The following is a 111,954-nucleotide window of genomic DNA, read 5'->3' as shown; positions in this document are numbered from 1 at the left end:
CATGCCGACTCCGGCGCCGCGCACTTTATCGCCGAGCACGTGTGCCCCAACGTCGCCGTGATCAACGGTGGCGACGGCCGCCATGGTCACCCGACCCAGGGCATGCTCGACATGCTGACTATTCGTCGGCACAAAGGCAGCTTCGAGAATCTCTCGGTGGCCATCGTTGGCGACATTCTCCATTCGCGGGTGGCGCGCTCGGACATGCTCGCCCTGAAAACCCTGGGCTGCCCGGACATCCGCGTGATCGCGCCGAAAACCTTGCTGCCGGTGGGCATCGAGCAATACGGCGTGAGCGTCTACACCGACCTCGCCGAAGGCCTGAAAGATGTCGACGTGGTGATCATGCTGCGCCTGCAGCGCGAACGCATGCAGGGCGGCCTGCTGCCCAGCGAGGGCGAGTTCTACCGCCTTTACGGCCTGACCACCCAGCGCCTGGCCCTGGCCAAGCCCGATGCCTTGGTCATGCACCCGGGGCCGATCAACCGCGGCGTGGAAATCGAATCGGCAGTGGCCGATGGTCCGCAATCGGTGATTCTCAATCAGGTCACCTACGGCATCGCCATCCGCATGGCCGTGCTGTCCATGGCCATGAGCGGCCAAGCCGCGCAACGCCAACTCAACCAAGACAGCGAGGAGCAGAACTGATGCGTACCCGTATCCTCGGCGCCCGCGTGATCGACCCGGCCAGCGGCCTCGACCAAGTCACCGACCTGTACCTGCAAGGCGGCAAAATCGCCGCCTTCGGCCAAGCCCCTGCTGACTTTGTCGCCGACCAGACCATCGACGCGACCGGCTTGGTAGCCGCCCCCGGCCTGGTCGACCTGGCCGTATCCCTGCGCGAACCCGGCTACAGCCGCAAAGGCACGATTGCCACTGAAACCCTGGCCGCCGCCGCCGGCGGCGTGACCAGCCTGTGCTGCCCGCCGCAGACCAAACCGGTGCTGGACACCTCAGCGGTTACCGAGCTGATTCTCGACCGCGCCCGCGAAGCCGGACACAGCAAGGTCTTCCCCATCGGCGCTCTGAGCAAAAACCTCGACGGCGAACAGCTGGCCGAGCTGGTGGCCCTGCGCGACGCCGGTTGCATGGCCTTTGGCGATGGCCTGCACAGCTTCAACAACCACCGCACCCTGTGCCGCGCCCTGGAATATGCCGCCACCTTCAACCTGACCGTGATCCTGCATGCCCAGGACCACGACCTGGCGGCCGGCGGCATCGCGCACGAAGGGCCGACGGCGAGCTTCCTCGGCCTGGCCGGCATCCCGGAAAGCGCCGAAACCGTGGCCCTGGCCCGTGACCTGCTGCTGGTGGAACAGTCTGGCGTGCGCGCTCACTTCAGTCAGCTGACCAGTGCTCGCGGCGCGCAGATGATTGCCGACGCTCAGGCGCGCGGCCTGCCGGTGACTGCCGACGTGGCCCTGTATCAGTTGATCCTAACCGATGAGGCCCTGCGCGACTTCTCCAGCCTCTATCACGTCCAACCACCGCTGCGTACCCAGGCCGACCGCGATGGCTTGCGGGCAGCGGTCAAGTCCGGGGTGATCTCGGCCATCGCCAGCCACCACCAACCCCATGAGGCAGACGCCAAGCTGGCGCCTTTCGCCGCGACCGAGCCTGGTATCAGCAGCGTCGAGCTGCTGCTGCCGCTGGCCATGACCCTGGTGCAGGACGGCCTGCTCGACCTGCCGACCCTGCTGGCACGCCTGACAGCCGGCCCGGCCAAGGCCTTGCGCCTGCCGGTTGGGCGCCTGGCCGTCGGCGCACCGGCCGATCTGGTGCTGTTCGATCCGCAAGGCTCGACCCTGGCGGGGGAAACCTGGTTCTCCAAAGGCCAAAACTGCCCGTTTATCGGCCACTGCCTGCCCGCCGCCGTGCGCTACACTCTGGTGGATGGGCGCATCAGTTACCAGAACTGAAGCACCCGTCATGCAAAAGCCCGCCAATTGGCGGGCTTTTGCGTTGCTCTGGGCGGTTTAAAGCGGTGAGATCTGCGCGTTGCGGATCGACACCTGATCGTTCAGCGTCCAGAAGTCATACAACACGCCCAACAAGAAAAATCCGCCGGTGAACAGGTAGAGGATGCCCGTCAGCCATTTACCCTGGTACATGCGGTGCACGCCAAAAATGCCGAGAAACACCAACAGTATCCAGGCCACGTTGTAATCCAAGCCGCCTGACGTGAAGCGCAAGTCCGCCTCACGGTCCATCGACGGGATCAGAAACAGGTCGATCAACCAGCCTATCCCCAGCAGTCCCAAGGTGAAAAACCAGATCGTCCCGGTCACCGGTTTGCCGTAGTAAAAACGATGAGCCCCGAGAAAACCGAAGATCCACAACAGGTAGCCGATGGCCTTGCTGTGGGTGTCCTGACGCATATCCATATCACTCTCCTGTGAAATAACCTTGCTGCTCTGACTGCCGATCATGGCGCAAATTCAATTGCGAACCGCATAAAGACAAAACCCACCGGCCGGTGGGTTTTGTCTTTATGCCTCGAAACTTAGCGGAAACGTCGCCCCGGTTCTTCGTCGCTTACCTCTAGGGACAGGCCCTGGGACATGCTGGTCAGGTGCTCGCCATCGGTTTCCGAACCGAGCTTGATCAGCAGACGTAGGTCGTTGGCCGAGTCGGCGTGGGCCAGGGCATCTTCGTAAGTGATTTCACCCTGGGCATAGAGCGCATACAGCGCCTGATCGAAGGTCTGCATGCCCTGCTCGGTGGAGCGCTTCATCAGCGCCTTGAGCTCGTGCACTTCGCCCTTGCGAATCAGGTCCGCCGCCAGCGGGGTGTTGATCAAGACCTCAATCACCGCGCGCCGCCCCTTGCCGTCCGGGGTCGGCACCAGTTGCTGGGCGACGATGGCTTTGAGGTTAAGCGACAAATCCATCCACACCTGCTGCTGACGGTCCGCCGGGAAGAAGTTGATGATCCGGTCCAGCGCCTGGTTGGCGTTGTTGGCGTGCAGCGTGGCCAGACACAAGTGGCCGGTTTCGGCGAACACCACCGCATGGTCCATGGTCTCGCGAGTCCGCACTTCGCCAATCATGATCACGTCCGGCGCCTGGCGCAGGGTGTTCTTCAGGGCAATTTCGAACGACTCGGTATCGATCCCCACTTCACGCTGGGTGACGATGCAGCTCTGGTGCTGGTGGATGTATTCGATTGGGTCTTCGATGGAGATGATGTGGCCGCTGGAGTTCTTGTTGCGGTAGCCGATCATCGCCGCCAACGAGGTGGATTTACCGGTACCGGTGGCACCGACAAACAGGACCAGGCCGCGCTTGGTCAGCGACAGTTTTTTCAGCACTTCCGGCAGTTTGAGGTCTTCCAGCGTCGGGATATTGGTTTCGATACGGCGCAGCACCATACCTGCCAGGTTGCGCTGATAAAACGCACTTACGCGGAAGCGGCCAACGCCACGCGCACTGATGGCGAAGTTGCACTCGTGGTTCTCGGTGAAGTCACGGCGCTGCTGCTCGTTCATCACGGAGTGCACGGTCTCGCGGGTTTGCTCCGGCGACATGGCGTTTTTGGTCACCGGCATGATCTTGCCATTGACCTTCATCGACGGCGGCACGCCGGCGGTAATAAACAAGTCCGAGCCGCCCTTTTCGACCATCAAGCGCAGCAGTTTTTCGAATTCCATGGACCTTCTCGCCTATCACACCTGGCACGCCATGCAGTGCTCAAAGCACCGCGCCCTGAGGGGCCAACCGCTTGCGGGCGTGTAGCGCAAGGGTGTCTTGCCGCTTCCACCAGCAGGCAGAAGCGGCTTGGATCAGAAGTTTTCCGGGGTTTTGGCTTTTTCCCGCGCCGCATCGCGGCTGACGATGCCCTTGGCCACCAAACCCTTCAAGCAGGAGTCGAGCGTCTGCATGCCCAGCGAACCACCGGTCTGGATCGCCGAATACATCTGCGCCACCTTGTCTTCGCGGATCAGGTTACGGATCGCCGGGGTGCCGATCATGATCTCGTGGGCCGCCACCCGGCCGCCGCCGACCTTTTTCAGCAGGGTCTGGGAGATAACCGACTGCAGCGACTCGGAAAGCATGGAGCGAACCATGGATTTTTCTTCCGCGGGGAACACGTCAACCACCCGGTCAATGGTCTTCGCCGCCGAGGTGGTGTGCAGGGTGCCGAACACCAGGTGACCGGTTTCCGCAGCGGTCAGCGCCAGGCGGATGGTCTCCAGGTCGCGCATCTCACCCACCAGAATGATGTCCGGGTCTTCCCGCAGGGCCGAGCGCAGAGCCTCGGAGAAGCCAAGGGTGTCGCGGTGCACTTCCCGCTGGTTGATCAGGCATTTTTTCGATTCGTGAACGAATTCGATCGGATCTTCCACGGTGAGAATGTGGTGATATTTGTTGCTATTGATGTAGTCGAGCATGGCCGCCAGGGTGGTCGACTTGCCCGAACCGGTCGGCCCGGTCACCAGCACCAAGCCGCGAGGCACGTCGGAAATCTTCTTGAAGATTTCGCCCATGCCCAAGTCTTCCATCGACAAGACCTTGGACGGAATGGTCCGGAACACCGCACCGGCACCGCGGTTTTGGTTGAAGGCGTTGACCCGGAAACGCGCCACACCGGGCACTTCAAAGGAGAAGTCGGTCTCCAGGAACTCCTCGAAATCCTTGCGCTGCTTGTCGTTCATGATGTCGTAGATCAGCGCGTGCACTTGCTTGTGATCGAGAGCAGGCAGGTTGATCCGGCGCACATCGCCATCGACACGAATCATCGGCGGCAGGCCCGCCGAGAGGTGCAGGTCTGAAGCGCCTTGCTTGGCGCTGAAGGCAAGCAGCTCGGTAATATCCATGGGACTCCCTAATGACAAGCAAGCAGGTAGAATGCCGCAGACCCCAGACGGGCGGGCGATAGAGCGTGAGTAATGTCCACGATAGCAGAGAATATTGCAAAGGTCGGTGAGCGGATCCGTGAGGCGGCGCAAGCCTCGGGGCGCGATTTAGACGGCATTGGCCTGCTCGCAGTGAGCAAGACCAAACCGGCTGCTGCGGTGCGCGAAGCCTTTGCCGCGGGCCTGCGCGACTTCGGCGAAAACTACCTGCAGGAAGCCTTGGATAAACAGGCTGAACTGAGCGAGCTGCCCTTGATCTGGCACTTTATCGGCCCCATTCAATCGAACAAGACCAAGCCGATTGCCGAGCATTTCGCTTGGGTGCACTCGGTGGACCGCCTGAAGATTGCCCAACGCTTGTCAGAGCAACGTCCGACCGGCTTACCGCCTTTAAACATCTGTTTGCAGGTGAACGTCAGCGCTGAAGCGAGCAAATCTGGCTGCGCGCCGGCTGAGCTGGCCGCCCTGGCCCAGGCCGTGAGCCAATTGCCGAACCTGCGCTTGCGTGGCTTGATGGCGATCCCCGAGCCAACCGACGACGTGGCAGCACAACGGGCGGCCTTTGCCCGGCTGCGCGAATTGCGCGATGGTTTGCCGCTGCCTCTCGACACCCTGTCCATGGGCATGAGCCATGATCTGGACGCCGCCATCGCCGAAGGGGCGACCTGGGTCCGCATCGGCACTGCCCTGTTTGGCGCCCGTGATTACCCGAGCGCCTGAATTGAACCTAAAAGGAAGCCGCACATGAGCCACCCCCGTATCGCCTTTATTGGCGCCGGCAACATGGCCGCCAGTCTGATCGGCGGCTTGCTCGCCCAGGGCATTCCGGCCAGTCATATCCGCGCCAGCGATCCCGGCGCCGAGCAACGGGCGAAGATTGCCGGCGAACACGGCATTGCGCTGCTTGCCGATAACGCCGAGGCCATTCTCGACGCCGACGTGATTGTCCTCGCCACCAAGCCGCAAGTGCTTAAAGACGTGTGCCTGGCCCTGACCCCCAGCCTGCAGGACGGCCAACTGCTGGTCTCCATCGCCGCCGGCATCAGTTGCGCCAGCCTGGGTAACTGGCTGGGCGCTCGCCCCATCGTGCGCTGCATGCCCAACACCCCGGCGTTGCTGCGTCAGGGCGTGAGCGGCCTGTATGCCAACGCCGAGGTCAACCCGGCCCAACGCGAGCTGGCCGAGCATCTGCTGGCGGCCGTCGGCATGGCCCTGTGGCTGGAGAACGAACAGCAGATCGACGCGGTGACGGCCGTTTCCGGCAGCGGCCCGGCGTATTTCTTCCTGCTGATTGAGGCCATGACCGCCGCCGGTGAGCAGTTGGGCCTGCCCAAAGCCATCGCTGCCCAGCTGACTCTGCAGACTGCGCTGGGCGCCGCCCATATGGCCGTGGCCAGTGACGTCGATGCCGCCGAACTGCGTCGCCGCGTCACCTCACCGAATGGCACCACCGAAGCCGCGATCAAAACCTTCCAGGCCGGTGGTTTTGCCGAGCTGGTCGAACAGGCGCTGAGCGCTGCCGCCAAACGCTCGGCCGAACTGGCAGAACAACTGGGAAAGTAAGGAACCGTCATGTCCGGATTAGTCGAAGCCCTCATCTATATCATCCAGACCCTCGGCAGCCTGTACCTGCTGATCGTGCTGCTGCGCTTTATCCTGCAACTGGTACGTGCGGACTTCTACAACCCGCTCAGCCAGTTCACCGTCAAGGCCACCCAACCGTTGCTCAAGCCGCTACGCCGGCTGATCCCCAGCATCGCCGGGCTGGATACCGCTTCCCTGGTGCTGGCCGTGCTGGTGCAACTGCTGCTGATGGTCGTGACGCTGAGCCTGATGGGCTTCAACCCGATTAGCGTCATCCCGCAGTTGCTGGTCTGGTCGCTGATTGGCGTGACTTCGCTGTTCTTCAAGGTGTTCTTCTTCGCCCTGATCGTCAGCGTAATCCTCTCCTGGGTTGCTCCCGGCAGCCACAACCCTGGCGCGCAACTGGTCAACCAGCTCTGCGAGCCGCTGCTGGCGCCGTTTCGCAAGCTGCTGCCGAACCTTGGCGGGCTGGACCTGTCGCCAATCTTCGCGTTTATCGCGTTGAACCTGGTGGACCGTTTCGTCATCGGCAACCTGGCGGCCATGACTGGCATGCCGGCCATGCTCAGCCCGTTCCTCTGATGAGTGCGGCCTGGTACCGCTGGGACGGCGCGGACCTGATCCTCGACTGTCACCTGCAACCCAAGGCCAGCAAGGATGAATTCGCCGGGCTGCACGGTGAGCGGCTGAAAATCCGCCTCACCGCGCCACCGGTGGAGGGCAAGGCCAACGCCCATCTGCTGGCGTTTCTCGGCGCTGCATTCGGCGTGGCCAAGAGTCAGGTCAGCCTGGTCAGTGGCGAGCTCAATCGGCAGAAGCGCGTGCGCATCCAGCAACCCAAGCGTCTGCCCGACTTGCCCGGACTGACCGCTCAGTCAGCCTGACAGACCTTAAGGCGGGATCATGGCGCTTGCAGTTTGACGCTAAGCCGCCGTTCAGCATAATGAGTGCTATCACTACGACACCATGGCCCTGGTGCACGTACACTCGCCCACACTTGCAGGATGCACTTTCCCCGGAGAGCCAGGATGAGCATGGAACGTCTCAGTCAGCAGGTCACCGCATACGTGGCCTGGAAGCGCGAATTGATGCGCGAGATCACCCGCTATCGCAGCTGGTTGATCCACAACCGCCTCAATTCCGACGCCGTTGAGGCCAAGCTGGAGCGCGCCCTCAAACTGCTGCGCACCGACCACATCACCCTGGCCTTTGTCGGCGAGTATTCGCGCGGCAAGACCGAGCTGATCAACAGCCTGTTCTTCTCCGAATACGGCCAGCGCATGCTGCCGTCCCAGGCCGGGCGCACCACCATGTGCCCTACCGAGCTGTTTTTCGACCCGCGCTCGGAACACTCCTATATCCGTCTGCTGCCGATCGAGACCCGCGCGGCAGAAGCCAGCGTGGCGCAGTTCAAGCGCATTCCCCGGCACTGGGTAAATATCCCCCTGGACCTCAGCGACCCGGACAACATGGTCCAGGCCTTTACCCAGGTGGCCAAAACCAAGCCGATGCCGGTGGAGCAGGCCATTCAACTGGGCTTCCACCCGGACATGCTGGAAAGCGCCGGCAAGCCGGGCATCGTGCTGGTACCGGCCTGGCGCCATGCCATCGTCAACTTCGACCACCCGCTGCTGCGCCAGGGCCTGCGCATCCTCGACACACCCGGTCTGAATGCCCTGGGTAGCGAGCCGGAACTGACCCTGTCGATGCTGCCCAACGCCCAGGCGGTGATCTTCCTGCTCAGCGCCGATACCGGCGTGACGGCCAGCGACATGGCGGTGTGGCAGCAGCATATTCGCCAGCTCGACGACGAAAACCCCATCTGCCTGTTTGCCGCTCTGAACAAAATCGACGTGCTCTGGGACGACCTGGCCGGCGAAACCTTCGTTCAGCACGCCATCGAGAAAATCCGCAGCGCCACGGCCAAACAACTGGGCATCAGTCGCGACAACGTACTGCCGATATCGGCCAAGCAAGCCCTGCTGGCAAAAGTGCGCAAGGACCAGGAGCTGCTCGACCGCAGCCAGCTGGCAGGCCTGGAAACCCTGCTGTGCGAACGCATCGTGGCGCAGAAGGAGCGTTTGCTGGAAGAACGCGTGGTCAACCAGGTGCTGGCCCTGCTGCAAAACAGCCAACACGTCCTCAACCTGCGCCTGGCCAAGGTCAATGAACAGCACGAGCTGCTGTCCAACCACCACCAGGACAACGGCCAGTTGCTGTTTGAACTGACCGCCAAAACCAAAGAAGACCACGGCCAGCACCACAAGCGCCTGCTCGGCCTGAAAACCAACCAGCGCCTGCTCAAGCGCCAGGGCGACCTGCTACGCAGCGCCGTACGCAGTGAGCGGCTGGATGAACACCTGGCGCTGCTGAGCAAGAACCTCACCGGCAGCTGGACCACCTTCGGCATCAACCAGACCATCCTGTTTTTCTTCCGCAGCGTGGAAGCCGATCTGCAGACCCTGGGTCAGGAAGCTGAAATGGCCAACAAGATGGTGGCCGCCATCTACCGCCGGCACAACGAAGAGAATCCCCTGCACGGCGTAGACGCGCCGCAGTTCAGCATCAAGCGCCCCCTGCGTGAGCTGCAACAACTGCAAGGCAAGGCCGACCGCTTCCGCCTGCACCTGAAGACCCTGCTCAGCAACCAGACCACCCTGAGCCGGCGCTTTTTCGCCACACTGGTGCAGGAAGTCATCGGCCTGCACCAGCGCCTGCGCCAGGAAGCCGAGCAGTGGGCCGGCGACGCCCTGATGCCGCTGATGCAGCACACCCTGGAAAACAAGCAGATGCTGGAAACCCACATGCTGCGCCTCAAAGCCCTGGCCCAGGAAACCCAGCAAACCCGCACTCGCAGCCAGCATCTGGCACGCTATCAGGACGAACTGCAGCAGCAACTGGCACAGGCCAATGAAATGCTGCGCATGCTGCGCCGACCGGCACCCGTACAACGCCAGGGCAAGGTGGTCAGCCTGCCAGGCGCCGGGCGCAGCCACAGCGCTGCGGACTGATTCGCTGATCACAACAAACCGCTGCACACCCGCCGCCCCATGCGCTTGCCGCCTGGGGCGGTGCTCTTTAGACTGGCGCCTCATTTAAGCGCGAGCAGGGTCAATGCCCACCGTCTTTGCAGAAGATTCCGTTGGTCTGGTCAGTCCGCAAACCCTCACGTTTGCCGAGCCACTGGCGCTGGCCTGTGGCCGCAGCCTGGCCAATTATCAGTTGGTCTACGAAACCTATGGGCAACTGAACGCCAGCGCCAGCAACGCGGTGCTGATTTGCCATGCCCTCTCCGGCCACCACCACGCTGCCGGCTACCACAGTGTCGACGAGCGCAAACCGGGCTGGTGGGACAGCTGCATCGGCCCCGGCAAACCCATCGACACCAATAAGTTCTTCGTCGTCAGCCTCAATAACCTCGGCGGCTGTAACGGCTCCACCGGGCCGTCGAGCATCAACCCGGCCAGCGGCAAGCCGTTCGGTGCCGACTTCCCGATGATGACCGTGGAAGACTGGGTAAACAGTCAGGCGCGCCTGGCCGACTGCCTGGGCATTCAGCAGTGGGCCGCAGTGGTCGGCGGCAGCCTCGGCGGCATGCAGGCGTTGCAATGGAGCATCAGCTACCCCGAGCGCGTGCGCCACTGCCTGGCCATCGCCTCGGCACCCAAGTTGTCGGCACAGAACATCGCCTTCAACGAAGTGGCGCGCCAGGCCATCCTCTCCGACCCGGACTTCCACGGCGGGCACTTTCAGGAACAGGGCGTGATCCCCAAGCGTGGGCTGATTCTGGCGCGCATGGTCGGTCACATCACCTACCTGTCGGATGACGCCATGGGCGAGAAATTCGGCCGCGACCTGAAAAGCGACAAGCTCAACTACGACTTCCACAGCGTCGAGTTCCAGGTCGAGAGCTACCTGCGCTATCAGGGCGAGGAGTTCTCCGGACGTTTCGACGCCAACACCTACCTGCTGATGACCAAGGCGCTGGACTACTTCGACCCGGCGGCCAACCACGCTGGTGACCTGGCCAAGACGTTGGCGTCGGCCCAGGCGGATTTCTGCGTGATGTCCTTCACCACCGACTGGCGCTTCTCGCCGGCGCGCTCGCGGGAGATCGTCGACGCCCTGGTGGCCGCGCGCAAGAACGTCTGCTACCTGGAAATCGACGCGCCGCAGGGCCACGACGCCTTCCTCATTCCCATTCCGCGGTACTTGCAGGCGTTCAGCGCCTACATGCACCGCATCAGCGTGTAAGGCCGTCATGAGAGCCGATCTGGACATCATTCAAGACTGGATTCCCGCCGGTAGCCGGGTCCTCGACCTCGGCTGTGGCGACGGCGAACTGCTGGCCTGGCTGCGCGAGCACAAGCAGGTCAGTGGCTATGGCCTGGAAATCGACGCCGACAACATCGCCCAGTGCCTGCTCAAGGGCATCAACGTCATCGAGCAGGACCTGGACAAAGGCCTCGGCAACTTCGCCAGCAACAGCTTCGACGTCGTGGTCATGACCCAGGCCCTGCAGGCCGTGCAGTACCCGGACAAGCTGCTGGAGGAAATGCTCCGCGTCGGCCGCCAGTGCATCATCACCTTTCCCAACTTCGGCCACTGGCGTTGCCGCTGGGACCTGGCGCGCAAAGGCCAGATGCCGGTCTCCGAGTTCCTCCCGTACACCTGGTACAACACGCCGAACATCCACTTCTGCACCTTCCTCGACTTCGAAGAGCTGTGCCACCAGATGCGTGTGCGCGTCCTCGACCGCCTGGCAGTAGACCGCCTGCACCGGCACACCCTGGCCAGTCGCTTGTGGCCTAATCTGTTGGGTGAGATCGGCATCTATCGCGTCAGCGGCCCCAGCCTGGCTGACAGCCAGATAGCGGTCTGACCCGCCACCCACCGCAAGGAGAATCGTCATGACCCGCATCGCGTTATTACTCATGAGCCTGTGCCTGAGCCTGCCGGCCCTGGCCGAACAGAAGCAAAGCTATGGCGACCTGGACGTGCATTACAGCGCCTTCAACTCCGGTTTCCTGCAGCCCGAAATCGCCGCAGCCACAGGCCTGGTGCGCAGCAAGACCCAGGGCGTGGTCAATGTCGCCGTACTCAAGGCCGGCACCGCCAGCAGCGCCAAGGTCAGCGGCACGGTGAAGAACCTGCTGGGGCAAAGCACCGCCCTGAGCTTCAAAGAGGTCAAGGAAGGCAAGGCCATCTACTACCTGGCCCAGTTCCCCTTCGAGCAACGGGAAACCCTGCGCTTCACCCTGAACGTGACCGCCGCCGATGGCGTGCCCCACAGTTTCGATTTCAACCAGGAATTTTTCCCCGACGAATGAAGCCGATCACTGAACTAGTGCTGGCCAGCCACAACGCCGGCAAGCTGAAAGAACTGCAAGCGATGCTCGGCTCGCACATCAAAGTGCGCGCCGTCAGTGAGTTCAGCAGCATTGAGCCGGAAGAAACCGGCTTGTCGTTTGTCGAGAACGCCATTCTCAAGGCCCGCCACGCCGCGCAGGTGTCCGGCCTGCCAGCGCTGGCCGACGACTCGGGACTGGCGGTAGACGCCCTCGGTGGCGCGCCGGGCATCTACTCGGCTCGCTATGCCGACGGCCAAGGCGATGCTGCCAACAACGCCAAGCTGCTGGACGTCCTTAAAGCAGTGCCGGACACCGAGCGCGGCGCCCAGTTCGTCTGCGCTCTGGCGTTGGTGCGGCATGCCGCCGACCCGCTGCCGATCCTTTGCGAAGGCCTCTGGCACGGCCGCATCCTGCATGAAGCCCGCGGCGCACAGGGCTTTGGCTACGACCCGCTGTTCTGGGTCGCCGAGCGCAACTGCTCCAGCGCCGAACTGCCGGCGGCCGAGAAAAACCAGCTCAGCCACCGTGCCCGCGCCATGGCCCTGCTCAAACAACGCCTGGGGCTGGCATGAGTATGCCCGACGGCGGGAGTTTGCAGCTCCCGCCGCTTGCCTTGTACATCCATATTCCCTGGTGCGTGCGCAAATGCCCGTACTGCGATTTCAACTCCCACGCCGCCGGCCCAACGCTGCCGGAACAGGAGTATGTCGACGCCCTGCTGGCCGACCTCGACGCCGACCTTAGCCATGTGCACGGCCGCCAACTGAGTTCGATCTTCTTCGGCGGCGGCACTCCAAGCCTGTTCAGCGCCGCCGCCCTCGGCCGTCTGCTGGCTGGCGTGGAGCAACGCATCGGGTTTGCTGCCGACATCGAAATCACCCTGGAGGCCAACCCCGGCACCTTTGAGCAGGCCAAATTCCAGGCCTACCGCCAACTCGGCATCAATCGCCTGTCCATCGGCGTGCAGAGTTTTCAGGCCGATAAGCTCAAAGCCCTGGGCCGCATCCACGACGGCGACGAGGCGATTCGCGCCGCCGACATGGCCCGCGCCGCCGGCTTCGACAACTTCAACCTCGACCTGATGCACGGCCTGCCGGACCAGTCGATCGAGGACGCCTTGAGCGACCTGCGCATCGCTATCGCCCAGCAGCCGACCCACCTGTCGTGGTACCAGCTGACCATGGAACCGAACACGGTGTTCTGGAGCCAGCCGCCGACCCTGCCGGAAGACGACACCCTCTGGGACATTCAAGAGGCCGGCCAGCAATTGCTCGCCGAGCATGGCTACCTGCAGTACGAAGTTTCGGCCTATGCCCGTGCCGGCCACCAGGCCCGGCATAACCTCAATTACTGGAGCTTCGGCGACTTTATCGGCATCGGCGCCGGCGCCCACGGCAAGCTCAGCAGCCCGAGCGGGCAGATCGTGCGCACTTGGAAGACCCGCCTACCCAAGGACTACCTGGACCCGGACAAAGCCTTTCTTGCCGGCGAGCGCGCGCTCACCAGCGAAGAGCTGCCCTTCGAATTCCTGATGAATGTGCTGCGCCTCAACGACGGCTGCAGCAGCGCCCTGTTTACTCAGCGCACCGGTTTGCCGCTCAGCGTCTTGAGCACCGCCCGTGCCGAAGCCGAAGCCCGTGGCCTGCTTCTGAGTGACCCGCAACGGCTGACCGCCAGTCGCGAAGGGCAACTGTTTCTCAACGACCTGCTGCAGTACTTCCTCACCTAGCGCATCTGCATTGCGCTGCTTTGCTAAGGACTCTCATGGACATGCTTCTCGACCTGATCGCCACCCTGTCGCGCTGGAGCCGCAGCCACCTGGGCGATATCTCCCTGGCCCTGATGGCCACCCTGTTCGTGCTGTTCGGCCCCGGCCTGAATGCCTGGGTGCAACGCTCCATCGGCGGCCTGAATTTCGTCCTGCGCACCCTGATTTTCGTGCTGGTCTGCGCCGTCGGCTACGGCCTGGCGATCATCTTCCTGACGCCCTGGCTGGCCCATGCCTTGGGTTATTTCAACAACTACACCCTGGCGCCGGTATTGCTACTAGTCTTCTTCCTTATCGGCGTGCTGGCCGACCGCAGCTGATTCCGTGGCTGCGCGGCTGGCCGTCGGCCACCGGAGGAGCCCTGCATGAAAGCCATCAAGCACCTGTATTTGTATTTTCAAGACGGCCAACGCCTGGCCCTGCGCTTCCCCCAGCAACGCGGCGAACCGGCGCAAATTGCGCGCTTGCTGCGCATGCAGCTGGAGTCGCCGTTTATCAGCATCGAGGTCGACGGCGACCTGCTGCTGATTCCCCGCGAGAGCATCAAGTACCTGCAGGTGTGCCCCGCGCCACCCAGCATGCCGGAAGCCACCATCCTCGGCGCCGAACTCATCGACTAAACACCGGACAGAAAAAAACCGCCCGAAGGCGGTTTTTTTGCTGCACACCTTGCGGCCTCAGTTACCTTCGCGGCGCAGGGCCTGCGGGGTAAAGTCGATCGGCGCCAGCTTGGCCTTGAAGTCGTACATCGGCTCGTTGTTGTCCAGGCCATCGGCAAAGTAGCGATTACCCGGGAAGTCGTAGATGGTTTCCAGGGTGCTGCCGAACATTGGCGCATCGTAGTAATTGATCGGATGGCTTTCCTGCAGGCCGACCAGGGTGCCCTTCTTGTCGTAGACGTCCACCGCCAGGATCTGCCAGCTGTCCTCGTCCAGATAGAAGCGACGCTTGGCATACGGATGGCTGAAGCCTTTGCGCAAGTTGGCCTCGACCACCCACACGCGGTGCAGCTCGTAACGCAGCAGCTGCGGGTTGACGGTCTTGTCCTTGAGAATGTCCTCGTAGGGAATGCCTTGCTGGTGCACGGCATAGCTGTTGTAGGGCACCAGCATTTCGCGCTTGCCACTCAGGGTCCACTCGTAACGGTCCGGTGCGCCGTTGTAGGAGTCGACCACGTCGGCGGTGGCCATGCCGTTGGTGTCCGGCTGCAACGAATCGTAGGCCAGCATCGGCAGACGACGCACACGACGCTCGCCGCGGCTGAAACGCCAGGCTTTACGGATCGCCAGGACCTGATCGAGGGTTTCCTGCACCACCAGGGCGGAGCCGGCTAGCTTCGACGGCGCCACTACGTTGTACTTGTAGTAGAACAGGGTGTTGTTCAGCCCTTGCGGGGTCATGCCGTCGCGGCCGTACAGGAAGTAGATGTCCCGCTCCAGCTTGAGCAGGGTGTAGCTGCCATTGCTGAGCACCGCCGCCTGATTGGTGACGAAGTGAATCTGCTCACCACGGTAACGCATGATGTGGTTCCAGATGGCTTCCTGGCCATCCTTGGGCAGCGGGAACGGCGCACCGGCCGCCACCCCTTCAACCCCGTTACCGCCGGAAATCAGCTCGGCATTCAGGGCGTTCATCCGCGTAGCGTCGTAGATCCGTTGCGGGGCCGAAGCACTGCGGCGGGTCGGGTAGACCTGAAGAAAATACTCGGGCTGCTTTTGCAGCAGGGTTTTCAAGCCTTCCGGCAGCATGGCCTGGTATTGGCCCATGTTCTTGCTGTTGATCACGTACTGCACGGCATCGGCCTTGAACGGATCAAGGTGATGCATGCCCGGCTGGTAACCCGCCGGCGCACTGGTGAGGCCACCATCCCAGGCAGGAATGGTCCCCGCGGCATTGCCGGCGCGCTCGGCCCCCAGGGGGGTCAGATCGGAGCCCAGGCGTGCGGCCTGGGTCATGTCGACTTTGGCCTGCGCCTGGAAGGCACAGCCAGCTAGTAGCAGGATTGCAAATTGTCTTAACACCGCCATCTCCTTGCAGCGCGCAGAAACTGCAGCGCCCTGTGAATACCGACAACCATGACGGTTGGGTATTAATCGTTGGCAGGACTCCATGCCTGTGCCGGGTGGCCCGGTCTGTTTAATCATCCTTGCAGCCATGGGCAGGGCATATAAAAACGACTGCGCTTGGCTGTACCGCGTTGAAATCAGGTCAATCTACCCGTGCAAATTTCAGATCCCAGACACCATGACCGAGGCGCTCGCCGCGCCGTTCAAACTTGGTGACCGGGCGCTCGCTGGGGCGCTCGACACAGCGGCCATCGGCTGCCAGGTTACGATAACCCGGCGCCACCTGCATGACCTCCAGCATGTACTCCGCATAGGGCTCCCAGTCGGTGGCCATGTGCAGCACACCGCCAACCTTGAGCTTCTGGCGCACCAACTCGGCGAACTCCGCCTTAACGATGCGGCGCTTGTGATGGCGCGACTTGTGCCATGGATCGGGGAAGTACAACAGCACCCGGTCAAGGCTGGCATCGGCAACGCAATCGCGTAGCACTTCCAACGCATCACAAGTGTAGACGCGGATGTTGCTCAGATTCTGCGCCAGCGCGCCATTCAACAAAGCACCGACACCGGGGCGATGAACCTCGACGCCGATAAAGTCCTGCTCCGGCGCGGCCGCGGCCATCAGTAGGGTTGAATGGCCCATGCCAAAGCCGATTTCGAAGGTGCGCGGCGCACTGCGGCCAAACACCTGATCGAAGTCGCGCAGGCCGTCGGCCAGCTCCAGGCCGAACTTGGGCAAGCCCTGCTCAAGGCCACGCTGCTGGCCTTCGGTCATGCGTCCAGCGCGCATGACGAAGCTCTTGATGGCGCGCATGTGGCGCTGTTCCTCGGCAGGTGCCGCAGGCTCGTGCGATTCAGTCATGGATCTACTCTTGAGTAATAGGGTTCTTGCCAGCAGGCGCGGCTCAGGCGATCAGCCCGTTCAGCGGCGACGAGGCGCTGGCGTAGAGTTTTTTCGGCATACGCCCGGCCAGATAGGCCATGCGCCCGGCGATCACCGCATGCTGCATGGCCTGAGCCATCAGCACCGGATGCTGGGCATGGGCGATGGCGCTGTTCATCAGCACCGCCTCGCACCCCAACTCCATGGCGATGGTGGCATCCGAGGCGGTGCCCACGCCGGCATCCACCAACACCGGCACCTTGGCCTCTTCGAGGATGATGCGCAGGTTGTAAGGGTTGCAGATGCCCAGGCCGGTGCCGATCAGGCCCGCCAGCGGCATTACTGCGATGCAGCCGATTTCGGCCAACTGGCGGGCAATGATCGGGTCATCGCTGGTGTACACCATCACGTCGAAGCCTTCCTTGACCAGTACTTCGGCGGCCTTGAGGGTTTCGATGACGTTGGGAAACAGGGTCTTCTGGTCGGCCAGCACTTCCAGCTTGACCAAGTTGCGGCCGTCCAGCAGCTCACGGGCCAAACGACAGGTGCGCACCGCCTCGATGGCGTCAAAGCAACCGGCAGTATTGGGCAGGATGGTGTAGCGATCCGGCGGCAACACGTCGAGCAGATTGGGCTCGCCCGGATTCTGGCCAATGTTTGTGCGGCGCACCGCCACGGTCACGATCTCCGCCCCCGAGGCCTCAATGGCCAGGCGGGTTTCTTCGAGGTCGCGGTACTTGCCAGTGCCCACCAACAAACGCGACTGGTAGGTACGCCCGGCCAGTACAAAGGGTTTGTCGTTGGGGGTTTGGATCAGGCTCATGAAAACTCCTTAGCGGCGTTAACCGCCGCCAATCGCATGCACCACTTCCAGCACATCACCTGGCTGCAACTGGCGGCTGGCATGCTGACTGCGCGGCACGATGTCCAGATTGAGTTCTACCGCCACGCGGCGCTCAGTCAGTTGCAGCTGCACGAGCAGGTCCGCGACGGTGGCACCATCGGGCAACTCTACTGTTTCACCGTTCAACTGAATGTGCATGACAAACCGTGTGCAACTCGAAGGGGCCCGCATTCTAGCCCGATCACCGGCGATGACCAAGACCAAAGGCCGCCACTGGTCTAGCTCAACCGACGCGTGCCGGCAGACGCCAGGCAGCCAGGCCCAGACAGAACCAACCCGCCAGAAACATCAGGCCACCCACAGGCGTGATCATGCCCAAGGCACCTATGCCACTCAGCGTCAGGGCATACAGGCTGCCGCTGAACAGCAGAATGCCGACACAGAAGCACACCCCCGCAGCCCTCAACAGACGCCCGCCCAGGCGTTGCCACAACGCAGCCAGCGCCAACAACGCCAGGGCATGCAGCATCTGGTAATGCACCCCGGTCTGAAACACCGCCAGGTACTCGGCGGACAACTGCCCTTTCAAGCCATGGGCAGCAAAGGCACCCAGCCCCACACCAGTAAAACCGAACAACGCAGCCAGCAACAGCAACACACGGAACATAGAGAACCTCCAGACAGCAGCAATACGCTGGCTATAATGGCCCGCCCACCCCACCTGGCCAAGCCATCCATGCCGCGATCCCTGCTCCGTCGTTTTTTCAAGCTCCTGCTCGCGGCGGCCGTGACCTCTGTAGTGCTGGTGGTGGTGATGCGCTGGGTGCCACCGCTGGGCAGCGCCCTGATGGTCGAACGCAAGATCGAGTCCTGGCTGGACGGCAAGCCAATCGACCTGCAACGCCAATGGCGGCCGTGGGAGCAGTTGCCGGACGACCTGAAGATTGCCGTGATTGCAGCCGAGGATCAGAAGTTCGCCGAGCACTGGGGTTTTGATCTCGCCGCCATTCGCTCGGCCCTGGCCCACAACGAGCGCGGCGGCTCGCTGCGCGGCGCCAGCACCCTCAGCCAGCAAGTGGCCAAGAACCTGTTTCTCTGGTCCGGCCGCAGTTGGCTGCGCAAGGGCCTGGAGGTCTGGTTCACCGGCTTGATCGAGCTGTGCTGGTCGAAACAACGAATTCTTGAGGTGTACCTGAATACCGTCGAATGGGGCGATGGTGTATTCGGTGCCGAAGCTGCCGCCCGCGCGCACTTCGGCAAGGGTGCGCCCTACCTGTCGAAGCAACAGGCCGCCTTGCTGGCGGCGGTATTGCCCAACCCGCGGGCCTGGAACCCGGCCAAGCCGAGCACCTATGTGGCCCGGCGGGCTAACTGGATTCGCCAGCAGATGTGGCAACTGGGCGGCAGCCACTACCTAAACCAGCTGCAACCACACTGGTCACTGGGCTGGACGGACAAACCCTAAACAGACCGACTCAGCGCTGCATGGCGCGCTTGGGTACCGCGTGCAGGGTCAACACCACGTCATCCTGCACCCGCACCGTCAGCCCCCACTGCGGGTAGACCCAGGCTTCACCCTCGGGCAACGGCAAGCGCAGACGCGGCTGCCCGAGGGTCGCTGCCACACGCTCAGCCGGTACGCTGGGAGGTGCCGTGAACTCCACACTCTCGATTGGCTGACGAGCCAGCTGGCCGACCATCTGCGCGCTCAGCGGTTGCTCCTCGCGCGCCAGCCCCACAGCCTTAACCAGACTGGCACGCTCGGCGCTGCTCAGCTGCACCTCGGCCTGCACCTGCCAGAGCCCCTCGTCCCCGCTCACCGGCCCGCGATAGAGCAGGCGCGCTCCTTGCTCGGCGGGTTGCGACTGCAACCACAACTCACCCTCGACCTGGGCACTCAGGGCCGCAAGGGACAGGCGCTCTTCTACCAGCGGCTGCAGTACCCGCGTCTGCCAGTCGGCCAACCATGGCAGCGGCGTTGGCGCTTGCGGCCCACGCATCAGCCAGGCGCCCCAGGCAAAAAACAACCCGGCCAGCAGGGCGAACAACAGCCAGTGCTGAGCCCGCAGTGGTTGCATCGACATGAACCTCTCCCAAAAAACCAATGGCCATAAAAAAGCCGCACGGTGTGCGGCTTTTCGGGGGTGTTGCGCTTACGCCTGGATCGAGCCCTTGAGCTTGTTCATGGCGTTTTTCTCCAGCTGGCGAATGCGCTCGGCAGAGACGTTGTACTTGGCCGCCAGCTCATGCAGGGTGGCCTTCTCTTCCGCCAGCCAGCGTTGCTGCAGGATGTCGCGGCTGCGCTCATCCAGGCCTTCCAGCGCTTCGTGCAGATGGGCAGTGGAGTTGTCGCTCCAGTCCGAAGCTTCCAACTGCACGGCAGGGTCGTAACGATGATCCTGCAGGTAGTGGGCTGGTGACTGAAACGCCTTGTCGTCATCGTCATCAGCCGCCGGGTCGAAGGCCATGTCGTGGCCCGTCAGGCGGCTTTCCATCTCGCGCACTTCACGGGGCTCAACGCCCAGGCTTTCCGCCACGGCGTGCACTTCATCGTTGCTCAGCCAGGCCAGACGCTTCTTCTGGCTGCGCAGGTTGAAGAACAGCTTGCGCTGCGCCTTGGTGGTGGCGACCTTAACGATGCGCCAGTTGCGCAGGATGAACTCGTGAATTTCCGCCTTGATCCAGTGCACGGCAAAGGACACCAGGCGCACACCCATCTCCGGATTGAAGCGCTTGACGGCCTTCATCAGACCGACGTTGCCTTCCTGGATCAGGTCGGCCTGGGGCAAGCCATAACCGGAGTAACTGCGGGCGATATGCACGACAAAACGCAGGTGGGCCAACACCATCTGGCGGGCCGCTTCCAGGTCTTGCTGATAGAACAGGCTCTCGCCCAATTCACGCTCCTGCTCAGGGCTCAACAGCGGAATGCTGTTTACCGCATGCACATAGGCTTCCAGGTTGGCACCCGGGACTAAGGCATAAACAGGTTGCAAAGAAGTGGTCATGCGAATCCTCCGACTCACGAAACGGGCTGCAGTCTAACATTGTCGATTTAGTCAGGGAACCGCAGGAAAAGTTCCCTTACACTTACACAAACCCATTAAAAACAAACACTTACTATCTTGGTGCAAGTTCGCGCAGGTGGCGGGCGACGGCCAGCCAGGCACCAATATAGCCCAGCAACACCGCCCCCAGCAGCAGCGACAGACCATCGGCCGGCGGCACGCCACCCAGGGCGAAGTCGCTGCCATACAGGCCGGCCAGGCGCACCACGGCGTCATTCAGCCAGTCCAGGCCGAAGGCCAACACCAGCCAGGCCAGCAAGCCAGCACCCACGCCATACAGCGCACCCATATAGAGGAACGGCCGACGCACATAGCTGTCGGTGCCACCCACCAGCTTAATGACCTCGATTTCGGTGCGGCGGTTCTCGATGTGCAGACGAATGGTATTGCCGATCACCAGCAACAGCGCCGACACCAACAACAGGGTCAGACCAAAGACGAAACGCTCGCCGAGCTTGAGAATGGCGCTCAAGCGCTCGACCCAGACCAGGTCCAGCTGTGCCTGCTCGACATTCGGCTGCTCCGCCAGGCGCAAGCGCAGAGCCTCCAGATTGGCTTTATCGACCACTTCCGGGGTGACCAGAATCACGCTCGGCAGCGGGTTATCCGGCAAGTCCTTGAGCGCCTCACCGAGGCCCGACAGCTGCTGGAACTCTTCCAGGGCCTGCTCGCGGCTGATCCAGTCGGCGGCGGCCACGTCGTCCATTCCGGCAATCTCGTCGCGCAGGCGCTGGGCCTCGGCCGGGCTGGCCTCCAGCTTGAGAAACAGAGAAATCTGCGCGGCGCGCTGCCAGGAGCCGCCAAGACGCTCGACATTGCTCAACAGCAACGACAAGCCCATCGGCAGGCTCAGGGCAATGGCCATCACCAAACAGGTAAAGAAGCTGCCGATCGGCTGTTTGAGCAGACGGCGCAGGCTGTCGATCAGGCTGGTGCGATGACTCTCGGCCCAGGCATGCAGCAACTGCTGGAAGCTGGGGCCGTCACTGACCGGTTTTTCCGGCTTGTTCGGGCTGCCGCCGACCCGTTCGGCCGGTTGCGAATTACGTGTGGCACTCATCAGCTGGCCTCCCCGTCACCAATCAAGCGGCCGCGCTGCAGGGTCAGCATGCGGTGGCGCATGCGCGCAATCAGCGCCAGGTCGTGACTGGCGATCAGCACGCTGGTACCCAGGCGGTTGATGTCTTCAAACACGCCCATGATTTCCGCGGCCAGGCGCGGGTCGAGGTTACCGGTGGGTTCGTCCGCCAGCAGCAACGCCGGCTGATGCACCACTGCGCGGGCAATGCCTACGCGCTGTTGCTGGCCGGTGGAGAGGTCGCCAGGGTATTGCTCGGCCTTGTCCGACAGGCTGACGCGCTCCAGGGCCGACATCACCCGCTTGGCGATATCGGCCTTGGACAAGCCAAGAATCTGCAGCGGCAGGGCGACGTTGTTGAATACAGTGCGATCGAACAGCAGCTGGTGGTTCTGGAACACCACGCCGATCTGCCGGCGCAGGAACGGAATCTGCGCATTGGTGATGGTCGACAGGTCCTGACCAGCCAGCAGCAGCTTGCCGCTGGTGGGGCGCTCCATCGCCAACAACAAACGCAGCAGAGTACTTTTGCCGGCGCCGGAGTGGCCGGTCACGAACAGGAACTCGCCACGGCGCACGCGAAAACTCAGCTCGTGCAGGCCGACGTGGCCGTTGGGGTAACGCTTGCCGACCTGCTCAAACCGAATCATGCACGCTCCTGACCATCGAACAGGGCGCGCACAAACGGCTCCGCCTCGAAGGTGCGCAAATCATCAATGCCTTCGCCAACACCGATATAACGGATCGGCAAGGCAAACTGCTTGGCCAGGGCGAAGATCACCCCGCCCTTGGCGGTGCCGTCCAGCTTGGTTAGCGCCAGGCCGGTGAGGTTGACCGTCTGATTGAACTGCTTGGCCTGGTTGATGGCGTTCTGCCCGGTGCCGGCATCCAGCACCAGCAGCACTTCGTGGGGCGCCGTGTCGTCCAGCTTGCCGATCACCCGACGGACCTTCTTCAGCTCCTCCATCAGGTTGTCTTTGGTGTGCAAGCGCCCTGCGGTGTCAGCGATCAGCACATCCATGCCGCGCGCAGTGGCAGCCTGCACCGCATCGAAGATTACCGAAGCCGAGTCGGCACCGGTGTGCTGGGCGATGACCGCAATCTGATTGCGCTCGCCCCACACCTGCAACTGCTCGACGGCGGCGGCGCGGAAGGTGTCGCCGGCGGCCAGCATGACTTTCTTGCCTTCCAACTGCAGCTTCTTGGCCAGCTTGCCGATGGTGGTGGTCTTGCCAGCGCCGTTGACGCCGACCACCAGAATCACGAACGGCTTGTTGGCCGCGCTGATCTGCAGCGGCTTTTCCACCGGACGCAGCAGCGCCGCCAGTTCTTCCTGCAGCGCCTTGTACAGAGCACCGCTGTCGGCCAGCTCTTTACGCGCCACGCGTTTGGTCAGGCTTTGCACGATGGCCGTGGTGGCTTCAACGCCAACGTCGGCGGTCAACAAACGGGTTTCAATCTCGTCCAGCAGATCGTCGTCGATGGCCTTTTTGCCGAGAAACAGACTCGCCATGCCCTCGCCGAGACTGGCGCTGGTCTTCGACAGGCCCTGCTTGAGGCGGGCAAAGAAGCTGGCTTTTTGCTCTTCCGCACTGACCACGGCGGCGGTGGTTTCTGCCACAGGCACGACAACCGGGGCTGCGGTTGCGCTTGCCGCGATCTCGCTAGCAGCAGGAGCAGGCGCCGCGCCGGGCAACAGACGGGCGAAGAAACCAGGCTTGGTCGGGGATTCAGCGGGCGCATCAGAATTGGGACCGACAACCAGCGACAAATCACTGGCTGGTGCCTCGACTGGCGCCGGGCTGACAGCAACAGCCTCGACTACCGCCGCTTCCACAGTCGCGAGCACAGCAACCGGTTCGGGCGCCGCAACAGGCGTTGCAACCACCAGCGCCACAGGTAATTCAGGTAGCACAGCCGGAGTCTCGACCACAGGCTCGGCCGCGGCAGGCGTAACGACTGCGACGTCGACTACCGCCACGTCAGGGATGACCGGCTGCGCAGCCGGCTCGGCAGGCGCCACGCTGATCGGCGCAGGCGTGGCTGCTACAGGCGTTTCCACTACGGCGGGAGCAGCCTTGAAGCGGGCAAAGAAACCGGGCTTGGCCGCCGGCTCAACCACCGCCGGTGTCACCGGTGCTGGCGCGTCACTGACCAGCGGGGCAACGGTAGGCGCAACAGGCTCAACCGTTGCTTCAACCACCGCCTCAACGGTAACAACGGCCGCTGGCAGTGGCTGCGGCACAGCCGGGCCTGCAGCCTCGGGCGCAGGCGCGACCGGCAAGGGCTCGGCGCTAGGGGTGGCCGGCGTTTGAGCAGCAGGGGTTTCGCCCTGGGGCTTTTTACGCATCCAGCCGAACAGGCTTTTCTTCTCGCCGGAGTCGCCCGGAGTCTTCTTGTCGTCGTCGGAACCAAACATGAGGCACGGGTATCTCAAGGAAGCGCAGCACGGCTACTCGACAGCTCAGTTCAACCACGCCAACGCCGGAAAAACGGGCGCTACGCGGACAAAACCAGCTTGTCGCAGTACTGGCCGTGGTCGCCAGTAAAACGGATGCGTATCCTAGCACCTCCTCACCCGCCGACGCTAAGGCCACGCGGGCCGTCTGACAGGTCAAATAATTCGATGAAGTCACTTACTCGCAGCGCCACCAGCCTGCTGTTATTGGCCCTGTGCCTGCCGTCACTGGCCGGCGCCAGCAGCGCCCCAGCCACCCATGAATTTCGCCTGGACAACGGCCTCAAGCTGATCGTGCGTGAGGATCACCGCGCCCCGGTGGTGGTCTCCCAGCTTTGGTACAAGGTTGGCTCCAGCTATGAGACGCCGGGCAAGACCGGCCTGTCCCACGCACTCGAACACATGATGTTCAAGGGCAGCGCCAAGCTCGGCCCCGGCGAATCCTCAAGGGTGCTGCGCGAACTGGGCGCGGAAGAAAACGCCTTCACCAGCGACGACTACACCGCCTATTACCAAGTGCTGGCCAGCGACCGCCTGAGCGTCGCCTTCGAGCTGGAGGCCGACCGCCTGGCCAGCCTGCGCCTGCCGCCGGAAGAATTTAAGCGCGAGATCGAGGTGATCAAGGAAGAGCGTCGCCTGCGCACCGAGGACAACCCCTCGGCCAAGGCCTACGAGCGCTTCCAGGCCCTGGCCTTCCCCGCCAGTGGCTACCACACCCCGACCATTGGCTGGATGGCTGACCTCGAACGCATGACCGTCGAGGAGCTGCGCGCCTGGTACGAAACCTGGTACGTGCCCAACAACGCCACCCTGGTGGTGGTCGGTGACGTGGTGCCCAGCGAGGTCCACGCCCTGGCGCAGCGCTACTTCGGCAGCATCGCCCAACGGCCGGTGCCCCAGGCGCAAATCCCCCTGGAACTGAGCACCCCCGGTCAGCGCCTGCTGACCCTGCATCTGCCGACCCAACTGCCGAGCCTGATGATGGGCTTCAACGTGCCGGGCCTGGCCACCAGCAAGAACCCGCGCGAGGTGCATGCCCTGCGCCTGATCGGCGCCCTGCTCGATGGCGGCTACAGCGCACGCCTACCGAGCCGCCTGGAACGCGGCGAAGAGCTGGTCTCCGGGGCAGGCTCCAGCTACGACGCCTACACCCGCGGTGACAGCCTGTTTGTCCTCAGCGCCACACCCAACGTGCAAAAGGGCAAGACCTTGACCGAGGTCGAAGCCGGCCTCTGGCGCCAACTGGAAGACCTGAAAACCACCCCGCCGAGCGCCGAGGAACTGGCTCGCGTGCGCGCTCAGGTGATCGCCGGCCTGGTCTATGAGCGCGACTCGATCACCAGCCAGGCCACCACTATTGGCCAGCTGGAAACCGTCGGCCTGTCCTGGCAGTTGATGGACGCGGAGCTGGCCGAACTGAGCGCCGTCACCCCCAGCGACATCCAGCAGGCCGCACAGACCTACTTCACCCGCGACCGCTTGAGCGTTGCCCATATTCTTCCCGAGGACACCCGCCATGACTGAGCGTAACGGTATGCGCTATGGGGTGCTGGGCCTGATCGTCCTGACCCTGCTGATCTTTCTCGGCCTGATGGTGGCCATGCAGAGTTCCTCCACCAGTGAACCCACTGCGCCGGGCGCAACAGCTGCTCCCGCACTGGAATCCCTGGCCGCCCTCGACGGCCAGGCACCGGCTCGCCGCGTCCTGGATATCCAGACCTGGACAACCGCCGAAGGTGCCAAGGTGCTGTTTGTGGCCGCGCCGCAACTGCCGATGTTCGACCTGCGCCTGACCTTCGCCGCCGGCAGCAGCCAAGACGGCAACGTGCCCGGCCTGGCCATGCTGACCAACGCCATGCTCAATGAAGGCGTTGCCGGCAAAGACGTCGGCGCCATCGCCGAAGGCTTCGAAGGCCTCGGCGCCCACTTCGGCAACGGCGCCTACCGCGACATGGCCGTCGCCAGCCTGCGCAGCCTCAGCCAGCGCGACCTGCGCGAACCGGCCCTGGCGCTGTTCACCGAGGTACTGGGCGCGCCGAGCTTCCCGGCGGACTCCCTGGCACGCATCCAGAACCAGCTGCTGGCCGGCTTTGAATACCAGAAGCAGAACCCCGGCAAACTGGCCGGCATCGCCCTGTTCGAAGCCCTCTACGGCAGCCATCCCTATGCTCATTCAAGCGATGGCAACGCCCAGTCGATCCCAGCCATTACGCTTGAACAGCTGCGCGCCTTCCACGCCAAGGCCTACACCGCCAGCAACGCGGTGATCGCCGTGGTCGGCGACCTTAGCCGCAGCGAGGCCGAAGCCATCAGCGCCCAGGTTTCGGCCGCCCTGCCCAAGGGCCCGGCCCTGGCCAAAACCCCGCAGCCAGACGTGCCCAAAGCCGGCCGCCAGCATATCGAGCACCCCTCCAAGCAGACCCACCTGCTGCTGGCCCAGCTCGGCATCGACCGCCGCGAACCCGACTATGCCGCGCTGTATATCGGCAACCAGATCCTCGGTGGCGGCGGCTTCGGCACCCGCCTGATGGAAGAAGTGCGCGAGAAGCGTGGCCTGACCTACGGCATCTACTCCGGCTTCAGCGCCATGCAGGCGCGCGGACCGTTCATGATCAACCTGCAGACCCGCGCGAAACTCAGCGAAGGCGCCCTAACGCTGGTGCAGGACATCCTGCGCGACTACCTGGCCAACGGCCCGACGCAGAAGGAACTGGACGACGCCAAACGCGAACTGGCCGGCAGCTTCCCGCTGTCCACCGCCAGCAACGCCGACATCGTCGGCCAGCTCGGCGCCATGGGCTTCTACGACCTGCCGCTGACCTACCTGGAAGACTTCATGGCGCAGATCCAGGTGCTCAGCGCCGAACAGGTGAAAACCGCCATGGCCAAGCACCTCAGCCCCGAGGCCATGCTGATCGTCAGCGCCGGCCCAACCGTGGCGCAGCAACCCCTGCCGCCGCCCACTGAGCGTCCCACCGCACAACCTACTGGCGTCCCGGAGCACTGATGCGCACTCGCACCCCCTCGCACAAAGCCGTCCCTGCCCACAGCGGCCAAGGCCAGCTGCGGATCATTGGCGGCCAATGGCGCTCACGCCAGTTCGACTTCCCCATGGCCCACGGCCTGCGCCCCACGCCCAACCGTGTGCGCGAAACGCTGTTCAACTGGCTAGCGCCCTACGTCGAAGGCGCCAAGGTGCTGGATGTGTTCGCCGGCAGCGGCGCACTGTTTCTCGAAGCCCTGTCGCGCGGCGCCGGCAGCGCCCTGGCCCTGGACCTCAATAGCGCGGCCATCAACAGCCTGCGCGGCCACCTGCTGACCCTGCGCTGCGACAACGGCCAACTGCTGCAGACCGACGCCCTGCGCCACCTGGAGCAACAGCCCGCGACACCGTTCGACTTGGTGTTCCTCGACCCGCCGTTCAGCCAAGGCCTGCTGCTGCCGGCCTGTACCCTGCTGGAAGAAAAGGGCTGGCTGGCCGCCGACGCCTGGGTCTACACCGAAAGCGAAAACCCGCCCTCCAGCCTCGGCCTGCCCGGCAACTGGCGCCTGCACCGCGAACAGAAGGCCGGCCAGGTGTATTACGCGCTGTGGGAACGCAGCGCCGCCTAAGCCCTCGCCCCTCGATTAACCGCGGGGGCACGCTATCGACTCCCCCGGATTGCATCCGGGCTACGGCCAACACCCATGAACCCAAGCTTCAAACCCGCCTGGTGGTTGCCCGGCGCTCACCTGCAAACCCTCTGGGCGTCGTTTCTGCGCACGCCAATCTCGCTGGAGCGCACGCGTGAGCGGCTGTGGCTGGCCGATGGCGACTTTATCGACCTGGACTGGCACGGCCCCCACGACGCCGAGGCGCCGCTGGTGTTGCTGCTGCACGGGCTGACCGGCTCCTCCAGCTCCCATTACATTCTCGGCCAGCAACAGGCCCTAGCCGCGCAAGGCTGGGCCAGCGTGGCGCTGAACTGGCGCGGCTGTTCCGGCGAGCCGAACCTGTTGCCACGCGGCTACCACTCCGGGGTCAGCGACGACCTCGGCCTGGTCATCGCCCACCTGCAAGCCGCCCGGCCGCTAGCACCGCTGTATGCGGCAGGGTATTCACTGGGCGGCAATGTGCTGCTCAAGTACCTCGGCGAACGTGGCGAGCAATCCGGCCTGCAGGCGGCGGTGGCAGTGTCGGTGCCGTTTCGCCTGGACCACTGCGCCGACCGCATCGGCCTGGGCTTTTCCCGCGTGTATCAGGCGCACTTTATGCGCGAGCTGACGGCCTACGTGCAGGCCAAGAAGCGTCGCTTCGCCGACGCCGGTGCGAGTCAAAACCTGAGCATTCTGGAACAGCTGGGGCCGCTGGACGGCATGCGCACTTTCTGGGATTTCGACGGCCAGATCACCGCGCCATTGCATGGTTACGCCGACGCCGACGACTACTACCGCCGCGCGTCCAGCCGCTACTTCCTCGGCGCGATCCGCGTCCCCACCCTGCTGATTCAGGCCGCCGACGATCCCTTCGTGTTCCGTCACAGCGTGCCAGAACCCGACGAACTGGCGCCAGCCACCGAACTGGAGCTGCACGCCAAGGGCGGCCATGTCGGTTTTATCGACGGCAGTTTGCGCACACCGGGGTTTTATCTGGAGCGGCGGATTCCGCAGTGGTTAACAGCGCAAATTACTGACAATAGCCGCACAACCAAAAAAGCACCTTGAAAGACACCTTTAGGAGCACTATGTTAGATGCTTTACTGACAATGAAGAACCCGCGTCATGGACGACGTGGGTTCGTGCCCTTTTAGACCCCGAGTGATAAGCGATGGCCTTTTTAATTCATGCCGATGTAGCAGCATCAATCACTGAGCTGAAAAAAGACCCTATGGGAACCATCAACGCAGGACTAGGTAACGCGGTAGCGATTTTGAACCGCAACGAACCAGCCTTCTACGCGGTCCCCCCACATCTTTATGAAGCTTTGCTCGAACTTGCTGATGATGACGCTCTAGCCGCGCTGGTTAGAAAACGCATTAAAAGCAATGAGCCTGCTGTGGCTGCACGCATCGACCAAGATGGAAACCTGACATTTGAAGACGCCATACAAGCTTGAGTTTTTACGGTCGGCACAAAAGGAATGGACAAAACTCAGCCCGCAGATTCAGCAGCGTTTCGCCAGGAAGCTAGCTGAGCGATTAGCCAACCCAAGGATTGCCTCGATGGCACTGCGCGGACTGGATAACTGCTACAAGATCAAGCTTCTAGCTGATGGATATAGGCTTGTTTATCAGGTCATTGATGCTCGCTTAGTGGTGTCGGTTGTCGCCACAGGCAAGCGCGACAAGCTCGCCGTCTACCACGACGCCGCTCAGCGTATTCAATCAAGCGCAGATTGACGCCAACCTAAAGCACCTGCGCCAGCGGCACATAGAGTTTGTCGTGCAAAACCTGCAGGGCAGGGCGCGCAGCAGGGGAAAGGAAACCACTCTCCAGCGCCAGCACCTGATAGATACCACGACGCAACTGCGCTTCGCTGATATCCAGATGCTCTCCGCGCGTGGTGCTGAGGAAACGCACCCAGGAGGTCAGGATGATCCAGCTGTTGAGGGTCAAGGCCTCGATCTGCGCACTGTCCATTAACAGAATGTCGGCGTCGACAAAGCCTTGATAGATGCCCTGGGCCGCCACCAGACAACGCTGGGCAAACAACCTGTAGCGCTGCGCCAGTTCGGGGTCCGCTTCCAGCAGGTGTTCCAGATCGCGATGCAGAAAGCGGTAATGCCACATCGCCGCCAGCAACGCCTCCAAGTAAAAAGTCTTGTCGCTCACGGTCAGCGCCCGGCCAGCCGGTGGGCGCAAAAACAAGTCAACGCGACTCTCATACTCGACAAACAGCTCGGCGATGATCGCCTGCTTGTTGCGGAAGTAGTAATACAAATTGCCGGGCGAGATCCCCAGGTGGGCGGCGATGTGATTGGTGGTCACGCTGCGCTCGCCCTGGGCATTGAACAGCTCCAGGCTGCCTTGAATGATGCGCTCGCGGGTTTTGATCCGGGGTGCCATACAGCCTTCAACTCGGTAAACGCCGACATCGCCGGACGTGTCTAAAAGGGTAACAGGATCGGCCAATTGCCCGTTGTTGCGCAATCGCGGCGCATCATTTGCGACGTCGAAAGGCGTGCCACTAACTTTTCGTTTGCTACCCAGCATGCCCTTAGCACGCCATGCTATTTGACAGAATAGAGCAATTACTCTAAAAATCCAGCCACAGCGCGTCACTCCTTCCGCCTCGCCAAGGAATATCCCATGGTTGCCGATAACGCCCACTTGCAGCAGCACCTGCAACAATCGCAGCAGCAGATTGATCAGCTGCAACAGCTGTTTACCCGCCAGCGCGATGCTTTTAGTGCCAACCCAATGCCGTCTGCCGAGCAGCGCATCCAGTGGCTCAAGTCCCTCAGCCAGATGCTCGCCAGCAACCAAGATGCCTTGATCAAAGCCATCAACCAGGACTTCAGCAATCGCTCGGCCGATGAAACCCTACTGGCGGAAATCATGCCCAGCCTGCATGGCATTCATTACGCCTGCAGCCACATCAAAAAGTGGATGAAGCCGTCACGGCGCAGCGTCGGCATGGCGTTTCAGCCCGCCAGCGCCAAGGTGATTTACCAGCCGCTGGGCGTGGTCGGCGTGATCGTGCCGTGGAACTACCCGCTGTTCCTGGCCATGGGCCCGCTGGTCGGCGCCCTGTCCGCTGGCAACCGGGTGATGATCAAGATGAGTGAGTCGACCCCGGCCACCTCGCAACTGGTCAAAGACCTGCTGGGCAAGATTTTCCCCGAGGACCTGGTGTGCGTCGCCCTGGGCGAAGCTGAAGTCGGCGTGGCCTTCTCCAAGCTGGCTTTCGACCATCTGCTGTTCACCGGCGCCACCAGCATCGGCAAGCATGTGATGCGCGCTGCCGCGGAAAACCTCACCCCGGTGACCCTGGAACTGGGCGGTAAATCGCCGGTGATCGTCTCCGCAGAGGTGCCATTAAGCGACGCGGCTGAGCGCATCGCTTTCGGCAAGACCCTGAATGCCGGGCAAACCTGCGTCGCCCCGGATTACGTGCTGGTGCCGCGCAACCGCGTTGAAGGCTTTGTCGCGGCGTACCGCGAGGCCGTCACCCGCTTCTATCCAAAACTGCAGGACAACCCCGACTACACCGCGATCATCAACGAGCGTCAGCTGCAGCGCCTCAAAGGCCTGCTCAGCGATGCCGAGAGTAAGGGCGCCAAGGTCATCAACCTTTACCCAGAAGCGCAGGGTCGCCGCTTGCCGCAGGCCGTGCTGCTGGATGTGAACGACGACATGACCATCATGCAGGACGAGATTTTCGGCCCGCTGCTGCCGATAGTGCCCTACGACACCCTGGAACAGGCTTTTGCCTACATCAACCAGCGTCCGCGCCCGTTGGCCCTTTACTACTTTGGCTACAACAAGGCCGAGCAACAGCGCGTGCTGGAGCAAACCCACTCCGGCGGCGTGTGCCTGAACGACACCATGCTGCACGTGGCTCAGGACGACATGCCATTTGGTGGCGTCGGCCCCTCCGGCATGGGCCATTACCACGGCCACGAAGGCTTCAAGACCTTCAGTCACGCCAAGGGCACCTTTATCAAACAGCGCTTCAACGCCGCCCGGATGATCTACCCGCCCTACGGCAAGGCCATTCAGAAGCTGGTCTACAAACTGTTTATCCGTTAATCGGCCTTGGCGAGAACTCTCTATGACTGACACCACCCTACCCGGCGCGGGCCTGTCGCGCCGCGGCCTGCTCAAGGTCGGCCTGTTTGGCTCGGCGTTTCTGGCCACCGCAGGCGTCACCGCCAGCCTCAGTGGCTGCTCTGCCAGCGTGCCAGCCAGCGGCCTGGCCACCTTGCGCAGCAGTGATCTGCCATTTCTGCGCGCGCTGATCCCGGTGGTGCTGGCCGGGGCAGTGAAAGCAGAGGCCATGCCGGCGGCCGTGGAGAAAACCATCGCTGGCATCGACTTCAGCCTCACGCGCTTCAGCCCAGAGATGCTCAAGCTCACCGTGCAGCTGTTCGACGTGCTGGCCATGGGCATCACCCGCGGCCCGCTGACCGGCGTCTGGGGCAGCTGGGAAAATGCCAGCGCCGCAGAGGTCAGCGCCTTTCTGCAGCGTTGGCAGAACAGCGCCATTGGCCTGCTGAAAATGGGTCACTCGTCATTGCTGCAACTGGTGATGCTGGCGTGGTATGGCCAGTCCGATTCTTGGGCCCACTGCGGCTACCCCGGCCCACCCACCGTATAACGACCGGCTGCGCGTCAGCCAGGCGTTGTTGAATGCCCGCTCGGACGGTGACTTGTCACCGAACGCCCAAAGGGCGGCCCGTAAGGGCGAGCGAAGCGAGTACTGCTGATTTACACCTCGTAAACTCCGCGTCCTCGCGTGCATTCGCCTAGCCTGGCTCTAGCTCACACGGTCTCAAAATTATCGTCAGCGCGAATAAAACAAGAGCCAGAACCATGCCCGTACCCGATCTGTTCGCCGCCGGCCTTGCCAGCGGCTGGAAAACCTACAACGGCTCACGCCTGGAACAGGACCTGACCCTGGAAGCCGACGTGGCCATCATCGGCAGCGGTGCCGGTGGCGGCACCACCGCGGAAATCCTCAGCCAGGCCGGTTTCAAGGTGCTGCTGATCGAGGAAGGCCCGCTGAAAACCAGCAGCGACTTCAAGATGCAGGAGCCCGAGGCCTACGGCTCGCTGTATCAGGAAGGCATGGGGCGGATGAGCAAGGACGGCGCCATCACCATCATGCAGGGCCGCGCAGTAGGCGGCACCACGCTGGTGAACTGGACCTCGAGCTTTCGCACCCCCGACGGCACCCTGCAGCACTGGGCCGACGAATACGGGGTCAAGGGCCACGGCGTCGACGAGATGGCACCCTGGTTCGCACGCATGGAAGAACGCCTTGGCGTCGCGCCTTGGGCCCTGCCCCCAAACGCCAACAACGACGTGATCCGCCGCGGCTGCGAAAAACTCGGCCTGCACTGGAAAGTCATTCCGCGCAACGTCCGTGGCTGCTGGAACCTCGGCTACTGCGGCATGGGTTGTCCGACCAATGCCAAGCAGTCGATGCTGGTCACCACCATTCCCGGCGCCCTGAATAACGGTGGCGAGCTGCTCTATCTGGCCCGCGCCCAGCGCCTGCTGCTGACCGGCGATCAGGTCAGCGGCATCGAATGCGTGGGCATGGACGAGCTCTGCGTGCAGCCCAACGGCCGCAAGATCCTAGTCAAAGCCAAGCATTACGTGCTGGCGGGCGGCGGTATCAACAGCCCGGCGCTGCTGATGCGCTCCGACGCCCCGGACCCGCACCAGCGCACCGGCCAGCGTACCTTCCTGCACACGGTGAACTTCTCCGCTGCACTGTTCGATGAGGTCATCAACCCCTTCTACGGCGCGCCGCAGTCGATCTACTCGGATCACTTCCAATGGGATGACGGCATCACTGGGCGCATGTCCTACAAGCTCGAAGTGCCGCCCCTGCAACCGGCGATTACCGCCACCCTGCTGGGCCGCTTCGGCGTCGACAACGCCCTGCGCATGGAGCAACTACCGCACACCAACGTGATGCTGGCGCTGATGCGCGACGGTTTTCACCCCGATAGCGCGGTGGGCAAAGTGGAGCTGCGCGGCGACGGCAGTCCAGTGCTCGACTACCAGATGACCGACTACACCTGGGATGGCATCCGCCGCGCCTATCACACCATGGCTGAGATCCAGTTCGCCGCAGGCGCCAAGGCCGTGCTGCCGCTGCACGCCGATGCCGACTATGTACCGACCCTGGCCAAGGCCCGCGAGCTGATCGACAACCTGAGCCTGGAGATCTACCGCACGCGCCTCGGCTGCGCCCATGTGATGGGCGGCTGCGGCATGAGCGAAGACCCGAAACTCGGGGTCACCGACAGCCTCGGTCGCCACCATCAGCTGCGCAACCTGTCGATCCACGACGGCTCGCTGTTCCCCACCAGCATCGGCGCCAACCCGCAGCTGTCGATCTACGGCCTGACCGCGCAGCTGGCCAGCCAGTTGGCCGAGCGCCTGAAAAACGCCTGAGGACCGAGGGTGGGTTAGCCCATGGCGGCATAACCCACCCGCTGCCGGCAACCCGACGCGCGCGGCAGCCGAAGCAAATTCCGCACAGTCCACCCAACGGCTTGGCCTTGGGGAACTGCTGCGCTACCATCCGAATCCCCAATCGGCCTGCCCCAGGACGTCGTGATGAATCGAGTGTTGTACCCAGGTACCTTTGACCCCATCACCAAGGGTCACGGCGATCTCGTCGAACGCGCCTCGCGCCTGTTCGATACCGTCATCATTGCTGTGGCTGCCAGCCCGAAAAAGAACCCCCTGTTCCCCCTCGAACAGCGTGTTGAACTGGCCCGCGAAGTGACAAAGCACCTGCCCAACGTCGAGGTTGTCGGCTTCTCTACCCTGCTCGCCCACTTCGCCCACGAGCAGCAGACCAACGTGTTCCTGCGCGGCCTGCGTGCGGTCTCGGACTTCGAATACGAGTTCCAACTGGCCAATATGAACCGTCAACTGGCGCCGGATGTGGAAAGTTTGTTCCTCACCCCGTCGGAAAAATATTCCTATATCTCCTCGACCCTGGTGCGCGAAATTGCCGCCCTGGGTGGCGACATCACCAAGTTCGTCCACCCGGTGGTCGCCGAGGCGCTGACCGAACGCTTCAAGCGTTAGTCGTCAGCCCAGCCAGGCGCCCGCGTGCACTCGGGGCGCCAATCCGGCACAATTTACACATCGTTTTCTGCATGCCTGGCCAACTGCCACGGCAGGAGTTACTCCATGTCCCTGATCATCACCGACGACTGCATCAACTGCGACGTCTGCGAACCCGAGTGCCCGAACGGCGCGATTTCGCAGGGCGAAGAGATTTATGTGATCGACCCCAACCTGTGTACCGAATGCGTCGGCCACTACAACGAGCCGCAATGCCAACAGGTCTGCCCCGTAGACTGCATCCCGCTCGACGAAAACAACGTCGAGAGCAAGGATGAGCTGATGGCGAAATACAAGATTCTCACCGGCAAGGCCTGATTGATCGTCCGAATGCTACTGCGCTCGGCCATACGGCGTTAAAACGCAGCGAAGCGCAGTAACAGCCAAAGGCTGGCCCGGAGGGCGAGCGAAGCGAGTAAAGCAGGCTCGGACTGCTCATTTACAGACGTAAACTCCGCGTCCTCGCCTGCTTTTGCGATCCACATGGAGGTGGTGAATGCAGCTAGCCCGCAGGGAGCGGGCGCTGCCTTGTCTGACCTTCGCTCGCTACGCATTCAGACGATCAATAAAATGCTCAGAAAGCTTTCCACCGCAGCACTACTCATACTTTGCAGCCTCACCCTGCAGGCGAATCAACACCCAAGTCAGGCGGCGATTGCCAGCGCTCACCCGGCCGCTACCGTGGCGGGGTTGGAAACCCTGGCGGCTGGCGGCAATGCCTTTGACGCCGCGGTGGCCGTCAGCGCCGCCCTGGCGGTGGTCGAACCTTACGGCAGTGGTCTGGGCGGTGGCGGCTTCTTCCTCCTGCGCAAGGCCAGCAACACGCCGAGCTATCACTTTCTCGACGCCCGCGAACGCGCGCCCCTGTCGGCCACTGCCGACCTGTACCTGCGTAACGGCCAAGCCGATCCGAACCTGTCGCTAAATGGCGCCCTGGCCGCAGCCATTCCCGGTTTGCCGGCGGCGCTGGTGGAATTGGCCAAACGCTATGGCCGCCTGCCGCTGCGCGACTCACTGACCCCGGCCATCCGCCTGGCCCGCGACGGTGTGTCGATTGATCGCGTCTACCAGCAACGCGCCGGTTGGCGGTTGGCGGCGTTGCGCGATGACCCGGAAACTGCCCGCCTGTTTCTCGCCGATGGTGAGATTCCCGAGGAGTTCAGCCTCCTGCGTCAGCCCGAGCTGGCCAGCCTGCTGGAACGTATCGCCCGTGACGGCCGCGACGGGTTCTATGCTGGCGCCACGGCAACCACCCTGGTCAAGGGCGTACAGGCCGCCGGCGGTATCTGGACCTTGCGCGACCTGGCTGACTACCGGGTGATCGAGCGCCCGGCGCTGCGCTTTAAACTCAAGGACAACCGCGAGCTGATCAGCGCCCCACCGCCCTCCGCTGGCGGCGTGGCCCTGGCCCAGAGCCTGGGAATCCTCCAGCAGTTGCCCTGGCAGACCGCCGACAAACTGCAACGCAGCCATTACGTGGTCGAGGCCCTGCGCCGCGCCTATCGCGACCGCGGCCTGCTAGGCGACCCAGACTTTGTGACCCCACCTGTCGCCCAACTGCTCGCACCCAGTTATCTGCAGCAACTGGCCAGCAGCATCGACCCGCAGCGTGCCACCCCCAGCGCCAGCCTGGCGCCGGCACCCGCATGGAGGGAAGGTGACCACACTACCCATTTCAACGTGCTGGATAACGCCGGCAACGCAGTGGCCGCCACCCTGTCGATCAACTTGCCGTTTGGCGCCGCTTTCAGCGTGCCGGGCACGGGTGTGGTGCTGAATAACGAGATGGACGATTTTGCCGCTGCCCTCCACGGCAGCAACACCTACGGCCTGAGCGGCAGCGCCGCCAACCAGATCGCGGGAGGTAAACGGCCGTTGTCGAGCATGAGCCCGAGCTTTATCGACAGCCCCGAGGCCTTCGCTACCTTCGGCACGCCGGGCGGCAGCCGCATCCCCAGCATGGTGCTGCTGGCCATGCTCAGCTACCTCGACGGCCAACCGCCCAGTGCCTGGGTTGCCACGCCGCGCTACCACCACCAATACCTGCCGGACGTCATCGAGCACGAACCCACCACCTTCACCCCCGCCGAGCAGGCACAACTGCAACAGCGCGGCCATCACCTGAAAGTCGTCGAGCGACCCTACGGCAACCAGCAGGTTCTGCTGTGGAACAAGCAAAGCGGTAACGTCGAAGGCGCCAGCGACCCACGCGGGATCGGCCAGACGCAGCAATTTTCGCCTTAGCCAGACAGCAAAAAGCCGGTCAAGTGACCGGCTTTTTTAGTTACCGCAAACCTCAGTCCTGCTTGTAGCCGCTGGTGTCGCAGCCCAGGCAGCGAACAAAGGCTTCTTTGCCTGGCTCCAGCACCAGCGCCTCACCGGCTTCGGCCACATTACCACCCAAGGCGGTAAACGGCAGGCTGACCACAAAGGCCACGGCGCCGATGGCGGTGGCGCCGATCAACAGTGGGCGGGCGATAACCAGATCACCGATCATGGCGTAGGCCTTGGGGGTTTGAATGTCGTAGGCCGGATCGCCACTGGTGGTCTGCACTTCCTCCGCCTGCGCCGGCAGGGTCAGCAAACCAGTAGTCAGCGCCAGTGCGGCAGCGGTTGTGCGGAACAGTTTCATGGGGCGATCCTTCAGCTATTCGTGTCGGTAAGGCTAACTATAACAGCGCTCAGATAATTGTCAGCGTGAACGCCGTCAATCGCTGTCAATTGCATACGTCGGTATTTTCGGGGTGAAGGGCCAATAGTAAGCCAGTATCTGCGCCAGATCAGCCTGCTCATCACCCGTGGGCCAGAACGGCGGGCCGATCACCACGCGTTTATGACCATAGTCCAATGCCGCCAACACCACCGGCACACCGGCACCCAGGGCGATATGCTAGAAACCCATCTTCCAGCGTTCAACCTTCTTGCGCGTGCCCTCCGGGGACAGCACCAGAATAAACTGCGGGTTATCGCGAAAGCTCTGCACCGCCTGTTCGACGCTGTTCAGGCGCAAATGTCGGCGCACCGGAATGCCACCCCAGCGCTGTAACAGCGCAGCAAACGGCCAGCGAAAAATGCTGTGCTTGCCAAACCAGCGGGCATTCAGACGCAGCACAAACTTCACCGCGAGAAAAATCACAAAGTCCCAGTTCGAGGTGTGGTGCGCGCCAATCACCACGAACTTGTCGAGTGCCGGCAGTCGGCCCTCAATACGCCAACCCATCAGCCCCAGCACAGTGCGCCCCACCCACTCGGCAAAAGGGTTGGCGGCCAGGTAGTTTCCAGACATCGATGATCCTGTGTTGTTCTTGTTGTGTTTAGCCGCCGCCAGCAACCTCAGGCCCCAGAAGCGCCACCTGCTGGCCCTGGCTCTGCGGGCGCCAGAAAGGCCTTGCGATAAGCCTGCTGAGCCTTGCGCAAGGTCGGATAGTGGCGCACCGGCGACACGCCTTGCGAGCTTTCGCTGCGTCGACCGGCAGCCACCAGCTCAACCCCGCGGGAGGCCAGCTCAGCCTGCAAATCCAGCAGGGCATCGATACCGGTAATATCCAGCTGGGTCAGCGGGATCATATCGAGCACAAACCAGCGCAAATCATCACCCTGCTGGTTGGCGGCGGCCAGCGCCTCGCGTTTGAAATAGCCTGCGTTGAAAAATACCAGCGGCCCGTTGAAGCGAAACAGCACCAAGCCCGCAGTGACCGCCGCCTCGGGATGCCGGTCAAGGGCATGAAAGCCCGGCATGCCCTCGATACTGCCCAACACCTCGGCCCGCGGGCGCGCCGTTAGTTGCACAAAGCGCAGCACGGCAAGCAGCACGACAAACAGGATGGCCTCCAGCGCGCCGACCCAGATCACGCCGAAAGTGGCGATCATCGACAACAGGAACTCGCGCTTGTCGATGGCCCAGAAACGCCGCAGCGAGCCCAGATCGAGTAGCGACAGGGCCGCCATGATCAGCACCGCGCCCAGGGCCGCCACCGGTACGAACTGCAGGGGGCCGGTCAGAAACACCAGCACCAGCGCCACCGCCGCCGCGGCGAACAGGCCCGTCAGGCGCGTGCGCCCACCCGAAGCATCGCTCATCGCCGTGCGCGAATCGGCACCGGAGATGGCAAAGCCCTGGGACAGAGCCGAAGCGATATTGGCCGCACCGAGGGCGGCAAACTCACGATCGACATCGATGTCGTAACGATTCTTGGCGGCAAAACTGCGCGCCGTGAGCATGGCGCTGGAGAAACTGATCAAGGCGATCCCCGCGGCCGCCATCAGCAAGGGTTTGAAATGCTCAGTGAGCAATTGCAGCGAGCCCGCCGGCAAACCGAGGGTCGGCAAACCGGCCGGCACCACGCCCAAGGTGGCCACGCCGTGGGCTTCCAGATCGAATCCGGCAACGGCCACGGCGGTCACCAGCATGGCCAGCAAAGCCGCCGGCAGGTGCTTGATCAGCCGTGGCGCCAGCAGCAACACGGCAAACGCCAGCAGAGCGACGGCGAACGTCAGCCAGTGGATCTGGCCGAACTTGCTGATCAGTTCGATGGCCACCAGCACCACGCCTTGCTGCTCGATGCTGAAACCAAACAGCTTGCCGGACTGACCCAGGGCGATGCTGACGGCCACGCCATTGAGAAAGCCGACCAGAATCGGCCGCGAGAGAAAGTCCGCCAGAGCGCCCAGCTTGAGAAAACAGGCGAGAATGCAGAACAGCCCGGCAAACAGCGCCAGCAAGGCCGACAGGGCGATATAAACCTGCGGATCACCGCCGGCCATGGGCGCCACGGTGAGGGCGATCAGCGCACAGGTGGCCGCATCGGGACCGAGGATCAGCTGCCGCGAGGTACCGAACAGAAAATAGGCCAGCAGCGGCAGGATGCTCGAATACAGCCCCACCGCCGGATGAAAGCCCGCCAACTGGGCATAGGCAGCCCCGACCGGCAAGGCCACCGCGGCCACCGCCAGGCCCGCAGCGAGATCCTTGGGCAGATCGGCGCGCTGATAGTGCAGTAGGTCGTGCAGGCCCGGCGCAATACGCCCGATCAATTTGAAGAGTGCAGTGTGCATACGAGTCCCTGACGTTCGTGGCCGGCTAGCGCTGGCACTTCGGGCAAAAAACGCTGGCACGCTGACCGAGCTTGATCTCCCGAAGGGTGCTGCCACAGGCCTTGCAGAACTCACCACCACGGCCGTAAACAAACAGCTCCTGCTGGAAGTAACCGGGCATGCCATCGCCACCGACAAAATCGCGTAAGGTAGTGCCGCCGCGCTCGATGGCATAGGCGAGGATGCGTTTGATCTCGTCAGCCAGCGAGAGATAGCGCGCCCGCGAGATCGAACCCGCCGCGCGGCGCGGATCGATACCAGCAGCGAACAGCGATTCGCTGGCGTAGATGTTGCCGACCCCGACCACCACGGCGTTATCCATGATGAAGGGTTTGACCGCCATACTTTTGCCACGGGACAGCTGATACAGACGCTCGCCGTCAAACAGATCGGTCAGCGGCTCCGGCCCCAACTTGCGCAGCAATTCGTGATTGAGCGGGTCGTCACTCCACAGCAGTGCGCCGAAGCGCCGCGGGTCGGTGTAGCGCAGCGCCAGGCCCGATTCGAGCACGATATCCACGTGCTCATGCTTGGCCACCGGGGTCTCTGCCGGCACCAGACGCAGGCTGCCGGACATGCCCAGGTGGCTGATCAGCGTGCCCACCTCGGCGTTGATTAGCAGGTACTTGGCGCGCCGCTCGACGCTCTCGATGCGTTGCCCGGACAGACGCACATCCAGATTCTCGGGGATCGGCCAGCGCAAGCGCCGTTCGCGCACGATCACCCGGCTAACACGCTGCCCCTGCAGATAAGGGGCAATGCCGCGGCGGGTGGTTTCTACTTCAGGTAATTCAGGCATACAAGCATCCCAGCCGATGGGCACACGCAGGCGAGCAACGTAGCAGGACGTGCCCACCCCAGCGGGTGCCGCACAATTGCGCGGAACTTAACTGATATCCAGGTCGCGAATGGTTTCTTTGAGGATCTGGAAGTCGTACTCGGAAAAGCCGACGTATTCGAGAATGCTGTTCTCAATCCCGGCCCACTCGAAATCGTGCTCCTGCTGACCCAGGGTGCGGTAACAGGCGCAGATGTTTTCCGCCATTTTCAAAATCGCCAACAGGGTCTTCAGCTGGCTGTTACGGCTGGAGTCTTCGCTGAACACGGTCTGCACGTTGTGGTGGTTGGCAATCGCCTCGCACAGGTGCTTGGGCAGGTTCCACGACTTGGCCACGTAGTAGCCCACCACCGCATGGTTGGTATTGAGGCGGTCATTTTCGCCGTCCACCACCCGCACATCATCCGTAGCGCCGGCATAGGCCAGCTCAAGCACCCCCATGTACTCCGGGAAGCGCTTGAGCATCAGTGGAATCCCGCAGTTGTGGAACAACCCCAAGGCGTAGGCCTCGTCGGCGGGCTGATAGCCGATGCGCTTGGCCAGGGTCAGGCAGGTCATGGCCACATCCTGAGCGGTGTCCCAGAAGCGATTGAGGGTGACAATGGTTTCGTCGCTCATCTCGCCCTTGATCGACTGGGCGTTGATCAGGTTGATTACCGTGTTACAGCCGAGCAGATTGACCGCCTGCTGGATCGAGACGATGCGATTAGTCAGGCCGAAATAGGGCGAATTGACGATTTTCAGCAATGCCCCCGACAACCCTGGGTCCTGACTGATCAGCTTGGCGATGGCGCCCAGGTCGGGCTCCGGCATGTACTGCTCCATCTGCAGATCAACCATGATCTGCGGCTGCGGCGGCACACTGATGCCCAACAAGGCCTGCTGAATCTGTTCGGTGGTGAGTTCGACGGCCATGAGCACTACATCGGCAATTGGAAAGTGAGTGCAGTTTAGCGACTTTACGCACACTTTGGCTGTAACGAGCTGTAACCACCGGGCGCATTTGCCCTGCGCTATAATCGCGCTCTTTTTTCAGAGAGCGACGTCATGTCCCTGCCCAGCCTGCGCCTTAAAGCCAATGCCGATCGTCGCCTGCGCGCCGGCCACCTGTGGGTGTTCAGCAACGAAGTCGATGTCGCCGTCACCCCGCTGAACGCCTTCGCCAGCGGCGACCAGGCAATCCTCGAAGCCGCCGGTGGCAAGCCCCTGGGCGTGGTCGCCCTCAGCCCCAACAACCTGATCTGCGCCCGCCTGCTGTCGCGCGACGTTAAGCACGTGTTGGACAAGTCCCTACTGGTGCACCGCATCAATGTGGCCCTGAGCCTGCGCGAGCGCCTGTTCGACCAGCCGTGCTATCGCCTGGTGTACGGCGACTCCGACCTGCTGCCGGGCCTGGTGGTCGACCGTTTCGGCGACATTCTGGTGGTGCAGCTGGCCTCGGCGACCATGGAGAAACACAAGGACGACGTGCTCGCCGCCCTGATCCAGGTGTGCAAGCCCAGCGGCATCCTGCTCAAGAACGACTCCGCCGCCCGTGATGCCGAAGGCCTCAGCCGCTACGTGGAAACCGCCTTTGGTCTGGTGCCGGAGTGGGTCGCGCTGGAAGAGAACGGCGTCAAGTTCGAAGCCCCGGTCATGCAAGGCCAGAAGACCGGCTGGTTCTACGACCACCGGATGAACCGCGCGCGCCTGGCGCCCTATGTCAAAGGCAAGCGCGTGCTCGACCTGTTCAGTTACATCGGCGGCTGGGGCGTGCAGGCCGCGGCCTTCGGCGCCAGCGACGTGATGTGCGTGGACGCCTCGGCCTTCGCCCTTGACGGTGTCGAGCGCAACGCCGCCCTCAACGGCCTGACCGACAAGGTCGCCTGCGTCGAAGGCGACGTATTCGAAGCCCTCAAGCAGCTCAAGGCCTCGGAAGAACGCTTCGACGTGATCGTTGCCGACCCGCCCGCCTTTATTAAGCGCAAGAAAGACCTGAAAAATGGCGAAGCCGCCTACCGTCGCCTGAATGAGCAAGCCATGCGCCTGCTCAACAAGGACGGCATCCTGATAAGCGCCAGCTGCTCCATGCACCTGCCGGAAGACGACCTGCAGAACATCCTGCTGACCAGCGCCCGCCACCTGGACCGCAACATCCAGCTGCTCGAACGCGGCGGCCAGGGCCCGGACCACCCGGTCCACCCGGCCATCCCGGAAACCCGCTACATCAAGAGCCTGACCTGCCGCTTGCTGCCCAATAGCTAAACCGTAGGGTGGAAAACGGCGCAGCCTTTTCCACCAAAGGTGGCTTGAAGGTGGACAACGCTTCGCGGTTGTCCACCCTACGTCCAACTATCACCGCTCTGCCGCCCCGCGCGGCAGATCGGGTATCCTGACCTTTTCGTGACCGCCTGATCTCCGAGAACGCCGCCATGCCTGACTATCGCTCGAAAACCTCCACCCACGGCCGCAACATGGCCGGTGCCCGTGCCCTGTGGCGTGCCACCGGGATGAAGGACGAGGACTTCAAGAAGCCGATCATTGCCATCGCCAACTCCTTCACCCAGTTCGTGCCCGGCCACGTCCACCTGAAGGACATGGGCCAACTGGTTGCCCGCGAGATCGAAAAGCACGGCGGCGTGGCCAAGGAATTCAACACCATCGCCGTCGATGACGGCATCGCCATGGGCCACGACGGCATGCTCTATTCGCTGCCGAGCCGCGAGATCATCGCCGACTCCGTCGAGTACATGGTCAACGCCCACTGCGCCGACGCCATCGTCTGCATCAGCAACTGCGACAAGATCACTCCCGGCATGCTGATGGCCGCCCTGCGCCTGAATATCCCGGTGATCTTCGTCTCCGGCGGGCCGATGGAAGCCGGCAAAACCAAGCTGGCCAGCCACGGCCTGGACCTGGTCGACGCCATGGTGATCGCCGCCGACAGCGATGCCAGCGATGAGAAAGTCGCCGAATACGAGCGCAGCGCCTGCCCGACCTGCGGCAGCTGCTCCGGCATGTTCACCGCCAACTCGATGAACTGCCTGATGGAAGCGCTGGGCCTGGCCCTGCCCGGCAACGGCTCGACCCTGGCCACCCACAGCGACCGCGAGCAGCTGTTCCTGCAAGCCGGGCGCACTGCAGTTGAGCTGTGCAAGCGCTACTACGGCGAGAACGATGAGTCGGTGCTGCCGCGCAATATCGCCAACTTCAAGGCGTTCGAAAACGCCATGAGCCTGGACATTGCCATGGGCGGTTCGACCAACACCATCCTGCACCTGCTGGCCGCCGCACAAGAAGCCGAGGTCGACTTCGATCTGCGCGACATCGACCGCCTGTCGCGCAAAGTGCCGCAGCTGTGCAAAGTGGCGCCGAACATCCAGAAGTACCACATGGAAGACGTGCACCGCGCCGGTGGCATCTTCAGCATCCTCGGCTCCCTGGCCCGTGGCGGCCTGCTGCACACTGACCTGCCGACCGTACACAGCAAGACCGTGGCCGAAGCCATCGCCAAGTGGGACATCACCCAGACCAGCGATGAAGCCGTGCACACCTTCTTCCGTGCCGGCCCTGCCGGTATCCCAACCCAGACCGCGTTCAGCCAAAGCACGCGCTGGGACACCGTCGATGACGACCGCGAGAACGGCTGTATCCGCAGCGTCGAGCACGCCTATTCGCAAGAAGGCGGCCTGGCCGTGCTGTACGGCAACATCGCCGTCGATGGCTGCGTGGTGAAAACCGCCGGTGTGGATGAGTCGATCCACGTGTTCGAAGGCTCGGCAAAAATCTTCGAAAGCCAGGACAGCGCCGTGCGCGGCATCCTCGCCGACGAAGTGCAGGCCGGCGATATCGTCATCATCCGCTACGAAGGCCCGAAAGGCGGTCCGGGCATGCAGGAGATGCTCTACCCGACGTCGTACTTGAAATCCAAAGGCCTGGGCAAAGCCTGTGCCCTGCTCACCGACGGCCGCTTCTCCGGCGGCACCTCGGGCCTGTCGATCGGCCACGCCTCGCCGGAAGCCGCTGCCGGCGGTGCCATCGGCCTGGTGCGCGAAGGCGACAAGATCCTGATCAACATCCACGAACGTTCGATCAACCTGTTGATCAGCGACGAGGAGCTGGCCACGCGCCGCACCGAGCAAGACGCCAAAGGCTGGAAGCCGGTCGAGAAGCGTCCACGCAAAGTCACCACCGCGCTGAAGGCTTACGCACTGCTGGCCACCAGCGCCGACAAGGGCGCCGTGCGCGATAAGGCTCTGCTCGACCGCTTGGTTGACTGATCCGCCGCCGCATAAAAAAACCCAGCGTTGGCTGGGTTTTTTTATGGCTGTGCAAATGACGTGCGACAAAAGCGCTAAGCCGTAGGCTGGGTTGCGGCGCAACGCGACGAAGCCCAACAATTCGCCCCCAAGCTGTTGAGCTTCGCTGCGCTCAACGCCAACCTACCGCGAGCGCCGACTACTTAGCGCCGCTGCCACAACTGATAGGCGTGGGCCGGCAGCGCCTCGACGGCAGGATGTTCTTCCACCTCGGCCAAACGCCACTCGGCCTCGCTGAACGACGGAAACCAGGCATCGCCAGCCGGGGTCAGAGCGACGCGGGTCAGGTACAGGCGCTCGGCCTGCGCCAGGGCTTGCTCATACAGCTGAGCACCGCCGATCAGCATCAGTTCGTCGACACCTTGGGCACGCGCCCACTCATCGGCACGCAGGATCGCAGCGTCCAGGCTGGCAAACACCTCGGCGCCGTCCAGGTGCAAATCCGCCTGGCGGCTGACCACCAGGTTGAGGCGCCCCGGTAGCGGTCGACCCAACGAGTCCCAGGTTTTGCGCCCCATGATGATCGGCTTGCCGAGGGTTCGGGCCTTGAAGTGCTTGAGATCCGCCGGCAGGTGCCAGGGCAATTGGTTGTTGCAGCCAATCACAGCGTTATCCGCAACGGCAGCAATCAGACAGAGGGGTAGGGTCGTATTCATGCCCGCGATAATAACGTGATGGCCGCGGCAAAACACCCTGGGGACTGCTGCCACTTCATAGGTTCAGAAGTCTGCCCACCACACGGTTGCGGCCCTCGGCCTTGGCTGCGTACAGCGCCTCGTCCGCCAACCGCTGGGCCTCTTCCAGGCCATTGGGCTGGGGGCTTGGCCAGTAGGCGAGGCCGATGCTCAGGGTCACCACCTGGGCCCCGCCCGCCTGCGCATGGGGCAACGCCAACGCCTCGACATCGGCGCGAATTCGCTCGGCCAGTTCCAACATCGCCGCCTGACTGGCGCCCACCCAGAGGCCAACAAATTCCTCGCCGCCATAGCGCGCCAGCATGTCCAGTGGGCGCTGAGCATGCTGGCCGAGGGTGCGAGCCACGGCCTGCAAGGCCAGATCGCCGGCGGCATGGCCATAGTGGTCGTTGTAGGGTTTGAAGTGGTCGACATCCAGCATCAGCACCGCCACCGACTGCTGGCTGCGCATCGCCTGACGCCAGCTGCGGCTGGCACGCTCGCTGAACGCACGACGATTGAGCAGACCGGTGAGAAAGTCGCGCTCGGCAATGTCCTGCATCAGGCCCTCGGCAAGAAAGGTTTGCCGCGACGAATATTCGAGAAAATAACAACCGAAGGCGCCGATCAGGTTGGCCGAGCCGAGAAAAATCGCGTTGGGCAGCAGCACCTGCGCGGGCAGGTCGTTGAGCAACTCCACCGCCAGGTAACCGGCAAACGTCAGCCAGCCACAAATGCTCGCCGTGACAAAGCGCAGGCCGGTGAGGAAGTAGAAAAACACCGTCATCAGGATGATGCCTTCATAGGGCAGGGCAAAATCATGGGCGCGCGCCACCCAGATCACCCCATCCACAGCCAGGCCGCCGGCCAGCGCGGTAGCCCCGGCGATCCACTGCAAACGCAGTACCCAGCGGCGCCGGAACGTCGCCCATAAGTTGAATAGCAGCACCGGGTACAACGCGCAGCGCACCGCCACGCTCTGCAGGCGAAACGCCTCAGGCAGCATCAGCAGATCGAATACGGTGAACAACAGCCACATGACAATGGCCACCAGCAGGCCGCCGCGCATGCGTAACAGGTGAGCCTGGGCATGGTAGTTAGCGAATGCTGGCTCCAGCTCGTCGCTAAAGCGCAGCCAGGCAAAGCCGTTGCGCAATTGTCGCAGGTAGACAGAATCCTGATTGACCCATTCGAGGCTGGGGAGCTGCATAGCGGATCTCGGTTTGAGCGGCATTGTTATTCTAGTCATGGCGCCTGTTGGCGCGAGCCGCGCGACCGCATCAACACTGACTAGACTAGCCCGCCGCGGCTTTGTGTACAGTCGCGCTGTACAGGCCTGTACCGGCAACGCACGTGCAGCGGTTATCCTCTGTCGACGATTCCCGACCATGAGCCCGCGCGTGAGCGATTCCCCCAGCGCCATATCCGCCCCCAGCCCACTCGAAAACCTCTGGCTCTGCGAGGCCATCCGCCTGCGCGAAGCCCAGGGCCAGCGCCTGGATGACCGCGAAGCCAACCGCCACGCTCGCGCGGCTGGCGGTGACCTCGCCCAACGTATTCAGACCCGCGCCCTGTGGCTGGCGCGCCGTGATGGCCTGCTCGACGCCTTGCAGCATTACCGTCACGGCGCCCGCCTGGCGCTGCTCGTACTGAGCCTGCTGGCCCTGCTCAGCGGTGCCGGCCTGGCCTTAGCGGCCTTGGGCGACGGCCAGCGCCCGGTCAATCTGTTCTGGGCCCTGGGCAGCCTGCTGGGCCTCAATTGGCTGCTGCTCGCCGGCTGGTTACTCAGCTGGGCCTTTGCCCATCAGGGCTCCACGACCCTGGCCCATGCCTGGCGCTGGCTGAGCCTGCGTGGCGCCGCCGATGCCCGCGCCGGCCATCTGGCCGCAGCCCTGCCCAACCTGCTGCAGCCTCATCAGCTAAACCGCTGGGGCCTGGGCCTGCTCAGTCACGGCTTGTGGCTGCTGACCCTGAGCGCCGCCCTGCTGATGCTGCTGGCCCTGCTCAGCACCCGCCGCTATGGCTTTGTCTGGGAGACTACCCTGCTCGGCAGCGATGCGTTCGTCAGCCTGACCCAGAGCCTCGGCGCCCTGCCGGCCCTGCTTGGCTTCAGTCAGCCCGACAGCGCCCTGATCCGTGCCAGCGGCGACCTCGCCCTGACGCAAGAAAGCGCTCGCCAGGCCTGGGCCGGCTGGCTGCTTGGGGTGTTTGTGGTGTTCGGCCTGTTGCCGCGTCTGCTGCTCGCCCTGCTCTGCTTCGGCGCCTGGCGCCATGGCCTGGGCCGCTTACGCCTAGACCTGACGCTGCCGGCCTACCAGGTGCTGCGCCACGATCTGCAGCCGGACAGCGAACGCTTGGGCATCCACGACCTGGCCCCACCGCTGCCGGAACAAAACGCCGCCACCAGCCGGGTGCACAGCAGCAGCGGTGCCCTGCTGGTGGCGATTGAGCTGGACCCTCAGCGCCCCTGGCCGCCCAGCCTGCCCAACGGCGTGGCCGATGGCGGTGTACTCGACAGCCGCGAGCAGCGCCAGCAACTGCTAGAGCGGCTCAGCCACACCCCGCCGACGCGCCTGGCGATTGCCTGCGACCCTCGCCGCTCGCCCGACCGCGGCACCCTGGCGCTGCTCGCCGAACTGGCCCGCAGCGCCGCCAGCACGCGCATCTGGCTGCTGCCACCGCCGGCCGGCGAGACCCTGGACAGTGCGCGCCTGGGCGACTGGCACCGCGCGTTGCAGCAACTGCAGCTCAACTACAGCGCCAGCGCGCCATTGCACTGGCTGGAGAGCGGGCATGAGTGAATGCGTAGCCCGGATGCCATCCGGGGACAATTGTCTGACTGCAACTAGCTCCCGGATTGCATCCGGGCTACGGGCGCCACAATGAGCCAAGCACTGAAACTGGCCGTGGTCGGCCACACCAATGTCGGCAAGACCTCACTGCTGCGCACCCTGACCCGCGACGTCGATTTCGGCGAGGTGTCCCATCGTCCCAGCACCACCCGCCATGTCGAAGGCGCGCGGCTGTCGGTGGACGGCCAGCCGTTGCTGGAGCTGTACGACACCCCGGGGCTGGAAGACGCCATCGCCCTGCTCGACTACCTGGAGCGTCTAGAACAACCCGGCGAACGCCTGGATGGCCCAGAGCGGCTCGCCCGTTTTCTCGCCAGCAGCGAGGCGCGTCAGCGTTTCGAGCAGGAAGCCAAGGTGCTGCGCCAGCTACTGGCCAGCGATGCCGGGCTGTACCTGATCGACGCCCGCGAGCCGGTGCTGGCCAAATACCGCGACGAACTGGCCGTGCTGGCCGGCTGCGGCAAACCGCTGCTACCAGTGCTCAATTTCAGCAGTGCCGGCCAGCCACAGGAAGACGCCTGGCGCAGCGCCCTGGCGCGCCTCGGCCTGCATGCGCTGGTCGCGTTCGACACCGTCGCGCCGCCGTTGGATGGCGAACGCCGCCTGTATGAGAGCCTGGCCCTGCTGCTGGAGAAGTCGCGCCCACAACTGCAGCGCCTGATCGCCAGCCACGAGGCTCAGGCCCAGGCCCGCCTGCACAGCGGCCGGCAGTTGATCGCCGAACTGCTGATCGACTGCGCTGCCTGTCGACAACGGGTCAGCAGCCAGCCAGGCATTGAACACGCCGCCATTCAGGCCCTGCGCGAGGCGGTGCGCCAGCGCGAGCAACGCTGCGTTGACGCCCTGCTGCGCCTGTATGCCTTTCGCCCCGACGACGCCGAAGCCGGCACCCTGCCGCTGCTGGACGGGCGCTGGGGCGACGACCTGTTCAACCCGGAAACCCTCAAGCAGCTCGGCATCAGCGTCGGCAGCGGCGTAGCGGCGGGTGCCGCGACGGGCGTCGGCATCGACCTGCTGGTCGGCGGCCTCAGCCTGGGCGCCGCCACCGTGCTTGGCGCACTGGCCGGCGGCGGCCTGCAAACCGCGCGTAACTACGGCGGGCGCCTGCTGGGCAAGCTCAAGGGCCAGCGCGAGTTAAGCGTCGACGATGCAGTACTACGCCTGCTGGCCGTGCGTCAGCTGCACCTGCTCGATGCCCTCAGCCAGCGTGGCCATGCCGCCCAGGACAAACTGCAACTCGCCACGCCGCACGACCCGGCCTGGCGCCGCGACAAACTGCCCGCCGCCTTGCGCAAAGCCCGCGCCCATCCCGAGTGGTCATCGTTGAATCCCGGCGCGCACCTGGAACAGGCGGAACGCCAGATGCAAGTCACGCAGCTGGCGGCAGAACTGCAGTAGCCCGGATGCAATCCGGGCTACGCACTGGCCACCTCCTAGCCTGGGTTGAGCACAGCAAAGCCAGTCATTTCCACGCATGCCCATAATGCCCATAATGCCGCCGCCGGCCATGCCATCCCGCGGCCAAACCACAGTAGAATCCCCCCTCGAGCGCATGGCATCACTTAAGGATCAGCAGTGGAACATCAGGACCTTTTCAAAAAGCACAGCGACTTTATCTGGGATATTGCCAACCTGCTGCGCGGTCCCTACCGTCCGCCACAGTATCGTCGGGTGATGATTCCGCTAACCGTGCTACGCCGCCTGGACTGCGTACTGGAGGCCAGTAAGGACAAGGTGCTGGCCGAGTACAAGCTGCTGAAGACGACCGACAAGTTCAGCGACGATCTGATCGAGAAGATGATCTGCCGCAAGTTCGACCTGAACTTCTACAACACCAGCGAGTTCACCTTCAAAAACCTGCTGGCCGACCCGAACAACCTGGCGCGCAACCTCGTTAATTACCTGGCTGGTTTCTCCAGCAAGGCGCGCACCATCCTCGACAAGTTCAACTTCGGCATCGAGATCGAAAAACTCGAAGACGCCAACCGCCTGTTCGAGGTGATCAAGGCCGTCGCCGCCATCGACCTACACCCCGGCCGCGTACCGAACATGGCCATGGGCTACATCTTCGAAGACCTAGTACGGCGCTTCAACGAGCAGGCCAATGAGGAAGCCGGGGACCACTTCACCCCGCGTGAAGTGATCAAGCTGATGGTCAACCTGCTGTTCAACGGCCAGGAAGACGTCTACACCGCCGGCAAGGTGATCCGCATCTACGACCCCACCTGCGGCACCGGCGGCATGCTCTCCGAGTCGGAAAAACACATCCTCACGGAAAACCCGCGCGCCCACGTTGAGCTCTACGGCCAAGAGTACAACCCCGAGTCCTTCGCCATCTGTGGCTCCGACTTGATGATCAAGGGCGAGAATACCAACCAGATCATGTTCGGCGACACCCTGGGCACCGGGCGCGGCAAGGAAGGCGTGGTCGACGGCGACGGCCACCCCGACGAAACCTTCCACTACATGCTGGCAAACCCGCCGTTCGGTGTGGAATGGAAGCCCGAGCAGGACTACGTCACCGAAGAGCACAACAGGCTCGGCTTTAACGGCCGCTTCGGCGCCGGCCTGCCGCGAATCAACGACGGTGCCCTGCTGTTTCTGCAGCATATGCTCAGCAAGCGCGTGCTCAGCGAGGCCGAAGGCGGCAAATCGGGCGAAGGTTCGCGCATTGCCGTGGTGTTCAACGGCTCGCCACTGTTTACCGGCGACGCCGGCAGCGGCGAGAGCAATATCCGTCGCTGGATCATCGAGAACGACTGGCTGGAGGCCGTGGTCGGCCTGCCCGACCAGCTGTTCTACAACACCGGCATCTCCACCTATATCTGGATCGTCACCAACCGCAAAAGCACGCAGCGCAAGGGCAAGGTGCAACTGATCAACGCCAGTGATTTTGCCTGGAAGATGAAGAAGAGCCTGGGCGACAAGCGCAAAAAGCTGGGCGAAGGCGAAACCGAAAACGGCAGCTTTGAGCCCAACCATATCGACGCCCTGACCCGCATCCATGGCGCGTTTCAGCACGAGCAGCGCCTGCGCATCAATGAGATCCAGACCAATATCGAGCCGGACCGCAAGAAAAAGCGCGACCAGGACAAAAGCGTGCTGGTCAGCAAGATCTTCGACAACCGCGACTTCGGCTACCTGAAGATCACCGTCGAGCGCCCCCTGCGCCTCAACTTCACCGTCACCGACGCGCGCATCCACCAGGTCAAGGAAGGCAGCTTTTTTACCGGCCTGGCCAGCAGCAAGAAACGCAAGGACCTGGCCGGCAGCGCCGCCGAAATCGCCGCCGGCCAGGCCCAGCAGGCGGAAATCCTCGCCATTCTCGACGGCCTCAAGCCGCAGTTCGCCGCAGGAGAAGTGATCCGCAACCGCGACCAATTCGAGAAACTGCTGAAATCTGCCTTCAAGGGCAGCGATATTGGCTGGAGCGCACCGCTGAAAAAGGCCCTGCTGGCCAAGGGCGCCCTGAGCGAGCAGGACCCCGAGGCGGATATCTGCCAGGACGCCAAGGGCAACCCCGAGCCGGATGCCGACCTGCGCGACACCGAAAACGTCAGCCTGCCCGCCGATATCCAACTGCCCCTGCCGCTGGACTTCGAGAGCAACGCCAACAAGGGCAAGGTGGATAAAAGCGCGCTGCTAAAACGGGTGCGCCAGCACTGCGAGGACTACCTGGCCCGCGAAGTGCTGCCCTACCGCGCGGATGCCTGGATCGACTTCGACAAGACCAAGGTCGGTTACGAAATCCCCTTTAATCGCCACTTCTACCAGTACGAAGCACCGCGCCCACTGGCTGAGATCGAGGCGGAGATCAAGGCGTTGGAAGGCGAGATTATGGCCATGCTGAGTGAGGTGGTTTGATGGGGTATCGGGCGTATCCGGAATATAAAGAGTCGGGGGTTGAGTGGCTGGGGAAGGTGCCAACCAATTGGGAGGTACGGCGATTAAAGTTTATTGCTACCCACAACGATGAGATTCTCGCGGAAGATACCGATGGCCAACATGAAATTGAGTACGTCGATATTTCTAGCGTTGACCTAATGCAAGGCATCACCTCGACGGAAACCATGCCATTCGAAAAAGCCCCCTCGCGAGCACGCAGAGTCGTCAAGCACGGCGACACGCTGGTTTCAACTGTACGCACCTATCTCAAAGCCATCGCAACCATCAACAATCCCCCAGAAAACCTGATTGCCTCCACCGGGTTTGCTGTTATTCGTGCATGCGATGGAATGGATGCAGGCTTCCTTTCCTACTATCTGCAAAGCCAGGGCTTTGTCGATGCCGTGGTGTCCAACTCCAAGGGGGTAAGCTACCCCGCCATCAATGCATCCGACTTGGCTTGCTTACCGGCCACTTATCCAACGGATAAAAACGAGCAGGCGAATATTTCAAAATTTCTCGATTATAAGGCCGCGCAGATCGATCGCCTGATCGAGAAAAAGCAGGTGCTAATTGAAAAGCTTCAAGAGCAACGCATCGCCACAATCACTCAAGCCGTAACCAAGGGTTTGGCAAGTGGCATTGCTATAAAAGAGTCCAACAATCAGTGGTTTGACTCGATACCCGCTCATTGGCAGGTAATGAGGCTCAAAGACTTGGTCGTCGATGCCATAGCAGGCCCATATGGCTCTTCACTAACGAAATCCATGTACACCAATAGCGGCTACCGGGTTTATGGGCAGCAACAGGTAATTCCCGAAGACTTCACTATCGGCGATTACTACATCTCTGACGAAAAATATGAAGAGATGCAGCGTTACAGAGCACTGCCGGGTGACATTCTGATCAGCGTGATGGGGACCATTGGGAAGGCGGCGCTAGTGCCTGATGATGCAGAGCCTGGGATCATAAACCCTCGACTGGTGCTCTACCGGGCCAATGAGCATATCGTCCGGCCGGAATATTTAAAGAACTTCATAAACAGTCAGCCCAGCCAGAATTACTTCAGCCTAGTCGCACAGGGCACGACCATGGAGGGCATCAATATGGCGCTTATTGGCGAGCTAGCTGTAGCCGTTCCCCCGTTGAATGAGCAAGATGGAATCCTGCTCGCTCAGCAAGCACGAACAGCCCGACTGGATAAACAAGCCGAATCTGTGGCTAACGCCATCCAACGCCTCCAGGAATACCGCACAGCTCTCATCACTGCGGCTGTGACAGGCCAAATTGATGTACGTACCGAGCCCAAGGAATAGACAATGGCAGTTGATGTTAATCAATACTTCAACGGCCTGCGCTCGTACTTAAGCGAAAAGTACCAAATCATCAAGCGCGACAACGGCCGCATAATTCTTGAAGAAAAAATATTTCTCCAAGGCGATGCCAAAGCAAAAACTTATACTGTGCGACTTGGATTTGACGGGGACGTAATAGTTATTCGTCTTGACAGAAAAAACCCACAAGGCAATTCAGACCCGCTCTTTCATTTCCTTGACGACGACTCTAAGCCATGGGCTAAAAAATGCGATTTTGTAGTATTCCACCTCAACAAGGGTCGCATTAGCGTTTACTGCTTTGAATTTAAGTCTGCCTCACTCCCTGATGGATTAGTCGACCAGCTAAGCTCAAGTCTAGCTTGGTGCAGAGCCATGCACAGCGTAATAAAACTCTACACCAATAAGACCAAACAAATGACACTCAAGAAATTCGTATTTTCATGCATGGAAGATCCGTCTAAATATTTAGATAGAAATAAATACATCAAGCGAGACCACACAATTCGCCATTACAACTACAGCGAACTAAATGGCCTGAATCTTGAAGATCTCGAGCATGAAAACCCCGAAATCATTCGCTGAGCGGAGCGCCTGATGCAAGTCGAACAGTTCACTTCCGGCAACTGGCTGCAGCAGTACCAGTACAAGAGCTTTTCGCCGACGCCGATCAACTGCGAATGGCAGTGGCTCGACCCGCAGCTCAATACCCTGCTGGAGCGTGCCTCGCGGGCGCTGGCGGAGCTGAATGCGCTGTCGCTGATGGTGCCGGACGTGGACCTGTTCATTCGCATGCATATCGCCAAGGAGGCCAACACCTCTAGCCGCATCGAGGGCACGCAGACGCAGATGGACGAAGCGCTGATGCGCCGCGAGCAGGTGGCGCCGGAGAAGCGCGACGACTGGCAGGAGGTGCAGAACTATATCGAGGCGATCAATACCGCCGTCGAGGACCTCAAGCAGTTGCCACTGTCCATCCGTGTGCTCAAGCAGACCCATGCGGTGCTGATGCAGGGCGTGCGCGGCGATCACAAGATGCCGGGGGATTTTCGCACCTCGCAGAACTGGATCGGCGGCAGCAACCTGAACAACGCTGTGTTTGTGCCGCCGCATCCGAGCGAGGTGCCGGACCTGATGGGCGACCTGGAAAAGTTCTGGCACAACGAGCAGGTGCAGGTGCCGGATCTGATCCGCATCGCCCTGAGCCATTACCAGTTCGAGACCATCCACCCCTTTCTCGACGGCAACGGCCGCATCGGTCGCCTGCTGATCACCCTGTATCTGGTGGACAAGGGCCTGCTGCACAAACCGGCGCTGTACCTGTCGGACTTCTTCGAGCGCAACCGTGGTGCCTATACGACGCGCTGACGGTGGTGCGCAGCTCCAATGATTTGCTGCACTGGCTGCGCTTCTTCCTCACCGCCGTGGTGGAGACCGCGACCAGCAGCAAGAACACCTTTATGGCGATCATGACCCTGCGCCATGAGGTGGAGCACCAGATTCTCACCCTGGGCAAGCGGGCGGAAAACGCCAAGAAACTGCTGCTGCATCTGTACCAGCAGCCTATGGTCAGCATTGGCGATGTCTCGGAGATACTCGACGTGACGCATCCGAGCGCTGCGGCCCTGGTGAAACAGCTCGAAAGCCTGAACATCCTGGTGGAAACCACCGGCTATGGCCGCAACCGACTGTATCTGTTCAAACGCTATTTCGATCTATTTATGGCCTAAGGGTCTGGCTTACACACACGAATACATATGTAAGAACCACAAATAAACCTTACATATGCATTTCCTTATGTAAGGTTAAGCAGCCCATCATTACATATAAATGGCTCTATGTAAGAAAGCACCCTTTACGTTCATAGAGCAGCTCACAGAAGGACCGACCGTGGCCAAGAAGCACAGCGAAGGGCAGTTTGAAGAAGCCATCGTGCATGACCTGTTGCACGAGGCTGGGCTAAGCCAGGGCCATAGTCAGGTTTTCGACCCCGCTCGCGCACTGGAGCCGGCCAGCGTGCTGGACTTTATCCAGCGCACCCAGCCCAAGGTGTGGCAGAAGCTGCAAGCCATCCAGGGTGAAGGCGCTGGTACCCTGGTGCTCGACAGCCTGTGCAAGGAGCTGGACACCAAGGGCATGCTCAAGGTGCTGCGCCATGGCTTTAAGTGCTACGGCAAGCTGCTGCGGGTGGCCTACTTCGCGCCGAGCAATGGCCTCAATCCAGATACCCTGGCGCTCTATGCGCAGAACCGTGTGTCGGTGACCCGCCAGCTGTACTTCTCCGAGAAAGACAACAAGTCGCTGGATCTGGTGCTGTTTATCAACGGTCTGCCCATTGTCACTGCCGAGCTAAAGAACTCGCTGTCCGGGCAAACCGTCGAAGACGCCAAGCTGCAATACAAGACCAAGCGCGACCCGCAGGAAAAATTGTTCGAGTTCAAGAAGCGCGTCCTGGTTCATTTCGCCGTGGATCAGGACCTGGTCTTTATGACCACCCGCCTGTCCGGCGGTAAAACCGTATTCCTGCCGTTCAACCTGGGTTGCCCGATCACCCCGACGGAAACCGGCGCCGGAAACCCGCCGGCCACCGATGGCGGCTACCGCACGCGCTACCTGTGGCGTGAGGTCTGGCGGCGCGACAGCCTGCTGGATATCGTTGGCCAGTTTATGCATTTGCAGGTGGAGGAAAAGCGCATCGTCGTCGATGGGACGATCAAGAAAATCCGCAAAGAAAGCATGATCTTCCCGCGCTACCACCAGCTCGACGCGGTACGCCGGCTGATTGATCACAGCCGCACCCATGGCAGCGGATGCAACTATCTGGTGGAGCACTCGGCAGGATCAGGCAAGTCCAATTCTATCGCCTGGCTGGCTCATCGGCTGTCCAGCCTGCACAACACTAGCGACGCCAAGGTGTTCGATTCGGTGGTGGTGATCACCGACCGCCGCGTACTGGATCAGCAGTTGCAAGACACCATCTATCAGTTCGAACACAAACAAGGCGTGGTACAGAAGATTAACGAGGACACCAAGCAATTGGTGCAGGCGCTAGCCGGTGGCACGCCGATCATCATAACCACGTTGCAGAAGTTTCCCTTCGTCACCGAGACCCTAGAAAAACTCAACCAGCAGGGCAACCCGAACACCCTGACGATCAGCACCCAGGATAAACGCTACGCGGTAATCATCGACGAGGCGCACAGTTCTCAGTCCGGCGAAACGGCGATGGACATGAAGTACGTGCTCAACCAGCACGGCATCGAAGAAGCCGCCGCGCAGTACCGCGCAGACAATCCCGATGAAGAAAACGACGGCGTATTGCGCGAGATGCTCAAGCGCGGCCGTCAGGCCAATATCAGCTTCTACGCCTTCACCGCCACGCCCAAGTACAAGACCAAGCACGTGTTCGACGAGCCGGGGCCAAGCGGCACTGCCCCCTTCCACAAGTACGGCATGCGCCAGGCCATCGAGGAGCGCTTCATCCTTGATGTGTTGGCGCACTACACGACCTACCAGACCTACTACAAGCTAACCCAGTCTGCGGCCAATGACCCGCAGGTGCAACGCAAGAAGGCGGCCCTGGCCCTGGCGCGCTTCCTGACCCTTAACCCGCACAACATCAACCAGAAGACTGAGGTGATGGTGGAGCACTTCCGCACCCACGTACGGCACAAGATCGGCCAGCGGGCCAAGGCCATGGTGGTCACCGAATCGCGCCTGCATGCGGTGCGCTACAAGCTGGCCTTCGATGCCTATATCGCCAGTAGGGGCTATACCGACGTGAAGTCCCTGGTGGCTTTTTCCGGCAGCGTGGAAGACCCCGACTTCAAGGACAAGACCTACACAGAAGTGAGCATGAACGGCGGTATCTCCGAGCGCGAGCTGCCGGAAACCTTCGCCGGCGAGGAATACCGCGTATTGCTGGTGGCGGAGAAATACCAGACCGGCTTCGACCAGCCGCTGCTGCACACCATGTACGTGGACAAGAAGCTCTCCGGTATCCAGGCGGTGCAGACCCTGTCGCGCCTTAACCGCATGGCAAGCGGCAAGGAAGACACCTTCGTCCTGGATTTCCGCAACAGGCCCGAGGAAATCTTCGCGGCGTTCAAACCCTATTACGGCGAGACGCCCTATGAGGAACTGACCGACCCGCAGCACCTGTACCGCCTGCAGCACCAGATCGAGGAGCTGCAACTGATCTACGCCGACGAGGTGAGCGACTACTGCGCGCTGTACTTTGCTGGCAAGCGCAAGGAGAGCGTGCACGACCAAGCGAGGATGAACGGCATCCTCGATCTAGCGGTGGAGCGCTTCAAGCAGTTAGACGAAGAGGAACAGCTGGAATGCAAAGGGCTGCTGGTCAACTTCCGCAATCTGTACGGTTTCCTCTCCCAGGTGATGCCCTACCAGGATTCCGAGCTGGAGCGTCTGTACACCTACCTGCGATTCCTGCTGACCAAGCTGCCGCGCGATGCCAGCGGCCCCGGCTACCAGGTAGATGATGAGGTAAGCCTGGAGTACTACCGGCTGCAGAAGATCAGCGAGGGCAGCATCGATCTGAACCAAGGAGAAGCCACGGCACTGAAAGGCCCAAGCGATGTCGGCACCGGCCGACCGGGCGACGAGGAAGTGCCACTGTCGGAGCTGGTCAAGGCGCTGAACGAGCGCTTCGGCACCAACTTCACCGAGGCAGACCAGTTGTTCTTCGATCAAATCGAGGCCGAGGCCATCGCCAACGAAGACTTGGAGAAGGCGGTCAACGCCAACTCGCTGGAAGACTTCGGTTATGTGTTCCGCAAGGCCTTCGAAGGGCTGGTGATCGACCGTATGGAAGGCAACGAGGAAATCTTCACCCGCATCATGGCTGATGGCGATTTCCGTGACCTAGCGGCGGACAACCTACTGCGCAAGGTTTATAGGGCTCTGCGCAAGTAGTGCACCGCTTCTGAAACCACAGCTGGGTTACGGCTTTGGCGAACCCAGGGCCTTAAACAGCGACCGGCGCCGAGATATGCGGGTGGGCCTGGTAGCCGACCAGCTCGAAGTCCTCGAACTTGAAGGCAAACAGGTCCTTCACCTCGGGGTTGAGCTTCATCGTCGGCAACGGCAACGGCTCGCGGCTCAGTTGCAAGTCAGTCTGTTCCAGGTGGTTGGCATACAGGTGACAGTCGCCGCCGGTCCAGATGAAGTCGCCGGGCTGCAAGCCGCAGACCTGGGCAACCATCAAGGTCAGCAGGGCATAGCTGGCAATGTTGAAGGGCACACCCAGGAAGATGTCGGCCGAGCGCTGATACAACTGGCAACTGAGCTTGCCGTCAGCCACATAGAACTGAAACAGCGCATGGCACGGCGGCAGGGCCATCTGCTCGACCAGTGCCGGGTTCCAGGCCGAGACGATCAGCCGCCGCGAATCCGGGTTGCTCTTGATCATCGCGATCAGGTTACTGATCTGGTCGATCGAGCCGCCATTGGGGGTCGGCCAGCTGCGCCACTGGTAGCCGTACACCGGCCCGAGGTCGCCGTTCTCGTCGGCCCACTCGTCCCAGATACGCACGCCGTTATCCTTCAGGTACTTGATGTTGGTGTCGCCCTGAAGAAACCACAGCAGCTCGTGAATGATCGATTTCAGGTGGCACTTTTTGGTGGTCACCAGCGGAAAGCCATCGGCCAGATTGAAGCGCATCTGATGGGCAAAAAGGCTGTAGGTGCCCGTGCCGGTACGGTCATTCTTGAAGGTGCCGGTGTCACGCACCAGGCGCATCATGTCGAGATATTGTTTCATTGCGCGGCTCCTTGGACGGCCGGGGCACGGCGGTAGGCAAACACGATCAGGGCGATACCGCCGAGAATCATCGGCAGGCACAGCACCTGGCCCATGGTCAGCCAACCACCGGCCAGGTAGCCGAGCTGGGCGTCCGGCACGCGGACGAACTCAACGACGAAGCGGAAGATGCCGTACCACAGGGCAAACATCCCCGACACCGCCATGGTCGGCCGCGGTTTGCGGGTGTAGAGCCAGAGGATGGCGAACAACACCACGCCTTCCAGGGCGAACTGATACAGCTGGGACGGATGGCGCGCCAGTTGCGCGGCGTCGGTGGGGAACACCATCGCCCAGGGCAGATCGGTAGCCTTGCCCCACAGTTCGGCATTAATAAAGTTGCCGATACGCCCAGCGCCCAGGCCCAACGGCACCACTGGGGCGATAAAGTCCATCAGCTGGAAGAAGCTCTTGCCGTTGCGATGACCGAACCACAGGTTGGCCAGCATCACGCCGATAAAGCCACCATGGAAAGACATACCGCCCTTCCACACCTGCAGGATCAGCAGCGGGTCCTGCACATAGGCCGCCAGGTCGTAGAACAGCACATAGCCCAGGCGCCCGCCGAGCACCACGCCCATGGACGACCAGAACACCAGATCGGAGAGCTTGTCCTTGTTCCAGCTCGGGTCGAAGGCGAACAGGCGGCGCGACAGCAGCAGCCAGGCGCTGCCGATGCCGATCAGGTACATCAGGCCGTACCAGTGGATCTTCAGCGGGCCGAGGGCCAGGGCCACCGGATCGATTTGCGGATAAGCCAGCATTGCGACTCCTTAAAAACAGTTAAAGCAAAAAGCTCAGGCCTACGCTGAACAACAGCAGGGCGAACAATCGTTTGAGCAGGCGCGGCGACAACTTGTGCGCCAGGCGCGCGCCAAAGCGAGCGAAAAACATGCTGGTAATGGCGATGCCGGCCATGGCGGGCAGGTAGACAAAGCCCAGGCTCCACTCCGGCACGTGCGGGTTCTGCCAGCCCACCAGAATAAAGCTCAGTGCGCTGGCGGCGGCAATAGGCAAGCCGCAAGCCGACGAAGTGGCCACCGCCTGCTGCATGGGCACACTGCGCCAGGTTAAAAACGGCACGCTCAGGGAACCACCACCGATACCGAAAATCGCCGAAGCCCAACCAATCACCGCACCTGCGACGCTTAGGCCGAGCGGGCCAGGCACGGCGGCGCCGGCTTTGGGTTTCAGCTCCAGGGCCATCTGCACGGCAATCACCAGGGCGAACACACCGATGATTTTCTGCAGCATGGGGCCCTGAATGGCGGCGGCGGTTAGCGCACCAACCCCGGCACCAAGCAAAATGCCAACGGTCATCCAGCGCACCAGTTCCCAGCGCACCGCGCCCTTGCGCTGGTGTTCGAGCACGGCATTGATTGAGGTGAAGATGATGGTGGCCAGCGAGGTACCGACCGCCAGATGGGTCAGTACTTCCGGGGCAAAGCCCTGGGCGGCAAAGCTGAACACCAGCACTGGCACGATAATCAGCCCGCCACCGACGCCAAACAGCCCGGCCAGCACCCCGGCGCAGGCGCCAAGCACAAGATACAGCAGCAGATATTGCACAACGTCCATCGGTGCCTCCCGCACAATCCGCCATGGTAACGGATGCCGACACCCGCCTGCACTTGTCTGGCGAGAAGGATTAGGATCGAAATGTGTTCCCTACTGAGATCTGCGCCATGTGCCTGATTGTCTTCGCCTGGCGCCCCGGCCATGAGGTGCCGCTGCTGCTGGCGGCCAACCGCGACGAATTCTATGCCCGCCAGAGCCTGCCGTTAGGCCACTGGGACGACGAGCCGGGCGTGTATGCCGGCCGCGACCTGCAAGCTGGCGGCACATGGCTGGGCCTCGGTCCCGACGGGCGGTTTGCTGCCTTGACCAATATCCGTGATCCGCGCCAGGCCATTGGCCCACGCTCACGCGGTGAACTGCCGGCGCGGTATCTGACCAGCACGCTGGCACCGGCGGAGTTTCTCGCGCAACTGGCGCCACAGGTGAGTGAGTTCAGTGGTTTCAACCTGCTGTTGGGTAACGACAAGGAACTCTGGCACTACAACCCGCGCAGCGGTGCGCCGCGACCGCTGTCCGCCGGCGTCTATGGCGTCAGCAATGCCGACCTCGACAGCCCCTGGCCGAAGCTGCTGCGCGCCCGCAGCGGGCTGCAGCAGGCGCTACCAGCGGGTGACGACGAAGCACTCTTCGCCCTGCTCGCCGACCCGCAGCGCGCCGCCGATGCCGAGCTGCCCGAGACCGGCGTGGGCCTGGAGATCGAGCGCTTGTTGTCCAGCGTATTTATTGCCAGCCCTGGCTACGGCACCCGTGCCAGCACCCTGGTCAAGGTCTACGCCGACGGCAGCCGACACATCCATGAACGACGCTTCGGCCCCGACGGGGTGGCGCTGGGCGAGACCTGCCTGCGTTTACGGCAGGACCAGACGATACAACCATGAACGGGCTTCGCGGCTGTCGGGGTCATTGACCAGCCGCAGGCTGCCATCGGCGACCCGGCACAGGCCTTCGATCTTGGCCTCGCCAGCTAACGGCCACAGGCTTTGCACCCGCCCGGCGTGCCAGCAGCCCACCACGCTGCCGAGGCAGGCGCCGTCGTGGTAACTGGACTTGGTGGCCTCGGCAGCAGCCGCAAACAGCAGGCGCCCCTGAGCATCCAGGCACAGGTCGGTAAAACTCAGCGGCACACCGTGCAGGGTGCCCAGCTCGACGGCGTGCACAGCGCGCAGCACCTCGGCATCCAGACCATCACCCGCCAGCTGCTGCATAAGCGTGGCCAGATCGAGGCGGATCAACGCGTTGATACTGCCGGCGCTGTTGCCGCGCTGGGCCAACCACAGGTGCTCGCCCTGCACCACTGCACCTTCCAGATTGAGGTCCTGTAGCTGGCTTTCGAGGGCCAGGTACAGCGCCGTCAAGTCCAGCACCCGCGTCACGCCGGCCTGCCACAGCACACCCCGCCGGCGCGCGGCGGTGGAGCCAGAACCCAGGGCCAACAGGGCGCCGCCCGGTAATTGGCAGAGCATTTCAAAGTCGGGTTTCAGGCGTTTGCGCGCCTTGGCGGCGCTAGGCAGGCTGCCGGCCAACAAGGGCTGCTGGTCGATAAACACACCGTTGAGGTCGTAACGCTGCAGCAGCAACTCATCGTCAGCCAGCAGGTAGAGCAGATCGTCCGCGCAGACCAGCGCGCTGGCCGCCGCCACCTGCAACTGCGCCAGCGGCTGCAGGACCAGCGGCGTCTGGCTCATGCCTGAATGGTTGCCGCCGGATTGATCACTCGCGCCAGACCAAGGTTGCGCAGGGCCAGGTCGAGGGAGCTGTGGATGACTTGCGGGTTGTCGATGCGCAGCAGTTGCGCCAACAGTTCGCGGGCCTTGCTCAGGCTGATCTGGCGCAGCAGCCATTTCACCTTGGGCAGGTTGGTGGCGTTCATCGATAGGCTGTCGAAGCCCATGGCCATCAGCAGCACCGCCGCCGACGGATCACCGGCCATTTCGCCGCAGATACTCACCGGTTTGCCTTCGGCGTGGGCGCCATCGACCACCAGCTTCAGCGCCTGCAACACGGCCGGATGGAGGAAATCATAAAGGTCGGCGACCCGCGGGTTGTTGCGGTCCACGGCCAACAGGTATTGGGTCAGGTCGTTGGAGCCGACCGAGATAAAGTCCACCTGACGGGCCAGCTCACGGATCTGATAGACCGCCGCCGGCACTTCGATCATCACCCCGATCGGCGGCATGGGAATGTCCACGCCTTCGTCGCGCACTTCGCCCCAGGCGCGATGGATCAGGTGCAGGGCCTCTTCCAGCTCGTGAGTGCCAGAAATCATTGGCAGCAAAATGCGCAGGTTATCAAGGCCTTCGCTGGCCTTGAGCATGGCACGGGTCTGCACCAGGAAGATTTCCGGGTGGTCGAGGGTCACACGAATGCCGCGCCAGCCGAGGAACGGATTGCTTTCTTTGATCGGGAAATACGGCAACGACTTGTCGCCACCGATATCCAGGCTGCGCATGGTTACCGGCAACGGATGGAAGGCCGCCAGTTGTTCGCGGTAAATCTTGGCTTGTTCTTTTTCGCTGGGGAAACGCTCGTTCATCATGAACGGCACTTCGGTGCGGTACAGGCCGACACCCTCAGCGCCGCGCTCCTGAGCGCGCTTCACATCGGCCAGCAGGCCGGTGTTGACCCACAGCGGCATGCGGTGGCCGTCAAGGGTTTCGCACGGCAACTCACGCAGTGCTTCCAGGCCTTTGACCAGTTGGCGCTCTTCCTCGACCACAGCGCTGTACTGACGCGACAGCTCGGCCGAGGGGTTGGTGAAGACTTCGCCGTGGTAGCCGTCGACGATCAGCTGGATGCCGTCGATCTTCGAATACGGCAGATCGACCACGCCCATAACCGTGGGAATGCCCATGGCGCGGGCCAGAATCGCCACGTGGGAGTTGCCCGAACCGAGCACCGAGACCAGGCCCACCAGCTTGCCTTCCGGCACTTCGCCGAGCATCGCCGGTGACAGCTCTTCGCTGACCAGAATGGTGTTGTCCGGGTAGACCAGAGTTTCTTCGCGGGCTTCCTGCAGGTAGGCCAGCAGGCGGCGGCCGAGGTCCTTGATATCGGACGCACGCTCACGCAGATATGCATCGTCCATCAGCTCGAAGCGTTTGACGTGCTCGCCGACCACTTGGCGCAGCGCGCCCTGGGCCCATTGCCCGGAGGCAATCACGCGCTCGACTTCGCCCGCCAGGGCGGCGTCTTCGAGCATCATCAGGTAGACATCGAACAGCGCCCGTTCCTCCGGGCGCAACTGGGTGGCCAGCTTGGCCGACAGGTTACGCATGTCGGCACGCACGGCTTCCAGGGCGCGATGAAACAACGCCTGCTCGGCGGCCACATCAGCCACCTGCTTGTCCGGCACCACTTCCAGGTCCGCCGGGGGCAGACGCACCATGGCCGTACCCACGGCGGCACCGGGCGAACCCGGCACACCGACGAACTTGGCTTCCTGAATGCCCTTTCCCTGCTTGCCCAGGCCGCGAATCGAGCCGGTGGCCTCGGCGTGGGCAATAACCCCGGCCAACTGCGCACTCATGGTGACCAGGAAGGCCTCTTCGCCCTCGTCGAACTGGCGGCGCTCCTTTTGCTGGATCACCAGAACACCCATCACCCGCCGGTGGTGGATGATCGGCGCGCCGAGGAAGGAGGCGTAGCGTTCTTCACCGGTTTCGGCAAAGTAGCGGTAGCGCGGGTGATCGGCGGCGTTTTCCAGGTTCAGCGGTTCTTCGCGGGTGCCCACCAGGCCGACCAGGCCTTCGTTGGGCGCCATGCTGACCTTGCCGATCGAGCGTTTGTTCAAGCCCTCGGTGGCCATCAGCACGAAGCGGTTGGATTCGGGGTCGAGCAGGTACACCGAGCAGACCTGACTGCCCATGCTTTCTTTGACGCGTTGCACAATGATCGTCAATGCCGACTTGAGGTCTTTGGCGGCATTCACTTCCTGGACGATCTTGCGCAGCGTACCGAGCATGCTCAAGTCAGTTCTCCGTGGTCAGTCGCGCGCCAGCAGGCGCGGGGCAAGTTCCTTGAGGGCGCGGCGATAAACCTCGCGCTTGAATGTCACAACCTGGTCCAGCGGGTACCAATAACTGACCCAGCGCCAGCCATCGAACTCCGGCTTGCCGGTCAGGTCCATGCGCACCCGCTGCTCATCCGAGAGCAAACGCAGCATGAACCACTTTTGTTTCTGACCGATGCACAGCGGTTGGCTATGCGTACGAACCAGACGCTGCGGCAGACGATAACGCAACCAGCCGCGGGTGCAGGCGAGAATCTTCACATCCTGCTCTTCGAGTCCGACTTCTTCGTTTAATTCACGAAAAAGTGCCTCTTCTGGCGTCTCGCGATCGTTGATTCCGCCTTGCGGAAACTGCCAGGCATCCTGATTGACACGCCGCGCCCAAAGGACCTGGCCCACATCATTGGTCAGAATGATGCCGACATTCGGGCGAAAACCATCGGAATCAATCACGGCACACAACCTCGTAAACGCATGTTTCTGCATTGTTCCACAAAGGCCGTGAATCCAGCAAACGCGCGCCCGTCCGCATTGGAGGCAGGTCGCAAAAGTGGTTATCCTGAGCACCCTTTCAGCCCTACCCAGCAAGGTGCCCTCTGTGCGTTTGGCTTTATTCGATCTGGACAACACCCTCCTGGCCGGCGACAGCGACCACGCCTGGGGCGACTACCTGTGTGAACGCGGGATTCTCGACGGCATCGCCTACAAGGCGCGCAACGATGATTTCTACCAGGACTATCTGGCCGGCCGCCTGAACATCACCGACTACCTGAACTTCAGCCTGGAAATTCTCGGCCGTACGGAAATGGCCCAGCTTGACCAGTGGCACCGCGAGTTCATGCACGACTGCATCGAGCCGATCATCCTGGCCAAGGGCGAGGCGCTGCTGGCCAAGCACCGCGAGGCGGGCGACCAGTTACTGATCATCACCGCCACCAACCGCTTCGTCACTGCGCCGATTGCCGCACGCCTGGGCGTCGACACCCTGCTGGCCACCGAATGTGAAATGGCCGACGGCCGCTACACCGGTCGCACCACTGACATCCCGTGCTATCAGGGCGGCAAGGTTACCCGCCTGCAGCGCTGGCTGGCTGAGAACGCGCGCACCCTGGACAACAGCACCTTCTACAGCGACTCGCGCAACGATTTGCCGCTGTTGGAGCAGGTCAGTCACCCGGTGGCCGTCGACCCCGACGACAGCCTGCGCGCCACTGCCACAGAACGCGGCTGGCCGGTGATCTCGCTGCGCTGAACCTGCGATTGAAGACGATGTCTGCGCCAACTCGTAGGAGCGGCTTCAGCCGCGATGCTTTCAAGGCAAACGGCATCGCGGATAAATCCGCTCCTACAAAAGCAAAAGCACGCCTTCAACACCTGGCCTTAACAGCAGCACCAACAAAAACGCCGCCTGATCAGGCGGCGTTTTTGTTTAATCCGGAGCTTACGCCGGCTTGGCGCCCATCAGGCCCATGATGGCCAGCAGCACCACCACGATCAGCCCGGCATAGGCCGCGGTAAAGCGCAGCAAAGATGCCGGCGCGGGCGAACCGGCCAACGCCTGCCAGGCGGCCAGGCGACCGGCCAGCAACAGACCCAACACCAGCACAGCCAAAAACAGCACGCTACTGGCCAGCAGCCAAGTCTGGCCCAGGGGCCAACCGACCAGATTGACCAACACCCAGCCGCTGACCGGCAGACTCAGAGCCAACACGCCTAGCAGCGGCAGGCTGATCAGCCGGGTACGGCGCAACTTGCGTTGCAGCACAGCCGCATCGCCGCCGCGATTGGCCTTCCACAACATAAAGATGTGCGCCAGCAGGCCCAACAGCAGCAACAGGCCGGGCAGGCTGTGGGCGATTTTCAGCAGCAGGTAGTTATCCATAGGAACAAATTCCGTAATGAGGTGGCGCTTGTGCGGGAGCCAGCGTGCTGGCTCCTGCCGATAGAGGACTCAGCCTAGAAACAGCTTATAGGCCGGGTTTTGCGTTTCATCCCAGTAGGGATAGCCGATGGCATCCAGCGCCGCCGGGATCAGATGGCGTTCCTCGTGAGGCACTTGCAGGGCCGCCAACACACGACCATCGGCGGCGCCGTGGTTGCGGTAGTGGAACATCGAGATGTTCCAGCGACCACCGAGTTTTTGTAAGAAATTAAACAGCGCACCCGGCCGCTCCGGGAACTCGAAGCGGAACACGCATTCGTCCGGCACCGCCGCCGCATGACCGCCGACCATGTGACGGATATGCAACTTGGCCAGTTCGTTGTCGGTCAGGTCGAGCACCGGGAAACCTTTGCCCTGCAGGTCAGCAACCAAGGCCGCGCGCGGGTCGGTGTCCGGATGGGTCTGCACGCCGACGAAGATGTGCGCCTGGCCGTCGGTGTGATAGCGGTAGTTGAACTCGGTGATCTGCCGCTTGCCGATGGCTTCGCAGAAGGTCTTGAAGCTGCCTGGCCGCTCGGGGATGGTCACCGCGATGATCGCCTCGCGCTTCTCGCCCAGTTCGGCGCGCTCGGCCACGTGGCGCAGACGGTCGAAGTTGACGTTGGCGCCGGAGTCGATGCCGACCAGCACCTTGCCGCTGCAGCCTTCACGCTCGACGTACTTCTTGATCCCGGCCACCGACAAGGCGCCGGCCGGTTCGGTGATCGAGCGGGTGTCGTCGTAGATATCCTTGATCGCCGCACAGATCTCGTCGGTGCTGACGGTGATCACCTCATCGACATAGTCCTTGCACACGTCAAAGGTGTGCTGGCCGATCTGCGCCACTGCCACGCCGTCAGCAAACAAGCCGACGCTCGGCAATACCACGCGCTCGCCAGCCGCCATGGCCGCCTGCAGGCAGTTGGAGTCGTCCGGCTCGACGCCGATGATCTTGATCTCCGGGCGTAGGTATTTGACGTAAGCAGCGATACCCGCGATCAGCCCGCCGCCACCGCAGGGCACGAAGATCGCATCCAGTTGGCCGGGCTGCTGACGGAGGATCTCCATCGCCACGGTGCCCTGACCAGCGATGGTGTCCGGGTCGTCGTAGGGATGCACATAGACGTAGCCCTTTTCTTCCACCAGTTTCAGCGAATAGGCCAGCGCCTCGGGGAAGCTGTCGCCGTGCAGCACCACCTTGCCGCCGCGCGAGCGCACGCCGTTGACCTTGATCTCCGGGGTGGTCTTGGGCATCACGATGGTGGCCTTAACCCCCATGTGCTTGGCCGCCAGCGCCAGGCCCTGGGCGTGGTTGCCAGCCGAGGCGGTGACCACGCCACAGGCCAGCTGCTCGGCCGTGAGGTGCGCAAGCTTGTTGTAGGCGCCACGAATCTTGAACGAGTACACCGGCTGCAGGTCTTCGCGCTTGAGCAGAATCTGGTTGCCAGTGCGCTCGGAGAGCTGGCGGGCCTGCTGCAGCGGGGTTTCTACGGCGACGTCATAGACGCGCGAGGTGAGGATCTTCTTGACGTACTGTTCGAGCATCGGACTGATCTTTGGCGGCGGTGCGGAACGGGCAAGTCTACTCCAGCGATTCCTGCGCCGACCACAGCGACTGCTGGTTAATAACACGGGCTATAATCGCCGACCTCGCTCTTCATCCTTTATCCGGTGCCGCATGACCCAAGACCAACTCAAGCAAGCCGTGGCCCAAGCCGCCATGGACCTCATACGCCCACAGCTCGACCAGAAGAGTGTGATCGGCGTTGGCACCGGCTCCACCGCCAACTTCTTTATCGATGCCCTGGCCCAGCACAAGATGGACTTCGACGGCGCCGTGGCCAGCTCCGACGCCACCGCCGCGCGCCTCAAGGCCCATGGCATCCCGGTGTACGACCTGAACAGCACCAGCGACCTGGAGTTCTACGTCGACGGCGCCGATGAAAGCGATGAACACCTGAACCTGATCAAGGGCGGCGGCGCAGCCCTGACCCGCGAGAAGATCGTTGCCGCCGTGGCCAAGACCTTCATTTGCATTGCCGACGAGAGCAAGCTGGTGCCGGTGCTCGGCGCCTTCCCGCTGCCGGTGGAAGTTATCCCCATGGCCCGCAGCCACGTGGCCCGCCAACTGGTGAAACTGGGCGGCGACCCGGTGTACCGCGAAGGCGTAGTGACCGACAACGGCAACATCATCCTCGACGTGTTCAACCTCGAAATCACCAACCCGCGTGAGCTGGAAAGCCAGATCAACGCCATTGTCGGCGTGGTCTGCAACGGCCTGTTCGCCGCCCGCCCGGCCGACGTGCTGCTGCTCGGCACCGCCAACGGGGTGAAAACCCTCAAGGCCTGAGGCCTGCCACCAGCCCTACTCAGCGGGCGTCGACTTGGCGAACACGTAGAACAGGTTCGGCTCGCTGACCAGGTACAGCGTGCCCTGTTCGTCCATGGCCAGGCCTTCGGCCTGCGGCACGCTGCGCTTGAGGCCGTGCATGCCGCGCAGCAGCGACAGGGTGCTGATCGGCCGGCCGTCGAGATCCAGTTCGATCACCAGCCGCGACTCATCCGACAGTGCCAGCAGATGGCCGCTGCGTTCATCGAACTGCAGGCTCGACAGGTCGCGGACAAACAGCCTGCGGTCGCGCCGCTGGTCGTCCGTTACCTGCAGATTGAGGCGCTGCTCATCACCAGGAAAGCCGGTGATTTCCAAGATGCGCAGCGGGTCGCGCTCCTTCGCCACGAATAGGCGCTGGCCCTGACTGTCGTAGGCCAGGCCCTCGAAGCCCTTGTTGCCATTCAGGCCCAGCCCCAGGGACAGCTGCTCGCTGTCGGCGGCATCCAGCCAACGGGTGTTGTCATCCACGTGCACCTTGAACAGACGCTGGGCGCGCTCGTCGCTGATCACATAGATACCCGGACTGATGTACTCCACCGCCTCAGCATCGCCAAAGCCGGTCAGGGGCATGCGCCGCAGAATTTTCCCAGCCAGGGACAGCTCGATCAGTTCGGCGCGCTGGTTGGTCACGGTAAACAGGCTGCGCCGGTCGGGGTCGTAGGTCAGTGCCGAAACATCATCACTGAGGCCGTCGATCACCTGGGCCTCGACCGTCACCCGGTAGTCCGGCAGCCACAGCGAGCGGCCCTGCCACTCGGCCGCATGGCGCCATTCTTGCACTGAAAACCAGGCCCGTTCGAACAGCCGCCACTCCTGCCCAGCCAGTGCCAACAGCACCAGCAGCGGCAACAGCACGGCAGGCAAGAGAACACGAGGCTTGAGCAATCGACGCATAGGACCCGACTTCCGTAAACAGGGCCCGCATCAATAACACAGCAACGCACGCCACGGCATAGCCGGGCAATTTGCAGTTACCAAACACCACCGCACGGGAGCCTTAGGAGCATGTCACTGTTACCGCAGCAGCGCATTCTCACCACCCTGCACACCGTTACCCTGGCCACCCAGGTACTCGGCCAACAAGGTGTGGCCGTCGAACGCCTGCTGGAAGGTAGCGACATTGCTGGCAGCGACCTGGACAATCCGGCGCGGCTGATTTGTCACGCCCAGGAGTTGCAGGTGCTGGCCAACGCCCTGACCTGCAGCAGCGACAGCGCCCTGGGCCTGAGCCTGGGCCAGCGCATGCACGTATCGGCCTACGGCATCTTGGGTTACAGCATGCTGGCCAGCCGTACCCTGGGCGATGCGCTGCAGTTGGCTTTCGAGCACCCGGCGCTGTTCGGCAGCTACTTCAAGCTGACCCTGGAACAGGTGGATGACGAGGTGCGCCTGAGCGCCAGCGGCTATGGCTACGCCCCGGAGCTGACGGTGTTCAACACCGAGCTGTGCCTGAGTTCAATGCTCACTGTGATCCAGGACCTGCTCGGCGAAGCCGTGCGGCCAAGGCGTCTGCTGCTCAATTACCGCAGCCCGTTGCATGGCGCCCGCTATACCGAACTGCTGGGCTGTCCGGTGGAGTTCGGCGCCGGCAGCAATGCCCTGTGCTTCAACCCGGCCCTGCTCAGTCGACCACTGCCGCTGGCCGACCCGGTCAGCTGTCAGCACGGCCTGCTGCAATGCCTGCAGTTGGAGGCACAGTTCCACCGCCGTCAGGACCTGCGCGAGCAGATCCGCCAACACCTGGCCAACCCCAGCGATCCATGCACCAGTTTGGAGCAGGTAGCCGGCCGCCTGCACCGCTCGGCCCGCACCCTGCGCCGCCACCTGCAGGAGTTGAACACCAGCTTCCAGCAGTTGCTTGACGAGGTGCGCTTCGACCAGGCCCGCCACCTGCTGATGCAAACCGAGCTGCCCATCTACCTGATTGCCGAACAGCTCGGTTACAGCGAAACCGCCAGCTTCCGCCATGCCTTCCAGCGCTGGAGCGGGCAAACCCCGAGCCTGTATCGGCGCTGATGCCCACGGCCAATAAAACTTGGCCATATTTATCCCCTCTTGACCGTATCTATCGTTCTTGCCCTGGCCGCTGACTGCCACAATCAAAGCCATCCAGGGCTCTCACGACGCTCCAACGAGCAGATAAAAGCCTAATAAAAACAACTAGTTAGAGCTTTAATCCAGATGACCAGCGCGATCAGCATCGAACACCTGTGCATGGAGTTTGGCGAGCCCGGACAGACCCTGCGCGCCCTCGACGAGGTGTCGCTGGAGATCCGCGCCAACGAGTTCTTCACCTTGCTGGGCCCCTCCGGCTGCGGCAAGACCACCCTGCTGCGGCTGATTGCCGGCTTCGAGCAACCCAGCAGCGGCACCATCCGCCTGTACGGCGAAGCCATGCAGGACCTGCCGCCGTTCCGCCGCCCGGTCAACACGGTGTTCCAGAGCTACGCCCTGTTTCCACACATGAGCGTGGCCGAGAACATTGGCTTCGGCCTGGAGATGCGCGGACTGTCGCGCAGCGAGATCGAACAGACGGTCAAGGCCATGCTCGAACTGGTCAAGCTGCCGGACGTCGGCCGCCGTCGCGCCGACCAGCTGTCTGGCGGCCAGCAACAACGCATCGCTCTTGCGCGCGCCCTGGCCAACCGGCCCAAGGTGCTGCTGCTGGACGAATCGCTGTCGGCCCTGGACATGAAGCTGCGCAAAGAGATGCAGATCGAGCTGAAACGCCTGCAGGGCGAAACCGGCATCACCTTTATTTTCGTCACCCATGATCAGGAAGAAGCCCTGACCATGTCCGATCGCATCGCCGTGCTGAGCAAGGGCCGGGTGTTGCAGGTCGGCACACCGAGCGAAATCTACGAGACCCCGGTCAACCGCACCGTGGCCGACTTTATCGGCGAAACCAACTTCCTCGACGGCGACACCTACAGCGGCGGCGTGCGCCTGAGCGACGGTCAATTGTTGGCGACCGCCACCAGCCGCAACGGCAGCGTAACCCTGGCGATTCGCCCGGAGCGCGTCAGCCTGGCCGCCGATGGCGAACTGGCCGGCACAGTGGAGAACATCGTCTACATCGGCACCGACACCCTGTACCTGCTCAAGGTCGCCGGCCAGTCGGGCTTTCGCGTGCGCCAGCAGAACCACGACGGCGCCCTGCAACGCTGCGCGGTGGGCGATGCAGTGCGCATCAAGGTGCCGGCCAGCGCCATTCGGGTACTGCCGCAATGAGCACGCCACAGCTGCTGGCCGCACGCCGCCAACTGAAGGGCCGCCTGCTGCTCACCGCGCCAGCCATGCTGGTGCTGCTGGTGTTTCTGCTGGCGCCGCTGGCCATCATGTTTCTGGTCTCGATCCTGCAATCGGGCGACTACGGCGGCGTGGTCTGGGGTCAGTACTCGCTGGATGCCTACATCAACTTTCTTTACGAGCGCGACCTGGACGACAGCTGGGTGTTCAACACCGACTACCTGCAGATCTTCCAACGCTCCCTGTTATTGTCGCTGCTGACCACCGCCGGCTGCCTGCTGATCGGCTTCCCGACAGCGCTGTACCTGGCGCTGCAGAGCGAGCGCAAACGCAACCTGCTGCTGTTTCTGGTCACGGTGCCGTTCTGGACCAACCTGCTGGTGCGCACCTACGCCTGGATTCTGCTGCTGCGCAACGGCGGCCTGGTGGATGCCGGCCTGCAGGGCGTGGGCCTGACCGAGCAGCCGCTCGGCCTGCTGTACACCGACACGGCGGTGATCATCGGCCTGCTGTACTGCTTCCTGCCGTTTATGGTGCTGCCGATCTACACCAGCCTGGAGAAACTCGACTGGCGCCTGGTGGAAGCCGCATTCGACCTCGGCGCCAACCGCTTCCAGGCGCTCAAGCGGATCATCATCCCGCTGTCCATGCCGGGAATCATCGCCGGGGTGATGCTGGTGTTCATCCCATCACTGGGCAACTACATCATTCCCGAGCTGCTAGGGGGCGGTAAGTCGCTGATGATCGGCAACCTGATCCAGCTGCAATTTGGCAGCTCGCACAACTGGCCGTTTGGCGCAGCGCTGGCCTTTGCCCTGCTCAGCCTGGTGCTGCTGGCCATGCTCTCCTACAGCCTGCGGTTCAAGGCCAATGCAGCGAGCATGCAAGTATGATCAATCAGCGCAATCCGCTCTGGCGCTTCGCCGGTGTACGCCAGACCGCCTGGCTGTTCTTCCTGTTTCTCTATCTACCAATCGTGGTGCTGGTGGCCCTCAGCTTCAACGCCGGGCAGTCGGCCACCCTGTGGACCGGCTTCAGCCTCAAGTGGTTTGCGGTGGTGGCCAACGACCCGGAAATCCTCCGCGCCGCGCAGAACTCGCTGCTGGTCGCGGTGCTCGCTACCCTGATCGCAACCAGCCTGGCCACCCTGGCGGCGCTAGGCATGCACGGGCGGGCGTTTCGCGGACAGACCGTGATGAGCGGCGTGCTCGGCCTGCCGCTGCTGATCCCGGACATCGTCAGCGCCGTGGCGATCCTGATGTTCTTCTCGCTGATCAGCCTCAAGTTGTCGCTGTTCACCATCCTGATTGCCCACGTGGTGTTCTGCACGCCATTCGCCTATATGCCGATCCGCGCGCGCCTGCAGGGCATGAACCCGGCGCTGCTGGAGGCCGCCGCTGACCTGTATGCCACGCCCCGGCAAGCCTTCTGGCGGATCAGCCTGCCACTGCTGATGCCCGGCATTCTGTCGGGGGCGATGATGGCGTTCATCATTTCCATGGACGACTTCGTGATCACCTATTTCGTCGCCGGGGCCGGTTCCACCACCCTGCCGATCTACATCTTCAGCTCGATCCGCATGGGCATCAGCCCGAAGATCAACGCCATTTCCTCGATCATGCTCGTGATTTCGATCCTGTTCGTCGCCCTTTCCTATTACCTCGGCCAACGTAAACGCTAGCTCGGGCCGCCTCTGAGACTCAACCTGCAAGGAGCTTGACCATGACCCGTCGCACCCCGCTCGCCCTGTCGGTACTCCTCGCCCTCGGCCTGACCAGCACCGCCCAGGCCGCCGGCACCTTGAACCTGGCCAACTGGTCGGACTACTTCCCGCCGGAACTGCTGAAAAAGTTCGAAGCCGACACCGGCATCAAGGCCACGCTCGACGCCTACGACAGCAACGAAACCCTGCTGGCCAAACTGAAAGCCGGCGGCGGCAGCTATGACGTGGTGGTGCCGTCCGACAGTTTTATCCAGATCATGATCAAGGAAGACCTGCTGCAGAAGTTCGACAAGAGCAAACTGCCGAACCTGAAGAACCTCACCCCAACCTTCCAGACCCTCAGCTACGACCCCGAGCACGACTACACCACCCCGTACCTGTGGGGCACCACCGGCTACAGCTACGACTCGGCCAAGGTACCCGGCGGCAAGTTGGAAGAAAGCTGGGGGCCGTTCTTCAAGCCGGCGCCAGAGCTGCAGGGCAAGGTCGTGGCGCTCAACTCGCCGGATGACCTCTACCCTGCCGCCGCCCGTTATCTGGGCATCGATGTATGCAGCGAAGACCCGAAAGACGCGAAGAAAGTCCAGGAGCTGCTGCTGGCACAGAAACCCCTGCTGGCCATGTACAACAACGACGGCACCATCGAGCGCATGGCCGCCGGTGAAGTCACCATGCACCAACAGTGGAACGGCGCCTTCCACCGCGCCCAAGCCCAGCGCAGCAGCCTGGTGTACGTCTATCCGAAGGAAGGTATCGCCGCCTTTATCGACAACTTCGCCATCCCCAAAGGCGCCAGCAACGTTGCCGAAGCACACGTGTTCATCAACTGGATGATGCAGCCGGAAAACATCGCCGCCGCCTCCAACTTCGCCAAGTACAACAACGCCGTGGCCGGCGCGGAGAAGTTCATGGACAAGGAACTGTTCGATGACCCGGCCATCAACACCCCGGCCGACAAGCTCGACCGCCTGCGCCCGTTCCAGCTGTGCTCGCCGAAAGCACTGAAATTGCGTAGCGCGGTGTGGACCAAGCTGAAGAAATAAGCGCTTTGCCCCGCTCGCAAGAGAGGGGCAAACATTTCCCAGGTTATGTGCCCATTACGATGCTACGCCAGCGTGACTCTGTAGGAGCGGCTTCAGCCGCGATGCTTTCAAGGCAAACGGCATCGCGGATAAATCCGCTCCTACACCAGCCAAACGCAACGGCAACACACAAGGTGTGACAACGCCTTGCCCTCGCCCCCCTGAACCACTTTCCACGGACTCGCCCTGAGCCCTGAGGAGCCCTTTATGCTGACGATTTACAGCGACGACCATCACCTGCACCACGGCGCGGCCGAATTGATCGATGGCACCTTCAAACCGTGCTTTGAAATGCCCAGCCGCGCCGACATGGTTCTCGCCCGTGCCCGCGCCGTCGGTCTTGGCGACGTGATTAGCCCAGTGGATTTCGGCCTGGCGCCGATCCGCCGGGTGCACAGCGCCGGCTTCGTCAACTTCCTGCAAAATGCCTGGAGCGACTGGCAGGCCCTGGGCCGCAGCCACGACATGCTGCCGATGACCTGGCCAATCCGCCGCCTGCGCGACATCGAGCCGGGCGATATAGACGGCAAGCTCGGCTTCTACAGCTTCGACGCTGGCGCGCCGATAACCGCCGGCACCTGGCAGGCAATCACCAGCTCGGCCAACGTCGCCCTCACCGGCCAGGCCGAACTGGCCAAGGGCGCCCGCGGGGTGTTTTCGCTGTGCCGGCCACCAGGCCACCACGCCGCCGCCGACTACATGGGCGGTTACTGCTACCTGAACAATGCCGCCATTGCCGCCCAGACCATGCTCGACCAGGGCGCCAAGCGGGTAGCCATCCTCGACGTCGACTACCACCACGGCAACGGCACTCAGGACATTTTCTACGACCGCGGCGACGTGTTGTTCACCTCGATCCACGGCCATCCGAGCCATGAGTACCCGTACTTCCTCGGTTTTGCCGATGAAAAGGGCCAGGGTGTCGGCGCCGGCTGCAACTTTAACTACCCGCTACAGGCCGGTAGCGATTGGGCGACTTGGGGCCTGGCCCTGCAGGACGCCTGCCGGCAGATTGCTGAATACGCGCCAGACGCGCTGATCGTGTCGCTGGGGGTGGACACCTTCAAGGACGACCCGATTTCGCAGTTCAAGCTGGCCAGCCCGGATTACCTGCGCATGGGTGAAGTGATCGGCCGCCTCGGCCTGCAAACGCTGTTCGTCATGGAAGGCGGCTATGCCGTGGAAGAAATCGGCATCAATGCGGTGAACGTGCTGCAAGGTTTTGACAGCGTAAGCTGAACCGATAACAGCGCGCTTAAGGCGCGCTGACCTCACGCTGGAAGGCAAAGAACAGGTTGCGTTCACTGACCACGTAAAGATTGCCGGCATTGTCCAGCGCCAGCCCTTCGGCCTGCGGCACCCGCCGCGTCAGGCCGTTGAGGCCGGGCAGCAAGGCGAGAAAGCTCTGCGCCTGCAACTGCGGGTCAAGGCCCAGCAGCAGGTGGGATTCTTGCGACAGCGCCAGCAACTGGCCGCTGCGCGGATCAACGCTGAGGCCAGCGACATCGGTGAGGTAGTCGTCCAGATCACCCATGGCCTGCAACGAGCCGCTGACCTGGCGACCATCGCAGGCCAGGCTGAACAGGCGCAGCGGGTTCTTCTCGTTAGCCACCAGCAGACGCTGATTGCGCTTGTCCCAGGCCAGGCCCTCGAAGCCCTTGTTGGAACCGCCCACCGTGCCCAGCTCGATCTGTTGTACGGCCTGGGCGCTGTCCAGCTCGCGGGTGTCGGCATCCAGATGGAAGATCGTCAGGCTGCGCTGGCGCTCATCGAGCACCGCCACATGGCCGTCCTCCAGCAGCGCCACGCCCTCCAGATTGGCCGCGCCCTTGATCGCAATGCTGCGCAGCACCTGACCAGTCAGGGACAACTCGACCAGTTGCGGACGCTTGCCGCTGACGGTGAACAGGGTGTCGGTGGCCGGGTTGTAACTGAGGCCGGAAAACTCTTCCTTCTCGAAACCCGGCACTTCCAGCGCCAACACCGCCCGATAGCCCGGCAGCCAGACCTGAGCGGCCTGCTGGGCCGGAGTGGTCTGCGCCTCCTGCAGCAACAACAGGGCGCGAGCATCCCAGCGCATCAGGTAGGCCGCTAGCAATAGCAGCAGCGCGACGACGGCAGGCACAAGCAAACGCAAAGGGCGGGACATGGACGGAACTCACGAGGGAAAGGCTGCGCTTTGCCGTCATCCCTGCGCGCTGATCCTATTGCGGGCCAGAATACCCGCCGGCGATGAAAAAGCCGTGAAAAACCGCGATACAACACGAAAAAACACTGCCTGACAGTGCAGCAACGCTGTTCGCTTCAGGCTGTATGCAGTTTGCTCCCCTCGCCCATTTATGGGAGAGGGGCTGGGGGAGAGGGCGGCTGATAGCGGCCGACGAGCACGTAGCCCGGATGCAATCCGGGGCGACGCGCTCTAACGCTCAAGCTTGCCTGGATTGCATCCGGGCTACTTCAGAGCACGCGGGTGCTGAAGCGCGAATGGCCGACCAGCTCCAATTCCAGCCCATCGCCGGCAGTCAGCGGGCCGACACCCACCGGCGTGCCGGTCAGGATCACGTCGCCGGCCTGCAGGCTGAAATGCCCGCAGATGTGCTGGATTAGCGGCAGGATCGGGTTAAGCATGTCACGGCTGTTGCCATCCTGGCGCAGCTCACCGTTAAGGCTCAGGCGGATGCCCAGATCGGCCAAGTCTTCCACCGCATCGCCCGGCACGAACGGCGCCAGCACGCAGGCGCCGTCGAAGGACTTGGCCACTTCCCAGGGATATGCCTTGGCTTTCAACTTGTCCTGCAACTCGCGCAGGGTCAGGTCCAGGGCCGGGGCAAAGCCGGAAATGGCGTCCAGCACTTCCTCGGCATTCGGTTTACGCGACAGCGGCTTGCCGATCAGCACGGCGATTTCCGCCTCGTAATGCACGGCGCCGCGCTCGTCGTTGGGAATGCTGAAGCTGTCATCCAGCGCCACCACGCAACTGCCGGGCTTAATAAACAGCAACGGCTCGGTGGGCACCGGGTTGTTCAATTCTTTGGCGTGCTCGGCGTAATTACGCCCGACGCAGACCACCTTGCCCATAGGAAAGTGAATGCGGGTGCCATCAAGGTATTGGTGCTGGTAGCTCATGGGGGACTCCTGAATAGAGCACGAGTGGAAACGCTGCTCGATTTCCCACCCAACAAGACTGAAGCGTTACGAGCAAAGGTCAGAGCAGCGCCCGCTCCTGCGGGCTTGCTGCATTTCCCACTTCCCTGTGGGTCACAAGGCTCAACGCCTTATGGCGCGCGAAGCCCGCAGTAGCTCTCAGAGCGGGAAGATTTTGCCGGGGTTCATAATCCCGTTCGGATCGAAGACAGCTTTAATCGCCTTCATATAACCAATCTCAGCCTCAGAGCGGCTGTAGTGCAAGTAATCGCGCTTGGTCATGCCCACGCCGTGTTCGGCGGAGATCGAGCCGTTGTACTTCTGCACGGTCTCGAACACCCACTTGTTGACCGTGGCGCACTTGGCGAAGAACTCGTCCTTGGACAGGCTCTCCGGCTTCAAGATGTTCAGGTGCAGGTTGCCGTCGCCGATATGGCCGAACCACACCACTTCGAAGTCCGGGTAGTTGGCTTCGACGATGGCGTCGATGTCGTGCAGGAAGGCCGGCACCTGGGCCACGGTAACGGAGATGTCGTTCTTGTACGGCGTCCAGTGGCTGATGGTCTCGGAGATGTACTCGCGCAGCTTCCACAGGTTCTGCAGCTGCTGCTCGCTCTGGCTCATCACGCCATCGACCACCCAGCCTTGCTCGACGCAATACTCAAACGTCGCCAGGGCTTCGTTAGCCACTTCCTCGGTGCTGGCTTCAAATTCCAGCAGGGCATAGAACGGGCATTCGGACTCAAACGGCGCCGGTACGTCGCCACGGGCGAGGATCTTGGCCAGCGCCTTGTCGGAGAAGAACTCGAAGGCGGTCAGGTCGAGTTTGCCCTGGAAGGCATGCAGCACCGGCATGATCGAATCGAAATCCGGCGTACCCAGTACCATCGCGGTGAGGTTCTTCGGCGTGCGCTCCAGGCGCATAGTGGCTTCGACGACAAAACCCAGGGTGCCTTCGGCGCCGATAAACAGCTGACGCATGTCGTAGCCGGTGGCGTTCTTGATCAGGTCTTTGTTCAGTTCGAGGATGTCGCCGGCACCAGTGACTACCTTCATGCCGGCCACCCAGTTGCGGGTCATGCCGTAGCGAATCACCTTGATGCCGCCGGCGTTGGTGCCGATATTGCCGCCGATCTGGCTGGAGCCCGAAGAGGCGAAATCCACCGGGTAATAGAGGCCCTGCTCTTCGGCGAAGTTCTGCAGCTGCTTGGTCACCACCCCGGCCTGGCACACGGCGGTACGGTCGAACTCGTTGAAGGCGAGAATCTGGTTCATGTAGTCGAACGACACCACCACTTCGCCGTTGGCCGCCACCGCGCCGGCCGACAGCCCGGTGCGGCCGCCCGACGGCACCAGCGCAACCTTGTGCGCATTGGCCCAACGGACGATGGCCTGCACCTGCTCAATGGTCTTGGGGAAGGCGATGGCCAGCGGCGCCGGGGCGAAATGCTTGGTCCAGTCCTTGCCGTAGGTCGTGAGGGAATCTGCGTCGGTCAATACCTTGCCAGGTTCAAGCAGGGTCTGTAGCTCAACGATCAGGGCAGACTGGGTCATGGCGGCAACTCTCAAACGATTCATGGTCACCCTGAGCACGCTTCATCGGCCAGGGGTGGGTGTTTCGCGGGGCTCGTATGCTAGCATACGCACCCCCGCGAATCGCGCCCTGCGCCGACTTGCGGGGCCGGCCCACCGCGGCCCGGTCAGCATGGGCTGACCACTTCCCAGCCATTATTTACCGGGGCAATAGGTTTACGCAGATGAGTAAGACGACCTCTCTCGACAAGAGCAAGATCAAGTTCCTTCTCCTGGAAGGCGTCCATCAATCCGCCGTCGACACCATCAAGGCCGCCGGTTACAGCAACATCGAATACCTCACTGGCTCACTGCCGGATGACCAGCTGAAAGAAAAGATCGCCGACGCTCACTTCATCGGCATCCGTTCGCGCACCCAGCTGACCGAAGAAATCTTCGACTGCGCCAAGCGCCTGGTCGCCGTCGGTTGCTTCTGCATCGGCACCAACCAGGTCGACCTGAACGCCGCCCGTGAACGCGGTATCGCCGTGTTCAACGCGCCCTACTCGAACACCCGTTCGGTGGCCGAACTGGTGCTGGCCCAGGCCATCCTGCTGCTGCGCGGCATCCCCGAGAAGAACGCCTCCTGCCACCGTGGTGGCTGGATCAAGTCGGCGGCCAACTCCTTCGAAATCCGCGGCAAGAAGCTCGGCATCGTCGGCTACGGTTCGATCGGCACCCAGCTCTCGGTACTCGCCGAAGCTCTGGGCATGCAGGTTTTCTTCTACGACCCGCTGACCAAACTGCCGCTGGGCAACGCCACCCAGGTCGCGACCCTGACCGAACTGCTGGGCATGGCTGATATCGTCTCCCTGCACGTGCCAGAGCTGGAAAGCACCAAGTGGATGATTGGCGAGAAAGAAATTCGCGCCATGAAGAAGGGCAGCATCCTGATCAACGCCGCCCGCGGCACCGTGGTTGTGATCGAAGCCCTGGCCGCCGCCATCAAGGACGAGCACCTGATCGGCGCCGCCATCGACGTGTTCCCGGTTGAGCCGCGCGCCAACGGCGAAGAGTTCGCCAGTCCGCTGCGTGGCCTGGATCGCGTGATCCTGACCCCGCACATCGGTGGTTCGACTGCCGAAGCCCAGGCCAACATCGGCCTGGAGGTGGCCGAGAAGCTGGTCAAGTACAGCGACAACGGCACCTCGGTGTCCTCGGTCAACTTCCCCGAAGTGGCCCTGCCGGCCCACCCAGGCAAGCACCGCCTGCTGCACATCCACGCCAACATCCCGGGCGTGCTCAGCGAGATCAACAAGGTTCTCGCCGAAAACGGCATCAACATCTCTGGTCAGTACCTGCAGACCAACGAGAAAGTCGGTTACGTGGTCATCGACGTCGATGCCGAGTACTCCGAGCTGGCGCTGGAAAAAATGCAACACGTGAATGGCACCATCCGTAGCCGCGTCTTGTTCTAAGCCGCCGCCACAACGAAAAAGGGCAGCCTCGGCTGCCCTTTTTCTTGCCCGCTATTCCAGCAAGCGCAACGCCTGTGCAGCCTCTTGGAGTTCACTCTCGTTGAACACCTGCACCCCCAAGCGCCGTAGCGCGGCGGCAGTGACGCCCTCACCCGCCACAAGGTTGCCGCTGAAACTGCCGTCATAACTGTGCCGATTGCCGCACGAAGGGCTACGCGCCTTGAGCACGGCGATGCGAATACCGTGCTGCTGCACCAGGCGTTCAGCAATCTGCGCGCCAGCAACAAAGGCCGCACTGACATCGGCCCCCTCGATGCTGCGCACCTGCACCAAGCCATCAAGCACCTGAGCACCCTGACCACCGACGATCTCCGCCGCAGGTCGTGGCGTCGGCAAGCCGCCCGCCACTTCAGGGCACAAGGGCAGTACCCAGCCCTGCGACTGCCAGTGCAACAACTCAGCGAACGGCCCGTGGGCGCCACCGTCATAACGCACCGCCTGACCTAGCAGACAGGCACTGACCAGAATCTTGCCCACTCGCATCCCACTCTCTTCAGTCACGTTCAGTAACGCTGCCGCGAGGCGCGTCTCAGCCGATTAGGCCAAAAACACAGGCAAACCGCACGTAACCGCTCTGGCACGCCTGTTCCAAGCCTATCCTTTGGCCGGAAGCGCATCCCCTGCATGGCGCGCAAGGCCCTGGCAGCCCAGACTAGAGCGACTCGTCAGCCACTGCGAAGGATGCGCCATCATGCCACTATCGATTCGCCTACTTACTCTACCTGCCTTGCTTACCGCCCTCGGCTTATTCGGCAATCCAGCCAACGCAGCCTTGCAGGTATTGGACAACCAGGCGCTGAGCCAGGTGACCGGCCAGGATGGCATCACACTCAACCTCGATCTGCAAACCAACATCGGCAAGATCAGTTGGGAAGACGACGGCAACAGCCTGCAAGTGCGCAACCTGAAGATCGACAACGGCTGCGACGCCCCCGGTAACTGCCCGGCGGCGGTGGCCTACGGAGCGGCCAAACTGTACTTCCAGAGCGCCCTGGTGAATGCACCAACCCTGAAGGTGGACGTGGTCAACCAAGGCGGCGCGCAGAAGCTGCAACTCACCCTACCCGATCTGAAAACCACCAGCGACCAACTCATAGCCGACGGCATGATCACCGAACCGCTGAAGATCCGCGTGCGCATCGCCGGCGAACTTGGCCTGGGCAACGCGGGCAGTCCGGGAGCCAGCACCCTGGGTAAGTTTGAAATTCGTGATATCAGCAACATCCAAGGCTCGCTGCGCGTCTGGGGCCATTAGTGGCCCCACGCAAACCCGGCAGAAACACCGAACACTCTTTCTGCCGCGGATAAATGCTCCACAGAACACCCAACGCGCATCCTGTTGAAGCAGATGGTCTTCGCCGATGCTAGGTAAGTAAGTGAGCAAACGCTGCCCCGCAAAGAACTGTCCTGACCAATAAGACAGCTTCTCCGGGGCGCGTGAAAGTTAAACATTCATCTTGAATAATTAAGCTGCAGCCCAGTTATCAACTGCGCTGGCCTAGCTGTGCTAGGTCATGCCATAAATTCTGCGCAACGGGTGGCACTGCTCGCCCGGTTAAACCTATGGGTGGCACGTCGACATCCACTGAAGAATACAGAAGACGTACTTCTGCAATACACAATAATAGAAGCCGCTAGGAACTTCCTATGGCTCAAAAAATAGAAATATGCGGTGATTTGATCATCCTGATCGGTTCACCGCTATAGAAATCAACGGCGACTGAAGTCACCCCAATGCGCATGACCACTGCAAAGTGGCCATTAGGGAGCGTTATTATGTTTTTCAACAGAAAAAAAGATCTGATTGATTGCCAACAACAGCGCGCTGATTTGCAACGGCGCTTAGACGCCTTCAATCAAAACCTGGCAACGATCCGTTTCAAACCAGACGGCAATATCATTGAAGCAAACACTTTCTTTGCCGGAGTGCTTGGTTACATCCCGGAAGAGATTATTGACAAACACCACCGCATGTTCTGTGACAAAAATCTCATTAATACCAGTGAATACCATAAATTTTGGCAGGACCTGGCCAATGGTATCGCTCAGCGCGGCACCTTCAAGCGCATCCATAAAAATGGCGGCGTTATGTGGATTGAGGCCACCTACTTTCCATTAAAAGATGAAAACGGAAAGGTCGTTGAGGTTTTAAAAGTCGCGGCTGACGTCACAGAAGATCAAGATAAGCTGATCACCTTAGATGCTGCCTATTCGGCAATATCCCGTTCAATGGCCGTAATTGAATTCAGTCCAGAGGGCGAAATTCTACATGCCAATGACAACTTCCTGAATGCCATGGGGTATCGGCTTAACGATATTAAAAATCGTCACCACCGCATGTTTTGCTTCGACAGTTTTTATCAAGAAAATCCGGGCTTCTGGCAAGCACTGAAAAGTGGGCAATTTTATAGCGGGCAATTCGAACGCAAAACCTCATCGGGCGGTCACATTTATCTTGAGGCCACCTACAACCCCGTAATTGATGCTGATGGACATGTTATCAAGGTGATCAAGTTTGCCACTGACATAACAGCGCAACGACAGAAGACTGAAGATATTCGCCAAGCCGCTGAACTCTCGTTCACCACAGCCGAAGAAACCTCACAAATTTCCATACGCGGCATGGAGTCTCTTGCCAGCTCCATTGATTTGTCCCAAAGAACACTGAACCTTATTAACACTGCTGTTACCCTAATCACCCAACTCAATACCCAGGCAAAGGATATTGAGAAGATCGTTACCACCATTCAGGGCGTGGCGGAGCAAACCAACTTACTCGCACTGAACGCTGCCATTGAAGCCGCCCGCGCAGGCGAAATGGGCCGAGGCTTCGCCGTGGTGGCCGACGAAGTTCGTCAGTTGGCCGCACGCACCAGCGGCGCCACCGTCGAAATCCAGAACGTGGTGACCGAAAATGGCAAGCTCACTCAGCAGCTCAATGTCAACATGACCAGCATTGCCAGCAGCGCCGAAGAAAACAATGATCAAATCGCAACAGTAACAACCATCATGCGTGAAATCAGTGATGGCGCTGATCACGTTGCACGCACCGTCTCAACGCTGTTCAAAGACAACAATTAGCATCGATCCAGGCTCTAGGTTGCAACGCACGATAGTCCGCGTAGTGCTGCGGACTATCGTACGTAACCCTGCTGCAACGACTTAACCTGATTGCCTAACTGTGCCAACGCAGAGTACGCGGCAGAGCAGAAGCATCCTCGCAGAGGGCTGCTGGTCATGGTGAAGAAGGGAGCGTACTGCGCACAGTCAAACGGCTGAGTAACTGCAAGCCGCGCCGAACCAATAGACCAAAGATGCACCGCCGGGCAATACCATCGCTTTCGAAATCAAGAGATGCCAGCACCCCAAAAACCAACCTCAAAGTAGCGAATTGCCGCGACGCCGCAGCCAGCCGGTCAGCGACAGGCGTTCGCGGGTGGCCGGCAGTACCTCATGGGGCAGGTCGGCGGAGAGAAACACCACCAGGGTGCCCGCCTCGGGCAGCACGTCCAGTTCACGGCCATCGGCCAGGTACAGACGCAAGGCGCCACCCTGCTCGGGCAGCCAGTCGCTATTTAGATAGAACACCGCCGACACCGCACGGCGATCGTCATCGCGAAAGCGGTCCAGGTGTTTCTGGTAGAAGGTGCCCGGCGGATACAGGGCAAAGTGCCCCTCGTAATCCTCCAGGCCCAGATACAGCGCCTGATTGAGCTGGCCGCGCAGATCATCGAGCATGGTCAGATAGTGATCGCCGGCAGCACACTGGCCAAGTTCAAGCCACTGGATATGGTCACCCCGAACGCCTTCCTGCACCCCATGAGCACTGCCGCGGCCAACGCCGGCCGGCTGCAAGGCCCCCTGATTTGCGCGCGCGCGGCACTCTTGGGCCAATTCGAGGGTCAGATCAACAGGTAGCGCATTGGCCACGATGGCCCAGCCCTGTTCGGCAAGGTCATCGAGCAATTGGTCGAGGGTGGAGTGGCTGAGGGTGGTCATGGCGGCGAGTCTATCAGCCCGGCCGACACTCCTCGACAAGCCGCCAGCCAGACGCGGAAAATAGCCACACTAACCATGGAGCTTGTATGCGCACCCTTCTTGCCGCTGTTCTGCTGATGTTCACCCTGCCGAGCCTGGCGGATAGCTATATCGACCTGTACCAGGCCGGCGGCTGGCCACAGCAACGGGCACATTTTCGCGACGCCCTCAGCAGCGCCCAGCAGCGCTACCGCAACAGCCTGCCCCCGGCGATCTATCAGGCCCTGGTGGACAACAGCAATCAGCGTTTCACCGCCGCTGGCATGGACCAGCGCGCACTAGCCGGCCTGCGCCAACTGAGCGACCCGCAGCCAGCCTTGCAGTTTTTTCAGTCGCCCCTGGGACGCAAGATCATCAACGCCGAAGTCCTCGCCACCCAGCGTGAGCAGCTGGCGCAATACGCCAAAGGCGTGCCGCGCAGCCAAGCCGGCGCCACCCGCCGTGAGCTGATCGGCCAACTGTCCCAGGCCCTGCCAGCCAAGGAAGCCGGCGCGGAAGTCAGCCTGGCCCTGGCCAGCGTGGCCGCCGACAGCCTCAGCCAGATGATGCCCGGCCTGCTCGGCGGAGGGCAGGCACAAGCCATGCTCGACAACCAGCGCCAGCGCCTGATGGGACAAATTGGCAGCGACCTGGATAACAGCCTGCTGTTTGTCTACCGCGAGCTGACAGAAGCAGAGCTGCAAGCCTTCGTCAACTTTGCCCAATCCGCTGACGGCAAGGCCTACTACCAAGCGGCGCTGGCCGCCCTGCGCGCCGGCCTGGCGGTGGGCCAGAGCAGCGCCAGCCTGGCGCCATAAGCACCGGAACCGGGGTTACGTAGCCGTAGGATCTCCGAGTTACGCCAAACGCTCGCGCAAAAAGTCGAAATAACGCGCCCGTAACTCGGGCGCCTCGTTGACCAGATGATGCTTGCCGCTGGGCAGCATCAGCACCTGGGGCGCCGCGAACTTGTCCTCCAGCACCGCCAGGTTATGCCGCCAATCGACGGTCATATCCGCATCACCCTGAACGATCAGCGGGCTATGGCGGCTGCGTGGTGCGGCCTCAACGGCCGGCACCCAGCGCGACAGGGCACCGACCCAGGCAGTCGGCAAACTCAACGGCTGCAACGGGTCCTGCTGGACGAACTGGAGAAACTCCAGGTCGTTGGAGTTGGCATTGAAGCGCCGCGGAATGGCGCTAACGAACGGCTTGAGCATGCGATAGCTGAACTGCGACCAACCCCAGGCCCGTGGCCGCACCAGCGGCGCCAGGAGGATGGTTTCGCCCAGCTGCGACGGCGCATCGCCACGCAGGCGGTAGTCCAGCAGAATCGCGCCGCCGGTGCTCTGCCCACACAGGTGCCAGGGCGCCGGTAGCTGCAACGCCGCAGCCTCGGCCAGCAGCGCCTGCAACACCAGTTGATACTCGCCAAACTCGCCAATATCGGCCCGCGCACCACTGGACAAGCCATGCCCTGGCAGGTCGCAGGCCAGCACGGCAAAGCCCATGCCCAGGGCCCATTCGATCAAATGCCGATAGAGGCCCATATGGTCGTAGTAGCCGTGCTGCACGATCAGCGTGGCGCGCGGCTGCTCGGGCCACCAGGCCTGCACGGCAATCTGGTAACCAGCGGCCTGAAAGCAGCCCAGGCGCGTGTGCACGCCAAGGCGGTTTAACTGATAGAACGCCTGATAGGCCTGCTGCTCAGCAGTCAGCGGCTGCGCTGCGGCCAGGGGTCGCAGGCTGGCACGCAGGGAATCGGGCTGAACAGGCGCAGACATAGGCATTTCCAAACAATGAACCGGACAATCACGGCCGTGGCCGCACGCTTTAACTGTCGGCGATATTCTGCTGTCGCGCGTGCCGTGGCAAGCTACGCCCCTCACTCAAGACAGTCCGCTCATGCACCTGCCCTCACGCAAGACCCTGCTCGCCTGCACCATCGCCCTGCTCTGGGCCGCCGCCATGGCCGGCGCCTACTGGTGGTACCAGCTGCGTTATATCCGCGCCTTTAGCGAGCAAACCACCCTGTTTGCCGGCGAGATCCTGCGCCTGCCGGCCGAGCTGGCAGGCCCCGGACCGATTCGCCTGGTGCATTTCTGGGACCCGGCCTGCCCCTGCAACGTCGGCAACCAGCAACACCTGAGCCAGTTGCTGGAGCACTATGGGCCACAGGGCGTGCGCTTCTATGCCGTGCAAAAGCCGGGCAGCAACGGTCATCTGCCACAACCCCTGGCAGGCCTGCAGATACTCAACGATCTGCCCGGCAGCGAACGCCTGCCGGCCAGTCCGGCGGTGGCTATCTGGGACCAACAAGGCCAACTGGCCTACTTCGGCCCCTACAGCGAAGGCGCCACCTGCACCTCAAACAACAGCTTTATCGAGCCCATCCTCGAAGCCCTCAGCGCCGGCCGCCCGGTCAGCGCCAGTAATACCCTGGCGGTGGGCTGCTTCTGCGACTGGCAGGCGCCCTGAGCGCCGCACAGCGCAAATCAAGTACCCAGCGCTCTGGCCGCTATAGTCATATGCAGTTGAATTGGCTGATCGCCATTGGTGGGCGCGCGCCCTGAGGATTTATTCATGAACAGTACTGATTACAGCCTTGAAGCCCACTACCGCAAAGCCGACCGCATCATGCTCGGTGTGCTCTGGCTGATGCTCGCCTACTCCCTCGGCCTCGCAGCCTGGAACGGCACCTGGGGGCAGGCGCTGCTGGTCGGTGGCGGCACCCTGGCGTGCATGCAGGTGCTGGCCTTGATGATTCCCGCCAGCCGCCTGCTACGTTGCCTGATTGGTGCCGCCTTTATGGTCATGGCTGCCCTGCAGATCAACCAGACCGGCGGCATGCTGGAAATGCACTTCGGCATCTTTGTGCTGTTGGCCTTCCTGGTGTATTACCGCGACTGGCTGCCGATTGTCGTTGCCGCCGCGGTGATTGCCGTACATCACCTGAGCTTCTTCGCCCTGCAGCAGGCCAGTGCCGGGGTGTTCCTGCTGCCCAGCGGCAGTTGGCCGATGGTGTTTCTGCACGCGTTCTATGTGGTGCTGGAAAGCGCCATCCTCATCTATCTGGCCAGCCAGACCTACGTTGAGGCCGTCGAAAGCCAGGCCTTGATGCAGACAACGGTGCACCTGACCCAGCATGACGACGCCATCGACCTGCGCTACCGCAGCCCCGGCACGGGCGATGTGGCCAGGCGCTTCAATCACTTTCTGGCCCTGCTTGATGAGTTGGTCAGCCAGGTGGTACGCGACACCCGCGGCCTGGGTGAAACCGGCCAGCACCTGGCCCAGGCCACCGATAAGCTGCGCAGCGGCGCCAGCCGCCAGCAGGACGAAACCATTTACATGAGCAGCGCCATGCAGCAGATGAGCGGTGCCATCGACGAGGTTGCCCGCCACGCCGACCAAGCCGCCAACGCAGCCCAGGGCGCCAACCGTCAGGCCAGCGAAGGCAGTGCGGCGGTCAATCACACCCACAGCGAAATCACCAAACTCGCCGCCCTGATCGACAACACCGACGGTGAGGTGCAATCCCTGGCCCAGCAGTCGGAACAGATCGGCAAGGTCCTCGAAGTGATCCGCGCCATCGCCGAACAGACCAACCTGCTGGCTTTGAACGCCGCCATCGAAGCCGCCCGCGCTGGCGATCAGGGGCGTGGTTTCGCCGTGGTGGCCGACGAAGTACGCAACCTGGCGCAGAAGACGGCCGCCTCCACGGCCGAAATCCAGGACATCATCGGCCGCCTGCAGCACGGCAGCCGGCAAGCCGCCAGCGCCATGCAGGAGAGCCGTAGCAGCGTCAATCGCTGCGTCACCGACACCCAGCAGATCGCCCAGTTATTCGGTGCCGTGGCCGAGGAAATCCAAGCCATCACCCAAATGAATGAACTGATCGCCGCCGCCACTCACCAACAGGCCGCAGTCAGCGGTGAAGTCAGCCAGCACTTGGGCAGCGTGCAACAAGTGGCCGAACAGAACGCCGTCGATGCCCAGGACCTGAACAGCGAGAGTCAGCGCCTCAGCTCATTGGCCCAACGCCTCGCTGGCCTAAGCGCGCGCTTCCAGGTAAGCGGCTGAGTGACGCTGGCGATACTGCTCCGGCGTCTGCCCGTACCAGCGGCGAAAGGCCCGATAGAACGGCGATAATTCGGCAAAGCCGCAGGCCCGCGCCACTTCGCGCAGCGGCTCGCCAGCCAGCAGCAACTTGCGGCTGCGCAGGCGCCGAACCTCTTCGCGCAAACGCCGAAAGCCTTGGCCCTGCTGGGCCAGGGCGCGCTGCAAAGCCGCCGCAGACAAGTCCATGGCCTGCGCACAGCTCGGCAGATCGCAGCCCTGCTGACCCAAGCGCAGGCTGATTTGATAGCGCAAACGGTTGAGCAACTGGTTCTCCTCCAAGCCGGCCAACAGCGCCTCGGCATGCGCGCAAAGCAGCTGCAGCACTTCCTGATTAGCCGTGCGCAGCGGCTGCTCCAGCAAAGCACGCGGGAAGTACAACGCATCGTGGGGCTGGCCGAACTGCGGGGTCAGGCCAAACAGCCGGCGGTGCTCGCCCAGCCGGCGCGGTTGGGCATGGCGAAAGCTCAGGGCACTGAGGCGAAAGCGACCGTCGGTGAGTGCCGTCAGCTGCTTGCAGAACAGCTGGGCCAGGCACTCCATCTGCTGGCGCAGGGAGCCAAGGCCCTGATAGTCGATGTCGATCACCAGGCAGGCGCTGTCGCTTTGCTCTTCCAGGCGCGCGGCAAAACCGCCCGACAGCACATGCTGAAAGCGCACGAACACCTCCAGGGCTTCACGCAACGTGGCGCAGGCCTGTTGGGCGTAACCGAGCACATCCATCGGTCGCGGCTGCATCACTTCGCCCAGGTGCAAGCCGATATCGTTATCGCCCGTCAGGTTCGGCAACGCCTGCCAGAGCACCGGCGCCATCTCGTGCATCAGCCGCGCCTGGGCCGTGCCCGGCTGCAACGGCATGCCCTGATAGGCCTGGCGGTAGACCTGCAGCGGATTCAGACCGAGGGCCTGCAGGCCCTCATACAGCAGACGGCGCAGGGTGGCGGAATGAGTCAGTGGGAGGAGATTGGCAACTGGCATGGGCGCACCGCAAATAAGTGACCGAATAGTTGCCGGCTGCGAACATTCGGTCAATGCTGCAACACGCCCAAGCGGGGCAAAATGCCGCCACTAATAATAAAAGGAACCTCGCGGATGAAACGCAGCCTGAAAGTCCTGGTCGTCGCTATTGCCGCCGTCAGTGCCGGTGCCTGGTGGTACCTCGACAGCAAACAACCGCAGCGCGACGGCACCGTCGACCTCGACCACCTGCAGGCGCCGGTCAGCGTGCGTTACGACGAGCGCGGCGTGCCACACATTCAGGCGCAGAACGAGGCCGACATGTACCGCGCCCTCGGCTACGTGCATGCCCAGGACCGCCTGTTTCAGATGGAGATGATGCGCCGCCTGGCCCGTGGCGAGCTGGCTGCTGTGCTCGGCCCCAAGCTGGTGGACACCGACCGCTTGTTCCGCACCCTCGGCATCCGCGCCCACGCCGATACCTACGCGGCAAAGATGGACGCCAACAGCGCGCCGAGCAAAGCGCTGGCGGCCTACCTGGATGGCATCAACCAGTACCAGGCCAGTCATCCGGCACCGCTGGAGTTCGACATCCTTGGCATCCCTAAGCGCCCCTTCACCACCGCAGACACCCTCAGCGTCGCGGGCTATATGGCCTACAGCTTTGCCGCGGCCTTCCGTACCGAACCGGTGCTGACCTATGTACGCGACGAGCTGGGTGCCGACTACCTGAAGGCCTTCGACCTCGCCTGGCACCCCGAAGGCGTGCTCAAGCCGAGCCTGGCCGCGAACGACTGGAGTGACCTCAACCGTATCGCCCGGCTCAGCCAGCAAGCCTTGGAAGACGCCGGCCTGCCGCAGTTCGAGGGCAGCAATGCCTGGGCCGTTTCCGGCAGCCGCACCGCCAGTGGCAAGCCGCTGCTGGCCGGCGACCCGCACATTCGCTTTGCCGCGCCGGCGGTGTGGTACGAGGCGCAGCTGACCTACCCCGGCTTCGAGCTGTATGGCCACCACCAGGCGCTCAACCCAGTCGCCTCGCTGGGCCACAACCGGGATTTTGGCTGGAGCATCACCATGTTCCAGAACGACGACCTCGACCTGATTGCCGAGAAGCTCAACCCGGATAACCCCAATCAGGTCTGGTACCAGGGCCAGTGGGTCGAGCTGCAAAGTCGCGCCGAGCAGATTGAGGTCAAAGGTGGCGAGCCGGTCAGCCTGACCCTGCGCCGTTCGCCCCACGGACCGATCATCAATGACGCCCTGGGCACCACGGCCGGCAAGACACCGATCGCCATGTGGTGGGCCTTCCTGGAAACCGAGAACCCGATTCTCGACGCCTTCTACCAGCTCAACCGCGCCGACACCCTGAGCAAAGCGCGGGCGGCCGCCGAGAAAATCCAGGCCCCCGGCCTCAACGTGGTCTGGGCCAATGCCAAGGGCGATATCGGCTGGTGGGCCGCCGCGCAACTGCCGTTGCGTCCGGCCGGCGTTAACCCGAACTTTATCCTCGACGGCAGCAGCAGCGAGGCTGACAAGCCTGGCTTCGTGCCGTTCAGCGCCAACCCCCAGGAACAGAACCCAAGCCGCGGCTATATCGTCTCGGCCAACCACCAGCCGGTGCCGGCCAGCGGTATCAAAATTCCCGGCTACTACAACCTGCCCGACCGCGCCCAACGCCTCGACCAACGCCTGGCCGATGAGCGCGTGAAATGGAACCTGAACAACAGCCAGGCGCTGCAACTGGATAACGGCAGTGGCTACGGCCCACGCCTGCTGAAATCCTTACTGCCGCTGCTGCAGACCGATACCAGCGCCGAGGAGCAGGTACTGCTCAAGCAACTGGCGAACTGGAACGGCGACCACACCCTGAACGGCGTGGCCCCAACCTTGTTCAACCAACTGGTTTACCAACTGGCCGACGCGGCCATGCGCGATGAACTGGGCGACAGCTTCTTCGACAACCTGCTGGCCACTCGCGTGCTGGATGTGGCCCTGCCGCGCCTGGCCGCCGATGCCAATTCGCCGTGGTGGGACAACCGCAACACTCCGACCAAGGAAGACCGCGCGAGCATCGTCAAGGCCGCCTGGCAGGCCAGCCTGGCGCACCTGCGCAGCACCGCCGGCAACGACCCGGCCAAGTGGCAATGGAGCACACTGCACACCCTGACCCACGAACATCCGCTGGGCAAACAGCAGCCGCTGGACAAGCTGTTCAACGTCGGCGCCTTTGCCGCGCCGGGCGGCCATGAAACGCCCAACAACCTGTCACACCGGGTCGGCCCGGCACCCTGGTCGGTGGTCTACGGCCCGTCCACCCGCCGGCTGATCGACTTTGCCCAACCGACCCAGGCCTTGGGCATCAACCCGGTCGGTCAGAGCGGCGTGCTGTTCGATGCTCACTACCGCGATCAGGCCAAGGCCTATATCCGCGGCGAGTATGTACCGCAGCACTTCAGTGCCGAGGATGTGGCCGCCAATACCCGCCACACCCTGACCCTCAACCCAGGGCCGGCGCACTGATCCGCGTGTAAACAACAGGCAGAAAAAACCCCGCTGATCAGCGGGGTTTTTTATTCACTGGCTAAAACTCAGGCCAGCGACTCCACATCACGGATCAGCACGCAGTGTCGGCCGCTGTCGTCTTCGTGGTAGTCGTGCACATAGAACATCACCACCTCGCCCTTGCCGGGCATGGTGGCCACGTAGTCGCCCACTTCCGGCATGAAGAAGTCGTCCGAGGCCGGCTTGGCTTCGCACTCGATATAGGCCATCTCGAACAGCTCCGGATCGCTGTCGCAGAAGAACTCGGCACGCTCGGCCTCGCTCCACTCCACCGGCGCCTGGAACAGGCCGGTGAACAGAATCCGGGCGTCGCCCAGGTCGAGCTCCTCGGCATCATCACTCTCGTCCTCGTCGTCAGGGCGATACAGCGTGCAGTCCTGGGCCTCGGCGTGACGCAAGATGGCCAGGCGTGAGGCCATGCGCTTTTGCGGATCGAGGTCATCGGCCAAGCACATCTGCACCCAGACGGCGTCGGTACTGTGTTCCTGATTCTTATCCTTCACGTGCTTCTCCACTGCTGGGGTTCTGCGAAACGGGATACCAGACAACCCATTGACTGGCTCAGACGCTTCTCACGCCAGCCAGTCCGACACCCAGGCCACCGGCTTCAATGCAGCGCGGATGAACCGCGACCAGGCATGGGCTAACCCTACCACTGGCGCACAAAAAAGGGCCACCGTAGTGACCCTTTTTCGTCAGCCCCGGCGCACGTGTGTGCGCCAGTACTTATCGGGCTTAGGCCGAGGCCACCCCGGTGGTTTCATCCATGGCTTGCTGGATCGAACGCTTGCGGCGCTCTTCGGCCTTGGCCGAGAAGTACCAGGCGAAGAAGGTGAACAACGACACCGACAGCAGGATCAGGCTGGCAACGGCGTTGATCTCCGGCTTCACGCCCAGGCGCACGGCGGAGAACACTTCCATCGGCAGGGTGGTAGAACCCGGCCCGGAAACGAAGCTGGCCAGCACCAGGTCATCCAGCGACAGGGCAAAAGACATCATGCCGCCAGCCGCCAGTGACGGCGCGATCATCGGGATGGTGATCAGCATGAACACCTTCCACGGCCGTGCACCAAGGTCCATGGCCGCCTCTTCGATCGACAGGTCCAGCTCACGCAGACGCGACGACACCACCACGGCCACATAGGACGCACAGAAGCTGGTGTGGGCGATCCAGATGGTCAGGATGCCGCGTTCCGCCGGCCAACCGATCATCTGCGCCATGGCCACAAACAGCAGCAACAGCGACAGACCGGTGATTACCTCGGGCATTACCAACGGTGCGGTGACCATTCCACCGAACAGGGTGCGGCCCTTGAAGCGCGGAATACGCGTCAGCACGAAGGCCGCCAAGGTACCGAGGATCACCGAGGAAATCGCCGTGTACACGGCAATTTCCAGGGAACGCAGCACCGAGCCGATCAGCTGGGAGTTGTCCAACAGGCCGAAATACCACTTCATCGACCAACCACCCCAGACCGTCACCAGCTTGGAGGCGTTGAACGAATAGATGACCAGAATCACCATCGGCAGGTAGATAAACAGCAGGCCGGCCACCAGCATGAAACTGGAGAACTTGAAACGCTTCATACCTTGCCCTCCAGTTCTTTGGCTTGGTTACGGTTAAACAGAATGATGGGCACGATCAGGATCGCCAGCATCACTACCGCCAGGGCAGAAGCCACAGGCCAGTCGCGGTTGTTGAAGAACTCTTGCCAGAGCACCTTACCGATCATCAGGGTCTCAGGACCGCCAAGCATTTCCGGAATCACGAACTCGCCCACCACCGGGATAAACACCAGCATGCAGCCGGCGATGATGCCGTTCTTGGACAGCGGCACGGTGATTTTCCAGAAGCTGGTAATGCTGCGCGCGCCGAGGTCGGCCGCTGCTTCCAGCAGGCTGAGGTCATGTTTGACCAGGTTGGCGTAGAGCGGCAGAACCATAAACGGCAGGTACGAGTAAACGATACCGATATACACCGCCAGGTTGGTGTTGAGGATCACCAGCGGCTCATCGATCAAACCGATACCCATCAGGGCACTGTTGAGCAGGCCATTGTTGCTGAGGATACCCATCCAGGCGTACACGCGGATCAGGATCGCCGTCCAGGTCGGCATCATGATCAGCAGCACGAACACCGTCTGCATTTCCTTGCTGGCGCGGGCGATGGCATAGGCCATCGGATAGCCGATCAGCAGGCACAGCAGGGTGCTGATGAACGCCATCTTCAGCGAACCGAGGTACGCGGCGACATACAGGTCGTCGCCCACCAGCATCATGTAGTTACCCAGGTTCAGCAGAATTTGCAGCTGCTGGTCCACGTAGCTGTAGATTTCGGTGTACGGCGGAATGGCCACATCGGCTTCGGCGAAGCTGATCTTCAGCACGATGGCAAAAGGCAGCACGAAGAACATGAACAGCCAGAGAAAAGGCACGCCGATCACGACGTGCCGGCCTTTCGGCATGAGGAGTCGCGGCTTCAGTTTCATGAACGCAGTACCACGCCGCTGTCGTCTTCCCAGCAGACGAACACGTTATCGCCCCAAGTCGGACGTGCACCGCGACGTTCTGCGTTGGCTACAAAGGACTGCACCACCATACCGCTCGGCAACTCAACGTAGAACACCGAGTGACCACCCAGATAAGCGATGTCATGCACTTTGCCCACTGACCAGTTGTGATCTGTGGTTGGCTGCTCAGTGGTGACAATGAGTTTTTCAGGACGCAGGGCATAGGTGATGCGCTTGTCCTGCGCCGACGTAGTGACACCGTGGCCAACGTAAATGTTGCGATCCAATTGCGGACAGGAAATCACGGCGTGATCTTCCTCGTCCTCAACCACTTCACCGTCGAACAGGTTGACGCTGCCGATGAACTCGCAGACCTGGCGGCTGATCGGCGTCTCGTAGATGTCCACCGGACTGCCGATCTGCTCGATGCAGCCCAAGTGCATGATGGCGATGCGCTCGGCCATGGTCATGGCCTCTTCCTGGTCGTGGGTCACCATCACGCAGGTCACGCCAACGCGCTCGATGATTTCCACCAGTTCCAGCTGCATCTGCGAACGCAGCTTTTTGTCCAACGCGCCCATGGGCTCGTCGAGCAGCAGCAGTTTCGGGCTTTTGGCCAGGGAGCGAGCCAGGGCCACACGCTGACGCTGGCCACCAGAAAGCTGGTGCGGCTTGCGCTTGGCGTACTGAGTCATGTGCACCAGCTTGAGCATCTCAGCCACGCGGGCCTCGATCTGTTCTTTGGGCATGCTGTCCTGCTTGAGGCCGAAGGCGATGTTGTCCGCCACGCTCATGTGCGGGAACAGCGCATAGGACTGGAACATCATGTTGATCGGCCGCTCGTAGGGCGGCATATCGGTGATGTCGACGCCGTCGAGCAGAATCCGTCCTTCGGTCGGACGCTCAAAGCCAGCCAGCATGCGCAGCAAGGTGGATTTGCCAGAGCCAGAACCGCCGAGCAGGGCGAAAATTTCGCCCTTGTTAATGGTCAGGGACACATCGTCCACGGCCAGGGTCTCGTCGAACTTCTTGCTGACCCGGTCAATTTTTACCAGTACCTGCTTCTGCGGTTTCTGGTCGCCGGTAAGGGCTTTTTTATGAGCACCGGAGGTTATTGCCATTTACCACAACTCCCAACACATTGAGGCCCGACCCGTTTGGTCGGGCTTTTGAAAATCATTTGCCTGTCTTGATCTTGGTCCAGCTACGGGTCATCGCCCGCTGAATCTTGACCGGCAGCTCGGTGGACACGTAGAGGTTGTCCATCACCGCTTTCGGTGGGTAGATCGACGGATTGTTCAGTACTTCAGGGTCCATCGCGCTGGCGGCCGCCAGGTTCGGGTTGGCGTAGCCGACATACTCGCTGACCTTGGCGATCACCGCAGGCTCCAGCAGGTAGTTGATAAAGGCGTGGGCTTCCTTGACGTTGCTGGCATCGGCCGGGATGGCGAGCATGTCAAACCACAGGTTGGCGCCTTCCTTGGGGATCGAGTAGTTGATGTTGATGCCCTTACCCGCTTCCTCGGCACGGTCCGCCGCCTGGAAGGCATCGCCGGAGTAGGCGAAGGCCACGCAGATGTCGCCGTTGGCCAGGTCCGAGATGTACTTGGACGAATGGAAGTAGGTCACGTAGGGGCGCACGGCCATCAGCTTGGCGGTGGCTTTCTCATAGTCGTCCGGGTTGATGCTGCGCGGGTCGAGGCCCATGTACTTGAGCACAGCCGGGTACATTTCATCCGGCGAGTCCATAAACGCCACGCCGCAGCTGTGCAGCTTCTTGAGGTTTTCAGGCTCGAACATCATCGCCCAGGAGTCGATATGGTCGACGCCGAGCACCGCCTTGACCTTGTCGACGTTGTAGGCGATGCCGTTGGTGCCCCACAGGTAAGGCACGGAGTACTGGTTACCCGGATCGTTGACATCCAGTTGTTTGAGCAACTCGGGATCGACGTTCTTCAGGTTCGGCAGCAGGCTCTTGTCGAGCTTCTGGAACGCACCCGCACGGATCTGCTTGCCGAGGAAATGGTTGGTCGGCACGACAATGTCGTAACCCGAACGGCCCGCCAGCAACTTGCCTTCCAGGGTCTCGTTGGAGTCGAACACGTCGTAGCCCGGCTTGATTCCGGTGGCCTTTTGGAAATCCGCCAGGGTGGTCTCGCCGATATAGTCGGACCAGTTGTACACATGCACCACTGGCTCCGCCTGGGCAACGCCAATCAGGCCAAGGGTCGCAACGGCGCCCGCCAGGGTCTTACGCAAAAAAGTATTCATAGGTAGTCCTCTTGTTATTGAGTTGAGCTGTTGTGGGCAGCATCAGGACTAAGCCTTTGTTGAATGGGTTAGCGCGTCGCCCGCTAAGCCATTCGACAACTGCTCGTTCCCGCACGGGCGACGACGTGAGTCGCCGCCCGTGATGGGTATTACTTACCGGATTTGATCTTGGTCCAGCTGCGAGTCATGGTGCGCTGCACCTTGGCCGGCAGGTCGGAGAACGCATAGAGCTTGCTCATGGTTTCGCCGGTTGGGTAGATGCCCGGGTCGTTACGGATGGCTTCATCCACCAGCGGAGTGGCCGCAGCGTTGCCGTTGGGGAACTGCACTTCGTTGGTGATCTCGGCCATCACTTCCGGCTTGAGCAGGAAGTTCATGAAGGCGTAAGCGGCGTCGACGTTTTCCGCGTCAGCGGGCATGGCGACCATGTCGAAGAAGGTGCCGGCACCCTCTTTCGGAATGTTGTAGCCAACCTTCACACCGCTCTTGGCTTCTTCTGCACGAGACTTGGACTGCTGGATGTCACCCGAGTAACCGACCGCTACGCACAGGTTGCCGTTGGCCAGGTCGGAGATGTACTTGGAGGAGTGGAAATAGGCCACGTTCGGACGAATCTTGAGGAACAGGTCTTCCGCTTCTTTCAGCTCTTTCGGGTTTTGGCTGTCGGTTTTGTAGCCCAGATAATGCAGGGCAATCGGCAGAATTTCGGTCGGCGAATCGAGGAAGGCCACGCCGCACGACTTCAGCTTCTCGATGTTTTCCGGCTTGAACAGCAGGTCCCAGGAGTTGACCGGGGCGCTATCGCCCAGCACAGCCTTGACCTTGTCGACGTTGTAGCCAATGCCGATCGAGCCCCACATGTAGGGGAAGGCGTACTGGTTGCCTGGATCGCTGACTTCCAGGGTCTTCAGCAGGTTGCTGTCGAGGTTCTTCCAGTTCGGCAGTTTGGCGCGGTCCAGGGGCTGGTAGACCTTGGCCTTGATCTGCTTGGCGAGGAAGTTGTTCGACGGCACGACGATGTCATAACCGGATTTGCCCGCCAGCAGTTTGGCTTCCAGGGTCTCGTTGCTGTCGAAAACGTCGTACACCACCTTGATGCCCGACTCTTTCTCGAATTGGGCGACAGTACCTGGCGCGATGTAGTCGGACCAGTTGTACACGTGCAGGACTTTTTCTTCCGCCTGAGCGGTACCGGTGATGACCCCGAACAGGGACAACGCGAGAAGGGACTTGCCGAATTTATTCATGCATACAGCTCCTGTTGTTGAAATATGCGCCAGGCCCCAGCGGCCTGTTGCGTTCCAGTCTAGTCAACCTACCAGAGCAGTCTTGCTGCTCTGGCCCAGGTGTTCCACACACAATCATCCCCGATCGCGAGGTGCCCGTGCACCTTTAATCAGTGACCCAAAACCGCCTCGGCGGTGAGGTCCAGACACAGCCGCGCCTTGGTCACCAGCTCATCGATCTCGGCCTTGCTGATCACCAGCGGCGGCGCAATGATCATGGTGTCGCCCACGGCGCGCATGATCAGACCGTTGTTGAAGCAGTGGCCGCGGCAGATCATGCCCACCCCTTTATCAACGAAGCGCTCACGGGTCTGTTTGTTCTTCACCAGTTCGATGGCGCCGAGCATGCCAACACCGCGCACTTCACCCACCAGGGGGTGATCTGCCAGCTCACGCAAACGCTTTTGCAAATACGGTGCCGTTTCTGCACGAACCTGCTCAAGAATTTTTTCCTCGCGCAGGATGCGGATGTTTTCCAGGGCCACGGCAGCGGCCACCGGGTGTCCGGAGTAGGTGAAACCGTGGTTGAAGTCGCCACCGCGGTTGATCACCTCAAACACCTTGTCGCTGACGATCAGGCCACCCATGGGGATGTAACCGGAGGTCAGGCCCTTGGCGATGGTCATCAGGTCTGGCTTGTTACCGTAGAAGTCGCTACCGAACCACTCGCCGGTGCGGCCGAAGCCACAAATCACTTCGTCGGCAACAAACAAAATGTCGTACTTGGCGAGGATCTCGCGGATCTTCGGCCAGTAGGTTTCCGGCGGTACGATCACGCCGCCCGCGCCTTGAATCGGCTCAGCGATAAAGGCCGCGACCTTGTCCACGCCAACCTCAAGAATCTTCGCTTCCAGCTGCTCGGCGGCCCAGATGCCGAACTCGTCCGGGGTCATGTCGCCACCCTCGCCGAACCAGTACGGCTGCGGGATGTGCACGATGCCTGGCAGCGTACCGCTCTGTTCGTGCATGCCGGCCATGCCACCCAACGCAGCGCCAGCAACGGTGGAGCCGTGATAGCCGTTGATGCGGCTGATGATGACCTGCTTCTCAGGCTGGCCCTTGGTCGCCCAATAGTGGCGAACCATACGCAGCATGGTGTCGTTGCCTTCCGAGCCGGAGCCGGTGAAGAACACGTGGTTCATGCCTTCCGGGGCGAGTTCGGAAATAGTCTTGGCCAACTCCAATACCGGCGGATGCGCGGTCATGAAGAAGGTGTTGTAGAAGGGCAGCTCTTTCATCTGCTTACTGGCGGCATCGGCCAGTTCATCACGACCGTAGCCGATGGCAGCGCACCAGAGGCCCGCCATGCCATCGAGAATCTTGTTGCCCTCACTGTCCCATACATACACGCCGTCACCTTTGACAATGATGCGTGGCCCGGTGTCGCTCAGTTGCTGGTAGTCGCTGAACGGTGCCAGGTGATGGTCGCGGCTCATGGCCTGCCAGACGAGGGTTTGCGGATTAGTCGCTTGCTTTGTCATATCTCAACCTATTGCTTTGAACAGGTGCCGCGCATGGGGCGCGGCACCTTTGATCATCAGACCGCGTAGAGCAGGAACTCGCGTTCCCAGGAGCTGATTACTCGTTTGAAGTTCTCATGCTCGGCACGCTTCACCGCTACATAGCCGGTGATGAAGTTGGCGCCGAGGTAGTTCTCCAGGTTTTTGCAGTTTTCCATGCGCTCCAAAGCGTCCTCGATGGTCAGCGGCAGACGCAGGTTGCGGCGCTCGTAACCACGGCCTTTCACTGGCGCGCTTGGGGAGATTTTTTCCACCATGCCGATATAACCGCACAGCAGGCTGGCGGCGATGGCCAGATACGGGTTGGCATCGGCGCCCGGCAGGCGGTTTTCCACACGGCGGCTTTGTGGGCCGGCATCCGGTACGCGCAGGCCAACGGTGCGGTTTTCTTCGCCCCACTCGACGTTCACAGGCGCCGAGGTGTCGGGCAGGAAGCGACGGAACGAATTGACGTTCGGCGCGAACAGCGGCAACAGCTCAGGGATGTACTTCTGCAGGCCACCGATGTGGTGCAGGAACAGATCGTTCATGCTGCCATCGGCATTGGAGAAGATGTTCTTGCCAGTCTTGATGTCGATGATGCTCTGGTGCAAGTGCATGGCACTGCCCGGCTGACCGGTCATCGGCTTGGCCATAAAGGTTGCGCCGACGTTATGTTTCAGCGCCGCTTCACGCATGGTGCGCTTGAAGATCAGCACCTGGTCGGCCAGCGACAGGGCATCGCCGTGACGGAAGTTGATTTCCATCTGCGCGGTGCCGTCTTCGTGGATCAGGGTGTCGAGATCCAGGTCCTGCAGTTCGCACCAGTCGTAAACGTCTTCGAACAACGGATCGAACTCGTTGGCGGCTTCGATGGAGAACGACTGCTTGCCGGTTTCCGCCCGGCCGGAGCGACCAATCGGTGCCTCCAGCGGGAAGTCCGGGTCCTCGCAGCGCTTGGTCAGGTAGAACTCCATTTCTGGAGCCACAATCGGCTGCCAGCCCTTGTCGGAATAAAGCTTCAACACCTTCTTAAGGATGTTGCGCGGCGACAGTTCGATCGGGTTGCCTTGCTTGTCGTAGGTGTCGTGGATCACCTGGGCAGTGGGCTCGATGGCCCACGGTACGAGGAACACGGCATTTTCGTCCGGGCGGCAGACCATGTCGATGTCGGCAGGGTCCAGCAGGTCGTAATAAATGTCGTCTTCCACGTAATCGCCGGTGACGGTTTGCAGCAGCACACTCTCGGGAAGGCGCATACCCTTCTCGGCAATGAACTTGTTGGTCGGCGAAATCTTGCCGCGGGCAATGCCGGTCAAGTCGCTGATCATGCATTCCACTTCGGTAATTTTGTGTTCTTTGAGCCAGCTCGTGAGCTGGTCGATCTTGGTAGTCATACAGACCTCAGGGGTGGGGTTAAGAACTTAGCCTTGATAGCTAAGCTCAACGTTAACTCGCCTGCTTGCGCCAGATTCCAGTGCAGGGCCAAAAGCAGACGAGGTGTAGCAAAGCAGTTTTTCTGTCGACAGAAAACCACGGCAAACGGCCATTAAGGCTACGCCAGTGGTAATTGCATCTTTAATAAAGGGTAAGGTAGTAAGCAGGTGGCGATGCCGGCGAACGTGCGGCAATGCGCTCGTCATGGTCGCCAGGCCAACGGCCAGAGACTCGGTACGCAGACGCTCAAGGGCGGCAGCGCACGATGTGTTTAGACCACTGCGCGTGTTGCAGACGGTCACGCCAATCAACGGCAGGCGAGGCATGGGGCACCCGATTTATTGGTGTTATGGGTTGCAACCGAGATTAGCCTTGTTCGATTTTTTACACAATAGCCCTGTAAAAAATCGAACACACCCGCGAGAACGGCAACCTGCAGAACCCCAGCAACAGGGCAAGAATGCCCTGAAAAGCCCCAAAATTGGCCATCAGGCCCCTTTTTAGGGCACAATAGGACCGCGCTTGACAGAGGTAGGGGTTTAAGATTGACTCGACCTGTGCCATTTGCATGATTGATATTTTTAACAAGAAAGGTGTTGCATCATGTCGGTTCCCCCGCATGCCGTTCAGCTCAACGAAGCGAACGATTTTTTAAAGAAACATCCCGAGGTTCAGTTCGTCGACCTCCTGATTGCCGATATGAACGGTGTAGTCCGTGGCAAGCGCATCGAGCGCGCCAGCCTGCACAAGGTTTATCAGCGTGGCATCAACTTGCCCGCCTCTCTATTTGCTCTCGACATTAATGGCTCCACCGTAGAAAGCACCGGCCTGGGCCTGGACATCGGCGACTCCGACCGTGTTTGCTACCCGATCCCCAACACCCTGTGCAACGAACCTTGGCAGAAGCGTCCTACCGCTCAGCTGCTGATGACCATGCACGAAATGGAAGGCGAAGCCTTTTTTGCCGATCCACGCGCTGTATTGCAGCAGGTTGTAAAGAAGTTCGATGCGATGGGCCTGACCATCTGCGCCGCATTCGAGCTGGAGTTCTACCTGATCGACCAGGCCAACGTGAACGGCCGCCCGCAGCCGCCACTGTCGCCACTGTCTGGCAAGCGCCCGCAATCCACACAGGTCTACATGATCGACGACCTGGATGAATACGCGGAATGCCTGCAAGACATTCTCGAAGGTGCCAAAGAGCAAGGCATCCCGGCTGATGCCGTGGTCAAGGAAAGCGCCCCAGCGCAGTTCGAGATCAACCTGCACCACGTTGCCGACCCGATGAAGGCCTGTGACTACGCGCTGCTGCTCAAGCGCCTGGTGAAGAACATCGCCTACGACCATGAAATGGACACCACGTTCATGGCCAAGCCATACCCCAACCAAGCGGGTAACGGGCTGCACGTACACATCTCTATCCTCGACAAAGATGGCCGCAACATCTTCACCAGTGAAGACCCGGCGACGAACGACGCGTTGCGTCACGCCATCGGCGGCATCATCGAAACCATGCCGGCCTCGATGGCTTTCCTCTGCCCGAACGTCAACTCGTACCGCCGCTTCGGCGAGAAGTTCTTCGTGCCGACCTCGCCAACCTGGGGCATCGACAACCGCACCGTAGCCTTGCGCGTGCCGAATGACTCCGCCGACGCCGTGCGCATCGAACACCGTGTTGCCGGTGCCGATGCCAACCCGTACCTGGTCATGGCCTCGGTACTGGCCGGCATTCACCACGGTCTGAGCAATCAGATCGAGCCTGGCGAACCGGTGGAAGGCAACGCCTACGAGCAAACCGAAGCCAGCCTGCCGAACAACCTGCGCGATGCACTGCGCGAGCTGGACGACAACGAAGTGATGGGCCGCTACATCGATCCGAAGTACATCGATGTGTTCGTCGCCTGTAAGGAAAGCGAGCTGGCGGAGTTCGAATATTCGATCTCCGACCTCGAGTACAACTGGTACCTGCACACCGTTTAAGCGCAACACCCCACGCCGGCCTTAGTGCCGGCGTTGTTTTATCCGGCTTCACACCCAGCTGTTTTGCACTGCGCCGTAGCCGACATTTTCGGTCGCTACGCCGCAGTACTCATGGGTAGCACCTGGCGTTTAGCCAGGGGCATGCCCTGAACATTGCCGCGTTGCGCCCTGGCGCTCGCACCCTGTTGTGCATTGCCACTTCCCGGAGATCGTCATGTCGCGTTTTCTTGCTGTGCTTTCCCTGACCCTGGTGCCATTAGTGGCCAGCGCCGAAGACGTCATCAGCGTCTACAACTGGAACGATTACATCGCCCCGGAGGTGCTGCAGAGTTTCGAGAAGGAAAGCGGCATCCGCGTCGACTATCACACCTACAGCACCGCCGAGGAGCTGGAGAAGCTCATGGCCAGCGGCGTCGCCATGGACGTGGCCGTACCGTCCCATGATGCGTTACCAGGACTGATCAAAAAGGCCGCGATTCAGCAACTGGACCTCGCCCTCCTGCCCAATCGCGAACACTTGGACAAGCAGTTGCTGAGCAAACTGGCAGCCTTCGATACGAAGAACCTGCACGCCATTCCCTACCTCTGGGGCTCGGTGGGCCTGGCCATAAATACCGTGGAGGCCGAAAAGGCCTACGGCGGCCCGCTGCCCCATAGCTGGAGCCTGCTGTTCGACCCCGAGCAAAGCAAACGCCTGGCCAGTTGCGGCATCGCCGTGATCGACGCCCGCGACGAAGTGCTCTCGGCGCTAATGATGTACCAGGGCCGCAGCCTGGCCCACAGCCCGCCCAGCCACATCAAACGTGCCGGCAAGTTGCTGGAGCAACTGCGACCCAACCTGCAGTACGTCGATAGCAGCCGCTATATCGACGACCTGGCCAAAGGCAAACTCTGCGTAGCCCTTGCCTGGGTGGGCGATGCCCTGGCCGCCCATGATTCTGGCCAGCCCATCGAGTTCATCATTCCCGAGGAAGGCTCGGTGGCCTTCGTCGACAGCCTGGTAATCCCAAAAAACGCCAAGCGCGTCGACCTCGCCCACCGTTTTATTGACTACCTGATGCAGCCCAAGATCGCCGCACAAATCACCGAAGACACCTTATTCCCCAGCGCCAACGCTGACGCCAAAGCCTTTCTCGACCCGGCCATCAGCGCCCTGCCAGGCCTCTATCCAGACCGCGACACCAAACGCCGACTGGCCGCCTTGGAAGTGCTGCCAGAGAAAAATATTCCGAGCCTGGAACAGGTGTGGGGCAACTTTACCGCGCCCCTGTGACTTGCCGCGGCGCGCCGAGTGACGTCCAATAGCGACTCAACAGCCAAGGAAAGCCCCATGTCGCGCCCCGTCAGCAGCCGTAAACCGCGCGCCAGCAGCCAGCTGCGTATCGCCGCCATCCTCGATGCCGCCCGCAGCCTGCTGGCTGAGCAAGGTGTCGGCGGCCTGTCGGTGTATTCGGTGGCGGAGCGCGCACAAATGCCGCCGTCCTCGGTGTATCACTTCTTCGCCAGCGTGCCGGCCATTCTCGAAGCCCTCACTGGCGAAGTGCATGCGGCTTTTCGCGCCTGTCTGCAGGAACCCATCGACCCGGCCAGCCTGCGCGATTGGCGCGATCTGGCACGCGTGGTGGAACAGCGCATGCTGGCGATCTATGCCGCCGACCCTGCCGCCTGCCAGCTGATTCTGGCCCAACACGGCCTCACCGAAGTGACCCAGGCTGACCGTCTGCACGACATCGAACTCGGCGAATTGATGCAAGCCCTGTTCGACCAGCACTTCCAGTTGCCCACCCTGCCGGACGACGTCGACGTGTTCGCCCTGGCCATGGAACTGGGTGACCGGGTGTATGCGCGTTCGGTGCAGCAGCACGGCCTGATCACCCCACGCATGGCTGAGGAAGGCATGCGCGTGTTCGACGCCTACCTGGGCCTGTACCTGCCCCCGTTGATGGCCAAACGCAGCGCATAAAGCCGATATTTATCTGCATTTAAATCAAATATTGATTTCTCATAGAAAAATATCGCTTCTAATGCGGATTTTTATCGACTATAAAGTCAGCAAGTGCCGCGCACTCTGCTGCGCCACGCCCTGCTCAATCATCATCTGCGAGGTGCTGCATGTCCCGTATCGTTTCTGTCGCCGCGACCCAAATGGCCTGTTCCTGGGATCGCGCCGCGAATATCGCCAACGCCGAGAAGCTGGTGCGCCAAGCCGCCGCTAAAGGCGCACAGATCATTCTGATTCAGGAGTTGTTCGAGACTCCGTACTTCTGCCAGAAGCCCAACGCCGACTACACCCAGCTGGCCACTACGGTCGAAACTAACGCCGCCATCGCGCACTTCCAGCAGGTCGCCAAAGAGCTGCAAGTGGTGTTGCCGATCAGCTTCTTCGAACTGGCCGGGCGCGCGCGCTTCAACAGCATTGCCATCATCGATGCCGACGGCAGCAACCTTGGCACCTACCGCAAGAGCCACATCCCGGACGGTCCGGGCTACCACGAGAAGTACTACTTCAACCCGGGCGACACCGGCTTCAAGGTGTGGGACACCCGCTACGCCAAGATCGGCGTAGGCATCTGCTGGGACCAATGGTTCCCAGAGTGCGCGCGCAGCATGGCGCTGCTCGGCGCGGAAATCCTCTTCTACCCGACCGCTATCGGCAGCGAACCCCATGATCCGGGCATCACCTCCCGCGACCACTGGCAGCGCGTGCAGCAAGGCCATGCCGGCGCCAACCTAATGCCGCTGGTCGCCGCCAACCGCATTGGCAAGGAAGAGCAGGACGACTTCGACATCACCTTCTACGGCTCATCGTTTATCGCCGACCAGTTCGGCAAAAAGGTTGAAGAGTTGAACGAGACTGAAGAAGGCGTCCTGGTGCACAGCTTCGACCTTACCGCGCTGGAAAAGGTACGTACTGCCTGGGGCACCTTCCGTGATCGCCGGCCAAACCTGTACGGCGCCATCGCCACCCTCGATGGCTTGCTCAAATCCGAGTAAGCGCGTTATTTGTAGGATGGCTTGAGCGCATCGCCCCATCCGACCCTGCTCCCTGTTTTGGTGACCCTATGACCACTCTGACCAGCACCCCTAGCGCCGATGGTTTTCATATGCCGGCGGAATGGGCTCCCCACAGCCAGACCTGGATGGTTTGGCCGCAGCGCCCGGATAACTGGCGCCTCGGCGGCAAGCCGGCGCAGGCCGCCTTCACGGCTGTGGCCAAGGCTATTGCCGAGTTCGAGCCAGTGACCATCGGCGTGTCCGCCGAGCAATATGAGAACGCCTGCGCGCGCCTCGACCAGGCCAATATCCGCGTGGTGGAAATCACCAGCGATGACGCCTGGGTACGCGACACCGGGCCGACCTTCGTCATCAACAATCAGGGCGACGTGCGCGGCGTCGACTGGACCTTCAACGCCTGGGGCGGCTTCGACGGCGGCCTGTACTGGCCATGGCTGCGTGACGACCAGGTCGCGCGCAAGATCCTCGAAATCGAACGCTACCCGCGCTACCGCACCGAGGGCTTCGTGCTCGAAGGCGGCGCGATCCACGTCGATGGCGAAGGCACACTGCTGACCACCGAAGAATGCCTGCTCAACCAGAACCGCAACCCGCAGCTGTCGCGGGCCGACATCGAAGCCCAGCTGCGCAGCCACCTGGGCATCGACCGGGTGATCTGGCTGCCGAACGGCCTGTTCAACGACGAGACCGACGGCCACGTCGACAACTTCTGCTGCTTCGTGCGCCCCGGTGAAGTGCTGCTGGCCTGGACCGACGATCCGCACAACCCCAACTACGAGCGCTGCCAGGCGGCGCTGCGGGTACTGGAAAGCGTGCGCGACGCCAAAGAGCGCCAACTGGTCGTGCACAAGATGCCGATTCCCGGCCCGCTGTATGCAACCGAGGAAGAATGCGCGGGCGTCGACCCGGTAGACGGCAGCCAGGAACGCAGCCCCCATGTACGCCTGGCCGGCTCCTACATCAATTTCCTGATCGTCAACGGCGGCATCATTGCGCCCAAGTTCGACGACTCCATGGACACCGAAGCAGAAGCCATTCTCCAGCGCCTGTTCCCCAACCACCGCGTGGTGATGGTCCCAGGCCGCGAGATCCTCCTCGGCGGCGGCAACATCCACTGCATCACCCAGCAACAACCGGCGCCGCAACAACGCTAAACAATCGGCGGCCGAGGCGCCTCGGCCGCTGCTCAAGTTTGCTGGCCGCTCGGCGATAACAGTTGAAAGCGACTAGGCTGAATAAGCCTTATAAAAATTTCGACTGCCGAGACCGCCATGTTCAATTCCCGCCTCAAACAAGAACTTGCGCACTGCCAACAGCAATTTAGTGACGCCTCCGCCACCCTGGCAGCGCTCGGCCGTTCAATGGCGCTTATCGAGTTCAAACCCGACGGCACCATCCTCGACGCCAACAACAATTTCCTGAGCTTGATGGGCTATACCCTGGAAGAAGTGCGCGGCCAGCATCACCGCCTATTTTGCGAACAAGGGCTCAGCAACAGCCGTGAATACACCGAGTTCTGGCGCCGCTTGGCGTCCGGCGAGTTCGTCAGTGAGCGCTTTTTGCGCCGCGACAAACACGGTCGGGAAATCTGGCTGGAGGCCAGCTATAACCCGGTTCTCAGCGCCAGCGGCCAGGTCGATAAAGTGGTCAAAATCGCCTCGGATATCAGTGCTCAGGTGCGCATGGAGCAGGAACAAAATAGTCTGATCAATGCCATCAACCGCTCCATGGCCGTGATCGAATTCAACCTGCAGGGCGAGGTACTGACGGCCAACGACAACTTCCTCAGCACCATGGGCTATCGCCTTGAGGATATCCGCGGCAAACACCACAGGCTCTTCTGCAACCGCGAAGACGCCGACTCCGCCGCCTACAAAAGCTTCTGGGCACAATTGAATCGCGGCGAGTTCGTTTCCGGGCGCTTCCAGCGCGTCGGCCGCAACGGCCAACCCATCTGGCTACGCGCCACCTACAACCCGGTTTTCGATGCCCACGGAAAGTTATACAAAGTGGTCAAATTTGCCACTGACGTCACCGAACAGGTGCTGCAACAAGAAGCCGAAAGCCGCGCGGCGCGTATCGCCTACGACACCGCTCTGCAAACCGACGCCACGGCCCAACAGGGTGCCCAGGTGGTGCAACAAACGGTCGAAATCATGCAAGGCATCGCTGGCGAGCTGAACCGCGCTGCCGAAGGCATCAGCGCCGTCAGCGAGCAGTCGGAAATGATCAGCAGCATCGTACAAACCATCCGCGGCATCGCCGAGCAAACCAACTTGCTGGCGCTCAACGCCGCCATTGAAGCTGCCCGTGCCGGTGAGCAGGGCCGCGGCTTTGCCGTGGTCGCCGACGAGGTGCGCAGCCTGGCAGGACGGACCAGTCAAGCCACGGTGGAGATTGTCGAGGTGGTACGTCGCAACCATGAACTGGCCCAAGGCGCGGTCAGCAGCATGGACGCCAGCAAGGACAAAGCCGAACAAGGCGTAAGCCTGGCCAATGAGGCCGGCGCCGTCATTCTGGAAATCCAGGAAGGTGCACGCCGCGTGGTTGAGGCCATCAGTCAGTTCACCGCGACCCTCGAGCAATAGCGCCCGACAGCACGCCTAGCCGACGGCCGTGATGGGCCTGAGTGCGGCGTAGCCACTGCGGCGCTGTTTTAGCCGCGTGAGCGGCGCTCCAGCACCTCGAACAACGCCATGCCAGCCAGCATGGCGGCGACAAACAGCAACACCTGCCAATGACCGGTAAGCAGTATCGCTACTGCCGGTCCCGGACAGATGCCGGCAATGCCCCAACCGATACCAAACAGCAGGCTGCCGCCGATCAGGCGACGATCCAGCTCACGCTTGACCGGCAACTGCATCGGCGCGCCCAGCAAGGAGTGCGAACGGCGCTTGGCCCAAGTCAGGGGCAACAGAGCCACCGCAATCGCGGCGGCCATCACCAGCGCCAGCGACGGATCCCAGGCACCGCCGAGATCGAGAAAACTCAGCACCTTGGCCGGATTGGCCATGCCCGCCAGTAACAGGCCAAGGCCGAAGATCAGCCCGGCGAAAAACGCAGTCAGCTTGCCCATGGTTACACCCCCAGGCCGTGACGGAGGACATACACCGTGGCAAAGCCACTGGCCATAAATGCCAGGGTCGCCACCAGCGAACGCGGTGACAGGCGCGAGATGCCGCACACACCATGCCCACTGGTGCAACCGGCGCCATAGCGAGTACCCACACCCACCAGCAGGCCTGCCAGCAGCAAACTCAGCCAGCCGCCCTGGAACTCGATGGCCGGCAAGGCCGCGAACACTTGCCAGAGCAGCGGTGCCTGCAGTAGACCAAGCAGGAACAACGCTTTCTCCCCCCGCCCCTCACCACCACGCGCGAGCAAGCTACCGAGCAAGCCGCTGATGCCGGCGATGCGACCGTTAAACAGCACAAACAGCGCCGCCGCCAAGCCAATCAGCGCACCACCTGCCAGCGCTGACCAGGGCGTGAAGTGCAGCCAGTCGATGGTCATTGCGCACCTCCACAAAATTGCTCATACAAGGTACTGATCACCGCCAGCGCCGCCGGGCTGCTGATCCGGTAATAGATCTGCTTGCCGTCGCGGCGCGTTTCCACCAGGCCTTCACGGCGCAGCACGGCGAGCTGTTGCGACAGAGTCGGCTGGACGATACCGAGCAAGGTTTCCAGCTCGCTGACATTGCGCTCGCCCTGAGACAGCTGGCACAGCAGCAACAGGCGATCGGGATTGGCCAGCGCCTTGAGCAACTGGCCAGCGGCACTTGCATTGGCGCGCAGCAACTCAAGGTCCGGCGCGGCGGTAGGATCAATCACGGCATGTACTCTCACGACAAACAATATACTTTTGAATATATTGTTTATTGGTGAAATGTACAGCCGAGCCGATCAACGGCCAGACACGTTCAGCTTCCAGGGCGCGAGCTCGCCAAATTGAAACCAATAAAAAAGCCCGCGACTGGCGCGGGCTTTTCGGTGCAGCGTCCTTAGATAGGGCGGCTGCCGTATTTGCTGTCGGGCTTCTTGGGTGGATCGGCCACTACGTTGGCTTCCACCTCCTGCACCTTGCCACCGCGGGAAAGGAACTCTTCCATGGCGCGGGCCAGGGCATCGCGTTCTTTCTGCTTGGCTTCGACACTGGGCAGCTCGTCGACATCGACAGCGGCCTTGGCTTTGGCTTTGCCTTTGGCGGCCGGTACGACCTCGTCGTCACCATCGCCATCGTCATCACTGACGCCATCATCGGCAGCGGCCAACTCCTCGCCTTCGTCCTCGTCGGCGCCTTCCAGCTCGTCGTGTTCCAGATCGTCGTCGCTCATGTTCCAACCTCATGACTTGCGAAAAACAAGTTAGTTATAGCCCAGACGCGCCGTCTTTCTCGCCCGTCCGGAAAAAATTCAGAAACGTCCGCTGGCCGATTGCTCAGGCACGCAGCGCGCTTACGGCGCGCATTCTAGCGTGCTGCCAGAAAAAGCAAAGACCGGCCTAACCAGTTTGTTCTCAGACAATGCAAAACGCCCGGAATATCCGGGCGTTTTGTTGTTACGCGTCAAGCTTACAGGTTGTAGCCACGCTCGTTGTGCAGCGCCAG

At 61.9% G+C, this 111,954-nt stretch carries 108 protein-coding genes and 3 pseudogenes (2 of these 111 only partly in view); 61 read left to right on the top strand and 50 right to left on the bottom strand.

Annotated elements, in window-relative coordinates:
• On the top strand, window positions 1-648 hold the 3' portion of the coding sequence (locus AC56DI_RS16140) for an aspartate carbamoyltransferase catalytic subunit (RefSeq protein WP_324518980.1). It extends 363 nt beyond the left edge of the window; only the last 648 of its 1,011 coding nucleotides appear in the window; its start codon lies beyond the left edge, outside the window; its stop codon occupies window positions 646-648.
• Entirely contained in the window at window positions 648-1,919 is a 1,272-nt protein-coding gene (locus AC56DI_RS16135; protein ID WP_324518833.1) for a dihydroorotase, read from the top strand. The genes AC56DI_RS16140 and AC56DI_RS16135 overlap by 1 nt, the downstream gene beginning before the upstream one ends.
• A 57-nt stretch (window positions 1,920-1,976) precedes the next feature.
• On the opposite strand, the gene AC56DI_RS16130 is transcribed toward AC56DI_RS16135, so the two are convergent.
• The 3 genes from AC56DI_RS16130 to AC56DI_RS16120 form a co-directional block, all read right to left on the bottom strand.
• Complete coding sequence (locus AC56DI_RS16130) at window positions 1,977-2,384, bottom strand: NINE protein (protein WP_496347049.1); 408 nt, start codon at window positions 2,382-2,384, stop codon at window positions 1,977-1,979.
• 119 nt (window positions 2,385-2,503) lie between these two features.
• The gene (locus AC56DI_RS16125) at window positions 2,504-3,649 is read right to left on the bottom strand and encodes a PilT/PilU family type 4a pilus ATPase (RefSeq protein WP_496347048.1); all 1,146 of its coding nucleotides are present in this window, start codon (window positions 3,647-3,649) and stop codon (window positions 2,504-2,506) included.
• 132 nt (window positions 3,650-3,781) lie between these two features.
• Window positions 3,782-4,816: a type IV pilus twitching motility protein PilT gene (locus AC56DI_RS16120; RefSeq protein ID WP_496347047.1), complete on the bottom strand. Its 1,035-nt coding sequence runs from the start codon at window positions 4,814-4,816 to the stop codon at window positions 3,782-3,784.
• A gap of 72 nt (window positions 4,817-4,888) precedes the next feature.
• Here AC56DI_RS16120 and AC56DI_RS16115 point away from each other — a divergent pair, with 72 nt between their 5' ends.
• The 12 genes from AC56DI_RS16115 to AC56DI_RS16060 all read left to right on the top strand — a co-directional run bounded on the left by AC56DI_RS16115 (window position 4,889) and on the right by AC56DI_RS16060 (window position 14,178).
• The gene (locus AC56DI_RS16115; RefSeq protein WP_496347046.1) at window positions 4,889-5,575 is read left to right on the top strand and encodes a YggS family pyridoxal phosphate-dependent enzyme; all 687 of its coding nucleotides are present in this window, start codon (window positions 4,889-4,891) and stop codon (window positions 5,573-5,575) included.
• Window positions 5,576-5,599: 24 nt separating this feature from the next.
• A complete protein-coding gene (proC, locus tag AC56DI_RS16110) occupies window positions 5,600-6,418 on the top strand; it encodes a pyrroline-5-carboxylate reductase (RefSeq protein ID WP_496347045.1) in 819 nt (272 codons plus the stop codon).
• 9 nt (window positions 6,419-6,427) lie between these two features.
• On the top strand, window positions 6,428-7,021 hold the full coding sequence (locus AC56DI_RS16105) for a YggT family protein (RefSeq protein ID WP_496347044.1): 594 nt from the start codon (window positions 6,428-6,430) through the stop codon (window positions 7,019-7,021).
• Window positions 7,021-7,323: a DUF167 domain-containing protein gene (locus AC56DI_RS16100; protein ID WP_324518840.1), complete on the top strand. Its 303-nt coding sequence runs from the start codon at window positions 7,021-7,023 to the stop codon at window positions 7,321-7,323. Before AC56DI_RS16105 ends, AC56DI_RS16100 begins: the two co-directional genes overlap by 1 nt.
• A 144-nt stretch (window positions 7,324-7,467) precedes the next feature.
• A complete protein-coding gene (locus AC56DI_RS16095; protein ID WP_496347043.1) occupies window positions 7,468-9,450 on the top strand; it encodes a dynamin family protein in 1,983 nt (660 codons plus the stop codon).
• A gap of 103 nt (window positions 9,451-9,553) precedes the next feature.
• A complete protein-coding gene (metX, locus tag AC56DI_RS16090; RefSeq protein WP_496347042.1) occupies window positions 9,554-10,693 on the top strand; it encodes a homoserine O-succinyltransferase MetX in 1,140 nt (379 codons plus the stop codon).
• A 7-nt stretch (window positions 10,694-10,700) separates the two neighbouring features.
• Complete coding sequence (gene metW, locus AC56DI_RS16085) at window positions 10,701-11,321, top strand: methionine biosynthesis protein MetW (protein ID WP_496347041.1); 621 nt, start codon at window positions 10,701-10,703, stop codon at window positions 11,319-11,321.
• Between the two features lie 28 nt (window positions 11,322-11,349).
• On the top strand, window positions 11,350-11,769 hold the full coding sequence (locus AC56DI_RS16080; protein ID WP_496347040.1) for a DUF4426 domain-containing protein: 420 nt from the start codon (window positions 11,350-11,352) through the stop codon (window positions 11,767-11,769).
• Entirely contained in the window at window positions 11,766-12,362 is a 597-nt protein-coding gene (gene rdgB, locus AC56DI_RS16075) for an RdgB/HAM1 family non-canonical purine NTP pyrophosphatase (RefSeq protein WP_496347039.1), read from the top strand. Before AC56DI_RS16080 ends, rdgB begins: the two co-directional genes overlap by 4 nt.
• A gap of 2 nt (window positions 12,363-12,364) precedes the next feature.
• Window positions 12,365-13,519, top strand: coding sequence for a radical SAM family heme chaperone HemW (gene hemW, locus AC56DI_RS16070; protein WP_496347535.1), 1,155 nt, complete (start codon window positions 12,365-12,367; stop codon window positions 13,517-13,519).
• A gap of 35 nt (window positions 13,520-13,554) precedes the next feature.
• Window positions 13,555-13,878, top strand: coding sequence for a DUF3392 domain-containing protein (locus tag AC56DI_RS16065; RefSeq protein WP_324518848.1), 324 nt, complete (start codon window positions 13,555-13,557; stop codon window positions 13,876-13,878).
• A gap of 45 nt (window positions 13,879-13,923) precedes the next feature.
• Window positions 13,924-14,178, top strand: a complete 255-nt coding sequence (locus AC56DI_RS16060) for a hypothetical protein (RefSeq protein WP_496347038.1) — start codon at window positions 13,924-13,926, stop codon at window positions 14,176-14,178.
• A gap of 57 nt (window positions 14,179-14,235) precedes the next feature.
• Here the strand turns inward: AC56DI_RS16060 and AC56DI_RS16055 are convergent, their stop codons facing one another.
• The 5 genes from AC56DI_RS16055 to AC56DI_RS16035 form a co-directional block, all read right to left on the bottom strand.
• Window positions 14,236-15,585: a DUF1329 domain-containing protein gene (locus tag AC56DI_RS16055; protein WP_496347037.1), complete on the bottom strand. Its 1,350-nt coding sequence runs from the start codon at window positions 15,583-15,585 to the stop codon at window positions 14,236-14,238.
• Window positions 15,586-15,766: 181 nt separating this feature from the next.
• Complete coding sequence (gene trmB / locus AC56DI_RS16050; RefSeq protein ID WP_324518981.1) at window positions 15,767-16,438, bottom strand: tRNA (guanosine(46)-N7)-methyltransferase TrmB; 672 nt, start codon at window positions 16,436-16,438, stop codon at window positions 15,767-15,769.
• A 91-nt stretch (window positions 16,439-16,529) separates the two neighbouring features.
• Window positions 16,530-17,330: a thiazole synthase gene (locus tag AC56DI_RS16045; RefSeq protein ID WP_324518854.1), complete on the bottom strand. Its 801-nt coding sequence runs from the start codon at window positions 17,328-17,330 to the stop codon at window positions 16,530-16,532.
• A gap of 18 nt (window positions 17,331-17,348) precedes the next feature.
• Window positions 17,349-17,549, bottom strand: a complete 201-nt coding sequence (gene thiS, locus AC56DI_RS16040; RefSeq protein WP_324518856.1) for a sulfur carrier protein ThiS — start codon at window positions 17,547-17,549, stop codon at window positions 17,349-17,351.
• An 85-nt stretch (window positions 17,550-17,634) separates the two neighbouring features.
• Window positions 17,635-18,018 (bottom strand): DUF423 domain-containing protein, encoded by a 384-nt coding sequence (locus tag AC56DI_RS16035; RefSeq protein WP_496347036.1) that lies wholly within the window; start codon window positions 18,016-18,018, stop codon window positions 17,635-17,637.
• 69 nt (window positions 18,019-18,087) lie between these two features.
• Between AC56DI_RS16035 and mtgA the strand changes: the two genes are divergently transcribed.
• Complete coding sequence (mtgA, locus tag AC56DI_RS16030) at window positions 18,088-18,816, top strand: monofunctional biosynthetic peptidoglycan transglycosylase (RefSeq protein ID WP_496347035.1); 729 nt, start codon at window positions 18,088-18,090, stop codon at window positions 18,814-18,816.
• 10 nt (window positions 18,817-18,826) lie between these two features.
• Here mtgA and AC56DI_RS16025 read toward each other — a convergent pair whose 3' ends face one another.
• The 5 genes from AC56DI_RS16025 to ftsY all read right to left on the bottom strand — a co-directional run bounded on the left by AC56DI_RS16025 (window position 18,827) and on the right by ftsY (window position 23,916).
• Window positions 18,827-19,435 carry a hypothetical protein gene (locus tag AC56DI_RS16025; RefSeq protein WP_496347034.1) on the bottom strand — a complete coding sequence of 203 codons (609 nt, stop codon included), beginning with the start codon at window positions 19,433-19,435 and terminating at the stop codon, window positions 18,827-18,829.
• A 69-nt stretch (window positions 19,436-19,504) separates the two neighbouring features.
• On the bottom strand, window positions 19,505-20,359 hold the full coding sequence (rpoH, locus tag AC56DI_RS16020; RefSeq protein WP_422588672.1) for an RNA polymerase sigma factor RpoH: 855 nt from the start codon (window positions 20,357-20,359) through the stop codon (window positions 19,505-19,507).
• Window positions 20,360-20,471: 112 nt separating this feature from the next.
• Window positions 20,472-21,479, bottom strand: coding sequence for a permease-like cell division protein FtsX (gene ftsX, locus AC56DI_RS16015; protein ID WP_496347033.1), 1,008 nt, complete (start codon window positions 21,477-21,479; stop codon window positions 20,472-20,474).
• The gene (gene ftsE, locus AC56DI_RS16010; RefSeq protein ID WP_324518864.1) at window positions 21,479-22,147 is read right to left on the bottom strand and encodes a cell division ATP-binding protein FtsE; all 669 of its coding nucleotides are present in this window, start codon (window positions 22,145-22,147) and stop codon (window positions 21,479-21,481) included. Before ftsE ends, ftsX begins: the two co-directional genes overlap by 1 nt.
• Window positions 22,144-23,916: a signal recognition particle-docking protein FtsY gene (gene ftsY / locus AC56DI_RS16005; RefSeq protein WP_496347032.1), complete on the bottom strand. Its 1,773-nt coding sequence runs from the start codon at window positions 23,914-23,916 to the stop codon at window positions 22,144-22,146. Before ftsY ends, ftsE begins: the two co-directional genes overlap by 4 nt.
• A gap of 207 nt (window positions 23,917-24,123) precedes the next feature.
• Here ftsY and AC56DI_RS16000 point away from each other — a divergent pair, with 207 nt between their 5' ends.
• The 6 genes from AC56DI_RS16000 to AC56DI_RS15975 all read left to right on the top strand — a co-directional run bounded on the left by AC56DI_RS16000 (window position 24,124) and on the right by AC56DI_RS15975 (window position 29,333).
• The gene (locus tag AC56DI_RS16000) at window positions 24,124-25,479 is read left to right on the top strand and encodes a M16 family metallopeptidase (protein WP_496347031.1); all 1,356 of its coding nucleotides are present in this window, start codon (window positions 24,124-24,126) and stop codon (window positions 25,477-25,479) included.
• Window positions 25,472-26,962, top strand: a complete 1,491-nt coding sequence (locus AC56DI_RS15995) for a M16 family metallopeptidase (RefSeq protein ID WP_496347030.1) — start codon at window positions 25,472-25,474, stop codon at window positions 26,960-26,962. The genes AC56DI_RS16000 and AC56DI_RS15995 overlap by 8 nt, the downstream gene beginning before the upstream one ends.
• Entirely contained in the window at window positions 26,962-27,567 is a 606-nt protein-coding gene (gene rsmD / locus AC56DI_RS15990) for a 16S rRNA (guanine(966)-N(2))-methyltransferase RsmD (RefSeq protein WP_496347029.1), read from the top strand. Before AC56DI_RS15995 ends, rsmD begins: the two co-directional genes overlap by 1 nt.
• A gap of 75 nt (window positions 27,568-27,642) precedes the next feature.
• A complete protein-coding gene (locus AC56DI_RS15985) occupies window positions 27,643-28,659 on the top strand; it encodes a hydrolase (RefSeq protein ID WP_496347028.1) in 1,017 nt (338 codons plus the stop codon).
• Between the two features lie 103 nt (window positions 28,660-28,762).
• Window positions 28,763-29,050 carry a type II toxin-antitoxin system Phd/YefM family antitoxin gene (locus AC56DI_RS15980; protein WP_496347027.1) on the top strand — a complete coding sequence of 96 codons (288 nt, stop codon included), beginning with the start codon at window positions 28,763-28,765 and terminating at the stop codon, window positions 29,048-29,050.
• On the top strand, window positions 29,028-29,333 hold the full coding sequence (locus AC56DI_RS15975; RefSeq protein ID WP_496347026.1) for a type II toxin-antitoxin system RelE family toxin: 306 nt from the start codon (window positions 29,028-29,030) through the stop codon (window positions 29,331-29,333). Before AC56DI_RS15980 ends, AC56DI_RS15975 begins: the two co-directional genes overlap by 23 nt.
• 7 nt (window positions 29,334-29,340) lie before the next feature.
• On the opposite strand, the gene AC56DI_RS15970 is transcribed toward AC56DI_RS15975, so the two are convergent.
• On the bottom strand, window positions 29,341-30,000 hold the full coding sequence (locus AC56DI_RS15970) for a TetR/AcrR family transcriptional regulator (RefSeq protein ID WP_496347025.1): 660 nt from the start codon (window positions 29,998-30,000) through the stop codon (window positions 29,341-29,343).
• Window positions 30,001-30,243: 243 nt separating this feature from the next.
• Here AC56DI_RS15970 and AC56DI_RS15965 point away from each other — a divergent pair, with 243 nt between their 5' ends.
• From AC56DI_RS15965 to ggt, 6 genes are all read left to right on the top strand, one after another.
• Window positions 30,244-31,686 carry a coniferyl aldehyde dehydrogenase gene (locus tag AC56DI_RS15965; RefSeq protein WP_324518876.1) on the top strand — a complete coding sequence of 481 codons (1,443 nt, stop codon included), beginning with the start codon at window positions 30,244-30,246 and terminating at the stop codon, window positions 31,684-31,686.
• Between the two features lie 22 nt (window positions 31,687-31,708).
• Complete coding sequence (locus AC56DI_RS15960; RefSeq protein ID WP_496347024.1) at window positions 31,709-32,254, top strand: twin-arginine translocation pathway signal protein; 546 nt, start codon at window positions 31,709-31,711, stop codon at window positions 32,252-32,254.
• A 215-nt stretch (window positions 32,255-32,469) separates the two neighbouring features.
• Window positions 32,470-34,065 carry a GMC family oxidoreductase gene (locus AC56DI_RS15955; RefSeq protein WP_496347023.1) on the top strand — a complete coding sequence of 532 codons (1,596 nt, stop codon included), beginning with the start codon at window positions 32,470-32,472 and terminating at the stop codon, window positions 34,063-34,065.
• Window positions 34,066-34,230: 165 nt separating this feature from the next.
• Window positions 34,231-34,710, top strand: a complete 480-nt coding sequence (gene coaD / locus AC56DI_RS15950; RefSeq protein ID WP_324518882.1) for a pantetheine-phosphate adenylyltransferase — start codon at window positions 34,231-34,233, stop codon at window positions 34,708-34,710.
• A 105-nt stretch (window positions 34,711-34,815) separates the two neighbouring features.
• Complete coding sequence (locus AC56DI_RS15945) at window positions 34,816-35,067, top strand: YfhL family 4Fe-4S dicluster ferredoxin (protein WP_324518884.1); 252 nt, start codon at window positions 34,816-34,818, stop codon at window positions 35,065-35,067.
• Window positions 35,068-35,319: 252 nt separating this feature from the next.
• Window positions 35,320-36,993 (top strand): gamma-glutamyltransferase, encoded by a 1,674-nt coding sequence (ggt, locus tag AC56DI_RS15940; protein ID WP_496347022.1) that lies wholly within the window; start codon window positions 35,320-35,322, stop codon window positions 36,991-36,993.
• Between the two features lie 52 nt (window positions 36,994-37,045).
• Here the strand turns inward: ggt and AC56DI_RS15935 are convergent, their stop codons facing one another.
• The 5 genes and pseudogenes from AC56DI_RS15935 to AC56DI_RS15915 form a co-directional block, all read right to left on the bottom strand.
• A complete protein-coding gene (locus tag AC56DI_RS15935) occupies window positions 37,046-37,381 on the bottom strand; it encodes a multidrug transporter (protein WP_496347021.1) in 336 nt (111 codons plus the stop codon).
• A gap of 75 nt (window positions 37,382-37,456) precedes the next feature.
• Window positions 37,457-38,035: pseudogene (locus AC56DI_RS15930) on the bottom strand (lysophospholipid acyltransferase family protein).
• A 47-nt stretch (window positions 38,036-38,082) separates the two neighbouring features.
• A complete protein-coding gene (locus tag AC56DI_RS15925) occupies window positions 38,083-39,804 on the bottom strand; it encodes a SulP family inorganic anion transporter (RefSeq protein ID WP_496347020.1) in 1,722 nt (573 codons plus the stop codon).
• Between the two features lie 25 nt (window positions 39,805-39,829).
• Entirely contained in the window at window positions 39,830-40,642 is an 813-nt protein-coding gene (mutM, locus tag AC56DI_RS15920) for a bifunctional DNA-formamidopyrimidine glycosylase/DNA-(apurinic or apyrimidinic site) lyase (protein WP_496347019.1), read from the bottom strand.
• Window positions 40,643-40,729: 87 nt separating this feature from the next.
• The gene (locus AC56DI_RS15915; RefSeq protein WP_496347018.1) at window positions 40,730-41,596 is read right to left on the bottom strand and encodes an HDOD domain-containing protein; all 867 of its coding nucleotides are present in this window, start codon (window positions 41,594-41,596) and stop codon (window positions 40,730-40,732) included.
• Between the two features lie 132 nt (window positions 41,597-41,728).
• Here AC56DI_RS15915 and AC56DI_RS15910 point away from each other — a divergent pair, with 132 nt between their 5' ends.
• Window positions 41,729-42,925: a class I SAM-dependent rRNA methyltransferase gene (locus AC56DI_RS15910; RefSeq protein WP_496347017.1), complete on the top strand. Its 1,197-nt coding sequence runs from the start codon at window positions 41,729-41,731 to the stop codon at window positions 42,923-42,925.
• Window positions 42,926-43,092: 167 nt separating this feature from the next.
• Entirely contained in the window at window positions 43,093-44,940 is a 1,848-nt protein-coding gene (ilvD, locus tag AC56DI_RS15905; protein WP_496347016.1) for a dihydroxy-acid dehydratase, read from the top strand.
• A 182-nt stretch (window positions 44,941-45,122) separates the two neighbouring features.
• On the opposite strand, the gene AC56DI_RS15900 is transcribed toward ilvD, so the two are convergent.
• Both AC56DI_RS15900 and AC56DI_RS15895 read right to left on the bottom strand, forming a co-directional pair.
• Window positions 45,123-45,635: a dihydrofolate reductase gene (locus tag AC56DI_RS15900; protein WP_496347015.1), complete on the bottom strand. Its 513-nt coding sequence runs from the start codon at window positions 45,633-45,635 to the stop codon at window positions 45,123-45,125.
• A gap of 55 nt (window positions 45,636-45,690) precedes the next feature.
• A complete protein-coding gene (locus AC56DI_RS15895) occupies window positions 45,691-46,863 on the bottom strand; it encodes a GGDEF domain-containing protein (protein WP_496347014.1) in 1,173 nt (390 codons plus the stop codon).
• Between the two features lie 211 nt (window positions 46,864-47,074).
• Between AC56DI_RS15895 and AC56DI_RS15890 the strand changes: the two genes are divergently transcribed.
• The 8 genes from AC56DI_RS15890 (at window position 47,075) to AC56DI_RS15855 (ending at window position 58,659) form a co-directional block, all read left to right on the top strand.
• Window positions 47,075-48,454: a DUF2868 domain-containing protein gene (locus AC56DI_RS15890; protein ID WP_496347534.1), complete on the top strand. Its 1,380-nt coding sequence runs from the start codon at window positions 47,075-47,077 to the stop codon at window positions 48,452-48,454.
• A gap of 81 nt (window positions 48,455-48,535) precedes the next feature.
• Entirely contained in the window at window positions 48,536-49,903 is a 1,368-nt protein-coding gene (locus AC56DI_RS15885) for a GTPase/DUF3482 domain-containing protein (RefSeq protein WP_496347013.1), read from the top strand.
• Between the two features lie 177 nt (window positions 49,904-50,080).
• Window positions 50,081-52,369 (top strand): type I restriction-modification system subunit M, encoded by a 2,289-nt coding sequence (locus tag AC56DI_RS15880; RefSeq protein WP_496347012.1) that lies wholly within the window; start codon window positions 50,081-50,083, stop codon window positions 52,367-52,369.
• Window positions 52,369-53,706, top strand: a complete 1,338-nt coding sequence (locus AC56DI_RS15875) for a restriction endonuclease subunit S (RefSeq protein WP_496347011.1) — start codon at window positions 52,369-52,371, stop codon at window positions 53,704-53,706. The genes AC56DI_RS15880 and AC56DI_RS15875 overlap by 1 nt, the downstream gene beginning before the upstream one ends.
• A gap of 3 nt (window positions 53,707-53,709) precedes the next feature.
• On the top strand, window positions 53,710-54,309 hold the full coding sequence (locus AC56DI_RS15870) for a hypothetical protein (RefSeq protein WP_496347010.1): 600 nt from the start codon (window positions 53,710-53,712) through the stop codon (window positions 54,307-54,309).
• Window positions 54,310-54,321: 12 nt separating this feature from the next.
• Entirely contained in the window at window positions 54,322-55,092 is a 771-nt protein-coding gene (locus AC56DI_RS15865; protein WP_496347009.1) for a Fic family protein, read from the top strand.
• A 5-nt stretch (window positions 55,093-55,097) separates the two neighbouring features.
• Window positions 55,098-55,454, top strand: a complete 357-nt coding sequence (locus tag AC56DI_RS15860; RefSeq protein ID WP_496347008.1) for a hypothetical protein — start codon at window positions 55,098-55,100, stop codon at window positions 55,452-55,454.
• 160 nt (window positions 55,455-55,614) lie between these two features.
• Complete coding sequence (locus AC56DI_RS15855) at window positions 55,615-58,659, top strand: type I restriction endonuclease subunit R (RefSeq protein ID WP_496347007.1); 3,045 nt, start codon at window positions 55,615-55,617, stop codon at window positions 58,657-58,659.
• A gap of 52 nt (window positions 58,660-58,711) precedes the next feature.
• Here AC56DI_RS15855 and AC56DI_RS15850 read toward each other — a convergent pair whose 3' ends face one another.
• The 3 genes from AC56DI_RS15850 to AC56DI_RS15840 are packed head-to-tail and all read right to left on the bottom strand — an operon-like array spanning window position 58,712 to window position 61,123.
• Window positions 58,712-59,506: a thymidylate synthase gene (locus tag AC56DI_RS15850; RefSeq protein WP_496347006.1), complete on the bottom strand. Its 795-nt coding sequence runs from the start codon at window positions 59,504-59,506 to the stop codon at window positions 58,712-58,714.
• Entirely contained in the window at window positions 59,503-60,309 is an 807-nt protein-coding gene (gene lgt, locus AC56DI_RS15845; protein ID WP_496347005.1) for a prolipoprotein diacylglyceryl transferase, read from the bottom strand. Before lgt ends, AC56DI_RS15850 begins: the two co-directional genes overlap by 4 nt.
• Before the next feature lie 19 nt (window positions 60,310-60,328).
• Complete coding sequence (locus AC56DI_RS15840) at window positions 60,329-61,123, bottom strand: sulfite exporter TauE/SafE family protein (protein WP_496347004.1); 795 nt, start codon at window positions 61,121-61,123, stop codon at window positions 60,329-60,331.
• Window positions 61,124-61,230: 107 nt separating this feature from the next.
• Between AC56DI_RS15840 and AC56DI_RS15835 the strand changes: the two genes are divergently transcribed.
• Window positions 61,231-62,001 (top strand): NRDE family protein, encoded by a 771-nt coding sequence (locus AC56DI_RS15835; protein WP_496347533.1) that lies wholly within the window; start codon window positions 61,231-61,233, stop codon window positions 61,999-62,001.
• Here AC56DI_RS15835 and AC56DI_RS15830 read toward each other — a convergent pair.
• The 3 genes from AC56DI_RS15830 to AC56DI_RS15820 are packed head-to-tail and all read right to left on the bottom strand — an operon-like array spanning window position 61,972 to window position 65,585.
• The gene (locus AC56DI_RS15830) at window positions 61,972-62,808 is read right to left on the bottom strand and encodes a DUF6929 family protein (protein WP_496347003.1); all 837 of its coding nucleotides are present in this window, start codon (window positions 62,806-62,808) and stop codon (window positions 61,972-61,974) included. The genes AC56DI_RS15835 and AC56DI_RS15830 overlap by 30 nt on opposite strands.
• Window positions 62,805-65,084 carry a phosphoenolpyruvate--protein phosphotransferase gene (ptsP, locus tag AC56DI_RS15825; RefSeq protein WP_422588699.1) on the bottom strand — a complete coding sequence of 760 codons (2,280 nt, stop codon included), beginning with the start codon at window positions 65,082-65,084 and terminating at the stop codon, window positions 62,805-62,807. Before ptsP ends, AC56DI_RS15830 begins: the two co-directional genes overlap by 4 nt.
• Before the next feature lie 21 nt (window positions 65,085-65,105).
• Entirely contained in the window at window positions 65,106-65,585 is a 480-nt protein-coding gene (locus AC56DI_RS15820; protein WP_324518912.1) for an RNA pyrophosphohydrolase, read from the bottom strand.
• Between the two features lie 145 nt (window positions 65,586-65,730).
• Here AC56DI_RS15820 and AC56DI_RS15815 point away from each other — a divergent pair, with 145 nt between their 5' ends.
• Window positions 65,731-66,384: a histidinol-phosphatase gene (locus tag AC56DI_RS15815; RefSeq protein WP_496347002.1), complete on the top strand. Its 654-nt coding sequence runs from the start codon at window positions 65,731-65,733 to the stop codon at window positions 66,382-66,384.
• A 189-nt stretch (window positions 66,385-66,573) separates the two neighbouring features.
• On the opposite strand, the gene AC56DI_RS15810 is transcribed toward AC56DI_RS15815, so the two are convergent.
• Complete coding sequence (locus AC56DI_RS15810) at window positions 66,574-67,014, bottom strand: DUF2269 family protein (protein WP_496347001.1); 441 nt, start codon at window positions 67,012-67,014, stop codon at window positions 66,574-66,576.
• 69 nt (window positions 67,015-67,083) lie between these two features.
• Window positions 67,084-68,598: a threonine ammonia-lyase, biosynthetic gene (ilvA, locus tag AC56DI_RS15805; protein ID WP_496347000.1), complete on the bottom strand. Its 1,515-nt coding sequence runs from the start codon at window positions 68,596-68,598 to the stop codon at window positions 67,084-67,086.
• 133 nt (window positions 68,599-68,731) lie between these two features.
• Between ilvA and rpiA the strand changes: the two genes are divergently transcribed.
• Complete coding sequence (gene rpiA / locus AC56DI_RS15800) at window positions 68,732-69,403, top strand: ribose-5-phosphate isomerase RpiA (RefSeq protein WP_324518920.1); 672 nt, start codon at window positions 68,732-68,734, stop codon at window positions 69,401-69,403.
• Window positions 69,404-69,418: 15 nt separating this feature from the next.
• Here the strand turns inward: rpiA and AC56DI_RS15795 are convergent, their stop codons facing one another.
• Window positions 69,419-70,339, bottom strand: coding sequence for an SdiA-regulated domain-containing protein (locus AC56DI_RS15795; protein WP_496346999.1), 921 nt, complete (start codon window positions 70,337-70,339; stop codon window positions 69,419-69,421).
• A gap of 111 nt (window positions 70,340-70,450) precedes the next feature.
• On the opposite strand from AC56DI_RS15795, the gene AC56DI_RS15790 reads away from it, so the two are divergent.
• From AC56DI_RS15790 to AC56DI_RS15765, 6 genes are all read left to right on the top strand, one after another.
• Complete coding sequence (locus AC56DI_RS15790) at window positions 70,451-71,461, top strand: AraC family transcriptional regulator (protein WP_496346998.1); 1,011 nt, start codon at window positions 70,451-70,453, stop codon at window positions 71,459-71,461.
• Window positions 71,462-71,626: 165 nt separating this feature from the next.
• Window positions 71,627-72,676 carry an ABC transporter ATP-binding protein gene (locus AC56DI_RS15785; RefSeq protein WP_496346997.1) on the top strand — a complete coding sequence of 350 codons (1,050 nt, stop codon included), beginning with the start codon at window positions 71,627-71,629 and terminating at the stop codon, window positions 72,674-72,676.
• Window positions 72,673-73,587, top strand: coding sequence for an ABC transporter permease (locus tag AC56DI_RS15780; RefSeq protein WP_496346996.1), 915 nt, complete (start codon window positions 72,673-72,675; stop codon window positions 73,585-73,587). The genes AC56DI_RS15785 and AC56DI_RS15780 overlap by 4 nt, the downstream gene beginning before the upstream one ends.
• Window positions 73,587-74,375 (top strand): ABC transporter permease, encoded by a 789-nt coding sequence (locus AC56DI_RS15775; RefSeq protein ID WP_422588698.1) that lies wholly within the window; start codon window positions 73,587-73,589, stop codon window positions 74,373-74,375. Before AC56DI_RS15780 ends, AC56DI_RS15775 begins: the two co-directional genes overlap by 1 nt.
• 41 nt (window positions 74,376-74,416) lie before the next feature.
• Window positions 74,417-75,460 (top strand): ABC transporter substrate-binding protein, encoded by a 1,044-nt coding sequence (locus AC56DI_RS15770; RefSeq protein WP_324518928.1) that lies wholly within the window; start codon window positions 74,417-74,419, stop codon window positions 75,458-75,460.
• A 246-nt stretch (window positions 75,461-75,706) separates the two neighbouring features.
• Window positions 75,707-76,738 carry a histone deacetylase family protein gene (locus AC56DI_RS15765; protein WP_496346995.1) on the top strand — a complete coding sequence of 344 codons (1,032 nt, stop codon included), beginning with the start codon at window positions 75,707-75,709 and terminating at the stop codon, window positions 76,736-76,738.
• A 16-nt stretch (window positions 76,739-76,754) separates the two neighbouring features.
• Here AC56DI_RS15765 and AC56DI_RS15760 read toward each other — a convergent pair whose 3' ends face one another.
• The 3 genes from AC56DI_RS15760 to AC56DI_RS15750 form a co-directional block, all read right to left on the bottom strand.
• Complete coding sequence (locus AC56DI_RS15760; protein ID WP_496346994.1) at window positions 76,755-77,648, bottom strand: SdiA-regulated domain-containing protein; 894 nt, start codon at window positions 77,646-77,648, stop codon at window positions 76,755-76,757.
• Window positions 77,649-77,956: 308 nt separating this feature from the next.
• Window positions 77,957-78,625: a fumarylacetoacetate hydrolase family protein gene (locus tag AC56DI_RS15755; protein ID WP_496346993.1), complete on the bottom strand. Its 669-nt coding sequence runs from the start codon at window positions 78,623-78,625 to the stop codon at window positions 77,957-77,959.
• A 177-nt stretch (window positions 78,626-78,802) separates the two neighbouring features.
• On the bottom strand, window positions 78,803-80,197 hold the full coding sequence (locus AC56DI_RS15750; RefSeq protein ID WP_496346992.1) for a D-2-hydroxyglutarate dehydrogenase: 1,395 nt from the start codon (window positions 80,195-80,197) through the stop codon (window positions 78,803-78,805).
• A 203-nt stretch (window positions 80,198-80,400) separates the two neighbouring features.
• Here AC56DI_RS15750 and serA point away from each other — a divergent pair, with 203 nt between their 5' ends.
• A complete protein-coding gene (gene serA / locus AC56DI_RS15745) occupies window positions 80,401-81,633 on the top strand; it encodes a phosphoglycerate dehydrogenase (protein WP_496346991.1) in 1,233 nt (410 codons plus the stop codon).
• Between the two features lie 51 nt (window positions 81,634-81,684).
• Here the strand turns inward: serA and AC56DI_RS15740 are convergent, their stop codons facing one another.
• Entirely contained in the window at window positions 81,685-82,170 is a 486-nt protein-coding gene (locus AC56DI_RS15740; protein WP_496347532.1) for a 2-thiouracil desulfurase family protein, read from the bottom strand.
• A gap of 214 nt (window positions 82,171-82,384) precedes the next feature.
• On the opposite strand from AC56DI_RS15740, the gene AC56DI_RS15735 reads away from it, so the two are divergent.
• The 3 genes and pseudogenes from AC56DI_RS15735 to AC56DI_RS15725 all read left to right on the top strand — a co-directional run bounded on the left by AC56DI_RS15735 (window position 82,385) and on the right by AC56DI_RS15725 (window position 84,774).
• The gene (locus AC56DI_RS15735; protein WP_496346990.1) at window positions 82,385-82,948 is read left to right on the top strand and encodes a DUF6160 family protein; all 564 of its coding nucleotides are present in this window, start codon (window positions 82,385-82,387) and stop codon (window positions 82,946-82,948) included.
• Between the two features lie 479 nt (window positions 82,949-83,427).
• Window positions 83,428-84,234 (top strand): annotated as a pseudogene (locus AC56DI_RS15730) (PAS domain-containing protein); the annotation flags it as partial.
• Between the two features lie 81 nt (window positions 84,235-84,315).
• Window positions 84,316-84,774: a methyl-accepting chemotaxis protein gene (locus AC56DI_RS15725; RefSeq protein ID WP_496347531.1), complete on the top strand. Its 459-nt coding sequence runs from the start codon at window positions 84,316-84,318 to the stop codon at window positions 84,772-84,774.
• 297 nt (window positions 84,775-85,071) lie between these two features.
• Here the strand turns inward: AC56DI_RS15725 and AC56DI_RS15720 are convergent, their stop codons facing one another.
• Window positions 85,072-85,692: a 2OG-Fe(II) oxygenase gene (locus AC56DI_RS15720; RefSeq protein WP_496346989.1), complete on the bottom strand. Its 621-nt coding sequence runs from the start codon at window positions 85,690-85,692 to the stop codon at window positions 85,072-85,074.
• A gap of 86 nt (window positions 85,693-85,778) precedes the next feature.
• Between AC56DI_RS15720 and AC56DI_RS15715 the strand changes: the two genes are divergently transcribed.
• The gene (locus AC56DI_RS15715; protein WP_496346988.1) at window positions 85,779-86,528 is read left to right on the top strand and encodes a hypothetical protein; all 750 of its coding nucleotides are present in this window, start codon (window positions 85,779-85,781) and stop codon (window positions 86,526-86,528) included.
• Between the two features lie 39 nt (window positions 86,529-86,567).
• On the opposite strand, the gene bipL is transcribed toward AC56DI_RS15715, so the two are convergent.
• Window positions 86,568-87,494, bottom strand: coding sequence for a phospholipase BipL (gene bipL / locus AC56DI_RS15710; protein WP_496346987.1), 927 nt, complete (start codon window positions 87,492-87,494; stop codon window positions 86,568-86,570).
• Window positions 87,495-87,615: 121 nt separating this feature from the next.
• On the opposite strand from bipL, the gene AC56DI_RS15705 reads away from it, so the two are divergent.
• Both AC56DI_RS15705 and AC56DI_RS15700 read left to right on the top strand, forming a co-directional pair.
• Complete coding sequence (locus AC56DI_RS15705; protein ID WP_496346986.1) at window positions 87,616-88,188, top strand: DUF6436 domain-containing protein; 573 nt, start codon at window positions 87,616-87,618, stop codon at window positions 88,186-88,188.
• A 105-nt stretch (window positions 88,189-88,293) separates the two neighbouring features.
• Complete coding sequence (locus AC56DI_RS15700; protein ID WP_496346985.1) at window positions 88,294-89,793, top strand: methyl-accepting chemotaxis protein; 1,500 nt, start codon at window positions 88,294-88,296, stop codon at window positions 89,791-89,793.
• Here the strand turns inward: AC56DI_RS15700 and AC56DI_RS15695 are convergent.
• Window positions 89,764-90,807: an AraC family transcriptional regulator gene (locus AC56DI_RS15695; protein WP_496346984.1), complete on the bottom strand. Its 1,044-nt coding sequence runs from the start codon at window positions 90,805-90,807 to the stop codon at window positions 89,764-89,766. The two genes, AC56DI_RS15700 and AC56DI_RS15695, sit on opposite strands and share 30 nt — an antisense overlap.
• A 114-nt stretch (window positions 90,808-90,921) precedes the next feature.
• On the opposite strand from AC56DI_RS15695, the gene AC56DI_RS15690 reads away from it, so the two are divergent.
• The gene (locus AC56DI_RS15690) at window positions 90,922-93,306 is read left to right on the top strand and encodes a penicillin acylase family protein (protein ID WP_496346983.1); all 2,385 of its coding nucleotides are present in this window, start codon (window positions 90,922-90,924) and stop codon (window positions 93,304-93,306) included.
• 68 nt (window positions 93,307-93,374) lie between these two features.
• Here the strand turns inward: AC56DI_RS15690 and AC56DI_RS15685 are convergent, their stop codons facing one another.
• From AC56DI_RS15685 to AC56DI_RS15650, 8 genes are all read right to left on the bottom strand, one after another.
• The gene (locus tag AC56DI_RS15685) at window positions 93,375-93,851 is read right to left on the bottom strand and encodes a hypothetical protein (protein ID WP_496346982.1); all 477 of its coding nucleotides are present in this window, start codon (window positions 93,849-93,851) and stop codon (window positions 93,375-93,377) included.
• A gap of 232 nt (window positions 93,852-94,083) precedes the next feature.
• Window positions 94,084-94,935, bottom strand: a complete 852-nt coding sequence (locus AC56DI_RS15680) for an ABC transporter permease subunit (protein WP_422587043.1) — start codon at window positions 94,933-94,935, stop codon at window positions 94,084-94,086.
• Window positions 94,932-95,813, bottom strand: coding sequence for an ABC transporter permease subunit (locus AC56DI_RS15675; protein ID WP_496347530.1), 882 nt, complete (start codon window positions 95,811-95,813; stop codon window positions 94,932-94,934). The genes AC56DI_RS15680 and AC56DI_RS15675 overlap by 4 nt, the downstream gene beginning before the upstream one ends.
• A 20-nt stretch (window positions 95,814-95,833) precedes the next feature.
• Window positions 95,834-96,979, bottom strand: coding sequence for an ABC transporter ATP-binding protein (locus AC56DI_RS15670; RefSeq protein WP_496346981.1), 1,146 nt, complete (start codon window positions 96,977-96,979; stop codon window positions 95,834-95,836).
• Between the two features lie 55 nt (window positions 96,980-97,034).
• Window positions 97,035-98,129, bottom strand: coding sequence for a polyamine ABC transporter substrate-binding protein (locus AC56DI_RS15665; RefSeq protein ID WP_496346980.1), 1,095 nt, complete (start codon window positions 98,127-98,129; stop codon window positions 97,035-97,037).
• 149 nt (window positions 98,130-98,278) lie between these two features.
• Complete coding sequence (locus tag AC56DI_RS15660; protein WP_496346979.1) at window positions 98,279-99,376, bottom strand: polyamine ABC transporter substrate-binding protein; 1,098 nt, start codon at window positions 99,374-99,376, stop codon at window positions 98,279-98,281.
• A 149-nt stretch (window positions 99,377-99,525) separates the two neighbouring features.
• Window positions 99,526-100,896, bottom strand: a complete 1,371-nt coding sequence (locus tag AC56DI_RS15655; RefSeq protein ID WP_496346978.1) for an aspartate aminotransferase family protein — start codon at window positions 100,894-100,896, stop codon at window positions 99,526-99,528.
• Window positions 100,897-100,952: 56 nt separating this feature from the next.
• Complete coding sequence (locus AC56DI_RS15650) at window positions 100,953-102,311, bottom strand: glutamine synthetase family protein (protein WP_496346977.1); 1,359 nt, start codon at window positions 102,309-102,311, stop codon at window positions 100,953-100,955.
• 643 nt (window positions 102,312-102,954) lie between these two features.
• On the opposite strand from AC56DI_RS15650, the gene AC56DI_RS15645 reads away from it, so the two are divergent.
• The 7 genes and pseudogenes from AC56DI_RS15645 to AC56DI_RS15615 all read left to right on the top strand — a co-directional run bounded on the left by AC56DI_RS15645 (window position 102,955) and on the right by AC56DI_RS15615 (window position 109,934).
• Window positions 102,955-104,331, top strand: a complete 1,377-nt coding sequence (locus tag AC56DI_RS15645) for a glutamine synthetase family protein (protein ID WP_496346976.1) — start codon at window positions 102,955-102,957, stop codon at window positions 104,329-104,331.
• A 214-nt stretch (window positions 104,332-104,545) separates the two neighbouring features.
• The gene (locus AC56DI_RS15640; RefSeq protein WP_496346975.1) at window positions 104,546-105,604 is read left to right on the top strand and encodes an extracellular solute-binding protein; all 1,059 of its coding nucleotides are present in this window, start codon (window positions 104,546-104,548) and stop codon (window positions 105,602-105,604) included.
• A 57-nt stretch (window positions 105,605-105,661) separates the two neighbouring features.
• Window positions 105,662-106,294: a TetR/AcrR family transcriptional regulator gene (locus tag AC56DI_RS15635; protein WP_496346974.1), complete on the top strand. Its 633-nt coding sequence runs from the start codon at window positions 105,662-105,664 to the stop codon at window positions 106,292-106,294.
• 149 nt (window positions 106,295-106,443) lie between these two features.
• Entirely contained in the window at window positions 106,444-107,325 is an 882-nt protein-coding gene (gene aguB, locus AC56DI_RS15630; protein ID WP_496346973.1) for an N-carbamoylputrescine amidase, read from the top strand.
• 68 nt (window positions 107,326-107,393) lie between these two features.
• On the top strand, window positions 107,394-108,500 hold the full coding sequence (aguA, locus tag AC56DI_RS15625; RefSeq protein WP_496346972.1) for an agmatine deiminase: 1,107 nt from the start codon (window positions 107,394-107,396) through the stop codon (window positions 108,498-108,500).
• A gap of 117 nt (window positions 108,501-108,617) precedes the next feature.
• Window positions 108,618-109,394 (top strand): annotated as a pseudogene (locus tag AC56DI_RS15620) (PAS domain-containing protein); the annotation flags it as partial.
• A complete protein-coding gene (locus AC56DI_RS15615) occupies window positions 109,389-109,934 on the top strand; it encodes a methyl-accepting chemotaxis protein (RefSeq protein ID WP_496347529.1) in 546 nt (181 codons plus the stop codon). The pseudogene AC56DI_RS15620 and the gene AC56DI_RS15615, both read left to right, overlap by 6 nt.
• Window positions 109,935-110,002: 68 nt before the next feature.
• On the opposite strand, the gene AC56DI_RS15610 is transcribed toward AC56DI_RS15615, so the two are convergent.
• From AC56DI_RS15610 to AC56DI_RS15590, 5 genes are all read right to left on the bottom strand, one after another.
• Window positions 110,003-110,422: a DUF6691 family protein gene (locus tag AC56DI_RS15610; protein ID WP_496346971.1), complete on the bottom strand. Its 420-nt coding sequence runs from the start codon at window positions 110,420-110,422 to the stop codon at window positions 110,003-110,005.
• Between the two features lie 2 nt (window positions 110,423-110,424).
• Window positions 110,425-110,859, bottom strand: coding sequence for a YeeE/YedE family protein (locus tag AC56DI_RS15605; protein WP_496346970.1), 435 nt, complete (start codon window positions 110,857-110,859; stop codon window positions 110,425-110,427).
• Window positions 110,856-111,179 (bottom strand): ArsR/SmtB family transcription factor, encoded by a 324-nt coding sequence (locus tag AC56DI_RS15600; protein WP_496346969.1) that lies wholly within the window; start codon window positions 111,177-111,179, stop codon window positions 110,856-110,858. Before AC56DI_RS15600 ends, AC56DI_RS15605 begins: the two co-directional genes overlap by 4 nt.
• A 170-nt stretch (window positions 111,180-111,349) precedes the next feature.
• Window positions 111,350-111,682 carry a dormancy-specific transcriptional regulator SutA gene (gene sutA, locus AC56DI_RS15595; protein WP_324518959.1) on the bottom strand — a complete coding sequence of 111 codons (333 nt, stop codon included), beginning with the start codon at window positions 111,680-111,682 and terminating at the stop codon, window positions 111,350-111,352.
• Window positions 111,683-111,918: 236 nt separating this feature from the next.
• Window positions 111,919-111,954, bottom strand: the final stretch of a protein-coding gene (locus AC56DI_RS15590; protein ID WP_496346968.1) for an ammonium transporter. Its footprint extends 1,281 nt past the window's final position; the window shows 36 of its 1,317 coding nt (coding positions 1,282-1,317); its start codon lies off the right edge, out of view; its stop codon occupies window positions 111,919-111,921.

It is taken from the genome of Pseudomonas sp. BGA-UO-ETr-WB11 (assembly GCF_059567785.1).
Note: the sequence above shows the minus strand (reverse complement) of the source record. Positions and strands in the feature narration are given on the sequence as shown.

Bases quoted from the DNA above. Each gene is read 5' to 3' on its own strand.
- AC56DI_RS16135 (WP_324518833.1), top strand. From the start codon at position 648: ATGCGTACCCGTATCCTCGGCGCCCGCGTGATCGACCCGGCCAGCGGC.
- AC56DI_RS16130 (WP_496347049.1), bottom strand. From the start codon at position 2,384: ATGGATATGCGTCAGGACACCCACAGCAAGGCCATCGGCTACCTGTTG.
- AC56DI_RS16125 (WP_496347048.1), bottom strand. From the start codon at position 3,649: ATGGAATTCGAAAAACTGCTGCGCTTGATGGTCGAAAAGGGCGGCTCG.
- AC56DI_RS16120 (WP_496347047.1), bottom strand. From the start codon at position 4,816: ATGGATATTACCGAGCTGCTTGCCTTCAGCGCCAAGCAAGGCGCTTCA.
- AC56DI_RS16115 (WP_496347046.1), top strand. From the start codon at position 4,889: ATGTCCACGATAGCAGAGAATATTGCAAAGGTCGGTGAGCGGATCCGT.
- proC (WP_496347045.1), top strand. From the start codon at position 5,600: ATGAGCCACCCCCGTATCGCCTTTATTGGCGCCGGCAACATGGCCGCC.
- AC56DI_RS16105 (WP_496347044.1), top strand. From the start codon at position 6,428: ATGTCCGGATTAGTCGAAGCCCTCATCTATATCATCCAGACCCTCGGC.
- AC56DI_RS16100 (WP_324518840.1), top strand. From the start codon at position 7,021: ATGAGTGCGGCCTGGTACCGCTGGGACGGCGCGGACCTGATCCTCGAC.
- AC56DI_RS16095 (WP_496347043.1), top strand. From the start codon at position 7,468: ATGAGCATGGAACGTCTCAGTCAGCAGGTCACCGCATACGTGGCCTGG.
- metX (WP_496347042.1), top strand. From the start codon at position 9,554: ATGCCCACCGTCTTTGCAGAAGATTCCGTTGGTCTGGTCAGTCCGCAA.
- metW (WP_496347041.1), top strand. From the start codon at position 10,701: ATGAGAGCCGATCTGGACATCATTCAAGACTGGATTCCCGCCGGTAGC.
- AC56DI_RS16080 (WP_496347040.1), top strand. From the start codon at position 11,350: ATGACCCGCATCGCGTTATTACTCATGAGCCTGTGCCTGAGCCTGCCG.
- rdgB (WP_496347039.1), top strand. From the start codon at position 11,766: ATGAAGCCGATCACTGAACTAGTGCTGGCCAGCCACAACGCCGGCAAG.
- hemW (WP_496347535.1), top strand. From the start codon at position 12,365: ATGCCCGACGGCGGGAGTTTGCAGCTCCCGCCGCTTGCCTTGTACATC.
- AC56DI_RS16065 (WP_324518848.1), top strand. From the start codon at position 13,555: ATGGACATGCTTCTCGACCTGATCGCCACCCTGTCGCGCTGGAGCCGC.
- AC56DI_RS16060 (WP_496347038.1), top strand. From the start codon at position 13,924: ATGAAAGCCATCAAGCACCTGTATTTGTATTTTCAAGACGGCCAACGC.
- AC56DI_RS16055 (WP_496347037.1), bottom strand. From the start codon at position 15,585: ATGGCGGTGTTAAGACAATTTGCAATCCTGCTACTAGCTGGCTGTGCC.
- trmB (WP_324518981.1), bottom strand. From the start codon at position 16,438: ATGCGCGCCATCAAGAGCTTCGTCATGCGCGCTGGACGCATGACCGAA.
- AC56DI_RS16045 (WP_324518854.1), bottom strand. From the start codon at position 17,330: ATGAGCCTGATCCAAACCCCCAACGACAAACCCTTTGTACTGGCCGGG.
- thiS (WP_324518856.1), bottom strand. From the start codon at position 17,549: ATGCACATTCAGTTGAACGGTGAAACAGTAGAGTTGCCCGATGGTGCC.
- AC56DI_RS16035 (WP_496347036.1), bottom strand. From the start codon at position 18,018: ATGTTCCGTGTGTTGCTGTTGCTGGCTGCGTTGTTCGGTTTTACTGGT.
- mtgA (WP_496347035.1), top strand. From the start codon at position 18,088: ATGCCGCGATCCCTGCTCCGTCGTTTTTTCAAGCTCCTGCTCGCGGCG.
- AC56DI_RS16025 (WP_496347034.1), bottom strand. From the start codon at position 19,435: ATGTCGATGCAACCACTGCGGGCTCAGCACTGGCTGTTGTTCGCCCTG.
- rpoH (WP_422588672.1), bottom strand. From the start codon at position 20,359: ATGACCACTTCTTTGCAACCTGTTTATGCCTTAGTCCCGGGTGCCAAC.
- ftsX (WP_496347033.1), bottom strand. From the start codon at position 21,479: ATGAGTGCCACACGTAATTCGCAACCGGCCGAACGGGTCGGCGGCAGC.
- ftsE (WP_324518864.1), bottom strand. From the start codon at position 22,147: ATGATTCGGTTTGAGCAGGTCGGCAAGCGTTACCCCAACGGCCACGTC.
- ftsY (WP_496347032.1), bottom strand. From the start codon at position 23,916: ATGTTTGGTTCCGACGACGACAAGAAGACTCCGGGCGACTCCGGCGAG.
- AC56DI_RS16000 (WP_496347031.1), top strand. From the start codon at position 24,124: ATGAAGTCACTTACTCGCAGCGCCACCAGCCTGCTGTTATTGGCCCTG.
- AC56DI_RS15995 (WP_496347030.1), top strand. From the start codon at position 25,472: ATGACTGAGCGTAACGGTATGCGCTATGGGGTGCTGGGCCTGATCGTC.
- rsmD (WP_496347029.1), top strand. From the start codon at position 26,962: ATGCGCACTCGCACCCCCTCGCACAAAGCCGTCCCTGCCCACAGCGGC.
- AC56DI_RS15985 (WP_496347028.1), top strand. From the start codon at position 27,643: ATGAACCCAAGCTTCAAACCCGCCTGGTGGTTGCCCGGCGCTCACCTG.
- AC56DI_RS15980 (WP_496347027.1), top strand. From the start codon at position 28,763: ATGGCCTTTTTAATTCATGCCGATGTAGCAGCATCAATCACTGAGCTG.
- AC56DI_RS15970 (WP_496347025.1), bottom strand. From the start codon at position 30,000: ATGGCACCCCGGATCAAAACCCGCGAGCGCATCATTCAAGGCAGCCTG.
- AC56DI_RS15965 (WP_324518876.1), top strand. From the start codon at position 30,244: ATGGTTGCCGATAACGCCCACTTGCAGCAGCACCTGCAACAATCGCAG.
- AC56DI_RS15960 (WP_496347024.1), top strand. From the start codon at position 31,709: ATGACTGACACCACCCTACCCGGCGCGGGCCTGTCGCGCCGCGGCCTG.
- AC56DI_RS15955 (WP_496347023.1), top strand. From the start codon at position 32,470: ATGCCCGTACCCGATCTGTTCGCCGCCGGCCTTGCCAGCGGCTGGAAA.
- coaD (WP_324518882.1), top strand. From the start codon at position 34,231: ATGAATCGAGTGTTGTACCCAGGTACCTTTGACCCCATCACCAAGGGT.
- AC56DI_RS15945 (WP_324518884.1), top strand. From the start codon at position 34,816: ATGTCCCTGATCATCACCGACGACTGCATCAACTGCGACGTCTGCGAA.
- ggt (WP_496347022.1), top strand. From the start codon at position 35,320: ATGCTCAGAAAGCTTTCCACCGCAGCACTACTCATACTTTGCAGCCTC.
- AC56DI_RS15935 (WP_496347021.1), bottom strand. From the start codon at position 37,381: ATGAAACTGTTCCGCACAACCGCTGCCGCACTGGCGCTGACTACTGGT.
- AC56DI_RS15925 (WP_496347020.1), bottom strand. From the start codon at position 39,804: ATGCACACTGCACTCTTCAAATTGATCGGGCGTATTGCGCCGGGCCTG.
- mutM (WP_496347019.1), bottom strand. From the start codon at position 40,642: ATGCCTGAATTACCTGAAGTAGAAACCACCCGCCGCGGCATTGCCCCT.
- AC56DI_RS15915 (WP_496347018.1), bottom strand. From the start codon at position 41,596: ATGGCCGTCGAACTCACCACCGAACAGATTCAGCAGGCCTTGTTGGGC.
- AC56DI_RS15910 (WP_496347017.1), top strand. From the start codon at position 41,729: ATGTCCCTGCCCAGCCTGCGCCTTAAAGCCAATGCCGATCGTCGCCTG.
- ilvD (WP_496347016.1), top strand. From the start codon at position 43,093: ATGCCTGACTATCGCTCGAAAACCTCCACCCACGGCCGCAACATGGCC.
- AC56DI_RS15900 (WP_496347015.1), bottom strand. From the start codon at position 45,635: ATGAATACGACCCTACCCCTCTGTCTGATTGCTGCCGTTGCGGATAAC.
- AC56DI_RS15895 (WP_496347014.1), bottom strand. From the start codon at position 46,863: ATGCAGCTCCCCAGCCTCGAATGGGTCAATCAGGATTCTGTCTACCTG.
- AC56DI_RS15885 (WP_496347013.1), top strand. From the start codon at position 48,536: ATGAGCCAAGCACTGAAACTGGCCGTGGTCGGCCACACCAATGTCGGC.
- AC56DI_RS15875 (WP_496347011.1), top strand. From the start codon at position 52,369: ATGGGGTATCGGGCGTATCCGGAATATAAAGAGTCGGGGGTTGAGTGG.
- AC56DI_RS15870 (WP_496347010.1), top strand. From the start codon at position 53,710: ATGGCAGTTGATGTTAATCAATACTTCAACGGCCTGCGCTCGTACTTA.
- AC56DI_RS15865 (WP_496347009.1), top strand. From the start codon at position 54,322: ATGCAAGTCGAACAGTTCACTTCCGGCAACTGGCTGCAGCAGTACCAG.
- AC56DI_RS15850 (WP_496347006.1), bottom strand. From the start codon at position 59,506: ATGAAACAATATCTCGACATGATGCGCCTGGTGCGTGACACCGGCACC.
- lgt (WP_496347005.1), bottom strand. From the start codon at position 60,309: ATGCTGGCTTATCCGCAAATCGATCCGGTGGCCCTGGCCCTCGGCCCG.
- AC56DI_RS15840 (WP_496347004.1), bottom strand. From the start codon at position 61,123: ATGGACGTTGTGCAATATCTGCTGCTGTATCTTGTGCTTGGCGCCTGC.
- AC56DI_RS15835 (WP_496347533.1), top strand. From the start codon at position 61,231: ATGTGCCTGATTGTCTTCGCCTGGCGCCCCGGCCATGAGGTGCCGCTG.
- AC56DI_RS15830 (WP_496347003.1), bottom strand. From the start codon at position 62,808: ATGAGCCAGACGCCGCTGGTCCTGCAGCCGCTGGCGCAGTTGCAGGTG.
- ptsP (WP_422588699.1), bottom strand. From the start codon at position 65,084: ATGCTCGGTACGCTGCGCAAGATCGTCCAGGAAGTGAATGCCGCCAAA.
- AC56DI_RS15810 (WP_496347001.1), bottom strand. From the start codon at position 67,014: ATGGATAACTACCTGCTGCTGAAAATCGCCCACAGCCTGCCCGGCCTG.
- ilvA (WP_496347000.1), bottom strand. From the start codon at position 68,598: ATGCTCGAACAGTACGTCAAGAAGATCCTCACCTCGCGCGTCTATGAC.
- rpiA (WP_324518920.1), top strand. From the start codon at position 68,732: ATGACCCAAGACCAACTCAAGCAAGCCGTGGCCCAAGCCGCCATGGAC.
- AC56DI_RS15795 (WP_496346999.1), bottom strand. From the start codon at position 70,339: ATGCGTCGATTGCTCAAGCCTCGTGTTCTCTTGCCTGCCGTGCTGTTG.
- AC56DI_RS15790 (WP_496346998.1), top strand. From the start codon at position 70,451: ATGTCACTGTTACCGCAGCAGCGCATTCTCACCACCCTGCACACCGTT.
- AC56DI_RS15785 (WP_496346997.1), top strand. From the start codon at position 71,627: ATGACCAGCGCGATCAGCATCGAACACCTGTGCATGGAGTTTGGCGAG.
- AC56DI_RS15780 (WP_496346996.1), top strand. From the start codon at position 72,673: ATGAGCACGCCACAGCTGCTGGCCGCACGCCGCCAACTGAAGGGCCGC.
- AC56DI_RS15770 (WP_324518928.1), top strand. From the start codon at position 74,417: ATGACCCGTCGCACCCCGCTCGCCCTGTCGGTACTCCTCGCCCTCGGC.
- AC56DI_RS15765 (WP_496346995.1), top strand. From the start codon at position 75,707: ATGCTGACGATTTACAGCGACGACCATCACCTGCACCACGGCGCGGCC.
- AC56DI_RS15760 (WP_496346994.1), bottom strand. From the start codon at position 77,648: ATGTCCCGCCCTTTGCGTTTGCTTGTGCCTGCCGTCGTCGCGCTGCTG.
- AC56DI_RS15755 (WP_496346993.1), bottom strand. From the start codon at position 78,625: ATGAGCTACCAGCACCAATACCTTGATGGCACCCGCATTCACTTTCCT.
- AC56DI_RS15750 (WP_496346992.1), bottom strand. From the start codon at position 80,197: ATGACCCAGTCTGCCCTGATCGTTGAGCTACAGACCCTGCTTGAACCT.
- serA (WP_496346991.1), top strand. From the start codon at position 80,401: ATGAGTAAGACGACCTCTCTCGACAAGAGCAAGATCAAGTTCCTTCTC.
- AC56DI_RS15735 (WP_496346990.1), top strand. From the start codon at position 82,385: ATGCCACTATCGATTCGCCTACTTACTCTACCTGCCTTGCTTACCGCC.
- AC56DI_RS15725 (WP_496347531.1), top strand. From the start codon at position 84,316: ATGGAGTCTCTTGCCAGCTCCATTGATTTGTCCCAAAGAACACTGAAC.
- AC56DI_RS15720 (WP_496346989.1), bottom strand. From the start codon at position 85,692: ATGACCACCCTCAGCCACTCCACCCTCGACCAATTGCTCGATGACCTT.
- AC56DI_RS15715 (WP_496346988.1), top strand. From the start codon at position 85,779: ATGCGCACCCTTCTTGCCGCTGTTCTGCTGATGTTCACCCTGCCGAGC.
- bipL (WP_496346987.1), bottom strand. From the start codon at position 87,494: ATGTCTGCGCCTGTTCAGCCCGATTCCCTGCGTGCCAGCCTGCGACCC.
- AC56DI_RS15705 (WP_496346986.1), top strand. From the start codon at position 87,616: ATGCACCTGCCCTCACGCAAGACCCTGCTCGCCTGCACCATCGCCCTG.
- AC56DI_RS15700 (WP_496346985.1), top strand. From the start codon at position 88,294: ATGAACAGTACTGATTACAGCCTTGAAGCCCACTACCGCAAAGCCGAC.
- AC56DI_RS15695 (WP_496346984.1), bottom strand. From the start codon at position 90,807: ATGCCAGTTGCCAATCTCCTCCCACTGACTCATTCCGCCACCCTGCGC.
- AC56DI_RS15690 (WP_496346983.1), top strand. From the start codon at position 90,922: ATGAAACGCAGCCTGAAAGTCCTGGTCGTCGCTATTGCCGCCGTCAGT.
- AC56DI_RS15680 (WP_422587043.1), bottom strand. From the start codon at position 94,935: ATGAAGCGTTTCAAGTTCTCCAGTTTCATGCTGGTGGCCGGCCTGCTG.
- AC56DI_RS15675 (WP_496347530.1), bottom strand. From the start codon at position 95,813: ATGCCGAAAGGCCGGCACGTCGTGATCGGCGTGCCTTTTCTCTGGCTG.
- AC56DI_RS15670 (WP_496346981.1), bottom strand. From the start codon at position 96,979: ATGGCAATAACCTCCGGTGCTCATAAAAAAGCCCTTACCGGCGACCAG.
- AC56DI_RS15665 (WP_496346980.1), bottom strand. From the start codon at position 98,129: ATGAATACTTTTTTGCGTAAGACCCTGGCGGGCGCCGTTGCGACCCTT.
- AC56DI_RS15660 (WP_496346979.1), bottom strand. From the start codon at position 99,376: ATGAATAAATTCGGCAAGTCCCTTCTCGCGTTGTCCCTGTTCGGGGTC.
- AC56DI_RS15655 (WP_496346978.1), bottom strand. From the start codon at position 100,896: ATGACAAAGCAAGCGACTAATCCGCAAACCCTCGTCTGGCAGGCCATG.
- AC56DI_RS15650 (WP_496346977.1), bottom strand. From the start codon at position 102,311: ATGACTACCAAGATCGACCAGCTCACGAGCTGGCTCAAAGAACACAAA.
- AC56DI_RS15645 (WP_496346976.1), top strand. From the start codon at position 102,955: ATGTCGGTTCCCCCGCATGCCGTTCAGCTCAACGAAGCGAACGATTTT.
- AC56DI_RS15640 (WP_496346975.1), top strand. From the start codon at position 104,546: ATGTCGCGTTTTCTTGCTGTGCTTTCCCTGACCCTGGTGCCATTAGTG.
- AC56DI_RS15635 (WP_496346974.1), top strand. From the start codon at position 105,662: ATGTCGCGCCCCGTCAGCAGCCGTAAACCGCGCGCCAGCAGCCAGCTG.
- aguB (WP_496346973.1), top strand. From the start codon at position 106,444: ATGTCCCGTATCGTTTCTGTCGCCGCGACCCAAATGGCCTGTTCCTGG.
- aguA (WP_496346972.1), top strand. From the start codon at position 107,394: ATGACCACTCTGACCAGCACCCCTAGCGCCGATGGTTTTCATATGCCG.
- AC56DI_RS15610 (WP_496346971.1), bottom strand. From the start codon at position 110,422: ATGGGCAAGCTGACTGCGTTTTTCGCCGGGCTGATCTTCGGCCTTGGC.
- AC56DI_RS15605 (WP_496346970.1), bottom strand. From the start codon at position 110,859: ATGACCATCGACTGGCTGCACTTCACGCCCTGGTCAGCGCTGGCAGGT.
- sutA (WP_324518959.1), bottom strand. From the start codon at position 111,682: ATGAGCGACGACGATCTGGAACACGACGAGCTGGAAGGCGCCGACGAG.